Origin of the sequence: Pseudomonas sp. WOUb67 (assembly GCF_050058005.1) — a bacterium.
Taxonomy (GTDB): Bacteria; Pseudomonadota; Gammaproteobacteria; order Pseudomonadales; family Pseudomonadaceae; genus Aquipseudomonas; species Aquipseudomonas putida_R.
Genome location: NZ_CP170112.1, coordinates 2,170,187 through 2,279,579, shown reverse-complemented (window position 1 = coordinate 2,279,579; position 109,393 = coordinate 2,170,187). Strand labels below are relative to the sequence as shown.

Sequence of the window (109,393 nt, the reverse complement as noted above, 5' to 3'; positions counted from 1 at the left end):
CCCCATGCAAGCGGCTGAACAACCGCCTCTGGCCCATATCGGCAAACAGGAACGGCGGAAACTCTTCGGGGAACACGTCATGGGGCCCGATCGAGTACCACGGTTCGCCCGACATCTCGTCTTCGGGGTAACGCGGTGGCGGGATATGGCGGAAGTTCACCTCGGTCAGGAAGCTGATCTCGTCATAGTCGTAGAACACCACCCGGCCATGGCGGGTAACGCCAAAGTTCTTCAGCAACATGTCGCCGGGAAAAATGTTCGCCGCCGCCAGCTGCTTGATGGCCAGGCCGTAATCCTCCAGCGCCTCCAGCACCTGGCCTTCGCTGGCATGCTCCAGGTACAGGTTCAACGGCGTCATGCGCCGCTCGGTCCAGCAATGGCGGATCAGTACCGTGTCACCCTCCAGCGCCACCGTCGACGGCGCCACCTCCAGCAGTTCGGCCAGGCACTCCGGCTCGAACTTGCCCCGCGGGAAGCGAAAATCGGCAAATTCCTGGGTATCGGCCAGGCGCCCGACGCGGTCGACGCTTTTCACCAGCCGGTACTTGTCGATCACCGTGGCGCGGTCGACGGTCTTTGACGGCGAAAAACGGTCCTTGATGATCTTGAACACGGTGTTGAAGCCCGGCAGGGTGAACACGCTCATGACCATGCCGCGCACGCCGGGCGCCATGACGAAGCGGTCGTCGCTGCCGGCCAGGTGGTTGATCAGCGCCCGGTAGAATTCCGACTTGCCGTGCTTGTAGAAACCGATGGAGGTGTACAGCTCGGCAATGTGCTTGCCCGGCAGGATGCGCTTGAGGAAGTTGACGAACTCTGCCGGCACCGGCACATCGACCATGAAATAGGAGCGGGTGAAGGAAAAGATGATCGACACCTCGGCTTCGTCGGTAATCAGCGCGTCGGCCTCGATACCATGCCCTTCGCGGTGCAGCAGCGGGATCACCAGCGGCCACTGCTCATCGCTGTTGTACAGCCGGCCGACCAGGTAGGCCCCCTTGTTGCGGTACAGCACCGGCGAAAACAGCTCCACGGCCAGCGTCGGGTCTTTGCACACCCAGTCCGGCAGGCATTCGCGCAGTTGTTCTTCAAGGCGTGACACGTCGCTTTCAAGGTCGCCATAGGCGAATGCGTAGTTGCCAAGGATCGCCCGCAGCAGGCCCTTGAGGTTGCCATCGGGGCGATAGGTACAGGTTTGTGCGGCGCGCTGGTGGCTGCGGATCGACGGCCGGGTGGTGTGGATGAACATGCAGCCGTCACTGATCTGGTCATGGCTGAACAGGCTGCAGAACAACGAGTTGTACCAGGTCTCCGACAGTTCATCGTCCAGGCGCGGGTCGATCAGCCGTATGTAGGCACTTTTCACCAAAGGCCACTGCTCGACCGCCAGCAGCACCTCGTCATCGAACGCATCACGCAGCCAGCCGTTGACCTCGCCGACTTTCTGTTCGTACAGGTTGATGCGTGCGGCGGCTGCCCGCTGGCTGTCTTGCCAGCGCGCCTGTTCGAAGCGCTCGCGGGCACCCAGGGTGATGCGGCGGAAATGCTCGCGGTAGTCGTCAAAGCCATCGAGGATCATCCGGGCGATCTCGCCGGCAGGCCAGTGCTGGGTCATGCGGTGAGCCTCGGTGCAAAGATTGAGTACTGAGCTTAGCCGCCCTTGTGGTCATGGGTTAATGCCACACCTCGAAGGCCTGCATGGCCCTTGTAGGAGCAGCCTTGTGCTGCGAAGAGGCCGGTACAGGCAAAAAATACCTGTGCTTGCACCGGCCTCTTCGCAGCACAAGGCTGCTCCTACAAGGGCCATGCAGACCGCAATGGATTGCACCGCAAGAAAGCACAAGAATCCCCCCGCCCCCTGGCGTACACTCGCGCCCTGCCCTGTACCCGGAGACCGCCGTGAGCCCCATCGCCCTAGCCCGCCTGCTGACCCTTGCTGCCGTCTGGGGGGCGAGCTTCCTGTTCATGCGCATCATCGCCCCCGAACTGGGCACAGTGCCGACCGCGTTCTTCCGCGTGTCCATTGCCTGCCTGGGCCTGATTGGCATCGTCGCCGTCGCCCGCGTGCGTTGGGACTTCCAGGGCAAGCTTGGCGCCTGCCTGGTGCTGGGCATGATCAACTCCGGTATCCCCGCCACCTTCTATTCCGTCGCCGCTCAGGTATTGCCGGCTGGCTACTCGGCAATCTTCAACGCCACCACGCCACTGATGGGCGTGCTGATCGGCATGCTGTTCTTCCGTGAGCCCATGACCCTGCCCAAGTTGTGCGGCATCTTCCTGGGCCTGTTTGGTGTCGGCATCCTCAGCGGCGCCGGCCCGGTAGCGCTGGACATGGCCCTGGTACAGGGCGCCCTCGCCTGCCTGGCGGCCACCACCTGCTACGGCTTTGCCGGCTTCCTTGCGCGCCGCTGGATCAGCGGCCTGGACAGCCGCCTGTCAGCGCTGGGCAGCATGCTCGGCGCCACCTTGCTGCTCAGCCCGCTGTTCGCCTGGAGCGCGCTGACCCAACCGCCTGCCAGCTGGGGCGGCTGGCAGGTGTGGCTGTCGCTGCTCGGCCTGGGCCTGTTGTGCACGGCGTTCGCCTACATCCTGTACTTCCGCCTGTTGGAAGAAATCGGCCCGGTCAAGGCCAGTACCGTGACCTTCCTCATTCCGGTGTTCGGTGTATTGTGGGGGGCGTGGCTGCTGGACGAGTCGCTGTCCATGGGGCACCTGTACGGCGGGTTGCTGATTGCCGCGGCACTGTGGCTGGTGCTGCGCCCGGCGCGCAGCTGAAGCGGGGCTCACGATGAACAGCGTGTACAAGAAGGTGTTGTTCCGCCTGGAACAGGACGAAAACGGCTACCCACCGGCCTCGGTCGAGGGCCTGTGGGCCAAGGTCGTGGAAGGCGGCTATGCGGTCGACAACATCCCCTTCCATGTCTACGGCATCGCCCCGGGTGATGTGATTGTCACCCGTGAAGAAAACGGCGAAACCTGGTTCGATGCACTGCGCAGCAGCAGCGGCAGCTCGGTGTTCCGGGTGCTGGTAAAGCCCCCGGAAACCCTGGACCAGGTACGCGCGGCCTTGCAGGACTTCGGCTGCAACTGCGAAACCGAGCAGGCCGTGAAGATGCTGGCTGTCGAGGTCCCGCCGCAACGTTCGCTCGACACCCTGCTCTATTACCTGCTCACCCAGCGCGAAGCCGGCCTGCTGGACTTCGAGGAAGGCGTATTACGCCACGCCATCCCCGAAGAATTCCGCTAGCGCCTACGCCTCTGCCAGGCGCGTGGCGGGCTTGCGGAACACGAACAGCAGGCCCACCACGATCAACCCCATGCCCAGCAGGCTGAGCGGTGCCAGGCGATTGCCGAAGATCAGGAAGTCCATCACCGCAGTGACTGCCGGCACCAGGTAGAACAGGCTGGTGACATTGACCAGGTTGCCCTTGGCGATCAGCCGATACAGCAGCAAAGTCGCCAGCAACGAGACCACCAGGCCCATCCACAGCAGCGCGCCGACAAAGCCACCGGTCCATTCGACATGCAGCGGTTGCAACGGTGCGAACAGCGCGCACATGGCAAAGCCGGCCAGGTACTGCAACGGCAGCGTGCCCATGGGGTTATCGGTGATGCGTTTCTGCAGGATCGAGCCCACGGTCATGCTGGCCAGCGCCAGCAAGGCAAACAGCATCCCCGCCAGTGACACCCCACCCAGGTTGATGCCTTGATAGACCACCATGATCAAGCCGCCCAATCCCAGCCCCAGGCCGAACAGGCGGCTCCACGAGCGCTGACGCTCCATCAGCACCACGGTGAGGATCGGTTGTACCCCCATCACCGTGGCCATGACGCCAGGCGTTACATGGGTATTGAGCGCCAGCAAGTAGAAGATCTGATAGGCACCGAGCAGCACACACCCGGTACCCAGCGCACGCAGAATCGCCCCACGGCTGCGCGGCCAGCGCAGCCCCAGCAACGGGCCGATCAACAGCAGGCCGGCCAGCGCCAGCGCCGAGCGCAGCAGCAGGAAGGCGAACGGGCTGGCATGCGCCAGGCCCAGCTTGGAGACGATTGCCCCGCTGCTCCACAGCAGGACGAACAGGCTGGTAGTGGCCGCCGAGGCCACGGAAGTTTTGGAAAAGACAGACATGTATGCACCTGTATTCGGGCAAAAAAGCCGAACGGTGGGCGTAAACTTCAGCGGGAGAAGTAGCCGACCGTGTTCAGTAGGTTGCGTGTGCGAAGGGGTTCGGCAGAAAGCCGCTCAGCCCAGCACGACCACGCAAGGAGGCGGAGCTACGCCGCCTACAACGCCACTGACAGGTGGTGGGTAGTGACTGATCATGACCGGCTGCTGGCTGCCACGCACGGCCATGCCCGCGACTGGCGCGAGGGCAAAGCTTGTGGTGGGAGGGATGGCGGGCATGAACAGGTCTTCTAGGGAAGATAGATGCTTCGGAATATAGCGGTGAATTCTGGATTGGGCAACAAGCTGAACCGGCCTCTTCGCGGGTAAACCCGCTCCCACAGGTACAGCATGGGCCTGAAGCCAGCGCCGTACCTGTGGGAGCGGGTTCACCCGCGAAGAGGCCGGGCCTGCAATCAGAACAACCAGCGGTACAGCAAATAAGCCACCACTACCGCCAGCACCGGCCGCAGCACGCGGTAGGCCTTGGGATTGGCGCGCTTGAACTTCTTCACATGGCCGCTGATCTTGTTGCTGAAACGCTTGCTCCAGGCATACGCCTGGTTGATCCCGCCCACACGCTCGTCGTCGGTGTTCTGCGGCGCAGTGGCGCGACCAAGGAAGGCGCTGACCTGGCGGTTGATGCGGGTCATCAGCGGGCTGCTCAGCGGGCGCTCGATGTCGCAGAACAGGATAACGCGGGTAACGTCGGTCTCGTTCTTGACCCAGTGCACGTAGGTTTCGTCGAACATCACGTCTTCGCCATCACGCCAGGCGTATTCCTCGCCATCGACGTAGATGCGGCAAGCGTCGGAGTTCGGCGTGGACAAGCCCAGGTGGTAGCGCAGCGAGCCTGCAAACGGGTCGCGGTGCGGGTTCAGGTGGCTGCCGCCGGGCAACAGGGCGAACATCGCGCCCTTGACGTTGGGGATGCTGCTGACCAGCTCGACGGTGCGCGGGCACAGGGCTTCGGCTGAAGGCAACGGTTTGTCGTACCACTTCAGGTAAAAACGCTTCCAGCCCTTCTTGAAGAACGAACCGAAGCCGGCGTCGTTGTCCTTTTCGGCGGCGCGGATGTAGCCCTCGTCGAACAGGCGCATGGCCTCTTCGCGGATGTCCTGCCAGTTGTCTTTCAGCACGTCCAGCTCAGGGAAGCGCTGGCGGTCCAGGTAGGGCTTGGACGGCACGCCGGAAAACAGGTACATCAGGGCGTTGTAGGGGGCGAACAGCGCCGAATGGTTGACGAACTGGCGCAACACCGGCAGGCGAGCCTTGCCGCGCAGGTGCACGAACAGCACACTGCCGAAAAACACCAGCAGGACACCCGCCTTGGCTGCAAAGGAAAAGGTCATGCTTCACTCCTTGGAAAGGAGACAGGGCTGCGCAGCCTGGCTCCTGAAAATCATCCGGCCATCATAAACCGATCCCGCCGCAGTAAAAACAACCCGGGCGGGATCGCATTCATGAAGATTTTGCAATAAACCAGGCCGCCTGATGTTGCGCCGGATCAGCGGCAGGGCCGATTACTGCTGGTTTTCCTGCTCGCTGAACAGGTCGCTGAACAGCATGCTCGACAGATAGCGCTCGCCCGAATCGGGCAGGATTACGACGATGGTCTTACCCTGCATTTCGGGTTTTTCGGCCAGACGTACGGCGGCGGCCATTGCCGCACCACACGAAATACCACAAAGGATGCCCTCTTCCTGCATCAGGCGAATGGCCATGGCCTTGGACTCTTCGTCGGTCACCGTCGCCACTTGGTCGACAATCGACAGGTCGAGGTTTTTCGGCACGAAACCGGCGCCAATACCCTGGATCTTGTGCGGGCTGGGCTTGAGTTCTTCGCCCGCCAGGGTCTGGGTGATGAGCGGCGATGACACGGGCTCGACAGCCACCGACAGGATGGCCTTGCCCTGGGTGTGCTTGATGTAGCGCGACACACCGGTGATGGTGCCGCCCGTGCCCACGCCCGCCACCAGCACGTCGACTGCACCGTCAGTGTCGTTCCAGATTTCCGGGCCGGTGGTTTTTTCGTGGATGGCCGGGTTGGCCGGGTTCTCGAACTGGCCCGGCAGGAAGTACTGGGCCGGGTCGGAGGCGACGATTTCGTTGGCCTTCTCGATGGCGCCCTTCATGCCCTTGGCCGGGTCGGTCAGCACCAATTCGGCGCCCAGTGCCTTCAACACCTTGCGCCGCTCCAGGCTCATGGAGGCCGGCATGGTCAGCATCAGCTTGTAGCCACGGGCGGCGGCGACAAAGGCCAGGCCGATACCGGTGTTGCCCGAGGTGGGCTCGACGATGGTCATGCCCGGCTTGAGCTTGCCGCTGCTCTCTGCGTCCCAGACCATGTTCGCGCCGATGCGGCACTTGACCGAGTAGCCCGGGTTGCGCCCTTCGATCTTGGCCAGGATGGTCACGCCACGCGGGGCGATGCGGTTGATCTGCACCAGCGGCGTGTTACCGATGGAGTGGGCGTTGTCTGCAAAGATACGGCTCATGGCAGGGGTCCTTGGCATGAAAAGCAGCAGGGAAAGACCTAAAGGGTAAGCCCCGGCCGTTGGCCCGTAAAGCCTGTTCGAACTCGACCGGGCGCGTTGCGGTCAACCGCACATCCCGCCTTGGAGACGCCCCGATGAGAGCCCGTTACCGCTGGCCGCTGATCGGCCTGGGCAGCCTGATCGTGCTGCTGGTGGCCCTGCACCTCGCCCTGCCCTACCTGGTACGCGACTACCTGAACGACAAACTGGCCGACATGGGCGATTACCGTGGCCAGGTCGCCGACGTGGACCTGGCCTGGTGGCGTGGCGCGTACCAGATCAACGGGCTGAAAATCGTCAAGACCAGCGGCAAGGTGCCGGTACCGTTTCTCGACGCGCCGCTGATCGACCTTTCGGTGAGTTGGCATTCGCTGTGGTCCGACAAGGCCGTGGTGGCCGAAGTCACCTTCGTGCGCCCGGAACTGAACTTCGTCGACGGCGGCAGCAAGCAGGCATCGCAGACCGGCCGGGGTACCGACTGGCGCCAGCAACTGGAAAAACTGCTGCCCATCACCCTCAACGAAGTGCGCATCGAAAACGGCGTGCTGACCTTCCGCAATTTCAACTCCAAGCCCCCGGTCGACCTCAAGGCGACCCGGCTGGAAGCCAGCATCCGCAACCTGACCAATGTTCGCGACAAGAAAGGCCGTCGCGATGCGAGTTTCGAAGGTACTGCACTCATCGCAGGCGATGCGAAGGTTGAAAGCCGTGCCACGTTCGACCCGTTCAGTGATTTCGATGACTTCGAATTCAGGCTGCGCGCCACCGGCATCGAACTGCGCAAACTGAACGACTTCGCCAGCGCCTATGGCAAGTTCGACTTCAATGCCGGGCACGGCGACGTGGTCATCGAGGCCCAGGCGGAAAACGGCCGGTTGAATGGCTACATAAAGCCGCTGCTGCGGGATGTGGATGTATTCGACTGGCAGCAGGATGTGCAGGAAAAGGACAAGGGCTTCTTCCGCTCGGTGTGGGAGGCTGTGGTGGGGGCGACCGAGACGGTGCTGAAGAACCAGCCGAAAAACCAGTTTGCCACCCGGGTGGAGCTTAGTGGCAGCGTGCGCAAACAGGATATCAGCGCCTTCGAAGCGTTCTTGCAGATCCTGCGCAACGGGTTTATCCAGGCGTTCAATGCCCGCTACGAGCGAGGGGCGCCGGATGCCGACTGAGTGGGCGTGACGGGGCATTCAGGGACTGAATACCCGGTCTGCGTTTCCAGCCGCCTAACCCCGCGTTATAGTCGGTGACAAATCAAATCATGTGTTGCCTGTGCCGGCCTCTTCGCGGGTGAACCCGCTCCCACAGGGATTCCACAAACTTCTGGCTATGTGGGTTTCTTATGGGAGCCACAGGAATTCCACAAAGCTCTGGCCATGTGGGGTTCTTGTGGGAGCGGGTTCACCCGCGAAAGGGCCGGTACAGGCTTACAGCAGAGGACAGACCCCATGAAGTTCGAAGGCACCCGCGACTACGTCGCCACAGACGACCTGAAACTGGCGGTAAACGCGGCCATCACCCTCGAACGCCCGCTGCTGGTCAAGGGTGAGCCCGGCACCGGCAAGACCATGCTGGCCGAGCAGCTGGCGGCCTCGTTCGGCGCGCGGCTGATCACCTGGCACATCAAGTCCACCACCAAGGCCCACCAGGGCCTCTACGAGTACGACGCGGTCAGCCGCCTGCGTGACTCGCAGCTGGGCGTGGACAAGGTGCACGATGTGCGCAACTACCTGAAGAAGGGCAAGCTGTGGGAGGCGTTCGAGGCCGAGGATCGGGTCATCCTGCTGATCGACGAAATCGACAAGGCCGACATCGAGTTCCCCAACGACCTGCTGCAAGAGTTGGACAAGATGGAGTTCTACGTCTACGAAATCGACGAGACCATCAAGGCCAAGCAACGCCCGATCATCATCATTACCTCGAACAACGAAAAAGAGCTGCCGGACGCCTTCCTGCGCCGCTGCTTCTTCCACTACATCGCCTTCCCAGACCGTACCACGCTGCAGCAGATTGTCGACGTGCACTACCCGAACATCAGCCAGTCGCTGGTCAGCGAGGCGCTGGATGTGTTCTTCGACGTGCGCAAGGTGCCGGGCCTGAAGAAAAAGCCGTCCACCTCCGAGCTGGTCGACTGGCTCAAGCTGCTGATGGCCGACAACATCGGTGAAGCCGTACTGCGCGAACGCGACCCGACCAAGGCCATCCCGCCGCTGGCCGGCGCGCTGGTAAAAAACGAGCAAGACGTGCAGCTGCTGGAGCGCCTGGCCTTCATGAGCCGGCGCGGCAACCGCTGACAGGAGCCGGGCCATGCTGCTCAACCTGTTCAATGAAATGCGCGCGGCCAAGGTGCCGGTGTCGGTACGCGAGTTGCTGGACCTGCACCAGGCCCTGCAAAAGCACGTGGTGTTCGCCGACATGGACGAATTCTACTACCTCGCCCGCGCCATCCTGGTGAAGGACGAACGCCATTTCGACAAGTTCGACCGGGCCTTTGCTGCCTACTTCAAGGGCCTGGATAACCTCGACCGGCACATCGAGGCGCTGATCCCCGAAGACTGGCTGCGCAAGGAGTTCGAGCGTTCGCTCAGTGATGAAGAGCGTGCGCAGATCCAGTCCCTGGGTGGCCTGGACAAGCTGATCGAGGAGTTCAAGAAACGCCTGGAAGAGCAAAAGGAACGCCACGCCGGCGGCAACAAGTGGATCGGTACCGGCGGTACCAGCCCGTTCGGCTCGGGCGGCTTCAACCCCGAAGGCATCCGCGTGGGCGAGGCCGGCAAGCGCCAGGGCAAAGCGGTGAAGGTGTGGGACCAGCGCGAGTACAAGAACCTCGACGACCAGGTGGAACTGGGTACGCGCAACATCAAGCTGGCCCTGCGCCGGCTGCGCAAGTTCGCCCGTGAAGGCGCCGCCGAAGAGCTGGACATCAACGGCACCATCGACCATACCGCCCGGGACGCCGGCTTGCTGAACATCCAGATGCGCCCCGAGCGGCGCAATACGGTGAAGCTGCTGTTGCTGTTCGACATCGGCGGTTCGATGGACGCCCACATCAAGGTTTGCGAAGAGCTGTTCTCGGCCTGCAAGACCGAGTTCAAGCACCTGGAGTACTACTACTTCCACAACTGCGTGTACGAGTCGGTGTGGAAGAACAACCTGCGCCGCACCTCGGAGCGGTATTCCACCTTCGACCTGCTGCACAAGTATGGCGACGACTACAAAGTGGTGTTCGTCGGCGATGCGGCCATGGCGCCCTACGAAATCACCCAGCCGGGCGGCAGCGTGGAGCACTGGAACGAAGAAGCCGGGTATGTGTGGCTGCAGCGCTTCATGGAGAAATTCAAGAAGATCATCTGGATCAACCCGTACCCCAAGCAGGCCTGGGACTACACCGCATCAACCCACCTGGTGCGGGACCTGATCGAAGACAAGATGTACCCGCTGACCCTGCAGGGGCTGGAAGAAGGGATGCGTTACCTGTCCAAGTGATGTGGCCTGTACCGGCCCCTTCGCGGGCTCGCCCGCTCCCACAGGTACCCCACAGATCCTGAGGTTTGTGGAATACCTGTGGGAGCGGGCAAGCCCGCGAAAGGGCCAGCGGCCTTACAACCAACGGCCCAGGTAAACTTGCTGCTCCCGCCAGGCCTCGTCCTGCACCACGGCCCTGAACCGCACCACCGCCCCCGGCATGCACTGCGCCAGTTGCGCCAGCGCCAGCGGCGTCAACGCCCCCAGCCGTGGATAGCCACCAATGGTCTGCCGGTCATTGAGCAACACGATCGGCTGCCCATCCGGCGGCACCTGCACCGCCCCCAGCGGTATCCCTTCAGAAATCATCGGCGCCCCCTGGTAAACCAGCTGCGGCCCCAGCAGGCGGATGCCCATGCGGTCAGCCCGGCTGTCCAGCGTCCACTCCCGGTTGAAGGCCTCGAACAGGCTGGTACCACTGAAATCACCGATCTGTGCGCCCATCACCAGGTCGAGCACAGGCTTGTCTGCGTACTGCGGGCGCAACGCTTGCGGCACCTCGCGCAGGGTTGCATCGCTGCCGGTAAACGCTAATGCGTGGCCTGTAGCCAGCGCAGCACCCTGGCCATCGATGCCACCCAGTGCTTCACGCACCACCGTGGCACAACTGCCCAGTACATCCTCACCCAGGAACCCGCCGGGCGCCGCCAGGTAAGCCCGCACGCCCTGCTCCGGCTGCTTCAGGGTCAAGCGCTGGCCCTTGCCCAGGGCAAAGCTGCGCCAGGGCGCGACAGGCTGGTCATCGACTCGGGCATCCAGGTCGGCACCGGCCAGGGCCAGCACGCAATCCTGTTCGGCCACGATGCAAAAGCCACCCAGCGCCACCTCGACCACCGGTGCCCCCAAAGGGTTGCCCAGCAGCCAGTTGGCCCAGTACATGGCCACCCAGTCCAGCGCGCCGCCCTGGGTCACGCCCAGGTGACGCACGCCAAAGCGGCCGGCGTCCTGCAACTGGCACAGCGGCGTGCTGGCCTCGATCTTCAATTGCTTCATTCTTGCGCCTCCACATCGCCGCCCAACGCCAGGAACTCGCTGCGCGAAACCGGCACGAAACGCACCCGGTCGCCGGGTTGCAACAGGCTGTAGCCCTCACGCTCGCGGTCGAACAGGCGCACCGGGGTGCGCCCGATCAGGTTCCAGCCACCTGGCGATACCGCCGGATACGCCGCCGTCTGGCGCTCGGCAATGCCCACACTACCCGCCGCCACCCGTTTGCGCGGAGTGCTCAGGCGGGGGCTGGCGAGGCGTTCGTCGACCAGGCCCATGAAGCCGAAACCGGGGGCGAAGCCGAGGGCGAACACGGGGTAATCACGTTCGCTGTGCAAGCGCACAACCTCGGCCTCACTCAAGCCGCTGCGGGCCGCCAGCACAGGCAGTTCAGGGCCGACGCTGCCGTCGTACCACACCGGGACCTCGTGGCGTCGGCCGCCGCTGCCGGTGTCTGGCTGCAAACCCTCCAGCGCCTGGGCTATTAGCACCCTCGCCTCGCCCGGCGGTAGGTCGAAATGCACCATCAGCGTGGTGTAGGACGGCACCAGGTCCCGCAGGTGCTTGCCGAATGCGGCGCTCAGGCGCTGGCTGGCGGCCAGCATCCACGGCATGTTGGCCTCGTCGATACGGTCGAACAGGCGCACCATCAGGCTGTCGATGGCCACCACTTCGATGCGCGTTTTCATCGCGGCTCCAGGGCATCAAGGGCTTGGCGTATCTGCCGCACCGCCGCCACCGAACTGTCGTTGTCGCCATGCACGCACAGGGTGCTGGCCTGCAGGCGCAGGGCGCTGCCATCGGCCGCCACCAACGTATCGCCACGGGCCAGGCGCACGGCCTGCTCCACCACCAGCGCCGGGTCGTGATGCACCGCGCCAGGCAAACGGCGTGACACCAGGTGGCCGCTGGCGGTATAGGCGCGGTCGGCGAACGCCTCGAACCACAGCGGTACGCCGATTTCATCACCCAGGGCCTGGGCGGCGCGGTTGTCGGCGGTGGCCATCAGCATCAACGGCAGGTTGCTGTCGTAGGCCGCCACGGCTTCCAGCACGGTACGCAGCTTGAGCGGGTCGGCCATCATGTCGTTGTACAGCGCGCCATGGGGCTTCACATAAGCTACGCGGCCACCCAGCACCTTGCAGATGCCGTCCAGCGCACCGATCTGGTAGTGCAGCAGGTCGCGGATTTCCTCGGGGCTGCAGGCCATGGAGCGGCGGCCGAAGCCGACCAGGTCCGGGTAGGCCGGGTGCGCGCCGATCGTCACGCCATGTTCCAGCGCCAGGGCCACGGTGCGGCGCATGATGCCGGGGTCCCCGGCGTGGTAGCCACAGGCGATGTTGGCGCAATCGATGTAGGGCATTACCTCGGCGTCCAGGCCCATGCGCCAGCTGCCGAAACTCTCGCCCATGTCGCAATTGAGTAGCAGGCGTTCCACCACGCGGTCTCCCTTGTTGTTGTTCATAGGCCTACCTTACCGCGCCTGCAGCTGTTTGCCGCGGGTTTCCGGCAGGCTCAGGGCCGCCACGATCACAATCCCGTAGGACACCGCAGAAAACACCCCGATACCCACGCCCAGCGGCACGTTCTGGCCGAGCATGCCGATCAGCAACGGGAACAGTGCCGCAATGACCTTGCCGATGTTGTAGCAGAAGCCCTGCCCCGAACCGCGAATGCGCGTAGGGAACAGTTCGGTCAAGAACGCCCCCATGCCGCTGAAGATGCCCGAGGCGAAGAAGCCCAGCGGGAAGCCCAGCCACAGCATCACGCCATCGCTGACCGGCATCTGCGTGTACAGCAGCACGATGACGAACGAGCCCACGGCAAACAGGATGAAGTTCTTCTTGCGCCCCAGCAGGTCGGACAGGTACGCGCTGACCACATAGCCCACGTAGGAGCCGACGATCACCATGGCCAGGTAGCCACCGGTGCCCAGCACGCTCAGGCCGCGCTCGTTCTTGAGGAAGGTTGGCAGCCACGAGGTGATGGCGTAGTAGCCGCCCAGTGCGCCAGTGGTCAGCAGCGACGCACGTACAGTGGTCCAGAGCATGCCCGGGGCGAAGATTTCGTAGAAGTGCGACGGTGCCTCGGCGCTTTCCACCGCCTTGGCCTCGCGGTACACCTCGGGGTCTTTGACCAGGCGGCGCACGAAGATCACGAACACCGCCGGTACCAGCCCCAGCAGGAACAGCGCGCGCCAGGCCTGTTCTGGCGGCAGCCAGGAGAACAGCAGCGCGTAGAGAATCGCCGTGAGGCCCCAGCCGATGGCCCAGCCGGACTGCACCATGCCCACCGCCTTGCCGCGGTCCTGGGCGCGGATCACCTCGCCGATCAGCACCGCGCCAGCGGTCCATTCACCGCCAAAGCCAAAGCCCATCAGGGTCCGGGCGATCAGCAGCTGCTCGTAGTTCTGGGCAAAGCCGCACAGGAAGGTGAAAAAGGCGAACCACAGCACCGTCAGTTGCAGGGTGCGCACCCGGCCGATGCGGTCGGAAAGGATACCGGCGATCCAGCCGCCCACGGCCGAGGCGATCAGCGTGCTGGTATGGATCAACCCGGCTTCGGTGGTGGTGATGCCCCACAGCATGATCAGCGTGGGGATGACAAAACTGAGCATCTGCGTGTCCATGCCGTCCAGGCCATAGCCGATCTTGCAGCTCCAGAAGGTGCGCCGTTGCTGTTTGTCGATGTCGCGGTACCAGGCGAAAGGCCCGGACGAAGGTGGGGAACTGACCTGCTGCTGCACGCCGGTGGGGTTCATGGATGCCTCGGCTTGTTGGTATTGTTTTATGGGCGACATAAAGCGTCGCGGCCTGGGTGCCATTGTTCAGAGGCCGCGACAATTGAGTCCAACGATAAAAACCGCCGGTCTGGAACAAGAAAAACTGATCATGAACCTTCGCTTCCTCGAAACCTTCGTCTGGGTCGCCCGGCTGAAAAGCTTCCGCCTGACGGCAGAAAAGCTGTTCACTACCCAAGCTTCTGTGTCCAGCCGCATTGCCGCGCTGGAGGCAGACCTTGGCGTGAAGCTGTTGCTGCGCGACTCACGCGGGGTGAGCCTGACCCCGGAAGGCGGCAAGGTACTGGAGTATGCCGAACGCATGCTGGAAACTGCCAAGGCCATGAAGCAGTCGCTGGACAGCGACCGGGCCAAGGTCGGGCGCATTCGCATCGGGGTGATGGACACGGTAATCCACACCTGGATGAGCGCACTGGTGGCGGAGCTGACCGAGCGCTACCCGCAGGTGGAAATCGAACTGGTGGCCGACACCGCGCTGAACCTGCGCGAGCAGTTGCAGAAGGGCTTTCTCGACGTGATTCTGCAGACCGACCTGCTGCGCGAGCAGTCGATCCGCAGCCTGGACCTGGCGCGCTACCCGATGGGCTGGGTAGTGGCTGCCGGCTCGCACCAGCACCGGGACTATGCGTCGCTGGCCGAGCTGGGGCGCGAGCGCATCATCACCTTCTCGAAAAATTCACGGCCGCACCAGGAGGTGCTGAGCCTGCTGCAAGCGGCGGGGGCAGAGGCGCCGCGGTTGAACTGCGTGAACTCGGTGGCGGCAATTACCCGGCTGTTGCGCGACGGCTTTGGCATTGGCGCGCTGCCGCCGGCGCTGGTGGATGCCGAGCTGGGCCGGGGCGAACTGGTGTTGCTGGAGGGGCTGCAACCGCCGCCGAGCCTGGAGTTGGTGGTGGCCTGGCAGACCGGGGTGGCGTTGGTGGATGAGGTGGTTGGAGTGTGCCGGCAGGTGCTGGAGCGGTATGCGCGGGATGTGGGGGGGCAGCGGATTGTGTTGGTTTGCACATAGGTGCTTGCCGTTAAATTTGCAGCGCCTGTGAGATCGAGCGCCGCCCGCGCGGCGCATCGCGAGCTGCGCTCGCTCCTACGTTTGTTTCGGGCCAGTAACGCCTATGACAGGGGCGCGCGACCGTCTTGTTTGTACCACGCGATATAGCGCCATGCGCCAAGGCGTTCGCGCGCAAATGGCACAGGAATTATTGGCCCGAAACAAAAGTAGGAGCGAGCGCAGCTCGCGATGCGCCGCGCGGGCGGCGCTCGATCTCACAGGCGCCACAAATTGTGTGCTGAGCACTCTCAGCGCCAGCTCTCTTTCACAGCCCTGCGCCGCCCACCCAGGATCACCCAGCCAATCCCAAGCAACAGGCTTTCAACCACAAACGCCAGCACAAACCCTGCACCTACACCCCAGCCAACCGCCTCGGGCACCAGCAGAATCTGGTAGCTGTAACCATTGAGGGTTTCTTCGCGCAGCTGCGGGTCGGCCTGCACCAGCACATGCCAGGTACGTTGGGCCCAGGGCCCTTGCAGTGCCTGCCATTCGTTTTCCAGCAGTTCGTTGCGGATCATCAGGCTTTCGATGCTGTTGGCATCACTGTTGAACACCGGGTCGTCACTGCTGCGGTAGTGCTGCAGCAACGCCTGCAGGTCGCCCTTGAAAAAGCGCTCAGCCGTTTGCCGGAACCCATCAAGCGCCTCGCGGGATTCGAACAGGTGCGCCTCGACCCGCTGGCTATAGTCCTTGACCAGCCCCGGAACCTGGATACCGGCCAGCAGGCCGAAGGTGAACAGCAGCAACCGCAGGTAACTTCTGAACATGCAGCGTCCTTAGCTCTGGCCGTGCGCCACGCACTCGCCGTGCCGCCACAGGGCCCATTGACCCGGCTCGTAGCGGTGCCAGGTCTCGTTCTCGGTCAGGGCCTCGGTGGCAATCACCGTGACCACGTCGTTGGGGGTGGTTTCGGTATGAAAATCGACGATCAGGTCGACATCCTTCAACCGCGCGGCACCGAACGGCGCACGGCGGGTAATGTGCACCAGCTTGGTCGAGCAGAAGCAGAACAGCCAGTCGCCGTCGCTGAGCATGCAGTTGAACACGCCCAGGCCACGGTAGCCGGCACAGGCTTCGACCAGCACCGGCAGCAGCTGTTCCACCGGCACCGGCTCGGGGAAGGCACTGCGGATGCGGTTGAGCAGGTCGCAGAAAGCCGCTTCGCTGTCGGTGTCGCCCACCGGCCGATAGAAACTGGCCAGGCCCTTGAAATCGCCCAGTTGCCCGTTGTGCGCGAAGCACCAGTTGCGGCCCCACATTTCCCGCACGAACGGGTGGGTGTTGGACAGGCAGACCTTGCCGACGTTGGCCTGGCGGATATGGCCGATCACCACTTCGCTCTTGATCGGGTAGCGCTGCACCAGGTTGGCCACTTCCGACTCGCTGCTCGCGGCCGGGTCCTGGAACAGGCGCAGGCCACGGCCTTCGTAGAAGCCGATGCCCCAGCCGTCACGGTGCGGGCCGGTACGGCCACCGCGCTGCATCAGGCCGGTGAAGCTGAAAACGATGTCGGTGGGGACGTTGGCACTCATGCCCAGCAGTTCGCACACAGGCGTGTCTCCTCCGCTTACAGACGGGGCTCGACCCGGCCAGTGCCGCGGGGTGCGGCAGGGCGAAGGTCGTCGCGGTAACGGTCGCCGCGTTCGGCGGCCAAGGGGGCTTGCCCGCCGACTTGGTCATCTTCGTCCGCCTGGCGTTTGGCGGCGGCCTCGGCTTGCGCACGGCGCTCGCGGGCGCGCTTTTCCAGCGGCCAGCGCAGCAGCACGAAGAGGAAATACAGGCCGAAGGCAATCATGCCGTACATGGCGAAGTCGGACACCGCACGCCAGGCGTTGTTGCCGACCTTGAAGGCGACATCCAGGGCGGTGATGGCGATGGCCGGGGCGAAGTTGTCCTTGACCGGGTCGACGACGGTCGGGGTCAGCAGCAGCACGGCCAGCACCACCCGCAGCGGTTCGCGCAGCCAGCGCCACATCCAGCCGGTCAGCTTGAAGGCCACCAGCAGGCAGCCCAGGGCGGCCACGGCGTACAGGCCCCAGGCGAAGGTGTAGTCGTTCTCGGTCATGGTGTTCGTGCAAGCCAGGCAAAGAGATGCCTATGATAAACACTTTTCCGGGCGCAGACAGTGTTTGCCTGTGCGGGCCTCTTCGCGGGCTCGCCCGCTCCCACAAGTACTGCGCTATCCCTGTGGGAGCGGGTTTGCCCGCGAAGAGGCCCGCACAGGCGACCCCAACCAAGAGACCCTCAATGCAAACCAAGCCCCAACCGCCTATCGCTCACGCCGACAACGCCGCCGACCCGTACGCCTGGCTGCAACAGCGCGACACCCCCGAGGTACTCGCCTACCTGCAAGCCGAAAACGCCTACCAGGAAGCCTGCCTGGCCGACCAGGCAGCGTTGCGCGAGCAATTGTTCGAAGAGATCAAGGGCCGCATCCAGGAAACCGACCTCTCGCTGCCGTCACCCTGGGGCCCCTACCTGTACTACACCCGTACCACCGCAGGCGACGAATACCCACGCCACTACCGCTGCCCGCGCCCGGCCGACGACGCCAACACCGTCGATGAAAGCCAGGAGCAGCTGCTGCTCGACCCCAACGCCCTGGCCAATGGCGGCTTCCTGTCGCTGGGGGCGTTCAACGTCAGCCCCGACCACCGCCTGCTGGCCTACAGCCTCGATACCAGCGGCGATGAAATCTACACCCTGTACGTCAAGGACCTGGCCACCGGCAGCATCACCACCCTGCCCTTCGACGACTGCGACGGCAGCCTGACCTGGGCCAACGACAGCCAGACGCTGTTCTTCGCTGAACTGGACGACACCCACCGGCCTTGGCGCCTGCGCCGCCACACCCTGGGCAGCGACGCTGCGCAGACGGTGTTCGAAGAACCCGACGGGCGCTTCTTCCTGCACTGCTACCGCACCAGTTCCGAGCGCCAGCTGGTGCTGCTGCTGAACAGCAAGACCACCAGCGAGGCCTGGGTACTGGACGCCGAAACCCCGCAGGCGCCGTTCACCTGCCTGGCGCCGCGTGTCGAAGGCCATGAGTACTTCCCCGACCATGGCCAACTCGACGGCGAGTGGCGCTGGTTCATCCGCACCAACCAGGACGGTATCAACTTCGCCCTGTACCACGCCCCGGTCGCACCGGTGCCCAGCCGTGATCAATGGCAGGTGCTGGTGGCGCACCGCGATGCGATCATGCTCGAAGGCCTCAGCCTGAATGCCGGCGCCCTGACCCTGAGCCTGCGCGAAGGCGGCCTGCCGATCATCGAAGTACGCCCGCAAGGCCTGCCAGCCTACCGCGTGGAGCTGCCCGACGCCGCTTACAGCCTGTACGTGCAGGACAGTCTGGAGTTCGCCAGCACGCGCGTACGCCTGCGCTACGAAGCGCTCAACCGCCCCGCCCAGGTGCGCCAGCTGGAGCTCGCCATGGGCGCCCAGGCCGTGCTCAAGCAAACCCCGGTGCTGGGTGCGTTCGATGCCGATGACTATGTCAGCGAGCGCCTGTGGGCAACCGCAGCGGACGGCACTCAGGTGCCCATCAGCCTGGTGCGTCGCCGCCAGGACTTGGGCAAGGCCGTGCCGCTGTACCTGTACGGTTACGGCGCTTATGGCGAAAGCCTCGACCCGTGGTTCTCCCATGCCCGCCTGAGCCTGCTGGAACGCGGCGTGGCCTTTGCCATCGCCCATGTGCGCGGCGGCGGCGAACTGGGCGAAGCCTGGTACCGCGCCGGCAAGCAGGAGCACAAGCCCAACACCTTCAGCGACTTCATCGCCTGCGCCGAGCACCTGATTGCCGAAGGCGTGACCACTGCCGAGCGGCTGGCCATCAGCGGTGGTAGCGCCGGCGGCCTGCTGATGGGCGCGGTGCTCAACCTGCGCCCAGAGCTGTTCCGCTGCGCGATTGCCGAAGTGCCGTTTGTCGACGTGCTCAACACCATGCTCGACCCCGAGCTGCCGTTGACCGTGACCGAGTACGACGAATGGGGCAACCCGCAGGAGCCGGAGGTGTATGAGCGGATCAAGGCGTATGCGCCGTACGAGAATGTAAAAGCGCAGGCCTACCCGGCGATGCTGGTGGTGGCGGGCTACAACGACAGCCGCGTGCAGTACTGGGAGGCGGCCAAGTGGGTGGCGCGGTTGCGTACGCGCAAGACCGACAACAACCTGCTGCTGCTCAAGACCGAGATGGGGGCTGGCCATGGCGGGATGAGCGGGCGGTACCAGGGGTTGAAGGATGTGGCCCTGGAGTACGCGTTCGTGTTTGGCGAGCTTGGTATCGCCTGAATCCGGGTTGAGCACCCGCGCGATCCCTGTGGGAGCGGGCAAGCCCGCGAAGAATTCAACGCGGTGCCTGGCACCGGCTGCGCCGGTGTTCGCGGGCATGCCCGCTCCCACATGACCGGCGCGGACCGTTAATGCTCAATCATCCTGCGCCGCCGGCTTCGGCGGGTCCTGCCGCAACCCCGGCAAAGGCTGGTCCTTCGGCGGCCCGGGCACCGGCATTGGCGGCAACAAGGGCGCCCCCGGCTGGCTGTCATAAGCCTTGGGCGGCGTACTCGGGGTTATCTGCGGGTATGGCGTAGGCGTCGGCGTACCGGGTGCACCGGGTACCGGCGTGGTGAGCCTGGGCGGCGTGCTGGCAGCTTCGGCCAAGGGCAGGCCAGCCATCAACAATGTGGCGAGGATCGCGTGAAACATCAGCAACCTCCTGTCGGGAACCTTCTTACAGGCTACGCCTAAATCACCGCTTTCGCCTGTCCGCCTGCCCTGCAAGCGCGCTAGACTCAATGCCATAACCGTCATCTGCCTGATCAGAACAAAGGAAACACCATGAGCTCCACTTCTTCCGCCGCCGCCACCGCGCGCCTCGACCGCATCCTGGCCGATGCCAAGCGTGACAAGGAAATGGGCTACCGCGACAAGGCCCTGAGAATGTACCCGCACGTGTGCGGCCGCTGCGCCCGCGAATTCGCCGGCAAGCGCCTGAGCGAGCTGACCGTGCACCACCGTGACCACAACCACGACAACAACCCGCAGGACGGCTCCAACTGGGAGCTGCTGTGCCTGTACTGCCACGACAACGAGCACTCGCGCTACACCGACCAGCAGTACTTCAGCGAAGGCTCCACCAGCACGCCAAGCATCGCCAAGGCCACCCACAACCCGTTCGCCGCGCTGGCGGGCATGTTGAAGAAAGACTGACCATCGATTCGCCCCCCGCTGTTACCGGGCAGCCCGTATAATCGCGCTTTTTTCGCGAAGGGCCCCGGTACGTGGCAAACAAACGATACAGCTGCATCGGCCTGTTCAACCCCAAGTCGGCAGAAAACGTCGGCTCGGTGATGCGCGCCGCGGGCTGCTATGGCGTCAATTCGGTGTTCTACACCGGCAAAAGGTATGAACGCGCGCGTGACTTCGTCACCGACACCAAGCGCGTGCACTACGACATTCCGCTGATCGGCATCGATGACCTGCAGCGCATCATCCCGCTGGGCTGCACACCGGTGGCGGTGGAGCTGGTGGAAGGTGCGCGACCGCTGCCGGAATATACCCACCCGGACCGGGCCATCTATATCTTCGGGCCGGAAGACGGCAGCCTCAGCCCCGAGGTGCGTGCGTGGTGCGAAGAGACCATCTACATCCCCACCGAAGGTTGCATGAACCTGGCGGCGACGGTGAATGTGGTGCTGTATGACCGGTTGGCCAAGGGGCTGAATACCCGCTCGGGGCCCAAGTTCAAGTAATAAAAAGGCCGCCACTGCGACAGCAGGACCGGCCTCTTCGCAGCACAAGGCTGCTCCTACAACAGCGGGCAGTGTGAACCCGGTAGGAGCAGCCTTGTGCTGCGAAAGGGCCAGCCCTGCCAACGCAGGGCGGCCAGGTGCTGAGCTCCGTCAGAACAGCACCGCTCTTGCTCAGATCACGAAGCGTTGATCCAGATGGTCTTCAGCTCCGTGTACTGGTCGTGCGCCCAGATGGACTTGTCGCGCCCACCAAAGCCAGACTCTTTGTAGCCACCAAACGGCGTAGTCACGTCACCTTCGCCAAAGCAGTTGACCGTAACCACACCCGCGCGGATTTCACGCGACAGGCGCAGCGCATTGCGCAGGCTGCCGGTGTACGCCGAAGCGGCCAGGCCGTAGATGGTGTCGTTGGCCAGTTCGATGGCTTCATCGATGGTCTCGAAGCTGGTCACGCTCAGCACCGGGCCAAAGATTTCTTCCACGAACAGCTTGTTGTCGCGGCCTACGTTGTCGACGATGGTCGGCTGCACGTACACGCCTTCCTCGGTTTCGCCACCCTGGACGATGCTGAGTTTCTGCTCGGCAGCGTATTCCAGGTACGACTTGACCTTCTCGAAGTGCGACTTGCTGACCATGGCGCCCAGGCGATTGTCCGGGTCCATCGGGTCGCCCAGTTTCCAGTCCTTCAGGTGCTTGGCCATCAGGCCCAGCAGTTCGTCCTTCACGTCCTTGTGGACGATCAGGCGCGAAGAAGCAGAGCAGTTTTCGCCCATGTTCCAGAACGCACCGGCGGTGACGAACTGGGCCACTTCGTCCAGGTCTTCACAGTCGTTCATGACCACGGCCGGGTTCTTGCCACCCAGCTCCAGGACGATGCGCTTGAGGTTGGACTCGGCGGCGTATTTCAGGAACAGGCGGCCAGTGTCGGTGGAGCCGGTGAAGCTGACCATCGGGATGTCCATGTGGCGGCCGATGGCCTCGCCCACTTCACGGCCACCACCAGGCACCAGGTTGAACACACCGGGCGGAATGCCAGCCTCATGGGCCAGTTCGGCCACGCGCAGGGCGCTGAGGGTAGTTTCCTTGGCGGGCTTGACCACGATCGAGCAACCGGCGGCCAGCGACGGGGCGATCTTCCAGGCCAGCATCAGCAGCGGGAAGTTCCACGGCAGCACCAGGCCGACCACGCCGATGGCTTCACGCACCACCATGGTCACGGCAGCGCTGCCGGTCGGGGCGGTGGCGTCGTAGATCTTGTCGATCAGCTCGGCGTGCCAGCGGAGGGTGTGGATGGTTTCCGGCACGTCGACGGTCTGGCACTCGCTGACCGGCTTGCCGCTGTCCAGCGCTTCCAGCACCGCCAGCTCATGGGCGTTGTCTTCCAGCAGCTGGGCGAACTTCTGCAGCACATGCTTGCGGTCATTCGGCTGCATTTTCGACCAGGTGCCCTCTTCGAACACACGCTTGGCAGCCGCCACGGCCACGTTGACGTCATTGACGTCGCAGGCGGCGACCTCGGCCAGTTGCTTGCCGGTGGCCGGGTTGGTAGTGACGAAGGTGCGGCCGGAAATGGCATCACGGAATTCACCGTCGATGAACGCCTGGGTACGCAGCTGCAGTTCGGCGGCGATGGCCGCGTATTGTTCCTTGTTCAGCAATTCAGCCATTTTTCCAGCCTCCTTATTTGATCAGGGCGATGGTGGCTTTCAGTTCGGTGAGCACACGCTTGAGCTCCTGCTTCTCGGCGTCGTCCAGGTCGTACAGCGGCTTGCGCACGCCGCCGGTCTTCAGGCCGTTCAGGGCCACGCCGTTCTTGATGGCCTGGACGAACTTGCCACCTTCAAGGAAGTCCATCAGCGGCATCATGGCGGCCATGATCTTGCGGCCTTTGGCAAAGTCCTTCTCGATCACGCAGGCCTCATACAGGGCCACGTGCTCACGCGGGATGAAGTTGGAGCCGGCGCAGACCCAGCTCTGGGCGCCCCAGGCGAAGAACTCCAGGGCCTGGTCGTCCCAGCCGCACGACAGCTGGATATTTGGGCGATGGATGGCCAGGCGGTGCAGCTGGGCCATGTCGCCGGAGCTTTCCTTGATGGCGACGATGTTCTTCACATCGGCCACGGCATCGAAAAACTCTTCGCCCATGCTTACGCTCATGCGGCCCGGGTAGTTGTAGAGCATGATCGGCAGGCCCGCAGCGGCGTCGACCGCTTTGACGTGCAGGGCGATTTCCTGCTGGGTCGGCAGCGCGTACGGCGGGGTGCCGACCAGCAGCGCGTCAGCCTTGATTTCCTTGGCGTGCCGGGCGAAGGCCACGGCGTCTTCGGTGCGGATGCCACCGGTGCCGACGATCAGCGGCAGGCGGCCGTTGAGTACGTCCTTGGCCTGCGCGGCCAACTCGATGCGCTCCTGGGTGGTGTGGGCGTAGTACTCGCCGGTAGAGCCACCAATGATGACGCCATGGATTTTCGACTCGACCAGGTATTCGAGGACCTCGGCGAACGCCGCCTTGTCGATCGAGCCGTCCGCAGCCAGCGGAGTGATTGCCGGGGTGTAGATGCCTTCGAATTTCACGGTAGGTTCTCCAGTGCGTTGCTCAGTGTTGTCAAAACCGCCGCGCAACCACGCAGCGGCGGGTCGTAAGGTTTCAGCTCAGCGAAGCCGCTTGTTGCAGGTTCAGCGAACGGGTTTCCGGGGCCAGGGCGACCGAGAAGGCCAGGCCGACGAAGGTCACGGCGGCAGCGGCATACATGGTGGCGCCGATGCCATAGCTGTCGAGCGCGATGGGCACCAGCCAGGTGCCAACGGCGGCACCGACCCGCGACATGGAGGTGCCCACGCCCACGGCGCCGGCACGGATTTCGGTAGGGAACAATTCGTTGGGGTACACCAGTTGCAGCACCTGGGCGCCACCGATGAACAAAGCGTAGGCACCGAACAGCACCAGGATGAGCATCTCGTTGCCGTTGCTGAAGGCACCCAGGCCCAGCAGCGCCAGCCCCGACCAGAAGAAGCTGTGCAGCAGCGTGGTGCGCCGCCCGAGGGTGTTGAGCAGGCGGGTGCCCACGATGCAGCCGACCACGAACAGGAAGGTGATGGCGATGGAACCGATCGATGCCCAGTCACCTTTCAGGTTCAGCGCGCCCAGCACTTTCGGGGCGAATGCGTACACGGCGAATACCGGGATCACCGAGCAGGTCCAGAACATGGTGACAAACAGCATGCGTTTGCCGTAGCCCGAGTGCAGCAGGCTGAGGAACGACAGCTTGCGGGTCTTGGGTTCTTCCGGCAGGTTCTTCAGCGAAAAACCGTTACCGTAGACGCGCCTGATCACCTGTTCGGCCTCGGCCGAGCGGCCCTTGCTGATCAGCCAGCGTGGCGATTCCGGGGTACCCAGGCGGATGGCGAACAGCAGCGCACCAATGGCGGCCGCACTGGCCAGCACCAGGCGCCAGGCATCGTCGCCACCATGGCGCAGGATGGCCTCACCGGCCAGGTAGGCGGTAGCGGCGCCGGCAAACCACAACACCGTCAGGGTGGCCAGGCGCGGGCCACGGTTTTTCTTGGGCAGGAACTCCACCAGCAGCGAGGTTGCAACCGGGTATTCGATGCCTACGGCAATGCCGATGGCGAACCGCAGCAGGAACAATGCCAGCGCCGACTCCACCCAGAACTGCGCGACCGAGGCCAGGATGAACAGGGTCGGGCCAACGAAAAACACGCGTTTGCGGCCAAAGCGGTCGGTCAGCCAACCACCGAAAAAGCCACCGAAGAAAATGCCGATCAGCGCCGAAGCGGCGATCATGCCCTGCCAGAAACTGTTCAGGCTCAGGCCTGCAGACATCTGCACCATGGCCACGCCGATAATGCTCAGTACATAGCCATCGACGAACGAACCGCCGCCAGAACGCAGGGTCAGCAATTGGTGGAAGTTATTGATCGGTACATCTTCAATCGAAACATTTGGATTTGTCATTGTTGTTCCTGCCACGTCTGATACATGCACATTTTCAAGGCGAGCGTGTCCGCGAAACTGAAAACTGCCTTCAGCCCCGGGTGATCGGACGACGCATCTCGATCATCAAATTCGGGCAAGCCGTGCCCGTGCCGGCCAACTGACGCCGACGTAAAATGCTCTTTGGTCTAACTCAGATAGCGATCAGCTTTCTTTGCCAGCGCGGAACTGCCCCCACATCAGGTTGGCGTTCAAGCCCAGGGAAACCAAGGGCTGCGGCGGGTTTGCGCAAGGCCCTGGGGCATTGAGCAAAAACTCGATCAGTTCGTGCTTGTCGCCGGCCAGCCAGTCGGCCAGCAACTTGCCGGTGACCGTGCCTCGGGTAACGCCCAGGCCGTTACAGCACAGTGCGCCGACGACATTGGGCGCCAACTTGCCAAAGAAGCCCATGTGATTGCGCGACAGTGCCAGCGCACCGCCCCAGGTATATTCGAAGTTCACATCAGGCAACATCGGGAAACGCCGGGCGAACGAATCGCGGTGGCGCTGAACGAAGCGTTCCAGGTATTTGCGGTTGCTACGGCCGTCGGGGTTGTAGCTGAAGCTGTTGCGGATCAGCAGGCGGTTGTCGACCGTGCGGCGCATGGTGGTACCGAACGGGTCGGCCGGGATGACGCCCCAGTAAGGTTTGCCCCCAAGGCGCGCCTGTTCTTCTTCGGTCAGCGGGCGGGTGATGCTGCCGTAGGTGAACACCGGCAGCATGCGGCCCTTGAGGAAACCGAAGCTCATGCCGAAGGCGTTGGTGGTGAGCACCAGCTTGTCGGCGGTGATCGAACCCTTGGCGTGGCGCAGCACCACCTTGTCACCGTACTCGACGTCGGTGATCGGTGTGTGTTCATACAGCGAGACGTTGGACGGCAGGCTATCGGCCAGGCCTTTGACCAACGCCGAGGGTTGCAGCAAGGCGGTGCCTGGCGTGAACAGGCCCTTGCGGTAGAAATCGGTGCCGATGTGCTCGGGCAGGTCGCGGCCCTCGATCACTTCGTAGGGTTGGCCCAGCTTGTCCAGGCCCCGGCGGTAGGCATCCAGCACGGCAATGCCGCGGCCCTCGATGGCCGCCTGGTATTTGCCGCAATGGCGGAACTGGCACTCGATGTCGTAGCGCTCGATCAGGTCCTTGAGGTATTGCTGGCCACCCAGGTTGAGCTTGAGCACGGTCTTGGCGATGTCGATGTCACCAATGTAGTCCTCGGCGCCGATATCGTGCGGCAGGTCGATGGCAAAGCCGGCGTTGCGCCCGGAGGTGCCAAAGCCGACCTCCTGGGCTTCGACCAGCACGATCTCGTCATGGGGAAAGTTCGTCGCCAGTTGCCGTGCGGCAGCCAGGCCGGTGAAGCCTGCGCCCACCACTACCCAGCGCGCCTGGCTGTGCCCTGAATGGGCCGGCCTTGGCGTACGGGGTTTGCTCAGGTGGTACCAGCCACAGGTAGCATCATCGGCAGGTAACGAACTTATTCTTGTCATGGTACTAACCTGGATCTTGTTATCGACGGGTGGTCAACGCCGGGGGCCTGACCTTGGTAATTCATATCTGGATCGGTACATCCAGCCCTTGCGGTGCGGCGTACTCGGCCATGCGTCGGCGCGACAGCTCGAAGTGCTCGCGCACCAGCTGACCGGCGGCTTGCGGGTCGCGGCGTTCGATCGCCTGGATCATCTGCTCGTGCTGCTCGCAGGCAATTTCGAGGTCGCGCTGCATGTCATCGGTGGTCGGGTGGCGATAGAAGATCTTGCCCAGCCGGGTGTGATCGATCAGCAGGCGGCGCAGGCTTGGCATCAGGTAGTCGTTGTGCGCCATCTTGCCGATTTCCAGGTGGAAGGCGTCGTTGTAGAGCACACGGTTTTCCACGTCGCGCTCTTCGATGGCCTGACGGAACTGGGCCTGGATGGCCTTGAGCACCTCGATTTCTTCAGCGCTGGCGTAGGTGGCGGCCAGCTGGGTGGTGGCCACGTAGATAAGCGGGGCGGCAACGTAGAAGCTGTGCAGCGACGCGTGGTTCATGGCGGCGACGCGGGGCGCGCGATTGGCTTCCAGTTCGATGTAGCCTTCGGCGGCAATCTGGCGCAGCAGCTCGCGGACCGGGGGGCGTGACAGGCCGAACTCATCGCACAGGGCCAGTTCGTCCACCACGGCGCCCGGCGCCAGTTCCATGCTCATGATCCGGCGGCGCAGTGCTTCGGCGAGGACGGCTTTGCGGTCCTGCGGCACTTCTGCAGCGAGTGGTTGGACGGTGGCTTTCATGGCGGCCTTCTTTGTTGTCATAGCGCTATGTCTACTATTTGTATAACGACTATAGGGCACTGTTAGACAATGTGTCTACAGCATTTTCGATGGACGGTGAAATCTGTCTGGGCCTTTGTTTTCAAGGGTTCCAGCGGATTACCAGGGTGGGATTAAACACCCTTGGGGCTGCATTGCCAAACCGGACAGATAAGTATCCAGACCCGACAACTCTGCAGTGTGGAAGGCCGCTGAGCGACCCGAATGAACGCCGGCGACGCCCTGCAGGTCAGCTGCTTACATTTCAGACGGAGGTCTTGCCATGCTCGATATCCACACTGCTGCGGCTTCGCAGCACAATGTTCATGGTCTGGAAAGGGTCGGTTCGCTGGCCGGCGGGGCGCTGATGCTCAGCAAGGGGCTACGCCATGGCGGCCTGATCGGCTTGCTGCAGATGGTGGTGGGCGGCATTGCGGTGGCACGCGGGGTCAGCGGGCATTGCTCGACCAAGGCCTGGTGGCAGCAGCATCGGCATGAGTACCACCGGTTGCGCTCGGATATAGAACGCAGTGCGGCGGAGCTGGAAGTGTTGAAGGCCAGTGCCAGGGCGGCGACGCGGGGTGTTACGGTGACGGGTAAGGATCCTTTGGTAGACAGCTGATCCTTGTATTGCCTGTACCGACCCTATCGCCGGCAAGCCAGCTCCCACAGGGAAAACACAGGTCCCGAGAGCGGTGCTATCCCTGTGGGAGCTGGCTTGCCGGCGATAGGGCCGGCGCAGGTAATAAGATGCCTAGCGCAACGCCTTGCTCTGTAGCACCTCGGACTTGCGCCCCAGCACGTTCTCGCTGATTTGCACGAACTCTTCGGTACTTACGCTGGGCAGGCGCATCAGCCCGCGCACCACGTCGTCCAGCGAACGCTTGGCCTGGGTGTGGATGCGTATTTCCTTGTCCAGTGCCTGCAGCAAGATCACCCCGCGGGCCACCTGCGCCGGGCTTGCGCGTTCGCCCTTGAGCTGGGTGACCTTGGCGCCCTGCTTGCTCAGGCGTGCCTGCCAGGCCTGGTAGCGGTCATCGCTTACCCCGCCCGAACGGCGCAGCAACTCACTGGCGTAGTAGTCGGTCAGGCTTTCCACCAGCCAGTCATTGCCGCCGCGCCCATGGATCTGGGCAAACAACTGCACCACTTCGCGCAGCAACGGGCTGCTGCCGTTCTCGCTCACCATCGGCCGGCCGCTGTGCAGGTAAAGCGAACCCTGCGCGGCCATTGCCCCGCGCCACATGCCGTCACGGGCACCGACCAGCAGCAGCTTTGGCGGGTTGCGCGGGAACACTGCCTGCAACTGCGGCCAGACGTAGGTCAGCAAGGTCAGGCTGTCCATGCGTCGCATGCCCTGCCCCACCGGCGCGGCCACGGTGACCTCGGTATCGCCCAGGCGGGCACGGCGGCTACCCAGGTCGCCGGCCAGCATCCAGCCAGTCGGGCGGTCGAACAGCCGCGACACGTTGTCGATGCGAAACTTGTCCTTGCCAATGCGTGGCCAGGAGGTCTCGATACTCTTCCAGCCCTCGGGCAGGTCGAACGCCAGGCGCGCCACCAGCTCGGTGCCATCTTGCTGGTCAAGCCGCGCAGGCGGTACCAGCTGGTCGCCGAGGAACAGCGCCCAGTGCGGGGTGATACGCGAAGAATAGGCACCGCTGGCGAGCTTCTGGTCCAGCTGCACGCGGTAGCTGAGGCTGGTCTTGCCGGCCGCCGGCTGCCACACGCCTCGCTGGCCCTTGAGTTGCCATTGGCCATCGGCCTGGAAGCCGCTGAAGGCGCCGGCCTTGCCCAGGTCGAAGTCGAGGCTGCGCACGGCACTGCCTTCAGCCAGGGTGAGGCGGACTTCAGCCTGGCCACTGGCGGGCAACAGACGCACCTGGTAATCAAGGTCGACCTTTTTCGCCCAGGCAGGCGAACTGGCCATCAGGCCCAACAGCAAAAACAGCTGGCAACGCATACAGAAACTCCTTGTTTCCCCGTGGCAGCGGGCCGCGCCGGTCAGCTGGCGCGGAAGATCAGGTGGTCTTCCCAGTCGTCTTCATGCACATCCTGCTCCCTGAGCATACGCCCCGACTGGGAAATGCGCTGTTCATGGACCTGCTGGCGATCGCCACAGACCAGGTGGTGCCAGGCCGGCAGGTCCTTGCCCTCACTGACCAGGCGATAACCGCAGGTGCTCGGCAGCCAGGTGAACTGGTCGGCCTTGCCCGGGGTTAGCTGGATGCAGTCCGGTACATGCGCGAAGCGGTTGGAGTAGTCGCTGCACTGGCAGGTATCCATGTCCAGCAGCTTGCAGGCGATACGCGTGTAATAGACGCTGTTGTCGTCCTCGTCCTCAAGCTTTTGCAGGCAGCACAGGCCGCAGCCGTCGCACAGCGACTCCCACTCTTGCGGGCTGAGTTGTTCGAGGGTCTTGCGCCGCCAGAACGGCGCGTTTTCAGCGATCATCACACGGTTTCCTGCATTCATCTTGGGGCCACGGCGCGCGGCGGCGCCAGTCTAGAGCCTGGCATTCGGCAAAGCCAGACCGCTTGTCAGTCGCGACGGGACGCAGTAGCGTGCGGCTTTCCCGTCCGTTTGCAGGAGCTGTCATGAGCGCCACCCCCCGCATTGCCGATTACGCCATCAACGAGCAGTTCATCAACCGCTGGTCGCCACGCGCCTTCACCGCCGAACCGATCAGCGAAGAAACCCTGCTGAGCTTCCTGGAAGCCGCACGCTGGGCACCGTCGGCGTACAACTCGCAGCCTTGGCGCTTCCTGTATGCCCGCCGCGACACGCCGAACTGGGAGCGTTACCTGAACCTGCTGGTGCCGTTCAACCGCAGCTGGGCGCAACAGGCTTCGGCGCTGGTGCTGGTCATTTCCAAGACCACCTTTGCAGCCCCGGGCGCCACGGAAGAAAAACCGGCGCTGTGGCACACCTTCGACACCGGTTCCGCCTGGGGCCACCTGGCCCTGCAGGCCAGCATCAGCGGCTGGCATACCCATGGCATGGCCGGTTTCGACCAGGACCTGGCGCGTCAGGAACTGAAGGTTCCCGAGGGCTACGTGCTGCATGCCATGGTGGCGATCGGCAAGCTGGGTGACAAGGCCAGCCTGGATGAAGCGCTGCAGTCGCGTGAAGTGCCAAGCCCGCGCAAGCCGTTGAGCGAGCTGGCTGCCGAGGGTGATTTCAGCCTGTAAGCCCTGTGTAGCATGCACTGGCCTCTTCGCAGCACAAGGCTGCTCCTACAGGATCTCCATCACCCTGTAGGAGCAGCCTTGTGCTGCGAAAAGGCCGGTACAAGCACTACAAATCAGTAGCCCTTGGCGAAGTCCACTTCACCGCGCAACCCCTGCCCCGCTTCATAAGCCCGCACATTTTCGACAAACAACCGCACCATCGCCGCCGGCGAGGTGGGTGCGGAACTGTGCCCGGTCAGCAACAGCCCCCAGGCGGTCCAGAACGGATGCTGTTTGGGCAACGGTTCCTGCCGGCAGACATCGATCACCGCACCGGCCAGATGGCCTTCCTTCAGCGCCTCGACCAGGTCGGCATCGACCACCGCCACGCCACGCCCGGCATTGATGAACAACGCCGTGGGCAGGAAGCACTTGAACAGCGCTGCGTCATACAGGTCATGGGTAGCCGGGGTGTCCGGCAGCAGGTTGATCACGTAGTCGACCTGGCCAACCATGCGCGGCAAGTCGGCCAGTGCCGCCACCTCGACGAACGGTGCCTGTTCCCGGGCAGTGCTGGCCACACCGTACAGCACCACACCAAACGGTTGCAGGAACTCGGCCACCCGCTGGCCAATGTCGCCAGTGCCGACAATCAGCACCTTGCGCCCTTCCAGCGTGCGCCCCGGGCGGTCATCCCAGCGCCGCTCGACCTGGCTGACCAGGCGCGACAGCACCTCGCGCTCATGGCCGAGCATATAGGTCAGCATGTACTCGGCCATCACCTGGCCGAAAATGCCCACCGCACGGGTCAGGCGATAGTCACGCGGCAGGCCGTCGGCCAGCAACGGCGTGATACCGGCCCACGTCGATTGCATCCACTGCGGTTTGAGGCCCTGGCGCAGCAAGCTTGCCAGCAGGTCCGGCTGGCCCAGCCACACCGTGCACTGCGATGCCTGCTGCGCCAGTTCGGCGGAGTCACCGCTGGTCAGGACTTCCACTTCAGGCGCTGCTTGGCGCAAAAGCCCGGCGTATCGAGCATGATCATGCTCAGCAATCAGTACACGCATGGTCAGACCGGGTCGTTACGGCGCAGCAGCTCTTCGGGCAGGTGCTCGATGTACTCATCTTCCAGCGGCGGCATCTGCAGGTGGTAGCCCTGATTGTCGAGGTTCTCCAGTACCTTGGTGATGTCCTCGCGGGCCAGCTTGCGCTCGGGGCTGAGCACCAAGTCGAACGCGTGTATGGGGGTGCCGAAGGCCGGCAGCAGGCCTTCGGGCACGCGCTCCAGGCCGTCCGCCTTGAGCACGTAAAGGTACATTTCGTTCTTGCGGGGGCTCTTGTAGATCGAGCAAATGCGTTTCATCGGGTCTCTCCGGCACCTGCCAGGTTGTCCAGCAGGGCCTGGCCCATGCGCTCACGGCGCCAGCCGCGCAGCGAATCGGGCAGTTGATAAGGGCCGTTGGGGTAGCCGCTCTTGAGCAGCGCCTCCAGGGCTTTCTTGCGCAGCATCAGCTCGGGGGTAATCCCCAGGCGCTCGCCTTCGGCCTGGCCGATGGCACGCAGCTGCTTGAGGATGCCGGCGGCCTCGATCGGCAGTGGCTCGGGCAACGGCGCTGGCCACTGCTCGGCTGGCAGGCTACCGGCGCGCTTGATCAGCTGGATGAGGTACTCACCGTCCTGACGAATGGTGCGCGGGTGCATCTCGTCGATCTTGGCCAGCGCCGACAGGTTGTTGGGCTGGCTTTTGGCCATGGGCCACAGCGAGTGCTCCTTGAGGATGCGGTTACGCGGCACATCGCGGCTGCGTGCTTCACGCTCGCGCCAGGCGCACAGCTCGCGCAGCACCGCCAGTTGCTGGGGGGCCAGCTTCCAGGCGAGCTTGACGTCGCGGTACAGGCTTTCAGGCTCGACTTCACGGCGCAATGCGGCCACCAGCTCGGCGCCATCCTCCAGCACCCAGGCGTACTTGTCGTCGGACAAACGCGGGCGCAGCGCGGTGAACAGCTCGGCCAGGTGCACGGCATCCTCGGCAGCGTAGCTGACCTGGGTTTCCGAGAGCGGGCGCTGCAGCCAGTCGGAACGGGTTTCGCCCTTGGGCAGCTCGATACCCAGCACCTCCTGCACCAGGCGCGAATAGCCCATGCTGAAGCCCAGGTTCAGGTAACCGGCAGCCAGCTGGGTGTCGAACAGCGGCTGCGGCAGCTTGCCGGTCAGGCGCAGCAGCACTTCAAGGTCTTCGCTGCAGGCGTGCAGCACCTTGACCACCCCGCTGTCTTCCAGCAGGTCGGCCAAGGGTTGCCAGTTGCCGATCAACAGCGGGTCGATCAGGAAGGCCCGCTGGCCGTCACCGATCTGAATCAGCCCGGCTTTCGGGTAGAAGGTGTCGACCCGCATGAATTCGGTGTCGACGGCGACAAAGGGCAGTTGGTGCCAGTCGCGGCAGTGTTCGGCCAGGCTCTGGTCGTCACGGATCCAGTGAATTTCGATGGCCACGAGGCTCTCCCACTAACATTGGCGCGCAGTATATACGGCGCGGGCACTGCTGGTGAAACCTGCGCCATCCCTGGAGTAGATAAACGGCGCTGCAAACCGGCCCTTTTTTGTCGGAGCAGCCTTGTGCTGCGAAAGGGCCGGTGCAGGCAATTGGGTGATGTGCTGGCGGTACCGGCCTCTTCGCAGCACAAGGCTGCTCCTACCGGGACGCGGTACAGGCACGGAGTCAGCGCTTGGCCGCCAGCCAAGGCCGGCAGCTGGCGAACATGTCCAGCGACTGCTGGTAGAGCTCGGTGTGCACCTGCAACAGGCCGAGCATGGAGTGGAACAGGTTGTCCTGCGACAGCGGGGCATCGCTGAGCTTGGCCAGGCAGTCGGTGTCGATACCGAAGTCTTCCTTGTAGCTGTCGGAGAACCAGGTCAACAGCGGCACATGCTTCTGCTGCTCTGGGGCGATGGCGTAAGGCGTGCCGTGCAGGAACAGGTTGTACTCGCCCAGCGACTCGCCATGGTCGGACAGGTAGATCATGGCCGTGTCGACTTTGTCCTGTTTGCTGCGCAAGGTGTCGATCAGCGATGCCAGCACCTTGTCGGTGTAGGCCAGGGTGTTGTCGTAGCCGTTGATGATTTCCTGCTCGCTGCACTGGTTCAGCGCGTTGCTCTGGCACACCGGCGTGAAGCGCTCGCCGCCATTGGGGTAGCGCTTGAAGTATTCGGGGCCGTGGCTGCCCATCTGGTGCAGCACCAGCACGGTATCCTTGTCGAGGTTGTCAATCAGCTCGTCCAGGCCTTGCAGCAGGATCTGGTCATGGCATTCGCCATTGGCGCACAGTTGAGGGTCCTTGAGGTTGCTGACATCGATGAACTGCACGCGGTCGCAGGTACCCTTGCAGCCCGACTGGTTGTCACGCCACTGCACGGCCAGGCCGGCACGCTGAAGGATGTCCAGCAGCCCTTCGCGGTTCTTCGCCACACGGGCATCGTAGTCCTTGCGCTTCATGCCCGAGAACATGCACGGCACCGAGACCGCCGTTTCCGTACCGCACGAATGCACATCGGAAAACGCCAGCAGGCCCTGTTCCTTGGCCAGGTTCGGCGTGGTATCGCGGTCATAGCCCAGCACGCCGAAATGGTCTGCCCGCGCACTTTCACCGACCACCAGCACTGTCAGCGACTTGCGCTCATGTTTTTGCCAGGCGGCATCACGCTTGGCATCTTCGCCATAACTCTGGAACGGGCGCGCGGCAGTACCGACACGCTCGCTGACATAACCAATGGAGGCCCCGACGATATTGCTCGGGGTCAGCATCAGGCGCAGTTCGTGGTGGTTGCGAAACAGCGACGACAAGCCTTGATAGTTGACCAGCGCCACCGAGCCAAGGGCCACTACACAGGCACCACTGACCACCAGCTTGCCGAGCAGCTCACGGTGCCAGGGGCGATAGGCGATCGGCGCCTTCCACAGCAGCACCGAAGGCAATACGCCCAGCAGCAGGATATAGGCAGCAAACTTCAGCGACATCAAGTCGCGCACTTCTGCAACATTGGTCTCGGCCATATTGCGGAACATGCCGGCATCAATAAGTACACCGTACTGGTTCATGAAGTAAGCCACACCGGCTCCACTCATGAACAACACGATAAGTAACGGCTTCAATACATACCGGAAGGCAAATAAGGTGAGGATCAGATTGAAGGCGAACAGCATCAGCACGGCAAATGCCAGGCTCAGCCACAGCCCCGACAGGCCGGCGGGCACGACCTCTTGCAGATGCTCCCAAAGGAACATGTTCAAGCCAATCAGCAGGTAAAGGCTGGCCAGCAGCGTGACCCATTCAGTCCGCAGGGATTTGAAGTTGAGCATCAGTGTTCGCAATCAAGAGTGATTATCAACCCCCAGGCCGGATGGCACCGCGGGAAAGTTGGGCGAACTCTAGAAAGTGCGTCATCAATTTTTTGTGAAAAAGTCGGTAACAATTTCGTGAAGCGGTGTCTTTTATCAATTACGTCAAGGTCATTCAGCTGCCGTTCAGCCTGGCAGCGGTCACAAGCCGGCGCAAACGCGGCTATCCTCAGTGGTCAGGACCTTACCGACAACCCTGACAGAGGTGAAGAAATGCCAGTTCCGCATGATCTGCTCGCTGACCTGCACGTTACCGCTGATGCATTCCAGGCGCTCATAGACAAGGACCAGACGCTGCACGCGCTGCACAAGGAGTACAACGCCAAGGACAAGGAGGTGGTCGCCGCCGAAGGCAACGGTACCAACGACGACGCCGTCAACCGGCTACGCAAGGAACGGTTGCTGATCAAGGACAAGATCGAACGGATCATCCATCCGCCGAAATCCTGATGGAAATGTACTGAATTCACTGGCCTCTTCGCGGCGGTTCGACGCCTCGATAAACCCGCTCCCACAGGGACCGCACAAAACCTGAGGGCAGCGCTATCCCTGTGGGAGCGGGTTCACCCGCGAAGGGGCCAGCAGCCCTTACACAGCAGCCAAAGCCTTCAAGGCCCCATCCAGGTCCTCGATCAGGTCGCGGTAATCCTCGATCCCCATCGACAACCGCAGCAGGTTCTCGCTGATCCCCATCACCCCTTTCTGCTCCGGGCTCAGCGAGCAGTGCGACATGGTCCACGAGTGGTTGATCATGCTCTCCACCCCGCCCAGCGAGTCGGCCAGCACAAAAATCTGCAACGCCTCCACCAGGCGGTTGAGCGCGGCCCGATCACCCTTGACCTTCATCGCCACCACCGCCCCGCCACTGCGCATCTGGCGGTTGCACAGGTCATGCTGGGGGTGGCTTTCCAGCCCCGGGTAATACACCTGCTCGATCTGCGCATGCCCTTCCAGGAAGCGTGCCACCTGCAAGGCGTTGCTGCATTGGCGCTCCATGCGCACATCCAGGGTCTTCAGGCCGCGCAGGGCGAGGTAGCAGTCGAACGGCCCCTGCACCGCGCCAATCGCCATGCTGATGCGGCGCAGGCGCGCCAGCAGCGCATCATTGGCCGCCACTACCACGCCGCCGGTCAGGTCGGAATGGCCGCCGATGTATTTGCTGGCCGAGTGCATCACCAGGTCCACGCCCAGGGTGATCGGACGCTGGTTCCATGGTGAGCAGAAGGTGTTGTCGATGCAGGTGAGAATACCCCGCGCCTTGGCCAGGTCGCACACCGCCTTGATGTCGACCAGGTGCAGCAACGGGTTGGTCGGCGACTCGATCCAGATCAGCTGGGTTTGGGGCTTGATGGCGGCGGCCACCGCCTCAAGGTCGTTGAGGTCGACATAGGTGGTGGTCAGGCCCGAGGTGCGGCTGCGGTAGTCTTCCAGGATGCGGAAGGTGCCGCCGTACACGCCGTTCATCACCACCACATGGGCGTCCTTGGGCAGCAGCTCCAGCACCGTCGCAGTGGCATTCACCCCCGAGGCACAGGCCACCGCGCCCACGCCTTCTTCCAGGGCGGCGACACAGGTTTCGTAGGCATGCCGGGTGGGGTTGCCGACCCGGCTGTAGGAGTATTCCGGCTTGTCGTCCAGGCTGCGCTTGGTGAACGAGCTGGCGGTGACGATGGCCGGGAAAATGGCGTTTTCGGCGACGCTGAACTGCTCGCCGGCGTGAATGGTACGGGTGGCGAAATTGCGCGGCTTGTCGGACATGGTCAGGCCCATTGGCAGAGTGAAGGCTGCAACTATCGCACAACCCAAATCTTCTGGCCTTGGGGTAATCTGTGAAAAATTTTTCTACACGGCCCGCGCGCGATATGGACAGTTTCGACCAGCACATTCTTACCCTGCTTCAGCGCGATGCCTCAATCTCGCTAAAGGACCTGGCCGAGGCCGTCAACCTGTCCACCACGCCATGCTGGAAGCGGGTCAAGCGCCTGGAAGAAGACGGCTACATACTCGGCCGTGTCGCCCTGCTGGACCCCGAACGGCTAGGGCTTGGGCTGACGGTGTTCGTCCAGCTCAAGACCCAGCGCCACGACAGCGCCTGGCTGGAGCAGTTTGCCGCGACGGTGACCGGGTTCGAGGAAGTGATGGAGTTCTACCGCATGTCGGGGGATTGGGACTACATGCTGCGGGTGGTGGTGGGGGATATTGCGGCGTATGACCGGTTCTACAAAAAGCTGATTACCCGCACCGACGGGCTGTCGAACATCACCTCCAGTTTTGCCATGGAGCAGATGAAATACACCACGGCTTACCCGGTACATCGGTGATCAAGGGCTGCTTTGCAGCCCATTCGCGGCACAAGGCCGCTCCTACAGGTGATCGCGTTCCCCTGTAGGAGCGGCCTTGTGCCGCGAAGAGGCCGGTACAGGCAACCCATCAATCCGCTGCCAACACCGCCGCAATCCGGTTCCCTGCCTTGGCTTTCTCGACCTTGATCGCCACAAATTTCGAGGTCGGGGTGTAGGTCCCCTCGCCATAACTCTCCAGTGGCACCAGCGGGTTGGTCTCCGGGTAATACGCCGCCGCCTGCCCCTCAGGCACGTCATACGCCACCAGGCGGAACCCCGACACCCGCCGCTCCACGCCATCCTCCCACAGCGACACCAGGTCCACCTGCTCACCCGGCTCGAAGCCCAGGCGGCGGATGTCGGCCTCGTTGACGAACACCACCTCACGCAGGCCGAACACCCCGCGGTAGCGGTCGTCCAGGCCGTACAGGGTGGTGTTGTACTGGTCGTGCGAACGCAGGGTCTGCAGGATCAGGTCGGGTTTGTCGCCACGGGCCAGTACCTTGGCGTTGATCAACTCTTCCGGCAGTGCGTGGGGCATGAACCGGGCCTTGCCCGTGGCCGTGCGGAAGTTGCGATCGGCGGCATTGTTGCCCAGGTGGAAACCGCCCGGGCTATGCAGGCGTTCGTTGAAGCCGGTGAAACCAGGGATCACGTCGGCGATCATGTCGCGAATGCGGTTGTAGTCAGCCACCGCATACTCCCAGTCGATCGGCTGATTGCCCAGCGTGGCCTTGGCCATGCCGGCGACGATCCACGGTTCCGAGCGCATGTGCGGCGAACGCGGGCGCAACTGGCCGTTGGAGAGGTGCACCATGCTGAAGGTGTCCTCCACGGTCACACCTTGCGGCCCCTCGGCCTGCAGGTCGATTTCGGTACGGCCCAGGCACGGCAGGATCAGCGCATCACGACCGGTGACCAGGTGCGAGCGGTTGAGCTTGGTGGAAATCTGCACGGTCAACGCGCAGTTCTGCAGCGCCGCGTGGGTGCGCGGGGTGTCCGGGGTGGCTTGGGCGAAGTTGCCGCCCAGGGCGATGAACACCTTGGCCCGCCGCTCTTCCATGGCCTTGATCGCCAGCACCGCGTTGTGCCCGTGGGCACGCGGCACACGGAACTGGAAGCGTTTTTCGATGGCATCGAGCAGCGCCGCCTTGGGCTTTTCGTCAATGCCCATGGTGCGGTCGCCCTGCACGTTGCTGTGGCCGCGCACCGGCGACAGGCCGGCGCCGGGCTTGCCGACGTTGCCGCGCAGCAACTGCAGGTTGACGATTTCCTGCACGGTCGGCACCGAATGGCGGTGCTGGGTGACACCCATGGCCCAGCACATGATCACCCGCTCGGCCTTGCGGTACATGCGCGCAGCCAGCTCGATCTCGGCCAGGGTCAGGCCCGACTGCTTGACGATGTGTTCCCAGGAGGTGGCGTCCACCGCTGCCAGGTAGTCATCGACGCCGCTGGTGTGCTCGGCGATGAAAGCATGGTCGAACACCGCGGGCTCGCCCTTGGCCTGGGCTTCGCGCTCCCACTGCAAGAGGAATTTGGCAATGCCACGCATGGCTGCCATGTCACCGCCCAAGGCCGGGCGGAAGTAGGCACTGGACGTCGGCTCGGAGCCGTTGCTGAGCATTTCGAAGGGGTGCTGCGGGTGCTGGAAACGCTCCAGGCCACGCTCTTTCAGCGGGTTGAAGCACACCACCTGGGCCCCGCGCTTGACCGCCTCGCGCAGCGGTTCGAGCATGCGCGGGTGGTTGGTGCCCGGGTTCTGGCCGATGACGAAGATCGCGTCGGCCAGCTCCAGGTCGTGGAACACCACGGTGCCCTTGCCCACCCCGAGGGTTTCCGACATGCCTGCGCCGCTGGCTTCGTGGCACATGTTCGAGCAATCGGGGAAGTTGTTGGTGCCGTAAGCACGCACGAACAGCTGATAGAGGAACGCCGCCTCGTTGCTGGCCCGGCCCGAGGTGTAGAACTCGGCCTCGTCGGGCGACTGCAGCGCACGCAGGTGCGTGGCGACCAGCTCGAAGGCTTCCTGCCAGGTGGTTTCGACATAGTGGTCGGTGGCTGCGTCGTAGCGCATCGGGTGCGTGAGGCGGCCCTGGTATTCGAGCCAGTAGTCGGTCTGGTCCTTCAGCGCACTGACGCTGTATTGAGCGAAGAAGGCCGGGTCGACCGAGCGGCCGGTGGCTTCCCAGTTAACGGCCTTGGCGCCGTTTTCGCAGAACTTGACCATGTCGCTTTCCGGCGACTCGCCCCAGGCACAGCCGGGGCAGTCGAAGCCGCCGTTCTGGTTGGTCTTGAGCATGGCCCGCAGGTTCTTGAAGGCGTTTTCGCTGCCCAGCCAGCTTTTGGTCACGCTCTTGAGCGCCCCCCAGCCGGCGGCTGCGCCTTTGTAGTCCCTGATGTGTTCGTCCTGGCTCATGCGATGAATCCTCACGCTTCGATGCTTTTATTCAGCCTATGGAGCGTGGGGGTGGGGCGTCCAATCGAAAGATCTTACGGCGTGATAGGCGGTTTCGATCATGGGCTGAAACCGCGTTGTAGCCTTCGCGGGTGAACCCGCTCCCACAGGGATCACACAGGTCTTGAAACCTGCGCAGTACCTGTGGGAGCGGGTTTACCCGCGAATGAGGCGACGCGGTCCAGGCACTGAAATACCTGGCCAGCAGCCGTGATAGAAACCATCGATCAACCAGTCAGACAAAGCAATTTGACGCCCCTGCGGCCAGGTTATAGCTTGGAGTTGTGTCCCAACCCATTCGAGCGCGAACGTGGAACAGAACAGCCGGGCCCTGATCGACGGCTTCAACCGGAAAATCGACTACCTGCGGATGTCGGTCACCGACCGCTGTGACTTCCGTTGCGTGTACTGCATGGCCGAAGACATGCAGTTCCTGCCGCGCCAGCAAATTCTCAGCCTCGAAGAGCTGTTCCAGGTGGCCGAGCGCTTCGTCGCCCTGGGCACCCGCAAGATCCGCCTGACCGGCGGCGAGCCCCTGGTACGCCAGGGCATCGTCGAGTTGTGCGGGCGCATTGCCGCCCTGCCCGGCCTGCGCGAACTGTGCATGACCAGCAACGGCTCGCAACTCGGGCGCCTGGCCCAGCCGCTGTTTGATGCCGGCGTGACGCGCCTGAACATCAGCCTCGACAGCCTGGACGCCGACCGCTTCAAGCAGCTGACCCGCACCGGCGACCTGCACCAGGTTATCGCCGGCATCGACGCCGCACGCCAGGCCGGTTTCAAGCGCACCAAGCTCAACTGCGTGGTGCTCAAAGGCCGCAACGATCATGAACTGGTCGACCTGGTGCGCTTTGCCATCGATCGCGAACTGGACATCACCTTCATCGAAGAAATGCCGCTGGGGGTGATCAGCGAACACGAGCGCGGCGAGTCGTTCTGCTCCAGTGATGAAGTCCGTGCGCGCCTTGCCGAGCAGTTCACCCTGATCGAATCCACCGAATCCTCACAGGGCCCGGCCCGCTACTGGCGCCTGGCCGAAGCCGCCAACACCCGGGTCGGCTTCATTTCGCCGCACAGCCACAACTTCTGCGCCACCTGCAACCGCGTGCGCCTGACGGTCGAAGGCCGCCTGCTGCTGTGCCTGGGCAATGAACACTCGGTGGACCTGAAGCACGTACTGCGCGCCCACCCCGGCAATGCCGAACGCCTGGAAAAGGCCATCCGCGATTCGCTGCATCTCAAACCCTACCGCCATCACTTCGAAGTGGGTGGCGACGTGCAGATCCTGCGCTTCATGAACATGACCGGCGGCTGATCAGCCGTCTCTGGATTTCCATGATTGTCCACCCAAACCCCGATGTGCTGCGCGTGCTGTTTACCCTCAAGGGTTCGATCGTCAAGCGCATTGCCCTGCGCTGCCTGATGGTGACCTTGCTGGCCGCGCTGATCGTGCTGGTCGAGCGCCATTACCCGGCGTTTTTCTACCCGGTGAGTGCCACGCCGTTCACCTTGCTTGGCCTGTCGCTGTCTATTTTCATGAGCTTTCGCAACAACGCCTGCTATGACCGTTGGTGGGAGGGCCGCAAGGCCTGGGGCAAGCTGATCATCGAAACCCGCTCGTTCGTGCGCGAAAGCGTGGTGATTGCCGACGAAACGCTGCGCACCGAACTGCTGCGCAACCTGTGCGGTTTTGCCCATGCATTGAATGCGCGGCTGCGGGGTGAGGACGAGCTGGCGGCTGCCCGGCCATGGCTCGCCCGGCCAGAGGCGATCAGCCCGCACAACGTGTGCGATGGCATCCTGCGCGAGATTGGCCAGCATTGCTCAAGGCTGGCAGAGCAACAGCAGATCAGTGACTGGCGCTACAGCTTGCTGGAGCAGCGACTGGTAGGCCTGACCGAGGTACAGGCCACCTGCGAACGGATCAAATTCACGCCCTTGCCCTTCCCCTACACGCTGCTGCTGCACCGCACCATCTACATCTTCTGCCTGCTGCTGCCGTTTGCCCTGGCCGAGCCGCTGGGCTGGCTGGCGCCGCTGTTCACCACCATCGTGGGGTACACGTTCTTCGGGCTGGATGCGATTGGCAACGAGCTGGAAGACCCGTTCGGGCGCGATGAGAACGATTTGCCGACCGACGCCATGGTGCGGACCGTGGAGCGGGATGTGCTGGCAGGGTTGGGAGAACAGCAGCTGCCGCCGGCGTTGTTGCCGGTGGGGTATGTGTTGAGCTGACAGTTTGTGCTTGCCTGCACTGGCCTCTTCGCGGGTAAACCCGCTCCCACAGGTACAGCACAAGGTTCAAATGCAGGGGAGATCCTGTGGGAGCGGGTTTACCCGCGAAGAGGCCGGTACAGGCTGAAGATCAACCCCGGCTTGCGCAGGCCTCGATCGGCAGCAGGTGTTTGACGAAGTTACATGGCCGGTGCCGGGCATCCAGCTGCTCGGCCAGGATCCCCTCCCACGCCGTGCGGCAGGCCCCGGTAGAGCCCGGCAGGCAGCACACCAAGGTGCGGTTGGACAACCCGGCCAACGCCCGGCTCTGCACGGTCGAGGTGCCGATATCCAGAATCGACAAGGCCCGGAACAGCTCGCCAAAACCATCGATGCGCTTGTCCAGCAGGCACTCGACGGCCTCCGGCGTGCTGTCGCGCCCGGTAAAGCCGGTGCCGCCGGTGATCAGCACCACCTGCACCTGCTCATCGGCAATCCAGGTCGCCACCTGGGCGCGGATCTTGTACAGGTCGTCCTTGAGCAGCGCCCGCGCCACCAGCCTGTGGCCGATCTCTACCGAACGGCTGGCCAGCAGCTCGCCGGAGGTATCGTTGTCGTAGGTACGGGTGTCGCTGACAGTCAGCACGGCGATGTTCAGCGGTACGAAAACCGCATCGGGTTGGACGCGCACGGTAAAGCTCCTTGGATGGCATTGTCGCCACGCTAGAGGCACGGCCCGAGGGCGTCCAATCAATATGGCGTACCGGGCGATCAATGACATCTATCGCAGACGTGGGTTAAGGTCTGCATAACCAGACGCCAGGCACTTTCATGGACATCAAGCAGCTCAAGTTCCTCATCGCCCTCGACCAGACCCGCCACTTCGGCCAGGCGGCGGCGCTGTGCCATATCACTCAACCGACGCTGTCCATGCGCCTGCGCAACCTGGAGGACGAACTGGAGCTGGTGCTGGTCAAACGCGGCCAGCGCTTCGAAGGTTTCACCGAAGCCGGCGAGCGCATCCTGGCCTGGGCCCGCACCCTGCTTGCCGCCCACGACGGCCTGCAGGCCGAGGCCGCCAGCTGCCGTGGCCAGGTGGTCGGCAGCCTGCGCCTGGGCACCGTGCCGCTGGCCAGCTTCAACCCCATGCACCTGCTGTTGCCGCTGCGCGAAAAATACCCCGAACTGCACTTTCAGCTCAGCTCGCTGAGCTCGGAGCAGGTCATCGACGGGCTCAGCCGCAACCAGCTCGACCTGGGTATCTGCTACCTGGACCAGGTCAATACCAGCTTCTTCGAAGTGATCGAACTGGGCACCACCACCATGGGCCTGTTGCACGACACCCGGCACTTCCAGTTCGCCAGCGACCCGCTGCGCTGGGATGCACTCAGCGACATACCACTGGGCCTGCTGAGCAAAGGCATGCACTACCGCCAATCGCTGGACCTGAGCTTCCGCAGCCGCGGCCTGGAGCCGAATGCGGTGCTGGAAAGCGACTCGACCTTCCAGCTGATCCAGGCCATCAACACCGGCATGTGCTGCGCGATCATGCCGCTGGATTGCGGCCTGGAAGACCTCAGCGAGCACCTGCGCATCGTGCCGGTGGCCGACGCCGCCATCCACAGCCAGGTCGGCCTGCTGCTGCGCCGCAGCGAGCCGCGTTCGGCGATTGCCGAACAGTGCTTTACCGAGGCACGGGCACTGTTTCAAGCCACCTGATCGCTGGTTGCCTGGCGGTACTGGCGCGGGGTAAAGCCGGTCAGTTGCTTGAACTGGCGGCTGAAGGCGCTGTGGTCGGTGTAGCCGCAGCACATCGCCACTTCAGTGATCGGCAGGTCCGAATGCAACAGGCGGTGGGCGTGCTCAAGGCGCGCCTTGTGGATCATCTGCCGGGGCGTGAGGTGGAACACCCGTTTGCAATAGCGCTCCAGCTGGGCCACGGAAATACCGGCGATGCGGGTCAGCTCGCCCATGCTGATCGGCTGGTGAAAGTGCTGGCGAATGTGCTCGTCCACCGCGGCCAGGCGCTGATAGGCGGGGTGGCTGTCGGCGGCTGATTGCAGGTCGACCGAAATGCCGACCAGGCCGATGATCTCGCCTGCCTGGCTGTACAGCGGGCGCTTGTGGGTCAGGCACCAGCCGGGCTCGCGGCTGCCGTACAGGTGCAGCTCCAGCTGGTCTGCCAGCACCAGGCCTTCCTTGAGCACGCGGCGGTCCTGCTCGGTGTAGCCGGGGCCAAGCTGTGCCGGGAACACTTCGGCGCTGGTCTTGCCCAGCAACGGTTGCAGGCGCTTGAGGCCGCAGCGCTGGACCAGGGTGGTGTTGGCCAGCACGTAGCGGGCGGCCGGGTCCTTGATGAAGATGGCGGCATTGGGGATGGCGTCGAGGATCGGCAGCAGCAGCGACACACCGGCCAGCAAGGCCTCGAGGGTGGCGGGGCGGTGCTGGTCGAGGGACTGGTAGAGGGTTGCCAGGGGGGTGTTGGTCATCTTCTCTATCTCGGTTTGCTGGGCCGGCCTCTTCGCAGCGCAAGGCTGCTCCTACAGGGACCGCACAGGTCTTGATAGCCACGCGGTCCTTGTAGGAGCAGCCTTGTGCTGCGAAGAGGCCAGCACCGGCACTGCATCTCTCAAACCCTTATCCGGTATGGCCTACAGCCTATCCACCAGCCCACCCTGGCCGCCAGCTTTTTTTGCAACTGTGCCGATTTCGTCATCCCCCCTGCAGAAAACCATCAAGAACCGTCGCCCCGACCGGTTCACTCTATGCCCCACGCAAGCCGCCCAAGTCCTACAAGAGCGCGGCCCAAGAAGCCGCATCTCGTGACATCAGACCTGCCTATCCAATAACCAACAAAAAGGCGAACCCATGTCAGGCAAATTCAAAAAACAGTTATCACTGCTGGACCTCACCTTCATCGGCCTAGGGGCCATCTTCGGCTCCGGCTGGCTTTTCGCCGCCAGCCACGTCTCGGCCATCGCCGGCCCGGCCGGCATCCTCTCCTGGTTCCTCGGCGGGTTCGCCGTACTGCTGCTGGGCATCGTCTACTGCGAGCTGGGCGCCGCCCTGCCCCGCGCCGGTGGCGTGGTGCGCTACCCGGTGTACTCGCACGGCCCGCTGCTCGGCTACCTGATGGGTTTCATCACCCTGATCGCCTTTTCCAGCCTGATCGCCATCGAAGTGGTCGCCTCACGCCAATACGCCGCCGCCTGGTTCCCCGGGCTGACCAAGGCTGGCTCCAGCGACCCGACCGTGCTCGGCTGGCTGGTGCAGTTCGCCCTGCTGGGGCTGTTCTTCTTCCTCAACTACCGCAGCGTGAAAACCTTCGCCAAGGCCAACAACCTGGTCAGCGTGTTCAAGTTCATCGTGCCGCTGCTGGTGATCGGCGTGCTGTTCACCTTCTTCAAACCAGAAAACTTCGAGGTCCAGGGCTTTGCCCCGTTCGGCCTGTCCGGCGTGGAAATGGCCGTATCGGCCGGTGGCATCATCTTCGCCTACCTGGGCCTGACGCCGATCATTTCGGTGGCCAGCGAGGTGAAGAACCCACAACGCACCATCCCGATTGCGCTGATTCTTTCGGTATTGCTGTCCACCGCGATCTACGCCCTGCTGCAACTGGCCTTCCTCGGCAGCGTGCCCACCGAAATGCTCGCCAACGGCTGGGCCAGCGTGACCAAGGAACTGGCCCTGCCCTACCGTGACATCGCCCTGGCCCTGGGTGTGGGCTGGCTGGCCTACCTGGTGGTGGCCGACGCCGTGATCTCGCCCAGCGGCTGCGGCAACATCTACATGAACGCCACCCCGCGCGTGATCTATGGCTGGGCGCAGACCGGCACCTTCTTCAAGTACTTCACCCGCATCGATGCAGAATCCGGCATCCCGCGCCCGGCGCTGTGGCTGACCTTCGGCCTGTCGGTGTTCTGGACCCTGCCGTTCCCCTCGTGGGAAGCGCTGATCAACGTGGTATCCGCAGCCCTGGTACTGAGCTACGCCGTAGCGCCGGTCACCGTCGCCGCCCTGCGCCGCAATGCACCCGACATGCCGCGCCCGTTCCGGGTCAAGGGCATGGCCGTGCTTGGCCCGCTGTCGTTCATCATCGCCGCGCTGATCGTCTACTGGTCCGGCTGGAACACCGTGTCGTGGCTGCTGGCCCTGCAAATCGCGATGTTCGTGCTGTACCTGCTGTGCAGCCGTTTCGTACCCACCCAGCACCTGTCGCTGGCCCAGCAAGTGCGCTCGTCGGCGTGGCTGATCGGCTTCTACGCGGTAACCATCCTGCTGTCGTGGCTGGGCAGCTTCGGCGGCCTGGGGGTGCTCGGCCACCCGTTCGACACCGTGGTCGTGGCCGCCTGCGCGCTGGGCATCTACTACTGGGGCGCGGCCACTGGCGTGCCTGCCCACCTGGTGCGCCTGGAAGGTGAAGACGAAAGCGAAGCCGCCGCTGAAACCTATACCGGCCGCCCTGCCGCCGTCGCTTCCTGATCTTTTACGCAAGGGACACGCCCATGAAACAGATTCACGTCATCGACTCCCACACTGGCGGCGAACCGACCCGCCTGGTGATGAAGGGCTTCCCGCAACTGCACGGCCGCAGCATGGCCGAGCAGCGCGACGAACTGCGCGAGCTGCACGACCCATGGCGTCGTGCCTGCCTGCTGGAACCACGCGGCAACGATGTGCTGGTGGGCGCGCTGTACTGCCCACCGGTGTCGGCCGACGCCACCTGCGGGGTGATCTTCTTCAACAACGCCGGCTACCTGAACATGTGCGGCCACGGCACCATCGGCCTGGTTGCCTCGTTGCAACACCTGGGCCTGATCGCACCGGGTGTGCACAAGATCGACACCCCGGTCGGCCAGGTCAGCGCCACCCTGCATGAAGACGGCGCCATCACCGTCGGCAACGTGCCCTCCTACCGCTACCGCCAGCAGGTGGCGGTGGAGGTGCCAGGCCATGGTGTGGTGCGTGGCGACATCGCCTGGGGTGGCAACTGGTTCTTCCTGGTTTCCGAACACGGCCAGCGTATCGAGCTGGACAACCGCGAGGCGCTGACCGAATACACCTGGGCCATGCTCAAGGCCCTCGAAGCCCAAGGCATTACCGGTGAAAACGGCGCGCCTATCGACCACGTCGAGCTGTTTGCCGACGACGCCAACGCCGACAGCCGCAACTTCGTGATGTGCCCCGGCAAGGCCTACGACCGCTCGCCCTGCGGCACCGGCACCAGCGCCAAGCTGGCCTGCCTGGCCGCCGACGGCAAGCTTGCCGAAGGCCAGACCTGGATACAGGCCAGCATCACCGGCAGCCAGTTCCATGGCCGCTACGAGCGCGACGGCGACCACATTCGCCCGTTCATCACCGGCCGCGCCTACATGACCGCCGACAGCACCTTGCTGATCGACGAACAGGACCCGTTCGCCTGGGGCATCTGACCCCGGCCTTTTTCCGACTGAATACTGCGAGGAGTGACAACAATGACCAACAACATCTTCACCGGCACCATGCCCGCCCTGATGACCCCGTGCACCGCCGACCGTAAACCGGACTTCGATGCCTTGGTGCGCAAGGGCCGCGAACTGATCGAAGCCGGCATGAGTGCCGTGGTGTACTGCGGCTCGATGGGCGACTGGCCGCTGCTGACCGAAGCCGAGCGCCAGGAAGGCGTGGCGCGCCTGGTGGCCGCCGGCATCCCGACCATTGTCGGCACCGGCGCGGTGAACACCCGTGAAGCGGTAGCGCATGCGGCACACGCCGCCGAAGTGGGCGCCGCCGGCCTGATGGTCATCCCCCGCGTGCTCAGCCGCGGCGCTTCGCTGATCGCCCAGAAGCACCACTTCTCGGCCATCCTCGCCGCCGCGCCCAAGCTGCCGGCGGTGATCTACAACAGCCCCTACTACGGCTTTGCCACCCGCGCCGACCTGTTCTTCGAACTGCGCCGCGAGTTCCCCAACCTGATCGGCTTCAAGGAATTCGGCGGCGGCGCCGACCTGCGCTACGCCGCCGAGCACATCACCTCCAAGGATGACGACGTGACCCTGATGGTCGGCGTGGACACCCAGGTGGTGCATGGCTTCGTCAACTGCAACGCCACCGGCGCCATCACCGGTATCGGCAACGCCCTGCCGCGCGAGGTGCTACACCTGGTAAGCCTGAGCAAGCAGGCGGCCAAGGGTGATGCCAAGGCCCGCCGCCTGGCGCGCGAGCTGGAAGCGGCGCTGGCGGTGCTGTCGTCGTTCGATGAGGGCTGTGACCTGGTGCTGTACTACAAGCACCTGATGGTGCTGAACGGCGACAGCGAGTACAGCCTGCACTTCAACGAAACCGACGTGCTGACCGACGCCCAGCGCAACTACGCCGAGCAGCAGTACGCGCTGTTCCGCAGCTGGTACGCCAGCTGGTCGGCCGAACAGAACATCGCCTAAGCAGCCGCTGAGATCCCTGTGGGAGCGGGTTTACCCGCGAACACCGGCAAAGCCGGTGCCAGGCACCGAGTTGCCTGGTTCGCGGGTAAACCCGCTCCCACAGGGTCCGCGTCGCACCCTTGATCTTGCTTTTCTTTTCCCAAGGAGGCTCCATGACCCTCACAGGCAACCTGCTGATCGGCCAGACGCCGGTAACCGGCAGCCGCGAAGCCATTCGCGCCATCGACCCGGCCACCGGCCAGCCACTGGAACCGGCCTACCTCGGCGGCACCGGCGAGCACGTGGCCCAGGCCTGCGCGCTGGCCTGGACTGCGTTCGATGCCTACCGCGAAACATCGCTCGAACAACGGGCACAGTTCCTCGAAACCATCGCCGCGCAAATCGAAGCGCTGGGCGATGCCCTGATCGACCGCGCCGTGGCCGAAAGCGGCCTGCCCAAGGCGCGCATCCAGGGGGAGCGTGGCCGCACCTGTACCCAGCTGCGCACCTTCGCCCGGGTGGTGCGGGCCGGTGAATGGCTGGATGTGCGGGTCGACAACGCCCAGCCAGAACGCCAGCCTTTACCCCGCGCCGACCTGCGCCAACGCCAGGTGGCCCTGGGGCCGGTAGCCGTGTTCGGCGCCAGCAATTTCCCGCTGGCCTTCTCGGTGGCCGGTGGCGACACCGCGTCGGCATTGGCCGCTGGCTGCCCAGTGGTGATCAAGGCCCACAGCGCCCACCCAGGCACCAGCGAACTGGTCGGCCAGGCGGTGGCGCAAGCGGTGAAGCTGTGCGGCTTGCCGGCCGGCGTGTTCTCGCTGCTGTACGGCTCCGGCCGTGAAGTCGGCATCGCGCTGGTCAGCGACCCGCGCATCAAGGCCGTTGGCTTTACCGGCTCGCGCAGCGGTGGTATCGCGCTATGCCAAGCGGCCCAGGCACGCCCGGAGCCAATCCCGGTGTACGCCGAAATGAGTTCGATCAACCCGGTGTTCCTGTTCGAGGCAGCCCTGCAAGCCCGTGCCGAGGCGCTGGCGCAAGGCTTCGTCGCTTCGTTGACCCAAGGTGCCGGCCAGTTCTGCACCAACCCCGGGCTGGTGATTGCCCGCCAAGGGCCGGCGTTGCAGCGGTTTATCGACGCTGCCAGCGAGCACGTGCGCCAGGCTGCTGCGCAGACCATGCTCACCCCGGGCATCTTCAGTGCTTACCAGGCCGGTGTCGGTGGCCTGGCAGAAAACGCCAATGCCCAGGCTGCGGCCAGCGGCCAGGCCGGGCAAGGGCCCAACCAATGCCAGGCGCAACTTTTTGTCACCCAAGCCGAAGCCTTCCTCGCCGACCCGGCATTGCAGGCTGAAGTGTTCGGCGCGGCGTCACTGGTGGTGGCCTGTGCCAGCGACGAGCAGATACGCCAAGTGGCCGAGCACCTGGAAGGCCAGTTGACCGCGACCTTGCAACTGGACGATGCCGACATTGACAGCGCCCGTGCGCTGCTGCCGACCCTTGAACGCAAGGCCGGGCGCATTCTGGTCAATGGCTGGCCGACCGGTGTCGAGGTGTGCGATGCCATGGTCCATGGCGGTCCGTTCCCGGCCACCTCCGATGCCCGTACGACCTCGGTGGGCACGGCGGCGATCCTGCGTTTCCTGCGCCCGGTGTGCTACCAGGACTTCCCCGATGCACTTCTGCCGCACGCATTGCAGCACGGCAACCCGCTGCAGTTGCGGCGCCTGCTCGACGGCAAACGGGAAGGCTGAGCATGGTCGAAACCCCTGAAGCCGATGTTGCGGTAGTGGGCGCCGGCATTGTCGGCGTTGCCTGTGCCCTGCAACTGGCCCGCCAAGGCCGCCGGGTACTGTTGATCGACCGCCAGGCACCCGGCCAGGGCGCGTCCTATGGCAACGCCGGGCACCTGGCCACCGAGCAGGTGTTCCCGATTGCCGACCTGTCGATCCTCAAGCGCTTGCCGCGCATGCTGCTGGACCCGATGGGCCCGCTGCGCCTGGACTGGAAGTACCTGCCCAAGGCCATGCCCTGGTTCACCCGCCTGCTGCTCAACCTGCGCCCGGCGCCGTTCCAGCGCAGTGTGGCCGGCATCCGCACGTTGAACGAAGGCAGCCTGGGTGCCTGGCAGCGGCTGCTGGCTTCGATCGGGCGCAGCGAACTGTTCCGGGAGGATGGCTCGTTGCTGGTATTCGAGAAGCCTGAGTCACGCCAGGCACTGGAGGCGTTGCGCACCCGCATACAACTGCAGGCGGTGCCGGTGGACGTCTGGTCGGCCGAAACCGTGCGCGAGGCAGCGCCACAACTGAGCCCGGCCCTGCTGGGTGGGCTGTTCTTTCCGCGCACCGGGCACTTCATCGACCCGTACCGGGTAGTGTGCGAATTGTTCGAAGCGGCCAAGGCCAGCGGCGTGCGCTTTGTTCAGGCGCAGGTCGATGGCGGGCAGTTGCACAGCGGCGGCGTCAGCCTGGCCAGCGACCAGGGCCCGCTCAATGCCCGCCAGGTGCTGATCAGCTGTGGTGCCCACTCTGCAAAACTGACCGCCGCGCTGACGGGCAAGCGGGTGCCGCTGGACACAGAACGCGGTTACCACCTGATGTTGCCGGGTGAGCACCAGCGCCTGCCGTTTGCAGTCACCTCGCTTGAGCGCAAGTTCATCATGACGCCCATGGCCGAAGGTTTGCGCCTGGCCGGCACGGTGGAGTTCGCCGGGCTGGAGGCACCGCCGAGCATGCAACGGGCGTGGCAATTGCACCGGCTGAGCAAGGGGTTGTTCCGGCAAGACTTGAGCGTTGAAGGGGCGACACCGTGGATGGGCTTCAGGCCATCGTTGCCGGACTCGTTGCCGGTGATTGACCGGGTGTGCGATGGGCGGGTGCTGTTGGCGTTTGGGCATCAGCACCTGGGGTTGACCCAGGCGGCGGTGACGGCGGAATGGGTGGGGCGGTTGGCTGAGCGGGCCGCTGGGCCAGAGATGGGTGCCTACCAGTTGGATCGGTTCTAGATTCGGGGGCCGCTGTGCGGCCCATTCGCGGCACAAGGCCGCTCCTACAAAGAGCACGCGTTCCCCTGTAGGAGCGGCCTTGTGCCGCGAATGGGCTGCAAAGCAGCCCCTTTAAGCCTCAGCGATAACGCTCAAGCCAGTGCGCATACGGCGCCGGCAAGGTCCAGGAAGCGTTCTCCACCCCCAGTTCCTTGGCCGCAAAGTACGCCCAATGCGGGTCGGCCAGGTGCGCACGCCCTACCGAAACCAGGTCCAGCTGGTTGGCCTGCAACGCGGCCTCAGCCAGTTGCGGTGTGCCAAAGCCCCACGCCGAAGTCACCGGCAGCTTCGCCTCACGGCGCACTCGCTCGGCAATCGGCCCCATGAACGCCGGGCCCCACGGGATGTTGGTCTCGGCAATGGTGAAACCGACACTCACGCTCAGCAGGTCAAGGCCGCCTGCCTTGAAGCGGCGCGCCAGTTCGATCGATTCTTCCAGGGTCTGCTCGTCGCGGCCATCGTATTCCAGCACACCAAAGCGCGCGGTCAGCGGCAGGTGCTCTGGCCACACTTCACGCACCGCAGCCAGGGTTTCCAGCAGGAAGCGGCTGCGGTTGTCGAAGCTGCCACCGTAGGCGTCGGTACGCTTGTTGGAGTGCTCGGAGAAGAAGCTCTGGCCCAGGTAGCCGTGGGCAAAGTGCAGTTCGATCCATTCGAAGCCGGCATCACGCGCACGGCGGGCGGCATCGACGAAGTCCTGCTTGACCCGGGCGATGTCGTCCAGGGTCATTTCCCGTGGCACCTTCGGCAGGTGCGCGCCAAAGGCAATGGCGGACGGGGCGATGGTTTGCCAGCCGCGCGCGTCGTCTGCGGCAATGTGGTCGTCACCCTCCCATGGGCGGTTGGCGCTGGCCTTGCGCCCGGCGTGGGCGATCTGGATGCCCGGCACCGAACCTGCCGCCTTGATGGCCTGCACCACCGGCACGAACGCCTGAGCGTGGGCATCGCTCCAGATACCGGCGCAACCGGGGCTGATGCGCCCTTCCGGCGCCACCGCAGTGGCCTCCACCACCAGCAGGCCGGCACCACCACGGGCCAGGCCGGCGTAGTGCACGTGGTGCCAGTCGTTGATCATGCCGTCTTCGGCCATGTATTGGCACATCGGCGGAATGGCGATGCGGTTACGCAGGGTGACGTCTTTGAGGGTGTAGGGTTCGAACAGTGCGGACATGGGAAACTCCGGGTTCATCTGAATACTGTTGTTCGATCATAATCGAACTATGGCAATTAGTGAAACCCCCGTTATCATGTCGGCCATGCGAGCCTATAAACATCCCAACGCTGAAGACCTGATCCTTGAACGCCTGCTTTATGCGCTCAGCGACCCCGTGCGCCTGGAAATCGTCCGCCACCTGGCCGGCGTGGCCGAAGCCAGCTGCGGCGAGCTGGACGGGGGCCGGCCGAAGTCGAGCATGTCCCACCACTTCCGCGTGCTGCGTGATGCGGGGCTGGTGCATACCCGCAATGTGGGAACGACCCACATGAATTCACTGCGCAGCGAAATGCTGGGTGAGCGGTTTCCCGGGCTGCTGGAGTGCATCCTGCGCCAGAGATGATTTTGCCTGTGCTGGCCTCTTCGCGGGTAAACCCGCTCCCACACGGGGGCGTGCCCCCTTTTGGATTTTCAGCCAGGCAGTTGGTCCAACTGACTGTCTCGATTCCAAGGCAAGTACGGGACCTGTAGGAGCAGCCTTGCGCTGCGAAGAGGCCGTTGCAGCCAAAGATGATTTTCAGCCCTACCGGCCTCTTCGCAGCACAAGGCTGCTCCTACCTGGTGATGCGGTAGCCTGAGTGATGGTGCAAGACAGTTGCTCCCACAGACAACTTCGCGGTCCCTGTGGGAGCGGGTTTACCCGCGAAGAGGCCAGTACAGGCATCATCAATCTTCTTTCTTGGTCAGGGAAAACCGGCACACCCGCCCGGCCCTGAGCATGCATTCCTCATGGCTGACCTCGCCGCCGCCCAGCGCCCCGATCAGCGCCAGGTCCAGCTCGCACACCACCGGGTGCGCCTTGGCCAGATGATGGAACACGCAATTGTGCGCGACGATCTGCGGCTCCCCCGCCGAGCGGAAGAACACCTGTGCCTCGTACCCGGCATTGTTCATATGCTCGACAATACGTGCTTCATCCACCACCTTGTGCTCAAGGTCTGCGGCCAACTTGCGCCCCAGCTGACGCATCAGCGCCAGCAATGCCTCTTGGCCGAGCAAGCCCGCCACTTCACCGATCAGCAGGTTGGCCAGCAGCGGGTACTGGCGGGGGAACTGTTCGCGGGCAAGATCCGTCAGTTCGTGCAACTGCTCCGGGCGCCGCCCGGTAGGCCGGGTAGCGCCGCGTTTGACCAGGCCATCACGCGCCAGCGCGGCCAGGTGCTGGCGCACGGCCGTGCGGGTGATGGCCAGGGCCTGCGCCAGGTCGTCGATGCTCATGCCGGCTGGCTGATGCAACAACGCGTGGAGCAGGTCCTGTTGGGTACGGCCCAGGCCTTCGAGCATCAGAACTTGTCCGGGAACTGTTTGACCAGCGCTGCGGCCAGGGCGTCGGACAAGGTCAGGATATGCTCACGCATCATCCCCCAGGTACGCGCCTCACCCGCGTAGTCGCCCGCCGCCAGCTGGTCGATCTGCGCCACATGGTGGCCGCCATGGGCACTGAGCAGCGTCAGCAGGGTCGGTTCAGGCAGGTTCGGGTTGGCCTTGGCCAGAAACCCCGCGAGGGCCTTGGCATTGCTGGTCAGCTCATCGACGGCGGCCTGTTGGCCCTTCTTATCCTTGCCCACGGTGGCGTCGCTGTAATGCTTGATTGCACCCCAGTGGCCGGCCAGCAGTTTCAGCAACTGGTCAGCGGCGGGTTGGCCATATAACGGCGCGATGCTGTTGGCGATGCGGGTGGCGTCGCTGACCACTTCATTGGCGGCGACTTCCGCCTGGTTGGCGTTGCCTGCCTGGTTGGCGACAGCGTAGTTGCGAACCCAGAATATGTGCTCGACCCACAGGTCGCGCAGGGCCATGCGGGTGGTTGATGCGGCGGATGATGCGGGTTGGGCGGCGGGGGTTGAGGTGGAGTAGCTCTGGCTCCATGCCGGCGGGGCGCACAGGGCGAGCAGCAGTAAGGCGGCAATCTTGGTGTTCATGACGGCACCCTCCTGGAGGGGATCGACTGACAAGATTAATTTAAGCATCAAAATATGTTTTTATTGGGCCTCGTTTGCAGTTTCTGATCAGTGGTTTCCCTGACCGGCCTCTTCGCAGCACAAGGCTGCTCCTACAGGTACAGCACGAACCTGTAGGAGCAGCCTTGTGCTGCGAAGAGGCCCGAACAGGCAACAAAAAAGCCACGAGGTTTCCCCCGTGGCTTCTGGTCACAACAATGGCCGATTACAGCGCCATGTCATTCTCAGGCTTGCTTTCAACCGGCTCGCTCGCCGCGCCACCGAAGTCAACGCTGGCGTCGATCACCGGCGGTTTCTCCAGCTGCAGCACTTCAGCGGTGTAGTTCCACTCTTTCTGGGTGGCCGCTGCCGAATCGTTCAGCTTGGTGCCGTAGCTCGGCACGATCTGCTTGATCTTGGCCTGCCACTCTGGGGTAGCGACCTTCTCCTTGAACACCGTTTCCAGCACGTTCAGCATGATCGGTGCAGCAGTCGAAGCACCTGGCGATGCACCCAGCAGGCCGGCAATGGTACGGTCTTCGGACGCGACCACTTCGGTGCCCAGCTTCAGCACGCCGCCTTTCTCGGCATCACGCTTGATGATCTGCACACGCTGGCCGGCCTGCCACAGGCGCCAGTCTTCCTTCTTGGCATTCGGGAAGTAGGTGCGCAGGGCTTCGAAGCGGTCATCGTCAGACAGCATCAGCTGGCCAGCGAGGTACTCCACCAGCGGGTACTGCTCGATACCGACCTTGGTCATCGGCCACACGTTGTGGGTGGTGGTGCTGCTCAGCAGGTCCAGGTACGAGCCGTTCTTCAGGAACTTGGTCGAGAAGGTGGCGAACGGGCCAAACAGGATCACGCGCTTGCCGTCCAGCACGCGCGTGTCCAGGTGCGGTACCGACATGGGTGGCGCGCCGGTCGAGGCAATGCCGTAGGCCTTGGCCATGTGCTGCATGGCCACGGTCGGGTTCTCGGTCACCAGGAACGAGCCGCCCACCGGGAAGCCTGCGTATTCCTTGGCTTCAGGAATGCCCGACTTCTGCAGCAGCTTCAGTGCGCCGCCGCCGGCACCGATGAACAGGAACTTGGCGTCGGTAGCCGACTCGGTACCGTCCTTCAGGTTCTTGTACTCGACGTGCCAGGAGCCGTCCTTGTTGCGGGTGATGTCCTGCACTTCGCTGGACAGCTTCAGGTCGAACTTGTCCTGGGTCTTCAGGTGGCCAACCATCTGGCGGGTGATCTCGCCAAAGTTGACGTCGGTGCCGATTGGCGTCCAGGTCACGGCCAGCTTCTGGTTCGGGTCGCGGCCTTCCATCATCAGCGGGACCCACTTGGCGATCTGCGCGTGGTCCTCGGAGTACTGCATCGGGCGGAACAGCGGGCTGGCCTGCAGCGCGTCGTAACGCTTTTTCAGGAACTTGATGTTGTCATCGCCCCACACGAAGCTCATGTGCGGGGTGGTGTTGATGAACGAGTGCGGGTTCTTCAGCACGCCCTGGCGAACCTGCCAGGCCCAGAACTGACGGGAGATCTGGAAGGCTTCGTTGATTTCGATGGCCTTGGAGATGTTGACGTTGCCGTCTTTGTCTTCCGGGGTGTAGTTCAGCTCGGCCAGCGCGGAGTGGCCGGTACCGGCGTTGTTCCAGCCGTTGGAGCTTTCTTCGGCCACACCGTCCAGGCGCTCGACCATTTCCATCGACCAGCTTGGCTCCAGCTCGTGCAGCCACACAGCCAGGGTGGAGCTCATGATGCCGCCGCCAACCAGCAGCACGTCTACTTTTTTGGTTTCTGCGGCATGCGCTTGCATGAAGCTTGCAGCGACAGCCAGACCCAGCAAGGTCTTGCCAGCTTTCTTGAACATTGATCAATTCCAGTCAGGAGAACGGAGGGAGGGCCTGTGGCTGGCCCAGGTGTTCCTTGTTCTTCAGCGCAGGCTTGTTGTTGATCATTGTTCGGCAGCCAGAGAACCAGAAAACGATTCGGCCTTTTGTCGAATTGACCGACAGGGCTGAATCGTTTTTCTGATTGTATCCGAAATGCCAGCGCAAACAAATTGCCGGCCCTCGCGTCAACGTGACGGGTTGTCCCAGGGAATACCGGCAAGCTTTGCAGTGATTGCAGTATTTTCTCGGCGCCCCTACTATCGCGATCATTTCTCATTCGCACCAGTATGCGTTCGCGCCGGATGCCGCCGTGGTTTCGATCCCAGAGTTGAACACCTCGCTCCATACCCTGTACCACAGCCACTCGCGCTGGTTGCTCGGCTTTCTGTACCGCCGCCTGGGCAGCCGCTGCGATGCCGCTGACCTGGTGCAGGACACCTTCGTGCGCATCCTCAACCGCCCAAGGCAGTTTGACGGCGAACGCGGCGAGCGCTCGTACCTGGCCACCATCGCCCGCGGCCTGTGCGTGGACCACTGGCGCCGGCAGAAGCTGGAACAGGCCTGGTTGCAGCAGCTGGCCTTGCAGCCCGAAGCAGTGCAGCCCTCCCCCGAACAGCGCGCGATCATTGTCGAGACCCTGCACGAGGTGGACGCCATGCTGCTGCGTTTGCCGAGCAAGGTGCGCCAGGCATTTCTGCTGGCGCAGATCGATGGCCTGGCCTACCGCGATATTGCCGCACACGTCGGGGTGAGCGAACGCATGATCAAGAAGTACCTGGCTCAGGCATTTCTGCATTGCGCCATTCTCGAAGCCGAACTCGACGGCTTGCTGGTGGAGTGACGCCATGACCGCGCCCGCGCAAAAACTCAGCCACGCCAGCCTGCAGCAGGCCGCGCACTGGTACGTGCAGTTGCAGGACGAAAACGCCGCACCGCAGTTGCGCACCCAGTGGCAGCACTGGCTTGACCAGCACGGCGACCATCAGGCGGCCTGGCACTATGTGCAACGGGTCGGCCAGCGTTTTGCCCCGCTGCAGGCCGAAGGCGCAGCGGCAGGCCGGGCATTGCGTGAGCACGACGCGCGGCGCTTCAGCCGGCGCACCGGGCTCAAGTCGCTGCTGGTGCTTGGCGCCAGCACCCTACTTGGCTGGCGGGCGTGGCACGGTGCCCCGTTGTCGGGCTGGGATGCCGACATGGCCACCGGCATCGGTGAAATCCGCGAAACCCGCCTGGCCGATGGCAGCCAGTTGTGGCTGGGGGCGCAAAGTGCCGTGGACATGGAATTCTCCACACTCAGCCGGGTACTGAAGCTGCGATTTGGCGAGTTGCTGGTGGAAACCGCCCACGATCCGCGCCGCCCCTTCTTCGTCGACACAGCACAAGGGCGCATGCAGGCGCTGGGCACGCGCTTTGCCGTGTGCCAGCAAGGGGAGCGCACCCGGCTGGACGTGTACGCGGGCGCCGTGGAGGTGTGCACGGCTCAAAGCGGCGAGCGCTGCATCGTGCCGGCGGGGCAGCAGGTGGACTTCAGCGCCCGGGGCATCAGCAACGCCCGCCCGGCGCAAAGCGCGGGCGAGTCGTGGATTCACCGACGGCTCAATGCCGAAGACATGCCCCTGGCGCACCTGCTGCAAACGCTCGGACGCTATCGCCATGGGCACCTGGGTTGGCACCCGGACGTTGCACAGCTCTCGGTGATGGGGGCATTCCCGCTCAACGACACCGACCGAGCTCTGGAACTGTTGCAAGCGGCATTGCCAGTGCGAGTGCAGCGGTTGACGCCCTGGTGGGTCACAGTCGAGCCGGCCTGATGGGCACCTGTTTCAAGGCAAACACAGGCCCTGTAGGAGCAGCCTTGTGCTGCGAAGAGGCCGGTAAGGCTAAAGATAATCTTCGCCTGCAATGGCCTCTTCGCAGCACAAGGCTGCTCCTACACAGGCACGCGGTAGCCTGAGTGATGGTGCTACCCATGTAGATCTCAGCGCCAACTCATAAAAAATCTGCCAAACCAGTTCCCTTTTTCCAATCTCGTTCGGTTAACCCGGCATAGCGCTTCCAACTCACCCTACCGATTCCAGAGACCCGCATGCCGATGCCCTTCCACCCTGCGTTCCGCCTGGCGCTTGCCGCGCCACTTTCGCTTCTTGCCGCCGCGCCACTGATGTTGCCGGCAACCCTGGCCCACGCCGAACAGGCAGCCAGCGCCGAAACCCGCTTCAACATCGCACCCGGCTCGCTTACCAGCGCCCTCAACCAGTTCAGCAGCCAAGCCGGCATCTACCTGGCCGGCAGCAACGAATTGGCCGCCGGCAAGACCAGCCAGGGGCTGCAAGGCCGCTACAGCGTCGCCCAAGGCCTGGCCCGGCTGCTGCAAGGCAGCGGCCTGCAAGCCGTACCGCAAGGTAGCGCGGGTTATGTGCTGCAACCGCTTGCCGATGGCACCGCCCTGCAACTGGATGCCACGTCGATCAACGCCGCTACCCTGCTCGCCAGCAACGGCCAAAGCGATAGCGGCTACCGCGCCGTCGCCAGTGCCACCGCCAGCAAAACCAGCAGCGCCCTGGCCGACACCCCGCGCTCGGTTTCGGTGGTGACCCGCCAGCGCATGGATGATCAGCAATCGCAAACCCTCACCGAGGTGCTGGGCTATGTCCCAGGCATTTTCTCACCGCCGTTTGCCGGCGGTGATGGCCAGGCGGGTGACCTGTTCTTCATCCGCGGCTTCAACGCCACCGACTACGGCTATGGCCTGTTGCGCGATGGCCTGCGGGTGCAGGGCAACCGCTACGACACCAGCAGCGAGCCCTACGGCCTGGAGCGGGTGGAAGTGTTCCGCGGCCCGACGTCGATCCTGTATGGCGAAAACGCCCCGGGTGGCGTGGTCAACCTGGTCAGCAAACGGCCCACTGCCGAAGCGCGCGGCGAAGTGCAACTGAGCTACGGCTCGCACAACCGCCGCCAGCTGGGTGTCGACGTTTCCGGCCCGCTGACCGATGAGGGCAATGTCCTCGGCCGCCTGGTGATGATGGGCCGCAAGGCTGACACCCAGGTCGACCATCAGCCCGACGACCGCCTGTACATCGCGCCGTCGCTGACCTTGAACTTCGACGACTTCAACAGCCTGACCGTGCTGGCCACCTACCAGCGCGACCGCACCTTGATGGAGCTCGGTTACCCGGCTGCCGGCACCCTGCTGCACAACCCCAACGGCAAGATCGACAAGGACCAGTTGTCCGGCAACCCGGACTGGGACAACTTCGAACGGGAAACCTGGAGCCTGGGCTACGAGTTCAGCCATCACTTCAACGACACCTGGCAGTTCCGCCAGAACTCGCGGTACATGCAGTCGCGCATCGACCGCCAGGAAATGTGGCCCGGCAGCCTGAACAACGGTGGCTTCGGTACCACCCTGAGCAACCAGGCCTACGACCGCTACAACAAGTCCATCGCCTACTCGCTGGACAACCAGTTCGAAGGCCACTTCATCAGCGGCGCGTTCGACCATACCTTCCTGGTGGGCGCAAGCCTGGACCGCACCTCGTTCAACCAGGACTGGGACGCTGGCAATGGCGGTACCATCAATGTGTTTGACCCGGTCTGGAACGGCAAGCCCAGCACGCCCCTGCATGTGCAGAACGCCTTGCTCGATCAGACCATGTACGGCCTCTACAGCCAGCTGCAAACCAAGGTCGACAACTGGGTGCTGCTGTTGGGCGGGCGACTGGACCGGGTCAACAGCCAGTTCCGCAACAAGGCCGGTACCCTTAACGCGCAGGCCGACATGGACAGCTGGGACAGCAAGTTCACCTGGCAGACCGGGGTGATGTACCAGTTCGAAAACGGCCTGTCGCCGTACTTCAGCTACTCCACCGCCTTTGCCCCGACCCAGCAGACCGAAAGCAAGAGCGGCCCACTGGACCCGACCACCAGTGAGCAGTACGAAGTGGGCATCAAGTACGAGCCCAAAGGCTGGAACACCGCCTTTACTGCGTCGGTGTACGACCTGCGCAAGAAGGACGATGTGCTGTTCGATTCCGCCGTGGGTGACTACCGCCAGATCGGTGCAAGCCGGGCCAAGGGTGTGGAGCTGGAACTTAACAGCGACCTGAGCGAAAACCTCAACCTCACCGCTGCCTACACCTACACCGATTCGCGCATCACCAAGGATGTGGCCGGGTCGCTGTATGAAGACCACCAGATGACCGGCGTGCCACGCAACCAGGCGTCGGTGTGGAGCACGTATCGCTTCCGTGACGGCCTGCTCAAGGGCCTGCAGATCGGGGGCGGCGTGCGCCACTTCGACAGCACCTTCGCGTACACCCCGGCGAGCCTGTACGGCAAGCTGGATACCGGCGATGTGACGCTGGTGGATGCCAAGGTCGGGTATGAGATCGACGAAAACTGGTCGGTGGAGGTCAACGCCCGCAACCTGTTCGACAAAGAATATGTAGCAGGCTGCAACAACGCCGGGCGCTGCTACTGGGGTGAAGAGCGCACGCTGCTGGGAACCGTGTCGCTGCGCTGGTAAGTGGCCCACAAACAAAAGCCCCCGGCCATTTACATGACCGGGGGCCTTGGATCACGTCGCAAGCGTCGCGATCAAGTTACCGCCAAGATTACTGCTGCTGAGGCAGTTTATCGATTGGGCCGCAGCCACCGATGATCTTGGAGATGGAAACCGAAGGGTGGAACAGGTAGTCGTAAGTGCAGTTTTTCGGTTGGTTGTAAACTTGGCCAGTGCAACCCGACAGCAGGGCAACACCCGAGACAACAGCAACGGCTACGGTGGCCTTGAACAGCTTTTTCATACAAAGTCCTTTAAATGAATCATCTTCGGCCATCTTCTGATGGCCGCGGGATGATACAGACTCCCTGCATTGGATCCAAGTCGCACCTGGCACAAGTTCGTTGCAATTGTGCAACAACAGGTTGAAAAGCGCGCCTTTGGCGACGATAGTTCAGGGCACTGCCTTCGCCATGCCCAAGGAACTCACCATGCTCGGCGTCACCGACTACGGCGCATTCGTCATCGCCTTCATCATCCTCCTGGCCATCCCCGGCCCGGGCAATTTTGCCCTGATCACCGCCACCGGCAAGGGCGGTATCAAGGCTGGCCTGGCCGCCACGCTTGGGGTGATCGTGGGTGACCAGGTGCTGCTGTGGCTGGCGGTAGCCGGGGTCGCCACCCTGCTGGCCACCTACCCCACGGCCTTTCACATGGTGCAATGGGCCGGTGCCGCGTACCTGGCGTACCTGGGCCTGCGCATGCTGCTGAGCAAACCCGGCGACGCTCCCCGAACCAGCCGCATGGACAATGGCCAGTACCTGCGCCAGACCATGCTGATCACCTTGCTCAACCCCAAGGCGATCATGTTCTACATGGCGTTTTTCCCGCTGTTCATCGACCCCGTGAAGCATCAGGGGCTGGTAACCTTCGGCTTCATGGCTGCGACGGTGGCGGTGGTGACGTTCCTTTACGGGCTGGTCGCCGTGGTACTGACGCACCGGCTGGCCGAACGCATGCGTGCCAACCCACGGATCACCAACCTGTTCGAGCGGCTGGCAGGGGCTTGCCTGGTAGGGTTTGGCATCAAGCTGGCGGCGATGCGCTGAAACCCCTGACTCGCAGAATTGAAAAAGCCCCCGGCAACTCATCGTTGCCGGGGGCTTTGTTTATCAGCGATCAACCCGTCAATTGGTTTCCAGCTGATACGCCTTGCTCACGAACAACGCCGCAAACAGGCTCTTGCCTTCCTTGAAGGTGTACTGCTCCTCGAACTTGCCCTCTTCTACCAGCTTCTGCCCGATGGCACATTCCGAGTCGCTGTGGTTCTTGCCCTTGGCCCCGAAATCACTGCTCCACGACGACAGCCCGACCTGTTCACAGAAGGCGGCGAACTTCGCCTTCGGTACATTCTGCTGGTAGTCGCTGTAAGCCTCTTTCAGCGGTTTGAAGCCACTGTAGCTCAAGGTGTAGTTCTCCACCTTGGCCTTGCGTGCAAAACCACTCACCGCCTCGGCCAGTACGGCCTGGCCGCTGTACGAGCTGTAGGCCCCGATCAGCATGGCGCTCAATGCACTCTTGAGCTGGGTTTCGACATCGTCGAGCTCCGGCAGTGACTGGAACTCGGCCTTGCGCACGATCTCACCCACCTTGGAGCCATCGTTACGGTGGGTCACCACGAACTCCATCGAGCCCTCGCCGTCGCTGGACCGTTTGAGGATGAAGTCCACGTCTACCGTGGTGCCGAAATCACCCGTGCTACTGACCAGAAACGCCCCGGTCATTGGCTGACGCACCGCCATGTTGCTACCCCAGTCGAAGTCCGACTGGGTGGCCCGGCCATTGGCGGCCAGCTCGGCGCGTGGCTGGATTTCGTCGCTGACATCAGACACCAGCACCACTTCTGCGCCCTTGCTGGCAATGAAGGGGTTGCCCATTTGCATGCCGAGCAGCTGAATGTGAATGGTACCGTCCTTGCTGTCACCGTCGTGGGCCAGCTTCAGCGCGTCGGCCTTCAGGTACACGCCGGCCACATTGCGGCTGACGTTGAACTGGTATTTGGCCCAACCCGCCAGGCCTTCTTCGCTGGAACCGCCGGCAACCGATTCCATCAGGCCCGACAGGCCGCGCATGAACTTCTGCGCGCCATTGGTCTGCGCCGCTGCGACGCGGATCTCGGGGTCGGCGACTGTCAGGTTGCCCGAGAACGCCGAGTAGGAAATGTCGCCCTCAGACAGCACGTCCTCAAGGAAGTAGCGTTCCTTGAAGTCGTCGTAGTAGGCCAGCGCAGCCTTTTTGCCTGAGCTGGACAGCATCGCGTAACCACCGCCGAGCACCAGCACCGCTGCGGCCACACCGCCAATCAGCAGCTGCTTCTTGTTCATCTGTTTGATCATGGTGTTTGCCTCACTGGACCATGGCGGAAGCGTTGTTCCAGTCGTTCACGTACTTTTGGGAGACCTCGGGGGTCCAGCTGAAATCGATACCGGCGTTGGGGAACTCCTTGGCCAGCACGGCACCGAACGACACGAGGTCGGCACACTTGTCCTGCTTGCACGCCTGGGGCTCGCCCGCGTTGTAGGCACGGTAAGTCGGCACGGCGCGGCCATCGTCCAGCGGGTAGTACGGCGTGGCGTTGGCCACTTGGGCCACGTACCAGCCTTCGCTGTATTCCTCGTCCGCCACCAGGCGGCCCTTGCTCGGGAAGTCGATGGCGTAGAAGTCGCCCTGCTTGCCGGTGACATGCACCATCATCGGCGCCACGCGGGCCGAGGTTGCCGGGTCTTGCTGTTCCAGCGGCGAAGCGAAGCGCACCTTGATGCCGGCCATTTGTGCAAGGGCTTCGGTTTCACGCCCCTTGAACTCGCTCATGCCGTCTTGCAACTGCTGGTAACGCTCCAGCACGCGGGTGTGGACGCTGGCCAGTTCTTGCTGACGCCGGCGCGCCTCGCGTACGCGCTGCTCCTCGCGCTGAACAGCCCAGTTCGCGCCATCGCGCACATCGAAGAACAGGCCTTGGCGATTGATGCCGATGCGGTTGCGGGTGATCTTCTGCGCGTCGTTACCCCACATGTTGCTCGTGATCGCCGAAATATCTTTGACGATGAGCAGGTTGGCCACATCGGTGGTGGTCGGCGAGGTGGTCTTGATCAGGTCAAAGATTTCCAGCGCAGCGTCCTTGTACTTGGCCGCATCCAGGGCGAACGACTCGTCCGGAGTTACCGCCACGTAGTAAGGGTCGCTGCCGAACGGGCGCAGCACGCCGTAGCTGCCGCGGGTGAAGGTCAGGTACACCTTCATCTGCCGGCTGGGGATCTCGCCAACCAGGAATGCGGCTTGGCCAGCGTCTGCCGTGAGGTAGGAAACGGCCTTGTCCTTGACCGCAGGCTCGAACACCTTGTTGAAGATCAAGCCACTCGGGTGAACGTAGACGCGGTTCCAGTTATCGCCACGGTAGGTACCCACGGCCTTCCAGCTGATTTTTTCGAAGTTGCCTTCGCCAAAGCCGGACGCCGGGCACGGCATCGCCGGGGTGGTGCCGAACGACAGGGTGTCACCGTTGCTGATGACCTCGCGGCTGAGTACCCATTTGCAGCCTGAACCGTCCGTTACCTGCATCAGGTTGCGGTTTTCCAGGACCACGGCGCGGCCGAAGTCCGAGGTGGGGGCCGCGGCTACAGCGGCGGCAGGGGCCGGGACGGGCGGAGCGACAGGTGCCGCGGCCGGGGTTTCGGCTGCCGGTGCTGGTGCCGGCTCTGCGGCAACGGCCGGGGCTGGGGCTGGGGCTGGGGCTGGGGCAGGAGCGGGAGCAGGTGCTGCTTCTACTTTCGCGGGTGCGGATTCAACTACCGCAGGAGCCGGCTCAGGCGCTGGGGCTGGAGCAACGGCAGCCGGGGCTTCGGCCGGTGCAGGTGCAGGTGCAGGAGCTGGCGCAGCCGCAGCCGCAGCCGCAGCCGCAGCCGCAGCGGGTGCCGGGGCAGCCGCGACAGCAGCAGGTGCAGCGGCCAGGGTCACCAGACCCAGGTTGCTGGCATTGCCCGAACCGCTGGCATACAGGTTGCCTTTGGCATCCACGGCTTTCCAGCTCACCTTGGCGGTCGAACAGTCCTTGGCGAACACGAACGGCAGCTTGGTCAGCAGGCCCGATAGCAGGTCCTGGTTATCCCAGGCCGGGCGGGTGATGGTCAGTTCGACCTCGGGTTTGCACCAGGTGGTGGCGTCCCCGGGTACTTCAACCTTGATGTTTTCTTTCTTCGAGAAGGCCAGCTCGTGGGCGAACGCCTGCGGTACCAGACCACAAGCGCCGATCACAGCCAGCGCGAGCGCGTGCTTTTTCATGGAGTTCCTCAGATCAGTTCCCAGGTGCCGTTGGCTTGTTTGCAGAAGGTGTTCTGCTCTTGCTCGGTCTGCCCGCTTTGCGATTTCAGGCTGACAGTGACCGGGCGGCAGGCGGCTTCGGCGGCGACCGTTTGGGTCGGCAGCGACTGCACCGAATCCAGGTCGAAGCCCTGGGTTTCCTTGCTGGCGGCAACGTCCAGGTCGTCCAGGTTCACCGCCGGTGTCACGCGTTTGGCCACGGCCTGCGCCTTGGGCTCGACGTAATTCTTGTGCACGTAACCCACGGTCACGCCCTTGCGCCCGACCAGGATCCAGTCACCGGTAGAGCCCACGGCGGTGAACTCGGTGTGGTTTTTCAGGCTGCCGACTTTTTCGCCGTTCTGGTTGGGGGCGGCGCGCACGTTCAGGTTGTCGCTGACAGTCACGTAGGGCTCGTTGATCAGCTTCATCGACGGCACTGCCTGGATCTTCGGCGCGCGTTTGACCTCAACCTTCTTGGTCTGGGTGTATTCCTTACCCGGCACGATCTGCGCGGTGGCACCCGAGTGGTCGGACTTCCAGGTCACCGGCTGGGCGCTGGCGGTGGTCTGCTGCTGGCTCAGCACCTCCTGGGTACGCAGCGCCAGGGCCTGCTGGTCCTTCTCGTCCAGCATGTGGCCGATGCGGTTGCCCACGTAGGCACCAATGCCACCGGCGATCAGGGCTGCGGCGATCTTGCCGTTGCCGCTGCCCATGGTCGAGCCAATGGCCACACCGGCCAGGCCACCGATCACGGTGCCCGCTTGCTCTTTGCTGATCCCGAGTTGTGCACAGGCCGTGGTGGAAGCGATGGCGACCGCCAGTAGGGACGCGACGAATTTCTTACGCAAGTGGAGCACTCCATTTTCGGTGGGGCGCACAGCCGCGTACCGCAGCCAGGACCTGGCGGCAGCATTCGACGTTGTGCGGTTTCATGAGTGAGCGGGCAGCGCTGGTCGCAAACGGCAATTTAGCCGTCGAACGAAGGGCGTAGAGGCAGACCAGTACGGCGCGAAGCATCCAACGAATCCATGTCAGGAAGAGGTCATCACCCAGCGCACGTAATCATTACGGCGTTTGGCCTGGGCGTGAGAGGCGTATTAGAGGAGCGCATTGTAGCGCAAGGTGCCATTGACAGTTCAAGACAAAATGTTGCGAGAAACTGCTCTACCTCAGGCCTGGGACGATCGCCACATGTGGGGGCGGCCTTGCGTCGCGAAAGGGCCGCAGGGCCTCGGCGGCCCTGCAGATATTGCTGGGGCTGCTGCGCAGCCCTTTCGCGACACAAGGCCGCTCCCACAAAAGGCGCTGTGAGATCCCATGGCGGGGTAGATTTAGCTAGCGCTCAGCATTTTCTACCCAGCAGGCCTGTTCGCCCGACAGCTTGAGCTCAGAATTATCCCCTTCCTTGTAGGGCGTTTCCCAAACATACTGCCAAACCGCTCAAACGCTTGCGACGGATTATGTCGCGCTCTAGTCTCGGCTTGTCGTTGCAAAATCAACGACCGGCTTTGACAGGCCGACGATTTCCCGCACACGTGCGCTGTTTATGGCGGCTGTATGTGGGGCACCCTCGTGGTGCGCCGAGTTGCTCCGGGATCCTCGGTCTGTCAACCCATGTACAGCTGCCACCCTCTTGTTTGACAGCAAGCTTGCGGCAGCTCCAATGATCCTGGAGATATGTATGCGCAAGATAGTCCCCGATCCACCCTACTCCCTCGATTCCACCCAGGCACTGCAAGACACCCTGGTCCAGTCCTCAGAGTACGTAGTCTGCGCCCTGTCCGTCGCCCGCCAATCCGTGCAACTCAAGCCTACAGCCCACAGCTCGATCGTGATGCAGGCCGTGATCCATGAAATGGAGGAGGTACAGAGTCTGGTCGAGTCGGCCTTGATGCAATTGCAGATGCGGCCGCATGTACCTAGCGAGCCGTACACCTTGCATTAGCAGGCCCGGCCTCTTCGCGGCTAAAGCCGCTCCCACAGGGTTATCACCGCCCTCAGGTAAAGCGCAGCACCTGTGGGAGCGGGTTCACCCGCGAAGAGGCCAGCACAGAAAACCCAGATTCCAGGGAATTACAACAATGCCCACCGACAACACAAAAGAACCCACTACAGTCGGCAAAACCTGCTTCTACCAAGGCGAAAACAACTCCCACCCGCTGTTCCGCATCGAACCCGGCATCCCCTGCCAGGACGCCCGCGAACAGGCATCCGAACTGATGGGCTACGTCCGCGACCTGATCATCACCGGCCTGATGGACGGCGACCAGAAACTGATCTGGGCCTCGCACTACCTGAGTGCGATGGCAAAGGCGCTGCTGGACGATGCTGAATTGGGGATGATGAAAAAGTGAGGCACAACGAAAAAGCCCCTGAAAGCTTTCGCTTCCAGGGGCTTTATCTTGTATGGCGGAGAGATAGGGATTTGAACCCGCCCGAGAGCCTCACTAGGCCTGCGGAGGCCAGCTAAAATGGCTATTCTGGCTTTAGCAGATGGCCTGCAAAGTCCTCACACGCCCTAAGATTTGCCCTAAATTTGCCCTAAGAATTCCCGAGTCTGGAGCATACCCTTAGATGACCAAGCCTCGACCTTAGCTGAATCCGCGGTAGAGCTCTTGCGGACGTGATCGATCCTGCAGCTAGCGGTGGCAGCGCCCATAGTGGGTTGGGTACGCTTTACTCGAAACCCTTGAGATACAGGGAGTCCAGCGCAAAAACCTTCGCCCTGTACCAATTCCGTACCAACCAACACCCCGCCTTGCACATTACACGTGCTTTTCAAAAGCCCAGGGTGATGGCTTCGCCGCTGCCAGAAAAGGCGCATGAGCCCGAATATCAGGTCTATTCATCAAGCCGAACAACAGATCATTAAGTTTAGAATCATTGAAAAAGTAGAAAACAAATTGATCAAGCGAACTAATCTGACCAACCAAACTGTACTTTTCGCATATTTGCGGATGATTTAAGACCGCTTCATATACATTAAACTCCTCAAATACAGTCAACACCTTTAGTTCAGCCACACTTTTTCGAGCCTCCCTGAACACCTCGTGCGTATCAACCCCACCCACCATTAGAAACTTACTCCACAGCACGCGATATAAATCAAGCTTATTAAGCGTGACGAGTAGATTGCCAAAATACATATTCTGCCACTGCATGCGAATCATCGCGCGATGGAGATCTTCATCCATCGCTTTGTAAAGCTCATCAAAACTTACTGCAAAGCTAACTAAAGAAGAAAGTGAATCACTTATATTTTCAATCGAGGTGTTATCACCAGTCCGTATAGACTTAGATATTTCCGTCATTGCCGCTATCTGGCTTTTAGCCTCAGCTGCTATGGCTAACTGCCTTTGTTGCTTTATAGATTTTCGATATTGGTGTACTGCCAACAGAAAGGCAGCCGCGGTAGCGATTTGAGCGGCACCATTCACAACATCTAAAAACTTTGCATTAGTTGCCGTTGCTTGCCCACCAAGGCCAAACAACTCTATAACCGCATACGTCGCATATGATGATACAAGGATCACCAACGCCGTGTAACCTAAAAAATCTATTATCGATGACTTTTTCTGATAACCAGGTTTTTCGAAGATCACTATCTCACCCCTACCCACCTAAGCGACTGAAACAATGCATGAAACATGAAGTCTAGCCGGCGATGAGCTTAGTATCAGCTGACCTCGCCATTAGCATTTGTTTGTGATCGATAGTTTCTCATGTGCTCTTGAACCTCTCCATCAAGTCGCTCAAAAAACCTGATCAACAACTCAATAAACCGAGGAATAAAATCAGGACCTATTATAATAGACCCTACCTCCACACCTGAAAGCCCCGCAGTTTTAGAAATGAATTTATTTACCTTATCATTAGAACTCGAAGGAAGAACCCCTCCACTATGCACTATCACATTTCTAACTAAGTTGACCCCCTTAATATAAGGAATTTCACCACCGAAAGATGAAAAGTCGATGCCCGCCACCTTTGCCAAAAATAAAAAAGCTCTTTCTATACCGCGCCCATGTATATCATGAATCTTTAGATTACTACCAATGCTTTCATACAGAATTTCAACCAAGGAGTTCAACTGATGCTCTAAAAAATTAAATACCGTGATCAACAATGAAGTTCGATGAAGAGCAGGATACTTGGACTGATTACAATGCAAATCCCAAGCAAAACTTTCAATAATGTCTTGATGCTTCTCTTCAGGATACTTACTAAATATTATTTCCAATTCCCGTTGCAAATTATCATCCTTGGCTCGCCATGCCTCCTCCGCGCTATCATTGAAAGTTAAAAACTCCATGAGCTCACTCTTCGCCAAGTGGCAATGGACACAAAGACCATTCCCGAAAAAATCTACCATTAGACCTCCATGCAAATTTTCACAACTGAGCAGCTGTGCGAGAGTTAATTTGCGAGAGCATAAGCGCGTCCGCTTTCGACCCGAAGCTTTCCTTGACGCAGGGCAGCTTCGGGCCTATAGCTGATGGTCAGCACGATAGCAGTCGCGAATCACTCGATCATAATTAGTTCCCACGGAAGCAGCATCCACCCTGCATGATTTCCCCCCTCTCATATACGCCCATACATTACGGCTATAGAGATTTTACATCACGGTAAAGCTCCGATAGATGCCCTGTAGACAAGTCCAATATCGGCTCATACATAAAAGAATTCAGATGTATATTTGAGCTAACTGTTACGCTTACCTTTCGCAGCGTTTGAATGGAGGGGCAGCTTGAGTAATGATGAATATATTGCTTTAGCAAACTTCCAAACTGACTGTGATCGGCGCACCAATAATCTGGATTATTTAGAGCCAACCTAATCCTCGTCAACATATAAGCTTCAGCTTTAAGTCGTATTGCCATCGACATCACGACCTTATCCTCAAGGTTTAACCCAGTCTGCAAGGGGCTATCAGAGATTGCATCAGCTTGTTCAAAAATTATGTCCTTAACCGGCTTTTCCGTTCCAGGGTGCTGACAACAAAATGTGGAATTGTATATATCGACAAAGTTTTTGTGGGTTATTGTGTCGGTGTCGTTTTTTTGATGGAGCAAACTTGTTAGCCTCAGGTATTCAGCCCCCTCACCCTTAGTGTACTCAATAATGTTCCTAGTAAACGGAATGGCAGCACACATTGCACGCAAATTTGTGTGGAAATTTCTTTTAAGTATGCCAACAAAATAGTTCTGTACGCCCTCAGCAGTTACTAGCTCGATCCTGTCGGGGTGTTTGTTTGCCATTAGACATCTTTTTCGATGCACGAACTTTGTGAGACTTCTAAAAAAATCGTAATTATGGGTTAGAATTATTTGATAGACATTTTGCTTTTCCTCAATATCCTCAAGGTATTGAATGATTGCATGTTTATTTTTGTAGTCAAATGAGTCAGCGACATCATCTATAATAAAAATGGTTTCATGCTCTAGCTTTGACTTTGCTTCAACTTCAAAGATGAAACTCAGAAGATAGAGAGCTCTCTTCTCGCCTTGGCTGAGGGTTTTCAGCCCGTCTCGACCGAGCTTGACTTCCGTTCCGTCTTCATCCTTAAACACATATGCCAATTTGGCTCGTTCTTTCCCAAGAGCGGCTTTGGCGTTATTTTCCACTAAGAGTCGAAAGGGCATATCAGTGAACCGATCATTGAACAGGCTCACAGCCGCGCTCCACTCTGGAGCTAAGTTTGCCGCTTCTTTTTCTATAGACTCTATCTCTTCTTGTGCGGCTGAATACAAGCTCAGGTAGGTCGTAGTCTCTGGGCTACTTTCTAAGTAAAACCTCCATAGGAGCACCTTGAATTCTGGTTGATTTTCAGGCTTTAAACCCTCTAGCAGAAACTCTATATCGCTCATCGGAAGGCTTTCAAACAACTTAGCTATGGCCTGTGTCTGAGCGTTATTGGCAATATTATCCTTAATGGATTTTAAGCGCTGGTCATCTTCGATCTTTGCAAGGAGACCTTTTACCCTCTCTTCTACCTCAGTAATCCCTACGGGTGATGAGTCACCATTTAAATATAATAAGTGGCCACTTTCAAAGTACCCTTGACTTTTAAGGGTTGCAAATGAGCGATCCGCTTTAATTGGATTAAAAATGTCTTTCTTAAAAATAGTTCCTTCCTGCGTGAAAATTTGCTGATATCGTTCGCTGAACTCCCTAGCGTTGCTTAGGAAATCAGCGCTTTTTACTAGCTCAGCAACTTTATTATCAAATATAGATGCATAGCTGTAGAGCGGCGCAGATGAAATTTTGAGCGGTTGCTTTGAAAGCCTGGTTAAGCTTTCAAAAAATGCGCTTCCGCCAATATCCGCCAGGACTGTACCTTCAACATCTTTTTTAGGCACGCCTGACAGCTTCTGCAAAGAGCTGATGGCTTTAACCTTTTGCTTTTCTATATCTAGAATCAGCGAATCGTATCTGGATTTTTTATCTGGATTAACTAGAATGTTAGAGATTTCTGGACTTTCTTGAGACAAGTCAATTTCAGATTTGAGCACATGGATACATTTTGGCGCGATAGCAACGCTATCAATTTGCACTACGGCTGTGGCGTTCTTATTGAAGCGCTCTTCTTTTGGTGCTTCACCTACAGCCAAGTTCTCAAAGGTCTTGGTGAAAGATGTTTTCATCAACCCATTTGGGGCATAAATTGCAAAAGACTTTTTGTGCCCGACACCCTCTCCAAAGTCAAACTTATAAAACAGCGACTTGATCCCATAGCAGTCTTTCAGATCAACAGATACTTCTTTCATTGTATACCCGCCTTAGTCCTTTAGTGCCTGATTTGCAGTGTACTGAGCCAATAGAGCTCAACGCCCCCGAACAATGCTGCTTAACGCAACCCTCCTGCCACCACACTACAGCTGGAAAAATCTAGCTGCTTTAAAGTGCCCCCAATATTCAGTGAATATCGGCCATCCTAGTTGAATTTGGGGCTCTCAATCTATGGGGGCAGCGTTATATTTTTTCGCCAGCAATATCTTGATCTGCCGCTTGAGATCTCTCATAAATAAAACTTGGAGCAAATGGAGCTATTGAATTTAGTAATTCTTTGTATTCTCCGCAATGGACTTAGTCCCCAGCCTGACTCTGACGTTGGTCACCTTCCACGTTGCCCCTCCACCGCAGGGGGAGTGGACCAATGAACTCGAATAACTATGGACAGCCCAGACTGTTTGTTCAAGATTGTGACTTTAGATTCTCACAGCAGGAGCCGTATCGTGGTCGGTTCAGTGGCTGCCTCTAGACGTTAGGAGGGCAGTTTTGGGTCGATAGCTACCTTTCGCCAGCTTTGGGTCGTTAGCGGTCAGTCCTACCAGAGCTTCGACTCAGGCTTCGAGACCGATTAACGAATTTGATGAGCCAGATAACTCGGCTCATAACTCGACGCTAAGCCTCTCTAAACCGGCCTCCTCTGCAAACTTCACCAAGGTGTCCAGCTTCGCCCAGGTCTTCACCTGGTCGCGCTTGGAGCGCACCGGAATCAGCCGCGCCGTGGGGCCGCCGACGCGGATGCTCAACGTCCACTGGTTGCGGTCGTCTTCCCAACGACCGGCCACCGCGTCGCGCACCTGACGGGTGCCGGCCAGCAACCGCAGGGTGTTCACATCCACCGCCTGGCCGATCACTGCGCGCGCCCCAGTTCCAGCAGGCGCGCCGTGGCGAACTGCTCGATCAGCAGGTACAGGCGCTCGATCTGATCGGCCTCCAGCGCGTTGAGCAACTCCAGGGCTTCCACCATGCCCTCGGCGCGCGCCTGAGCGATTTGGCAGTCGGCCAGGCTGTCGGTCATATCGATTTCCGTCAGGCGCTTGCGCAGCACCCCGTGGTAGGCCGGCGGCAAGACCAGCCCGGGCATGAACTCACCGGCGTTACGCATAACGGTTCCCCTGTGTCGCAGACGAAACGGCGGCAATCTCGAAATAGTCACCGCTCTCGGCAACCCCCTGCACCGCGCCGGCCAGTACGGTGCCGTCCGGCAGCACCAGGGTGGCGCGGCTGACGCCCGGGGCCAGCAGCAGGGCCCCCCCCAACTGGCGGTCGACCAGCACCGACACCGGCGCGCCGGCGCTCGGCCGGCTCACCACCACGTCGACGCCCGGGCGCTCGGCGCTGCGGCCGAGCCCGGGCGCCTCGCCGTAGGTCAGGGTCAGGTCGGCCGGCCCCCGGTAGGACAACGCGCCGGCGCTCACCATGCCCAGCCCTTTTCTTTGGCGCGGGCGCATGCCGCCTGCTTGTACACCTCGAACAACCGCTCGTAGTTGTGTTTTTCCACCGCACCGGCCGCCCAGATGCCCAGGGCATACCCGCTACTGGCACCGGCCATGTAATACAGGCTGTCCCGTTCCTGCGCCTGCAGCAGCTGGTTAAGCCATTCCGCCGCCATCGTCTGAATTTTTTCCGGCAGCTGCACCGCCAGCAGCTGCTGCAGCATCGGGTGATCGCCAGCCAGTGGGGGCAGCGGTCTGTGTGTTCTCATAGAGCATGCCTTTATGTAGGGGGTGGGGTACGTCGAAATCACTTTAGCGGGTTTGGTCGCCCGTTTCCGTCGTTTTGGGTGACACGGGCACAAAAAAGGCCCCCGTACCTTTCGATACGGGGGCCTTCATTTAACAGAAAATCCGTTACGGAAAGCTCCGCTCAAATCTCCGTCATCATCCCTGTCGGGCTTCCGCTTCGGCCACCAACTGGCGCACCATTGCGACCAGCTTGACGGTGGTAGCCTTGTACTCAGCCGTCGCAGATTCGGCCAAGTCGAGCGCCGAACTCGCTAGGTCCTCATCATCGGACAGCGCTGCATCGAGCGCATTCGTGACCGCCAAGCCAGAAATATCCAAGGCGAGCAGCAGGTTTTTTAGAGGGGTGGCGTCAATTGTCAGCGGCATAACAACTCCTTGAATTAATGACGGACCAGTGTAAGCGGATTGTGAGCAGCGTCGAGTCACCATGGTGGCATAATGGAACGACTCACAAGCTGCTCGGGCTGATTTAGAACAAGCCACCCAGCGACGATGGCTGCCAGTTCATGATTACCAGCTCACCAGTGAGCTCCGCCTTGCAGTGGCGCTGGTTAGTGGTGCTGTAGCGGATATCCAAGCCCTCAAAGTGGAACCCGGCGAAAACCCGACGAATGTCTGGGTGATCGTTGATGCTGACCATCACCCTGCCCTTGCACCGCCGCATGAAATCGGCCATGCGCTCGTATTCCTCATACGGAAAATCCACGCCATAGCCGGCGGTTTGCCAATAAGGCGGGTCCATGTAGAAGAACGTGTGCGCTCGATCATAGCGCTCGGCGCAGGCGAGCCAGGACAAGTTCTCGACGTAAGTGCCGGCCAGACGCTGCCACGCGGCGGACAGGTTCTCTTCGATCCGTAGGAGGTTGATGGCCGGTCCCGTGGTAGCAGTACCAAACGTCTGCCCAGTGACCTTGCCACCGAAGGCGTGCTGCTGCAGGTAGAAGAAGCGCGCCGCACGCTGGATATCGGTCAGAGTTTCAGGACGCGTCATCTTCTGCCACTCGAAGATCTGGCGAGAGCTGAGCGCCCATTTAAACTGGCGAACGAATTCCTCCAGGTGGTTCTGCACAACGCGGTAAAGAGTGACCAGGTCACCATTCAGGTCGTTCAGTACCTCCACGGGGGCAGGCTGAGGACGCATGAAGAACAATGCGGCCCCTCCGGCGAAGACTTCGACGTAGCACTCATGAGGGGGAAAGAGAGGGATCAAGCGGTCGGCCAGGCGGCGTTTGCCGCCCATCCAGGGGATGATTGGAGAGGTCATAGGTATGCAAGTCTTTACTGTATGGATAAACAGGTGTTAGGCTCGCCGCGCTTTGTGCACAAGGCAGAGGTCACGGCTGGACTTGCAGGAAGGGTCTGCGGGTTCGGTGGGCCGGGCTGGATGTTGACGCATCCGTCCCGGCTCGCCTCTTTACTACTGGGTGACTTCGCGGACATAGGCCTGGCAGGCCTGCAGCGCGATCAGCCCCCGGTCACCTTCGTCGGTGATGGCGACAATTCGTTGAGCATGCGCTCGGTCAAGTGGGGCGCGTATGGCGCCATGTACCAGGCCTCCGGGGCCGGCGGCTTCTCGCAGCCCACCGTCACTACTCGAGGCGGCAAGGGCTCCGGCGTCGACAAGGACTGACAGCCGCAGATCAGCGGTAGCAAGCCGGTCACGCAGGCGAGCTTGAGTTTGTTGAGCATCTTCCATCTCCTTCCAGTGCGTTTGTGTCTGGGCCAGCAGGCGCGATTCCAGGGCACGCCGCGCCTCCAGTTCTTCAGCCAGTTGATCAAGCGCTGCTGCTGCTGCCTTCTCCCGCTCTAGACCGTGCGCGCGATCCTTCTCCGCCAACTGCTTGCCGAAGTCATCGGCCTGATCAGCGAGCTGCGCCTTGTATGCGTTGGTCTGCCACACCCAGGCTGCCCGGGCGCCGCCAACGCTGGCAGCCAGCAGCAGCGCCACGGCGACCAGGCGGGTGACCCAGGCGCTCACTGCAACACCTCGAGCGCTCGCTTGTAGAGGGCCTTGCGATCCTCCAGACCGTTGGTACCACCATTGATACGCTTGGTGATGGCCAGGATGTCGCCCTTGTCGGCCAAGCTGTTCAGGCCCTCCTTCTGCCAGAACCAGCCAGCCGACATCGATGCGTAGACCGGATGTTCGAGCAGCTCGGGGGTATTGAGCAGGCGACTGTCACCGAACAGGGCCTCGCTGCACGCTTCGTAATTAAACCGGCCGGTCACCTGGATGAGCCCACGACCTCTATACAGCTGGCCATCACCGTCTGCTGCAGGTGTATTGCCCAAACGCTGAGCCAGGTGACCGGTGTCGTACTTCGACAGGTACTTGTCATTGCCAAGCTCACGCACGTACTGCAGCTGGCCCGATTCGTGACCGATCTGAGCGAGGAACGCGGCCATGCGCAGTCGCGTGATGATGGCGAACTTACCCATGGTGGCGTTGAGGCCGGGAACGAAAACGCCGGCTTTCGAGCCGGCGTTAGGGAGGATCTTTTGAAGCTGTTGAATTGAGATAGCCATTGAGGTCTCCAGTGTCGGCCGCGCGCGGCCGTGGGGTTACAGCTGCTCAACCTTGAGCGGCTTGGTGTCTTTCTTTTTCTTACCCGAGGCCTTGGCCTTGCCCTTTTTGCCGCCGTTGCACTCGACGGTCGTAGTCCAGCCGGACTGGGTGAATAGCTGCTCGACCCCGTCCACCAGGTACTCGCCATCGAGCCCCGGCTTGAAGCCCAGGGCATTGATCGAGCGTTCGGCAAACAGGTCGGTGCGGCCGGGCATTTCCAGGCGCACGCCGGCGGTGCTGCGATTGAACGCAGCCAGGCGAGCCTTGGCGGCCTGCTGGGCAGCGGTTTTGTTGGGGTAGACATGACGGTCGGTGTGCACCGGCGGCAGGCCGTCCGGCGACTCGTCGTTGGCCAGCTCGACCACCTGCAACTTGCCCGTCTTCGGGTCCTGGTGCTGGGTCTTCACGGCCTTCTGCGAGTTGCGATCACCGAGGCGGAACTGGTAGCGGGAAACGTCCGTCTTGTTGATGGTGATTACCGACAGCGCCTTGCCGGTGGTGCTTTGCCCGCCTTGGCGCGGCATGACCAGCAGCTTGCTTTCGGCCACCTTGGCGGTGCAGTCGTACTGCTTGGCCAGGCGGGTGACAAAGTTGTAATCCGACTCGTTGCGCTGGTCGACGCGCTCGACCTTGATGTCGACCGGGCAAGACACCTCCCAGCCGTTGCGCTTGGCGATTTCGCCAACGATCTGCGACAGCGGCACATTCTCCCAGCTGCCGCTACGCACGGTCTTGCCACTGCCGCGCATGTCGCTGGCCTTGCCGCGTATCACGATGGTGTCGGGCGGCCCGCTCAATTCCACCTCGTCGACGGTGTAGGCGCCCAAGCGGGTCAGCCCTTGACCCTCGTAGCCCATCATGACCACGACGTTGCCACCGCGTGCCGGCAGCGCAACCGCTTGGTCGCGGTCGTCAATGCGCAGCTCGAACTCATCCGACTCCATGCCGGGCTTGTCCGAGGTGCGCAGCAGCAACAGGCGGTCATTGATCAGCGCGGTAATGTCGCTGCCATCCGCGACGATTTGATACGTGGGTTTCATGCAGGGCTCCAGAAATGCAAAACCCCGCACTTGGCGGGGTCCGTTACGCGTAACGCGGGTTAGCCGAACAGCTGCAGCAGCTCGACTGCAGGCGCCGGAAGATCCGGCAGCAGGATCAGCAGGCCGGCGCGGTATGGCTGCGCCTGCCTGGCCAGATCCGGGTTGGCATCGAGCACGGCCTCGACCGTGCCGTTGAGGTGCCCGTAATGGTGCTGACAGATCACATCGAGCAGATCACCGTCAGACGTTCTGCAGGTCGTTGCCATAGCTCACAAACTCCAGGGTAAAGCCTTGTTTTCGAGGGATGCCGCCCGGCAACAGGTGGCTTTGTTCCTCCTCGATGCTGACCAGGCACCAGTCGCCCAGCACTTCGCCGTAGCCCGTCACCAGGTTCAACGCCCGCAGGTTGCGGCCGATGGAGCGCAGGGTGTTGAGCTGCTTGAGCCCGGCCTTGTGGTTGGGGAAGATCGCACCTTTGAGCGTGAGCTTTTCCTCACCCAGGCCCACGGCCTGCTGCGCCACGCTTCGACGCAAGCGTTCCTGCCCCGCCCAACGAAACGATGCCTGCCGGCGCAGCTCGTCAAACGCGGCCGTCCCGAGATTGAAGTAATACGGCTGGGCGTTGGGCTCATGCGGCTGGATGATCAGCAGGTGCGGGAATGGCGCCACAGCCTCAGGTGTCGGCGTGGCCGAGCCCAACAGCCCGCCACTGGGGAGGATGTTGGACAGCGACGGGCTTAGCTTGCCAGCCACCCGACCAACCTCCGACGACACCTTACTGGCCATCTGCTTGAACGTGCCGAGGCGTTCCTGCACCTGACTGACGCCCGATACAGCCCGACTGTAGGTCGACGTTATTTGCCCGACCCGCGCCTGTGCCACGCCAATACTGCGCACCAGCCGGCCCGCCTTGGCGCCAAGCTCGGGCGGTAGAAACGGGATGCCCTCCAGCTCGGACGCGGCACCGGTGATGCTGCTAATAGCGCCGTTGAGCGGTACCAGCATGCCGTCGGCACTTTTCCGGCCGGCCTCCCCCGCTGCAACCAGGCTGGACAGTGACGACTCCAGCATTGCCATGTAGGCCATAGAGCCTCCTTAAACGTGGGGTTGATCGAACAGCTGCGACGAGGCCATGCGGGCCGATATCTCGCGCTGCCAGGCATCAAACAGCCCCCGCACGCCCGACTCCATTTCACGCAGCAGCTGGTTCGGGTCCTTCACATCACCGGTGACGTGGATCGGCATGACCGGGGCGAAGGTAAACGCTTGGTCCACCTTCGGCGCCGGTGGCGGCGAGTCCTTCGCAGGTGGCGGCACCTCCGGCAGCTTGGGCGCCGGCGGCGCGACCTTGGCCATTTCCCGCACCACATCGCCAAGCCCTCCCGGTGGTTGGACTTGAGGCTGCGGCCGAACCAAATCGGCACCGGGAAACCTCACCTTGGTGGCCGTCAGGGCGGGGAGCAGGAACGGGTCTTTCGATGCAGGGTCGCGCGGGTCATACGACACCTCGGCCTTGGCCGGTAGCGGGACCGGTGCCGGTGCTGCTTTCTGCACCGCAGCCCCCAGTTTGGGCGCCGGTGGCTCGCGCCCTGGCTCAGGCTCAGGCTGCGGCCGCACTAGGCCACCACCAGGGAACCGCACCTTGTTGGCTGTCAGCGCCGGCAACAGGAACGGGTCTTTCGAAGCGGGATCATGCGGGTCATACGACACTGCCGGCTCTACCCGCGCTGGGGTAACCACGTCCCGCACGGTGTCGCCCAACTTCGGCGCAGACGCTTGGGATAGCGCCTCGGGCACTGCTGGGGGCTCTGACTGAGCCGGCGGCCGCACGAGTTCAGCGCCGGGGAACCGCACCTTGCCAGCCGTCAACGCCGGCAGCAGGAACGGGTCTTTCGACCCGGGGTCGCGAGGGTCGTACGAAACCGCGGACTCCATCAGTACCGGGGTGGCCACCTCCCGCACCGTGTCGCCCAGTCTGGGCATCGACGGCTCGGGTTGCGCCTTCGGCGTCGACGCCGGTTCAGGCTGGGCCGGAGGCATAGCGGGCTCAGGCTCGACTTCCTTGGCCGGCATCATCGTTACGCGTAACGCTTCACCCAGTGCCGGCTGCGATTCCGGCTCGGCTTGGCCATCGGCCGGCTCATCACCAAACCAGCGCTTGCTCAGCCAGCCACCAAAGGACTCGCCCCCCATACCGCCTAGGACGGCGCCGACAGCACCGCCCACGGCGGTACCGATCACAGGCACCACTGAGCCTATGGCGGCCCCGGCTGCAGCTCCGGCAAGGGTGCCCGCCAGACTACCGGCGGCGCCGCCATAACCTTCGGCCTTTTCGTCCTTGGTCTCAGCGTTCAGCGCGACATCGATCGCAGCCGCACCGGCATCGATGATGTTGCCTCCTGGCAGATTCTTGGCCAGACGCGAGACACTGCGCACCGAGCGCGCTACCTTGCCCAGGTCATCAGCGGCGGTCAGGGCTGACGAAGCTGCAGGCAGCGGCCGAACCTTGGCCACGGCTGCCTTGAGCGGCTTTGGGGCCTCGACGGCAGGTGCAGGACGTACCGCAGTGCCCTGTCGCACTGCGCGCCGACGCTCCCGGCGACGACTTCTGCGACTACCCCTAGCAGGCCCTGCAGGGCCGCTATTTGCAACGCTACTGCCAATCCCGCCGATGGCATCGGCGTTGACCACGAAAACGCGCTGGGTGTCGTTGGCGGCGCCGCCGGGGTCATCGGCTTGGCCAGGCGCTTTCGATCCCGCCGAAAACACCTTCCCCAGCAGGCCCAGGCTGGTGTCGACCACCTTGTTACCGGTCTTGGGGAGTTCGATCGGCGCCCGCTCAGCACGCCCCACACGCCCCGCCATGCCTTCCAAGCCCCGGCCGCGTGCGATGTTGAACACCCCCCGGCCGATCCGCAGGGCGCTGCGCGCAGTCATGAACGCCAGGACCGCCGCCGTGATGCCGCCAATACCCATTGCAATCGACGGGAACTGATCCGACAGCGAGGTAATGCCACGGGCGACCTTGGTCAGCCCCTGCGCCGCCAGATCGGTGGCCGGGCGGATGGCATCGCCAATGCTGCGCATTGAGTCATCCACCGCCTGGCCCAGCTCAGCCCACTGCTGCGCCGACGTTTCACGACGCTCGGCCAGGTTCTTGTCGAGAATGCCCGAGGCCTTCTTGGAGTCGGCCTTAAGTTCCTCATACAAGCCCCGGTTCTGCCCGTAGGCGGTCAGCGCCGCCTTGACCTGCATGTCAGCGAAGATATCGCCGGTGCGCAGGGTTTTCTCCAGGGCTTCCAGCGCCGCCTTGGCCTTCTCCGGGTCGACTTCCTTGTCGATCTTGGCTTGTGCATCCTTGATCTGCTTGGCCTTCGCCGGGTCAGTCTTCTCGACGTAACGCATGGCCAAGGCCATGGACGCCTCAATGACGTTCATGCCCTTCTGCAGGCCGGTATTCAGTGACGCCTGATAATCAATGCCCACATCGCTGTAAGCCTTCTTGATATCGCCGGCGCCAATCTTCTCCATCCAGTTCTTGAAGTTGTTCGCCGCCTCGTCGGAACTGCCGGCGGTCTTCATCTGAACCTGCAGCATGGAGCCCAGCGAGGTCACCGCATCCAGCCCGGTGATTCCGTTTTTCTCCATGCCGGCCAGCAGCTGCGGGAACCACTTGGCCATGTCGCTGGCCTCGAAGCTGCCCGCCTGGCCTTGGTAGGCGATAGCCTCCAGCGCCTGCTGCATGACGTTCGGATCGCTGATTTTGGCGTTCTGCTCCAGCGCCTGGATCATCGACGCGGTGTCGACGCCCGAAGCACCTTGGCCTACAGCGAACTTCGCCGCGACCGGCGCATACGACAGCGCCTTGTCCAGCTCCATACCGGCGCCGACCAGCTGGTTGACCAGGTCGGCCACATCATTGCGCGACATGCCCGTGTCTTTGGCCGTGTCGATCACCGTCCGGCTAAGCTGCTGCTCCTCGGGCTTGTTGGCAATGTCGGCCTTAATCGCAATGTCACGGATGACCGCTTGATAGTTCGCGCTGATCATCGTCGGCACAGCGGCCATGCCCGTGGCCACCACCGCCTTGCCGATATTCGACTTGAGCGATTCCCTACCCGATTGCAGCTGCTGGTGGCCCTTCATCTGCAACTCGGCGGCCCGCGCCTCGCGGCCCAGGCGCTGATACTCGCGGCCAAGCCTGCCGACCTCGATACCCTGCTTGCGCAAGGCATCCAGGTTGCTGTCCAGTTTGCGCTGCAGCTTGTCAGCGCCGGCGGCGCCACTGTCGTGCGCGCGCTTCCACTCCTCGCGCAGCTTGATGGTTTCGCCAATGGTACTTTTCAGCACCTTGGCCTTGTTGCCCTTGGCTTCCAGCTTCTGGATGCCGTTTTCGGCGGTCTTGAACGCGGCGCCAAGCGACGACGCCACGGCACCGCCGATCACCAGCGATAACGCTACCTTGCTTGCCATCGGTTACCCCCTGTGCAAGCTCAATCGGTCAGCCACCAGACCATGTCGGCATACGACATGGCCATGATTTCAGCAGCCGAGAAATGCAGCTCGGCCGCGAGACGCTTGGCGGCGTGCTTGAGCGACTGGGGATTACAGTTCGTCGTCCTGCACCAGAAAGTTGTAACCGGTGGCTACTCGGTTGTAGTCCTTGTAGGTGAGGCCTTCCAGGTCCTTGACGCCGACCTCGGCCAAGGACGCGAACAGGTTCATTTCGCGCTGCGCATCGTCGCCGTCCGAGGTCTGCCCAGCGGCGCGAATGTCCTTTACGGTCGGCGCGCGCAGGGTGATGGTGGTCTGATCAATGCCATTGAGGGTGGTGGGCTTGGACAGGCGAACGGTGACGTTTTCAGCGGTCAGGGTCAGGAACTTAGGGGCTGGCTTGCTCATGAAGGGGTGTCCTTGATTCGGAAAGGGTTGTGAGAGGAAAGGGAGTTACAGGCCGAGGTCGGCGCGCTGGCTGGCCAGCTGGTCGGTGCCGTTGATGACACGCTTCATGCCGACCGGGTCAATCTCGTAAATGACCTCGCCGCCGACTTCGAGCTTGTAATAGGTCACAGCAATGCCGTGCTTGAGTTCGGCCTTGTCGCCGGCCTTCCAGTCGCCCATGTCCAGCTCTTTCAGGGTGCCGCGCAGGGTGACCACGACCGCGAGGGTTTCGCCTTTCTGGATCTTGAACGAGCCCCGGAAAACGCCGTTGAAGGCGTTGCCGTCGGCCAGGCCAAAGAGCTTGAGCGAGTCCTTGCGCACGCCGGTGGTGGTGAAGTTGGCTTCCATCTTCTCCATGCCCACGTCCATCTCAATCGGCATGTCCATGCCGCCTGGGCGGTACTCTTCCATCTTGAGGGTGAGCTTGGGCAGGGTCAGGCTGGGCACATCGCCCTGGAAGCTTTTGCCGTCCACAAACAGGTTGGTGTTGGCGAGAATTTGGGGAATGAATGCCATGTCGGGGGGTTCCTTAGGCGGCAGCGTTGAGGACTTCGGTCAGCCACTGGTTGGTGACCTCGACGCGGAAGTTGGGGTTTTCGGCCGGCGGCACGTCGGTGAAACGAATGTTCCAGTACACCTTGCCCTGCTCCAGCTGGCTGGCCGTGTTGAGCACTGGGTCGGCGTAGACCTCGAAGTTGATGATTGCGCCCTGATTCTTGAGGTCGCGCATGAACGCCTGCAGGCCTTCGGTCACGTCCTTGACGTAGGTCGCGGTGATCGAGCGGTCGACCGCCCACTTGTGGCCGTACAGGATCGCGTCCATGACGATATCCATGGTCCGCACGCGGGTGACAAAGGACCACTTCGCATCACTGGACAGTGTGCGGTTACCCCACAGGCGGTAGCCGTCGTCACGAATGATGGTGGCGATTTTGGCGTTGTTCAGCAGGTTGGCCCGACAGGTGTCGTCGCCGTCCAGGAACTCGACCGAGCGGGTGGTGCCGGTGAGGCCGACGAATTCCTTGTTGGACGGCGAAGCCCAGAACCCGTACTCGGCGTCGGTCCAGGCGAACAGGCCGGCCACCCAGGCCGAGGCCGGGCCGTCGACAGTAGCGTCAGCGGTGGTGTCCCACTGCTGCACGCCGGGGTCGACCATGAACAAGCGCCTGGAACCGAAGTTCTTGGCATAGAGCGTCGCAGCTTCGTCGGTGGTACCGGGGCCGTCGAGGATGCCCACAGCGCGCAGCTTGCCGGCCAGCGCATCCATTGCGGTGGCCACCGCCTGAGTGGCGCTGTGCTTGGGTGCGATGATCAGCCGAGGCTGGGCGTTGAAGCGGCTCTTACCGTCCAGCAGCGCCTGCAGGCCGGTACGCTTGCCGCTGGCCAGCACGCCACCGATGATCGAGGACGTTTGTGCGGCGGCATCGGTGGCCTTGGCCACGCCACAGGCAACGATAACCGCCTTAGCGCGGGTAAAGATGGCCTGGCAAGCCTTGGTGATCGCTGCAGTGGGGCCCCAGGCCGCGACCGCCTCGCGGTCGTTGGTGATCAGGTAAAGGTCGTTGTACTTAGCCGTGGCGCCCGCGCCTTCGGTGAAGGTGTCGACCAGGCCAATGATCGAGGACGAAGGCAGGGCGATGCTACGCGCGCCGGCGTCGACGTTCGTTACGGTAACGCCGTGAAAGAATCCAGCCATGGGAAATGCTCCAGAACGCACCAGGCCGCGACAGTGCGCGGCCCGGACACAAAAAAAGCCGCAGTGCGGCCTCAGGGGGTGACGGTGTTGCCTGGGAGGGGATCAGGCGGCGGCGTAGGCCTTGGAGACCGCACGAATCGCGTCGATTGCGGTGTCGGCGTAGCCTTCCGCCTCGGCGTGAGTGGTGGCCTTGAGCATGGCCTGCTTGCCTTTGAGACGGGCTGCGCGAATTTCGCACAACGCACCGCGCCAGGCTGCAGACTCCGCCAAGATCAGCTCGGTTGCTGCCTGGGGCGAAACCTCGGACGCGTCGACCACCGCTTGCACGGTCGCCGGCACTTCGCCGTCGAAGCCGGCCACCATGAACGCCTTGGCGTCAGCTTCGGCCATCTGGTACTCGACCGCGCGCAGCGGATCGCCCAGCACCGCCGCGCGCGCCTGGTCGGCTGCTTGCTCGATCTGCTGGGCCGCGACCAGCAGGGCTGCACCAACCGGAAGGGCCTCGAATGCGTAACCGAGGTAGTTGCCGTCGCCAAACAGGATGTTCAGGTTATTTTTTTGCATGGTTGCCTCAGAGGGTAGGAACGTTGGTGATGATGTTCGACAGCGACTTGGACTCAGTCCCGGCCGCTACGCTAGGCAAAATCCGGCCGGCCAGAGCAGCAGGGATAGTGGTATTGGTGACACCCAGGCCGACCACCGAGGATTCAGGGCCAATGAGAAAGCCCCGGAAGGTCCCGCGAAGCTCCAGACCGCAGTTGAAGAACCGCAGCGACAACATCAGCGGCGCAGTCGAACCACTGGAGAATGTCAGCGCGCAGTAACGATCAACGACTGCAGACGATGCCGGCAGTACCAACGTGAGGTTGGCAAACTCCAGCGGCGAATGACTGGACTGCCAGAAGGACCCCATCCGCACTAACCCGTCACCCGTAGTGAACTCGTTCAGAATCAGCTTGCAGGGGTTATCAAGATCGGAGCGCACCAACACGCGTCGACCTTTCATCATGGTGCTGACGTCATGGACATAGTCCCGCATCAGGGTGACGTCAACGCTCCCGCCGGATGGTGCCGAATCCACCGCACGCTGCAGGGTTTTGAACGGGCTTGCGCGGGTGCCCAGGTTTTCATCACTTCCGGCTTGAGAGTCGACGTAGAAATTACGACTGATCGCGGGCGCAGCGGCCACAGCCGCCGATACAGCGGCGTTGATGGCCGACACTTTTCCGTTGAAATAATCAATCAGCTGTTTGCAAGTCGAGGACAGTTCAGCAACTTGAGATTCAAGACTCATAGGGGTCTAAGCTCCGTGGATATGTTTCATGACGATGGTTTGAAGGGAAATAATTGCCGTGGCATTGGCCACTGCTGCGCTCAACAGTCCATCACGCGCCTCGGTATGGGCCTGCTCGGCTAACGACATTCGTTTCAGCAGCTCGCTGATCTGATTGCCTGCAATTTCCTGGCGACGCTCCTGCGTAACGACCTGCTCCTGCTGCAGAACATTGCGCAGCTGCTCAGCGATCACGGCCGTGGCCATGGCGACAATCGGGGCAGCCAGGGTCAAATTGAGCCCGGCGGCTGTGCTAACGATGGTCACACTGTCTGCCGGTAGCGCCTCCAGCGACAGGTCGTAAGCCATCAGCAGCTCGGTACCGGCGGCCTTGTAGGTCAATGGCGTGTCGGGACTCGACCACACCGCAAACAAGGTGCCGTCGGCAAAGTAGATGCCGACTTCGCGGACCCAGAAGGCTTTGTCGTCATCAGCCAGAGCCGTCAGGTGGATCAACGAACTGCTCAGCTTCTCGCCGCCGGAGATTGGGTATTTGACGACCTGGGCACGCAGCGCCTTCTGATCGACAGTGGGCGTGTACCCCTGCGAACCGAGGCCGATGTAGGCGATTTCAGCCTGCACACCGGTGCTCGTTGCGTTCCAGATCGCCGCCAGGCCGGCCTTGGTGATCAAGGGTTTTAAAGCGGTACTCATAGAACAGCCTCCATCGTGACGCGCACGACAGTACGGGTGGTGACCGCATTCGCGGCCAGCAGCCCCATTTCTTGGTGGATCGGTACGCACTGCGCCTCGACAGACCATCGGGAGACGCAGCGCGCGCGGGTGGCATTGGCCAGCGATATCGCCTGCTCAGAAGGCGGTAACGGCACCGGCTGGGCTTCGGCAGAGTGCCGCTGCAACTGCTGATGCCGGGAAACACTGACCAGCCCCATCCGCTGCTCAAAGAGCGGCAGCGGGATCGGCTGTACGTCTGCCGACCGACGCACCCAGCCCTGCAAGCGGGACGCATTGGCCGCCACCAGGCCGCCGTCGAAGCGCGCACCGAGCCGGAAGGTGTAGTGGCTGCGCTCGTTCTTGGTCGCGTCGACCAGAGCACGCAGGCGCTCCTCCAGCTGCGGCGAGATGATCGAGCCTTCGCCAGGCCGGTTATCGTTGGCCCAGGCTGTGACCTGGAACGTGTACGGTGCGGCGTTGGGGATCTCGCGCCACTCCTTGTAATCCGCATTGACCCGCACAGCTTTGAGCACGCGCCGGATTGCGCCGACCGTGCCCTTGGTCTTGTGAACCGGAATTGCCTCGCGGATCAGCGCGCGGCGCTGCTCGTCGGTGTAGGCCGCTTCCCAGCCGTCAACCTTCCACGCCCAAGCCAGCCAGGGCAGGAAGTTCGGCGGGCAACGTGCCGAGTCGGCCACACCCCGGATAACGTCCGGATCAAGGCCAAGGTCGGCCGCCGCCTCCAGGGCACGCTCCAGCTGGGTGGCGTTGAGCGGCAACAGGCTCATGCCACCACCTTCGCCGTCAGCGTGACCGAGGTGCAGCTGGGGTAATGCCGCTTATCACACACCACCCCGGCCGCTGGCTGCTTCAAGGTCACGCTACGAATCCCCGTTACGTGTAACGCGGCGTAGATGGCCGACAGGGGCAACTGCCCCTGCAGGCGGCGCGCTTCTGCGATAGCAGCATCCAGGCCAGCCCGCGCCGTGCCCCTCACCACGTCCGGGTCTGGCCCTTCTTCAATCTGCAGCTCGGCCTCCACCTTGAACTCAGCCGGCAAACCGGCGGCCACGCGGGGTCGGTCGGTGATCGGCCGTACTTCCTCGGCCGACAAGGCCGCCTTTACCTTCGCGACCAGCTGGGCCACCGGCGTGGTGCTGGTGGGGCTGGGCAGGATGGCCAACGACACGTCGCCGGGCAGCGGGTTGGCCAGGCCAGCGTCGTAGTCGCAGACCACGACAATGGCCCCGGGGGGAAGCTGGGCACGCACGGCGGGCGTCAATTCCGCACCGACAAAACGGGGCGAATCGACCGACACATTGGTCAGCTCGGCCGATGCGCTCAGCCCGTGATACTCATAGGCCCCGCTGCTGCCAGCCACCGACAACGCCTCAAGCGACAGCCGCGTGCGGTAGCGCAACGCCTCGTCGCTCTCCATCACCGCCTCAACCGGCGGCACCGCATCCGGGTCGGCCGGGCGAATGACCAACCTCTCGACGCCATAGTCAGCGGCGCGGTTCACCAGATCGTTACCCTTGGCAAAAGCGAGCAAGCTCGCCTTGGCCGCCGCGTTGACCCGCGCGCGCGTCAGCATTTCCCGGTAGGCCATGACTTCCATCAGCTTGACCACCGGATCGGACTCCAGCACCGCTGTCCATTGGTCCCCCATGAACTCGCGGAAGATGCCCAGTGTTTCCTGATACAGCTCCTCGAAATCCACGCTTTCCACCACATCGGGTGGGGGCAGCAGGGAAAGATCGATCATGCGATTACCTCCATCACGGCACTGCTGCCCAGGTACTCGCCGGTCAGCGTCATGCCGATTTGCCCGTCAAGCACCGAGGTGACCACCACCCGCTCCAACTTCAAGCGAGGCTCCCAGCGACCCAGTGAGCGGGACACCTCGGCCTGTACCGCGCTTTTCCATCCCTCATTGACCGGCATGTCGACGTAACGCCGCAGCTTGCTGCCGTATTCCGGCCGCATGCGACGGCTGCCGAGTGGCGTGGTCAGAATGTCCTCAATGGATTGGCGCAGGTGATCGAGGCCCGAGATAGCTTCGCCGGTGCGGCGATCCAGGCCGATCATGGTCAGCCGTCCAGGCGCTGCAGCTCAGGGTGATCGCTCAGGAACGCCACCGCCTCGGCGTCATCGGCCGGTACGCTGACATGCTTGGCCACCACCTTGAATTCGCGCAGGTCCTCGCCCTTGGCCAGGTACAGCGAGCGCGAGGTATAGACCGTGTCGGCGTAGGTGACTTGCGCCACTTCCTCGGTGACAGCCGGCGCGGATGCTGCAGAGGCTTCGCCAGCGTCCGATGCGGCCGCCTCGTCGGTTGAAACGGTTTTCGCTTTAGTAGCCATATGGCCCTCCAGATAAGACAAAGCCCGCGAATGCGGGCTGTCAGTGCTTGTGATTTGCCGTGTTGCCGGCGGTGTCGATGATCTTGCCGCCGCCGTTGATATCGCCCGTTACGCTTAACGCGCCCTTGATCAACACGTCGCCCTCCAGGGTGATCGACGGCGCCTTGATCGTGGCGGCCTGCGCCTCAGCCGTTAGCGTCGTGGTCTTGGCGCTGATCGTGTCGTCGGTCATCACCGCCTTGGTGCTGCCGACCTCGATGTTGACCGTGCCCGTGGGCAGCTTGATGGTGTAGCTGTTGGCTTCCCAGTCGTAGACCAGCGAGCCGCCATCATCGAAACGCCACACCTCTACATGGTCGCGGTTGTCCGGCTGGGGGCCGGCATTGCCGTACAGCCCCGGCACAAACGTGCCCTGGGCAGGGTCACCGCTCGGGCTGATCAGCGCGCCCTGCTCGCCCAAGCTGGGCGACCGCCAATGGCGGGCCTTGCCGGCGGCGAGGGAATGCCAGCGCACCCAGGCGCTGACCCAATCGCTACCGTCAGTTATGCGCACCATGGCGGCCACCAGGTCGACGGCCACCACGTAACCCTTAATCACCTGGTCGGACAGCATCCGGTCATGCTGCGCGGTCGCGTAGCTCATTCCATGGTCTCCGGATGCTGGTAGTGCTGCTCCTTCCCCTCCCCGCTGTCCGGGTCGAAGGCGAACAGCACCGGGCCGGGCTCTCGGGGCCAAGGCCACTCCTCCTCGCCCAGGTAAATGATCTGAGTCCACTCGACCACCCAAACCGCAAAGCCGTCCAGCTCCGGCCTGCTCCAATCGCGCTCGGCCCGTACAAACTCAGCGAACCTGACGGGTAAGCCCCAAGACTGCATGCGCAGCAGGACAGCCAACTGTGCCGCCACAAATGCAGCGACGTGAAGACAGTTGTCTTCCTCACCTGGAACAAGAACCCGCGCTTCAAAGCGTGCATCAACCGCCGTCTGCCCTGTCCCTGGGTCGTCTTCGGCACTTTCGAATCCCGCCAGTTCGAGCACCACCGCGGGCGGTGGGACGACCTCGATGCCGCTCGGCATGGTCCCAACGTAGTGCAAGCCTGGGATGGCCTCCCTGATATGCTGTTCAATTGCCGCATACACTTGGCTTAAAGGTATGGCGTCCTCATCCATTGCCTGATCTCCGAAGGTACTTTTGCAGTTCAAAATTCAACTCTTGTTCCATTACGACCACCAGGCGCTCGTGGGCGCGATTGGTCCACGCCTCGAAGTGAGGCCGAACGTCCTCCAGGGAAATCTTCGCCTTCGCCAACGGGAAGCGGCTGCCGTTCTCAGAGATCCAACCAGAACGGCGACCGCCTGCCCCTGACACCTCGCTATCCGGGTAGCTGTCCGCGTCGAAGTGCTTGCTTGCGGTACGAATCCAGATATCCGGATTGCCGCCGTACACCGTCTTGAAGAACGCACCCTGGTACTTGCGGCCCGCTACCGAAACGCCTGTCCGGCCCTGACGGGGGCGGCCCGCTCGACTGGCTTCGATGGGATTGATACCGAACCAGAGCTTGCCCTGACCGCTGCCGGACACCGGGAACGCCCTCAGCCGCTGCCTCACCGCCGCGATAGCGATCCGCTCCTGTCGGCCTACCTCCCGGGCGATGTGGGTTCGAAGCCAGCGCAACGTCTTATTGATTGCCCGTCGTTGCGCGGCGTGGGCCGCTTTGGGGACCAGTCTGGTGAAATCCTGAAAGCCCTTGAGCGCCTGCGCATCCAGCTGCAGCGAGATCAACCCACTGCTGGCCGACTGCTTGTGATAGCTACCAACACTCATACCGCCTTCCTCAAGATCAGCGTTACAAGGCCATCGCCTCCAGGCTCGCTGCCGGCGATGGTGTAGATGCCGCCACCGTCCTCTGGCGGTAGATCGATCACGACCCGTTGCTTCACCTCGACACCCGCGTTATCACCAACCCGGATGACCAGGTGCGGCTCTCGCAGCGCGGTTCTGATCTGGCCGAGCTTGGGCTGCAGCCAGGGCGCCGAGAACATCCCGAGAACGGGGCGGCCATCGATTTCCACCGGATCCGCTAGGACGTCGAAGACCACCTCGTCCACGTCATCGATCAGATCGCGAAAAGCCATCGTCAACGCTTCAGGCGGATGATTGCGCGAGGGCGAGTAACCAGGTGCAGCGGGTTCGACTGTGCCTCACCGTCTACACCCTTCTTGAAAGGCATCATTTCCAGTTGGCTGTAGTACGGCAGCCCCTCGGTATTGACCGTATCCATGTAGTCGGCCGGCGCGAAACGGGTAATGCACAGGCCGGGAACACCCTCCGGCACCAGGCGGGCCTCGTCATCCGGCACGAAGGAAATGCCGCTCACTTTGCCGCGATAGCGTTCCCAGCTGATGCCGCCGAACTCGAATGCTTCGCGACCATCGGCACGCAGCGCAGCGGCGTATTGTGTACCTTCGTAGGTCTTCTTAACGCTCTGATGCGAGATCAGCGCCCGCCAGAAGTTCTTGCCGCAGAACGCTCGGGCACCGTTGCTGGTAGTCGCCCCCAGGGCCTCTTCCTGAGCATCGAGTGCATCGACACACTTCACCCGAACATCGGTACCCGCGGTACCCAGCTCCATATCGATCTCGATGGGCTGGAGTCCGAAACGATCATAGATATTGAGCAGTTCCGTACGGCCATCCGCATCCAGAACGACGCCGTTCAGGGCGCCCATACGATGAAACTCATGCGTAGCGTCCAACTGGCGACGGGCCTTCGCCAAACGCTTGTTGACGACGTCCTGCACGGCCTGCAGCTCGGTTTGCTCACCGAACGCACGAATGCCCTGGATCTCATCTGCCTTGATGGCGAAGCGCTCGGGGAGATGCACGGTGTTGAAGGGCAGCAGGATCCGCTTGCTGCCGTTGACCACCAGCCCCGAGGTGCCACGCTCACCGGATGGCACCAACGCCAAGGTCTCGCCGTCTTTTTCCACCTGGACAGTCACCGTGGTGACGCCCTCCTCCTCGAACAGCCCCAGCTCGGCCAAGCGCCCTGGTACGAATGGTTGCTCGTTGATGGCAGCGGTGAGCGCTGGGACGGTGAATGCGTTGTCTTCAAAAATATCAATGTCGGCCATGAGCCACTCCAAAAATGCAAAACCCCGCACAAGGCGGGGTTGGGGTGAAAGAGGTCGCTATCAGCGAACGATGATGAACTGGGCCGCCAGGGACTTCTCCCCGTCAGGATCGAGGCCGGTCAGCAGGGCCTCGCTCACTTCTGCCAGGCGTACGACAGCACGCCCACGGCGCACAACATCTGAGGACGCGACAGAAGCAAACAGGATGCACTTGGCCGTTTCGCTGCCGTCTTCGGCTTCAGGGCTGTACGGGGTGAACTGCCCGCTGGCAGTCAGCTGACCGAGCACCTGGCCAGCCACCAGGGCATCACCTGGGGCCAGTTCGATCACTTCGCGGGAGATCTTGCCTGCGCCCTCGGACAGCAGGAATTCACCGGCATGGACCGGCTCTACATAGGTTTTGCTCATGTTCAGGCTCCTTGGCCGGGACGGGATTGTGTGGCCTGCCGACGGGCAGCCCAGATGCTGCTGGGGTTGGGTGCTTTCGCCTGGACCTTCTCAGGCAGGTCATCAGCTGGCGGCAGGCTGTTGTCGATCTCGAACCCCTTGCCGCCACCGACCAATTTGTCGAACAACCGCGCACGAACGGCCGTTGCATCTAAGCCGGCCTGGACGAATTCAGCGGACATCTCCGGCAAGCGGGCTGCAACGCAGAGGTCCCGTACCGACTTGGCGCGGGTCAGTGCTGCCTGCACGGTGGCTTCGTCTGCGAGCTTGGTCGATGCAATCAGCGGCTCGACCAGGTTGCTGATCCCGGCCTTGCTGCAGGCCTGGGTGATCATCAAGGCCAAGGCTGCTGAGTCGCTTGCGTCCGGCGCTGGGGGAGCAGACTCGCCTTCGGGTGCGGGATCAGCCGGCTCGGTCACCACATCCTTACTGGCCTTGAGCTGATCCAACAGCGCTTGCGGGGTGTTGCGGTAACGCGCCATCGCCGCGCCATGCCCAAGGCAAGCCTGAACTTTGACACCATTCCCGACCTCATCCGCCAGCCCCAGCGCCACGGCCTCCGAGGCCGTGAGCCAGCTTTCGTCATTGACCAAACGTCGCAGCTCCGCGTCATCAATGTTCGGAGCCTTGGCCTTGTAGGCTGCGATCATTGCCTCGAAGGCCTGATCGAGCACGTCAGCCACCCGACGAAGATCCTCGGCATCACCGCTAACCCAGGTGTAAGGGTTGTGGATCATCAGCATGGCATTCGATGCCATGACCACGCGGTGAGCGCCGCAGACAGCCACGCTGCCTGCACTAGCAGCCAAGGCATCGACTCGGCCGGTGCAACGTTCACCCAAGCGGCTCAGCGCGTTGTGAATGGCAAGGCCCTCGAACAAGTCTCCGCCGTTGGTGTTGAAGGCCACCACAATCGGCGAGGTGCCGTCGTCAATCGCCTTGAGGTCCTGGATGAACTGATTGGCAGTAATGCCCCAAGCACCAATCTCACCGTAGACATAGACCTCGATGACCTTCGAGTCGGCATCACCCTCAGTCGCAGCGGCGATTGAATACCAATGCCCATCCTCGACTTGCGGGAGGGCCTTGGCCTTGTTGAAGATGCGAAACGGCATCAACGGTTTCATGTTTTCCCCTTCTCGTCGGAATCATCAGACTCGTCATCGATTGCCGACAAGCCGTTGTATTTGAGGCCCAGGCCATGCGCCCGAGCGATGTCGCCAGCGTTCTCCTCGTCCACGATCTCAGCGTCGGTACCCGAGCGAAGGCACATCTCGCTGCGCGAGGTGAACCCTGCCGCAACTTCGAGCATGCGCGCCTGCACGTCCTGAACTGGCTGGATGTAGGCCCAGCCCTGTGGCACCCACCGTGTCCGCAGGTACTGGCGGCGGTTCAGGGTGTAGTCCACCAGGTCCAGTGCCCCGGCCAGCACCGCCATGTCCATCCAGGCCGCTCGCACCGGGCGACAGAGCTGGTGGACGTATACCGAGAACTGCAGCTGCTCCAGGCGGCGGCGAAACTCGTTCAGCACCACCCGGATGACACGGTCGTTAACGCCGCGCATATCGCCGGTCATCAGCTCGTAAGGCAGACCCGCGCCGGCGGAGGCAGCCATCAGTTGCTGCCGCATAAAGTCGGGGTAGTTGTTGCCGCCGTCGGGCGGGTCGGAGAACTCGACCTGCTCGCCCGGCCCCAGCTCCTGCATCGTGCCGGGCTCCAGTGCCACCATTGGAGTGAAGGCATCACGGTCATGAACAACCGCTCCGCCGGTGATCATGTCCATTGGCGGGCCACCCAGCCCATCCGGCGCCGGTTTGCGAACAAAACCGGCGAACAAGTTGGCCACCTCCTGCCGGAAGAGCACCGCGTCGTCGTAGTTGTCCAGGCTGCGCAGGCGCTTGAGGATCGGCGCCAGCCGGGGGACACCCCGCAATTGGCCAGGCTCCAACGGCTCGAAGATGTGCAGCATCTGATCGGCCGGGACACGCACAAGCGGGTTGTAACCGGCGTTGAGCGAAGCCTTGTCGCTGGGGTGGTTGCGGTAGCACCAGTAAGCCACCCTGCGGCCAATACCATTGAACTCGATACCGGCACGGATGGTGTTGCCGGTGCGCGTCACCTCGAACTTGTCGTGTGGCACAAACTCCGGCGCGAGACATTGAATCTGCAGCGGCACCGCCAGGCCATCCTCCAGCCGGCGTGGCCGCAAGCGCACGAAACATTCGCCAGACTGCTCAACGGTGCGCGCCACCAGGGCTTGCTGCCCGTAGAAGTCGGTGCGCTCGTCGGCGTCCGACTCGTCCACCCAATCCTCCCACAGCTCCTGCATGGCTTTGCGCAGGGCCTTGTCGAGCAACCGTGGCTGCGGCGTGATGCCAGTGCCAATCAGGTTGCTGACCCGTTTATCAATGACGTTGGCCGCATACGGATCATTGCGTACTGCAGCCCGCGAACGTGACCGCAGATTGCGAAGGGCCGGCATAATCAGGCTGTTGGGGCCAGTATCCGGGGCGTCCCAGCCAGAGGAGCGCCGACCTTCGGCTGCCCCCTCATAGCTGGCCTTAATCCGCTCGGGCACCAGTAGCCCCGAACGCGTGGAGATGTAGCGGCCGCTCACAACCCCTTACCCCCATGGTAAAGCCGAACCACGCGGGAACGCGGGCCAGCCGACTGGGACAGTTCGGTGCGGATCAGGTCGCGGGCCTTGATCAGCTCGTCTACCGTCCGATACTCCACGGTGCGGTCGCTGTAACGAACCACACGTTCGCCACGCGCTATCGCGCGCTCGACGGCCGCGAGGTGTGCCTGGGTATATGCCATGTCAGCGTCTCTTCAGATAGCCGCTGCTGGAGCTGCGGCGTTGCATTGGTTGAGGTGCCGGGCGAGGCGGCGGTGGAGTGGAGCGTGGAGCGGGCCGAGCTTGCGGTGTCGCTGAAACCGGAGCGTCGTCCCACTCATCGTCGTCATCGTGTTGGTACTCAATGACCGGTGGCTTCGCAGGTGACGGCTCATCAAACAGACTTGCCTGGGCCAGCGCCTGGCGCAGCTTGTCCCAGTCCTGCTCGCCATAGCGATGCAGCCCGAGGTAATAGGCCATGGCCAAGTTGTACACCTGGAGGTCCAGCGCTTCGTTGCGGTCGGCCTTGCCCTTGACCCACTCGATTCGCTTGTACCCTTTCACATAGCGAGCGATCTTTCGTTCCGCCACACACTGCTGGAAGAACTCGTCGGGAAGGTCCTTTGCGAAGTGCACCGCGCCGGGACCCGACTCGAAGCCGTAGCGGTTGTAGATCCAGTCCTTGGCGGTGTCGGTACCAATCATCCACAGCTCGGCGCCGTTGCGTTCGGTCTGGCCCCTCCAGCTGACATCCACCAGCGAGGGCCGCTGGGCGATTACCGGCTTGCCCGGTTTGCTCGCCCCTTTGAGGGCGAAGACGTTGCGCCAGCGGCGCACACGGCAGAACTGATACACCTCATGAGTGTGATGACCACCGGAGTCAATGCCCGTGGCCAGAATGCCCAGGGCAACACCACAAGGATGGCGGTATCGAGCCTTCAGCAGCTCATCGAGCAGATCCCATGTCCGTTGGTCTGCTGGGTCACCAGGTATCACCCGGAAGTCAACAATCCAGCGCTCCATCCCGACGCCCCAGCCGATAACCATCACCTCCAAGCGATTGGCCTGGACGTCAACAGAGCAGGTCAGAACCAACACGCCAACGGTAAGGGTGCCAAGCACATAGTCTTCTTGCAGCGCTCTCGCCTGTAGAACCTCCGCCTTGGTCTGCTCGACCGCGCTGTCCCAGACTTTGGCCAAGCGGGTGTTGTAAAACACCTGCATGGGCTCAAGGTCGCCTCGATCCTGAGCACGTTTGGCCTTCTCGAATTGCTTGGCCAGATCAGCCCATGACGTCCAACCAAGCGGGGCATACAAAGCGTTGAGGTGGAAACCAACCGTTTCCCCATCGCCCTTGGCGTGCGAACGCCATTCACCCTGGGCGAGCATCTCACCCTTGTGATGCTCTTCGATCAGCACATCGCAATCGGGCGAAGAGCACTTGTAGTGGACGGTCTGGAAATCAGCCGAGTACAGCAGATGCTCCCACTCCAGCACCTGCATGTGACCGCATGTTGGACAGGGCACGTAGTAATATCGCTGGTCGCTCGTTTCGAACAGATCGGCGATGCGCGAAGCACCTTTGATGGTCGGCGAGCTGGAAAAGTAAAACTTGGCATTGCGCCCAAAGGTACTGCCCCTCGTCTCCGCAAGATCGACAGGGTCACCCTCTTCATCGACATCCACGTCCCAGCGGTCAATCTCATCGCCGTAGATGTATCGAGCAGCCAGCTCTGCGAGGTTGGAGGCCGAGCCAGCAGTGGTCGCATACAGCGTTCCGCCCTCGAATTCTTTGGTATCCATGGTGTTGCGGGCATCCCGTGATCGGGAGGCTGCCACACGCTCTTTCAACTCTGGGGTCGCGGCGATGGTCTTCCCGATCCGCGCCGACACCCGCTTGGCCAGGGCCAGGCTAGGCAGCAACGTGAGGATGTTGGACGGCGCCATATGGATCAGCGCCCCAATCCAGTTGAGGGCGATCTGCGTTTTCATCAGCTGCGAAGCGACCATGGTAATGACGCGCTTGCAGGGGTGCGCCGGTGAGAGGCAGCGCATAGGTTCACGGGCATAAGGCGTCCGTGCTGTGCGATATTTGCCGGGCTCGGCTGCGCCGGTATCACGCGGTATCCGCATGTACTCGTCAGACCATTCGTCCACCCACAATTGAGGGTCAGGCTTCAGCCCACGGCCATACGCTTCGCGGTACACCTTCGCACCGTCCGCGTATCCGGGGGGCATAGGCTCAGCTCTGTGTTATGGCTTGTTTAAGGTCGGCGCCGCTCATCTTCGCCGCGTCTTCGAAGACTTGGCGGAACGCGCCCGTGAGGCGTTTTTCGATTTCCCAAGAATCGCTCATACCCGCCAGTTCAGCAGCGAGCTGCGGAGCAAGGCCGAACACCAGGTCCCGAAGCGTACGCCCAGCAGCGAAGGCGGCATCCTCTACAGACTTGCGCTCGACCAAGTTGCCCTGGACCTTGTTGAACTCAGCCTCGGCGAGCTGGGCAAGGTAGAACTCGCGGTGCGCCCTCGCCTTCTGGAAGTCCAGCCCCTTGCCTGGCTGCTGAACCAGTGGCTGCACCGCAGGTGTATCGCCACCTGGTTGAAGTTGGCTGCGCACATCACGCTCGACCCGGTTTTCTTCATGCCGGGCAGCGACGGCAGCCTTGCTTGGGTCGGCGGACTCTGCCAGCAGTGCCTCGGTGGCTTCGACGTCTACCTTGCCGTCGGCGGAGAGCACCAAGCGCTCTTGGCTGGCCAGTTTGGAAACATAGGATTTCGACCACCCACGTCGGGCGGCGAACTCCGATTTGGTCAGATGCTGCATGCTGAAATTTCCAGTTCACCCAATGAACTCAAGGGGTTAACCAGTTCACCGTAGTTCACTAAGCTGGTGAACCACCCGCTAACGAAGAAGCGCGGGTTTCCTGCCCCGTACCCCGGCCATACCGCCAGGGTCCCCCGCCCCTCCGGGGCTGCCGGCCGGGTCACTGCCCCGGCTCGCCGGCCTGGCGCGGCGCCTGCTCCAGCCCCAGCCGCTTGGCGGCCCAGCGCATGTAGAGGTTGATAGCGACATCGGCGCCAGCCATCGCAGCCAAGCAACCAACCGCTGCCGCCGCCCAAACCGATACGCCGAGGGCGTACAGCAACATGTTGGTCGAAAGACCGCAGGTCACGCAGGCTCCAGAGCGCAACGCCAACCGGCGAATCAGCCCCCAGCCGCGAGCACCCGCCATGTCGGCACGCCACATCTCTCCCGAAACACCGCCGACCAGGGACAGCACGATCACCATCCAGATCGGCAGTTCGGCTAACGTTTGTTGCTCGCTGTTCATGTAAGCCTCATTGGCAAAGCCCTGCGCCGGAAAAAGAGAACCCCGCCGGTTGGCAGGGTTCTCGATGCCCCGACAGGTCGGAGCGGGTTGCACAGCACAGTGCTTGTGGGGGAAGCGCCTAAGCGCACTTTTGATATCGTGGGGACTTTTTACATGCCACCGGAAAAACCGAAAAGGGGTGATTTTCGGTTCGTCACAATGTGGTCGCTATGTAGCATCAATGTTGCACACAAGCTGCAAAGCAACACGACGAACGGTCTGCTGCCTAACGCGTCCAGAGCGTGCGGCCAGCTGAGCAAACACCCGCAGGTGCAGAGACTTGACCCAATTCCGGTAAGTCCGGTCGGCCTCTTCGGCAAGCCCGACCTCACGCATCTGTTCCCTGATAGTGACCTGATGAACGTAACGAAGCTCGGCCAACTTGGCCAGCGTTGCCGCCCGCTTGTCCCCGCGAGCCAACTCAGCAACCGCTGCATCGACTTCCGCGGCGGCGTGATCCAAGCCTGCGCCCGACATCAGAATCCGCGCTCCAGCAGAACCGGTGCGGGGCGCCGCCCCCTTCCACTCCATGATCGTTCCCATCTGACTACCGAGGCTGGCTTCCAATCCCAATTGCCTGCGCTGCTCACCCCAGTGCTGCATCAGTCCGCCGACAAGACGCAGGCGCTCGGATTGATCAATCAACCCCGCCATTTCCTTCACATGCTGGGCCACTTGCACCTGGCGTTGAAGGCGTCTTTCCAAGTCCATCGTCATCGCCGCTCCTCCGAAGTCTGCACCCAACACACATTTAGCCAACCCAACACAAACCCAACACACTCGAAAGCCAATGAATTCAATGGATTAACCGCATATGAGTTGAGTGTGTTGGGTGTGTTGGGTTTATCGAGGCTCGCATAGGGATTTTTCTCACCTTCGGAATCACTGTTAAAAAAAGCGCGCCTGCGCGCGCGCGTGCGCAAACCCAACACACCCAACACACATGCCATCCACGCCACGGAATTCGGGGCTCTGACCTGTGTTGGCTTATCTAAACCAACCCAACACAAACCCAACACACCCAACACACTTGCCGATGGAATCATGCTGCCAGCCTCTTGATGTGGTCCCAGCCGTCCACGTTCCACCCAGCCAGCTTTGCCCGGGCACGCCATTCGACGACGTTCTTGCCCAGCTCGGCCGCCACTGCGGATGGGGGCAGGGAAGGATCGCCGTCACTGGGGAAGAAGAACGCCGCGAACCGTCGGTTGTTGCCGTCTGACCAGGGGATGGCCCTTGTCTTCTCCACCTTCGCACTGAACATCAACGAGAACTTGGTGTGGCTCATGGAGTTCTCCTTGTTGTGGGAACACCATTCCAAAAACATCGCGTAGACGTCCGAGGTCAGGCAGCAGCCCCATAGGCCATGCCCCAGTTCGCCGGCACGCCAGAGGTAGAAGAAGGTCTGCCACGCCGTGCGGCTCAGCTCCACCAGACGCTGGCGGGCCTCGGTCTCCGGCGGTCGTGTGCGCTGGTTGAACTCACCCAGCTCGATGTCCAACAGCCAGCCATACAGCGCCGCAACGCCACCGTTGGCCAGCTCACGGGCGATTGCCTTCTGCCGTTCGGGCGGCAACGTCTCCAGCGGCCACATCACCAACATTCGCCGGTCGCTCTCGCTGATCGGCCAGGGCATGATCTCGTTGCTCAGGAACACCGAATTCATGTGGTTGGCCTCTTCCCAGCCGTTGATGAACTTCGACTCCATGCGCACCGTCTTGCCGGTGATCATGTGCTTGATCTTGCCCACCTGGTTGTAGCGCTGGTCGCGGCTGACAACCTCTTCGAACACCGCCCACAGCTTGCCGCTCTGCCAGGCGTTGAAGTTGCCTTCGAGCTGGGTCTGACCAACCGTTGCACCGTACCGGCCGTACAGCTCGCCCATGATGTCCGCGAACAGCAAGCTCTTGCCGGAGCCTTCCATCGTGGAGTGGAACAACACTGCTGTATCCATCTTGGCGCCCATGTGCTGCAGCGGGTAGGCCAGCCACTTGACCAGCCAGTCCAGGGCAACCGCGTCGTGGTTGCACAGGAACGAGATCAGCCACCGCAGGTTCTCGCAGGCAGCGTCATCCCGCACCGGGCCAAGCGGCAGGCCCTCAAAAGTGTTGATGTAAGTCGCTGGGTCCTTTGTCATCGTCGGGTCGAACACGATGTGGTCGACGTCGACCACCCGGCGACTCGGGCTGTTCAGCCAAAGCTGGTAAGCATCGCCCAAGGCCATCTTCACGCTGCCCTCGGGCAGACGCCGCTTCTTCTCCCGGTCCCAGGCTTCTTTGGTACCGTCGATGTACACATAGCGGTCGAGCGGGTCGAGGTTCAGCGCCCCGCCCTTCTTGCTCGACATTTTGCGGGCCTGCTCGAGCTCCTTGACCTGCTCGGACGAGACCAGCTTCTTGTCGGTGCTCTCCATCCACTGCTTGGCAAGTGGTTTGCCTACTAGGGCTTCGAAGCCGGTCCGCTTCATCGACTGTCCCTTGTCCATGTCCCACACGTTCGTGGTGCCCTCGACCAGGGCGAACCGGCGCTTGGCGCTCTTGAGGACCAGACCCTCTCCCCCCTGCCCCCCGTCGGCCGAGGCGGCGGCCGTGCTGGAATCGCCTTGCAGGTCCTCAGCATCGGCAGGCTCATCGGGGGCAGCACCCGCCTCGCCCTGCTCGGCCTGCTCGACCATGGATGGGGCTCGGGGAGGTTCGCCCAACGGCGGCGGAGTCGGTGGGCGTGACTTGGCGTCAATGCCCAGGATCTGCGCAGCAGCCCGGGTTGCTGCCCGCTGGTCACCGTTGTGCATCAGGATGCAGAACACATCGAACGCATCGTTCTTGTGTCCGTTTGCAAGCGGGTCAGAGGTGTGGTGCGAGTACAATTTCTTGTCGTCAGTGATCGTCACTCCTGGCAGGCCGGAACTGCTTTGCGGGCACAACCACTTGCTGCCCACCCGCTTGTAACCATGCGCCTCGATCATCGTGGCGATGTCGTGGATGCGGTTGAACTCAGGAATGACCTCGGGCAGCGGCTCTCCAGAACGAGCTGCTGCCGGGCGGGGAGCGACAGCAGGCCTGCTCAGAGGAACAGCCGGATGCGACCTCCAAGGGCACAACGCCTCGCCATTCGGCTTGAACTCTTCCCAACCCTGCCAGATTGCCAGCAGGTCTTCAGGCAGATCTGGTAAACCGTTAGCGTCCGGCGCCTTCCGCCAGGTGTATGGCTTGCCAGTCCCCGGGTGGATCGACGGAGGCAATACGTCCTGTACTAAACCAGCGCGAAGCTCGAACACGGTGAGCTTTTTGAATGGCTCAGCAGCCATGCGGAGTGCCGCCTCCCTGGCTTCATCTTTTTCATCGACTGCAGCCCTTACCTGAGCCATCAGCCCCTTGTGAATAATGCCGTCGGGGTCATTCTTGTTCGGCCAAACCAGCGCATGCTTCTTCAGCTCTACGCCATCAGGAACGCGGAACATGATGCGGAATCGCGCGGGATTGCCCACAGAGGTAGGGTATGACTCCGCGAGCGCATCAACATCGATGCCATGCGTCTGCTGCAGCACCAGTCGCGTGGACTCAACGTCGTCAACATCAAGTGAGCAGACACGGCTCGGACCGAGTACAACGCCCAGGTTGTGACTCGGATTTGCGGTCCAGAACTGCTCGGCGCTAGCGACATCAGTGAAATAGCCGCCGGGCTTGTTCCAGCCTTCTTGCGTCGGCCCCTTCGTGCCTGGCTCCATAGGAACCAGGGCGAGATTGAAGGTTTGAATGTAACGCCGCGCCCAATCAGCTGTGGAAGGAGTTGGGCGCCCGCTCATCTGCGGCGCTCCCGTAGCTCCTGACAACTGGTGCAGGTTTCGCAACCCGCCACCAGCTGCTGCCGCTTCGTCGGGATCGGCTCGCCACAATCCTCGCAGAACTCCGAACTGGGCTTTGTCACGGCGCGAAGACGACGCTGGAGGGCCACCTGTAGGTGGTAATCGGCCTGGTCATTGGCTACATCGATCACATCAGCCATGGGTACTTTCCTCCATGGCTTGGCGAGCACCTGCCATGATAGCCAGCACCTGGCGGATAACATCCATGCCACGCTGCTCCAGATCGACCACTTCTACGGGCGTCCATACGTTGTCTGCGGCCCCATCATGCAGGCTCCCTACAAACTCGCTGGACTCCTCAAGGAGCTTGGCGACTGCCTGCAGCGCCTCGTTGGTCGCAGGCACTGGCTCAGGGCGGTACCAGACAGCACCGGCCGGACGCACCAGGGCATCAAGCAGACGCGGACTGGCGGTCAACTGAACGATCTCTTCAAGCTCGTCGGGAGTGGGCCAGCGGCGCTCTTCGTTGTGGTTGAGCTTCTTTTGAAGCGTGTCCACATCCAGCCCCATGTCGAAGGCCAGCCTGGTCATTCCGCCGTGATAGTCACGACCTGCGCGATAGAGCGCCTGCCGCAAGGTAAGGACCGGGCCAGCGCCGGGCAGTAGATCAATACGACTCATAACCGTAAATCCTCGGTTTACGGTGTAGCCATGGAAAGGGGCAAGCCCTATCCTACGACCACGACCGGTATGTTGTGCTTTGCGTGCTGTGGGGCACGACATGCGGTTGCAGTCATCCGGCCATTCTTGTGGTGAGAGGCAGCCGGATGACGGGAGTGATGGTGTTTTTCACTGTCATAGCTGGGTCAGGAGGTGAGAGTCCTGGCTCAGCGTTCTTACTTGTATCCTTGCCGTAAATAGGCCCAGTCGATGTCCGGTCGAAGCGATTCACATCGAATCTTGCCTGCCGTTTCACGATCCAGGCTGACAGCCAACCCCGCACTAGCGCGGCGGTTTCCGTAGGCCACTTGCTTCAATTGGCCTACAGATGTCCCGCAACGTCGCGCAAGTGCTTCCAGCTCATCCTTTTCCATCGTCTTCAAGTACTCGCTCAGCGTCATAGACACCTCCATTGGCGAGGAGATTAGCAATTGCTAATTCATGACGCAATAGCAACCGGTAATTTACTGTTTGCTAACGGAAAGCAATCATCGCCACATGGACATAAACGAAAGGCGAATCGCCTCCCTCCGCACGATCATGGGCAACTTGAGCCAGAAGGAATTCGCTGAAGCTCACGACCTAGACGCGTCGTATCTGTCGCAACTGCTCAACGGCCACCGCAAGCTGGGGGAGAAGGCTGCGCACAACCTTGAGCTCAAGATTGGGCTTACAGCAGGGACGCTCACATCTCCTCCAGTGGAAGAACCCTCCAACGCACCCCCAACGAACGTGGTTCGCCTACCTTCTCGGGTGGCAAAGGACAAGAACTTCGTACTGATCCCGCATCTCGACATTGCGGCGTCGATGGGGAATGGCAAGGCAGCCCCAGAAATGCACATTGAAGTCATCCGCGACATGACCGTTCACCTAGATTGGCTCAGGATGCAGGGCCTCAGCTTCTCGAACGTCGACAACCTGGCCATCATCGCAGGCGACGGAGACAGCATGTCAGGTACGTTCGCGGACGGCGATGCCCTGCTGGTTGATCGCGGTATTTCTGAAGTGAGAACAGACGCAATATATGTCTTCACTCTCGACGGCGACCTATACATCAAGCGTCTGCAACGCCTGACTGGCGGCATGTTGCGCATGATCTCCGATAACCCGATCTATCCGCCGATCACGATTGATGAATCAATGATTGAGCGCATGCACATCCAGGCGCGCGTCTTGTTGGCCTGGAAGGCAACGAAGCTCTAACCCCCTTCCCACAGGTTTGATCCTATCGGCCGTCTGCCGAGGGGCAACCTCGCCTTATCTATTTAGCATTTGCTATTGATCATTCAATTAGCTTTTGCTAATTTCAATCCGTGGCCCTCTCTCACACCAAGGACACGGAAGAATGAAACCAACACAGCACAACGGATCGGTACCGGTCCTCATACACCCAGCTGCTTGCAGCAGCCTCGCCAAAATTCAGGCATTCCAACGCAGCACCGGCTTGAAACTAATCGTCACCATGGGTGGCAAAGTCTGCGCCGTACCTTGCGTAGGAGGTGAAGGATGAGTGAGTTCCAGATATCCCTTCACCAAATCATGCTTTTGCACAGCACCTTAGACAAAGGCGGTACTGCGATTTGCAAACTGCAGCGCCCTGAAGCGTCGGTCGACGCACAGGTCGAGATCGAGAACGACGCAACGCACCATCGCATCAAAGTGACCCTTGGGCCACTCTGCAGCAGCTTGACCCTTCCACGCGCACTTTCGACAAAGTGCCAATCGCTGCGGGACTTTCTCCAGGACCTGGCTAATGGCCGAGCCGACTCCGCCGCACAATCGGAGGAAGCGCTCGCACTCATGGAGGCGCAGGCCAGCGTAGAAAAGGTGCTGCAGACTGGCCAGATCGCCTACGTCATCGCCACAGTCAGCCGCCAGTTACCCCTTGGCGCCGTGGTGACCAACGAGAAAGGCGATGTTTGTGTCGCGGTTACAGGGGCCGACAAGGTGCAACTCGCCGCCGCTGTGCGCGCAAAGCTAAAGCCCGGCCCTGACGGCCTAGGGAACTGCGCATGAGCACGCTGGAGCAACTGCGCAGGCAATGGACCACCCCCTGCCCGACACTGACCGCAGTGAGAGAACACTATTTCCCTCACATCGGATCAGACCGGCGATTCAAGGAGCTGGTTAACAAAGGTCGGATCAATCTTCAGCTGAGCAAAATTGAAAGCTCCGCAAAGGCGCAGTACGTGGTTTATCTGCACAACCTAGCGGCCTACCTCGACCGGCAGGCAGAAATCGAAACGAAATCCGCGTGACCCAGGCGGCCCCGGCCATCAGGGGCATTCGGCCCGCCACCGACTCTCACACTCAAGGTGGCGGGCTTTTTCGGAGCACAGCACATGCAACCACACCAGTATGCACTCGCCGCCGGTATCGGCTGGATTGTCACCCTCATCATTCTTCCTTTCTTGATCGCAAAAGCACGCCAACGCGCCTATGCCCTTGGCTTTGAGGCCGGCAAAGCCTGCAATGATCAAGCTCTCCACCTGAAGCTCAAGGATGCCCAGCAGGCCCAAGACGATTTGCGCACTGAGCTTCAGCGCACCAAGCAGACATGCACGCTGCAACTGGAAACGGGCCAAGACCGCATTGCGGCCCTCCAATCCCGCAGCAACGAGCTCGAAGCACAGATCCTGTCCTTCACCGGGATGCCGGTGACCAGGTCGGACTACGAAAACCTGCGCAGCGCCTCTTCCACGATGCGGCTTGCTCAGCGCACTTTCCAAGCCCTCAAATCCCAACCTGAATCAGATCGCGCCGCCACACAGGCTGCAGCAGTTGATGAGCTGGCCCAGCGCATCCATGCCCAACTGCGCGAGATTGCGGACACCACCCCAGCAGCGGGGGCTGCAGCATGACAACCAAAGCCCCCCGCAGCTGCTTGGTTCACGGCCCCTCTGGCTGTGGCAAGACCACCAATGCCCAAGCCATCGCTAAGGCACTCGGCCTGCGCGACGTCCTAGATAACTGGACACCAGGTAAGCCCGCCCCGCTGCTCAACACGCTGGTCTTGAGCAGTGAGTGCGACCCGATCTGGCATTTCAAGGCCCGCGCAATGACCTTCGACCAAGCGATGCAGATCGCACGCCAACAGGGGACAGTCGTATGACAGCTGCCCAACAGATCGTCATTGCAGGAGCGCAGCAGCAGCCCCTACCCTTTTCGCGTGAGCTGTACGTGGACCTGTTTGCCGGGGCCGGCGGAGCTAGTAGCGGAGGCGCCCGGGCCTATCGCGATCCCGATGTAGCTATCAACCACAATCCCGTCGCTATCGCTGTACACCGCGCGAATCACCGCAACACCAAGCACTACATCAGCGACATCTACGAAGTTGACCCACTGGAAGCCACAGGCGGCCAACCCGTGGGCATTTTGTGGGCCTCGCCGGATTGTCGCCATTTCTCCAAGGCAAAAGGCGGAGCACCGCGCAGCAAAAGCGTGCGCTCGCTTCCGTGGGTAGTTGTTCGCTGGGTATTTGCTACTCGCCCGCGCTTGTTCCTGATGGAGAACGTGGAGGAGTTTCAGGCGTGGGGACCACTGGACGACCAGGGCAAGCCGATCAAAGAGCACACCGGCCGCACCTTCCGCGCGTTCGTTTCCTGCCTCACCACCGGCTTGCCGGCGGATCACCCCGACATGGACGAGATCATGGCGTGCATCGGTCAATGGGTACCGATGGATGCGTTGATCCGCGGGCTTGGCTGCGACGTTCAGTGGCGTGAGCGCCGGGCATCCAACGCCGGATCGCCGACCATCCGCAAGCGCCTATTCCTAATCGGCCGCACCGATGGCCGCCCTATCGTCTGGACGAAGCCCAAGCGGCATGAAAAGCCGAAGGCAGGCCAACTGCCGTGGCGCACAGCCGCCGAATGTATCGACTTCAACGACCTTGGTAAGAGCTTGTTTGGCCGCAAGCGTCCATTGGTGGACAACACCTGCCGCCGCGTGGCTAAGGGCTTTTGGCGGCATACCGTTATGGCCGAGCAGCCTTTCGTGATTCCAATGAACGAACAACAGCTGGCCGCCGCAAGCCTTACCGAGTTTGCCAACGCAAGCACCCAAAGGACGTTCAGTGCGGTCGAGCCTCTGCGGACCCAAGTAGCGCAAGTGAAAGGCGGCCACTTCGCGCTGGCAGCTGCTCACCTCACACACCTGACGCACCACGGCGACCGATCGGGATATCCCCTGACCGAATCAACACGCACCATAACGGGAGCCAACCGAGGCGAGCAGGCCATGGCCACCGCTACGATGGTTACCCTGCGCAAAGGTAGCACTGGCACGAGCATGACCAAACCGGTCAATGCGCTGACCACAGGGAGCGGGCATCATGCGATCGCAGCGTGCCACTTTGAACAGGCAAACGGCGGGTTCTACACCGGCGATGGTCGAGCGGCATGCTCTCCCCTGAGCACTATCCTCGGACGCGGCACCAACCAGAGGCTGGCCAGCGCCTACCTGGTGAAGTACTACGGCACCGGCGGCCAGTGGCAAGGCATGCGCGAACCGATGCACACGCTCCCCACAAAGGAACGCATGGCCCTGGTCAGCATCGTCCAAGTGCCTGCCGCTGTCCTGCCACCGGAACTGATGAAGAAAGCGCGCCAGTGCGCCCGCTTCCTGCACACCTATCTGCCCGAGCACTTCCCTGAGCCGGCCGACCTGGTGCTGCTGGGCGACTACGCGCTGGTCGATTTCACCCTGCGCATGCTGAAGGCGCCAGAGTTGAAGCTCGCCCAGGGCTTCAGCCCTGACTACATCCTCGATCGCGGCCTATTCGAGAACCAGCGCACCGGCGAACTGGAGTGGCGCGCCATCAGCAACACCAACCAGATCCGACTGATCGGCAACAGCGTATGCCCCGACGAGGCAGAAGACCTGATCGCCGCAAACGCCAAAGATCTGATCGATCTGTACCAGCGGGAGGCCGCATGAGCACGCACCATCATGATTGGTACATGAGCGAGGCCGACGACGGCGGCTTGTATCACTGCCGGAAGTGCAGGCGCACCCATGATGGCTCTGTCCCAGAAGCTCACGGCTGCCCGGTGTCAAACGCCGAGCATCACGCCGCAGCTTGGCTCGGCCAGGCCGGGCTGTACCGCACTCGGTTTGACGCCGTGCGCAACTTCGAGCAGTCCATCGCACCGGTATCGGCCGACGAACTGTTTGAGCTGGCCAGTAAACAGGTTCTCAGCCAGCTCAACGAGGGCCGCCAGCATGGATAAATCAACACGCACCTGGCAGTTCATCAGCTTCGCGCTCGCCGTGGCTCTGATCGCCGCCCTGATCGGACTGCACCGGCGCAGCACAGCCTACCGCCCTGTGACTGGCGCGTTACCGACCGTTACCAGCACCGCGAACTTTGAGCATCTGGTCCTAAGCCCGAACGCACGCCGAGCCCTTGAGAGGTATCTGCTGTGAGCACAACACCTCTCTACTCGCCGAGCATCCGTGACATGAAAGGCGTTCAGCCCCTCAGCCGCCCCGCTATGTCGGTGATTTGTGACGTTTGCAGCCTTCCTCGCACCAAGGGCAACCATCAGCGCTGCTCGAAGATTCGCCAAGCAGCTGGCTTCACCACCACTCAGGAGTGCCGAGCATGAACATCGATCCACGAGACCTGTTCGTCAGCCTCAACCCACTCGGCCTGGACGAGCGCGAGCTGGTGAAGGACAGCACCGGCTTCGCTGACAACCGTACGCACGACGATTACCTGGTATTCCTGGCTGGGTACAAAGCAGGCGCGGTGGATGGTGAGGAACGCGAGTGCCAAAGCCAACGCCAGAAGAATGCCGAGGGCTGCAAGCCCGAGATCATCACCCCGGCCTCCCATCAGCACTGCGCCGACGGGGCAGCCGGACGCGACCTCGACAAAGCGGAGGGCTGCAAGCCCGACCTCGTTAATCCGCCAACGCCAGTGAATCGGTACCTTACTACTCGCATAGAAGCTGTCGAAGGCGGAGTTAAAGCCATCAGCAGTGTCGATGCTCCCTGGACCGTTGTCATCGCATCAGACTTCGATTGTGTAGTTGGCCATCTAAAGGACAAGCTCGACCGTCATCGAAAGCTGCACAACGTCATGCAAGCGCACACTGAGCACCTGAACCGCGTCCAGATCGCCATGGCGCTAGACCTTTGTGCCATCGCCGAAGCCTTGGGCATAGCGCCCCAACAGCAACAAGGCGGATCTGGTGAGTCAATCCAGGCCATCCAGCAATTGAAGGCCAAGCTGGCCGAGCTGGAGCAGCACCATGACTGATACGAGCAGAACGCGGCCGCGTATTGCCTCCCATAGCCTCGACCTTCCGGCGATGTGCGATATCTGCGGCAAAGCACGCTCAACCCGAAACCATGCCCGCTGCAGCCAACTCCGGCAACAGCAGAAAAGCGTGGAATGGGAATCCTACATGGCCAATGTGGCCGCAAAGAAACTCCAGCAGGTCAAGCGCCTGCGCCCTATTCGGTAAGTTGGAGAATACATTTATGGCCAAGCCACAGATTAAGCCAATCCATGAAGCGACGAACCAAAGCGAAACGGTGCAACTTCTAATAACACCGTCTACTTGGATACGAAAGGAACTTCTCTTCCCGATTTTCGGACTCAGCACCGAAGCCGTTCGCAAGTATCGCGACCGGGGCATCTGGCTGGAGGAGAAACAATGGCGTACTGATCCCGCCAACGTTATTGTCTACAACCGTGTTGAAATCGAAAACTGGATGGCCGGCCGTCCATGAGTTCGAAACTCCCAGCAGGTATCGGCGCCTTACCGACGGGCGTCGATATCAATGGCAACCTTCTGCGGATCGCCTTCATGTATGAAGGCGAGCGCCGCCGGGAGCCACTGCGAAACGTCGCCAAGATCAACAAGGCCGCCATCGCATATGCAGACAACAAACGCAGAACGATACTTGCAGAGATCAAGGAGAACCGTTTCGACTATGCGGCACACTTCCCCGATTCGGTCTGGCTCAAAGCTCGACAAGAACTTCCCAATGAGCCAGCCAAAAGGACTGTAGACGAAGGGATAGCCCAGTGGCTTGAAGTTGCCAAGGTCAAAAAGGCCCACAGCACCTTTATCAACTATAAGAGCAAGTCCGAGCACGTTAGGAAAAAGTTTACCGGCAGAACAAT

At 62.0% G+C, this 109,393-nt stretch carries 118 protein-coding genes (2 of these 118 cut by a window edge); 40 read left to right on the top strand and 78 right to left on the bottom strand.

Translation table 11 applies throughout. The annotated features are described in order from the left end of the window. Nucleotides 1-1,615, bottom strand: partial view of a bifunctional isocitrate dehydrogenase kinase/phosphatase gene (aceK, locus tag ABOC32_RS10360; protein WP_426810964.1) — the 5' portion only. It extends 95 nt beyond the left edge of the window; only the first 1,615 of its 1,710 coding nucleotides appear in the window; it begins with the start codon at nt 1,613-1,615; its stop codon lies off the left edge, out of view. Between the two features lie 284 nt (nt 1,616-1,899). Between aceK and ABOC32_RS10355 the strand changes: the two genes are divergently transcribed. Continuing rightward, entirely contained in the window at nt 1,900-2,775 is an 876-nt protein-coding gene (locus tag ABOC32_RS10355; protein ID WP_426810963.1) for a DMT family transporter, read from the top strand. A gap of 13 nt (nt 2,776-2,788) precedes the next feature. Beyond that, complete coding sequence (locus ABOC32_RS10350) at nt 2,789-3,247, top strand: DUF4265 domain-containing protein (RefSeq protein WP_426810962.1); 459 nt, start codon at nt 2,789-2,791, stop codon at nt 3,245-3,247. A 3-nt stretch (nt 3,248-3,250) separates the two neighbouring features. Here ABOC32_RS10350 and ABOC32_RS10345 read toward each other — a convergent pair whose 3' ends face one another. The 4 genes from ABOC32_RS10345 to cysK form a co-directional block, all read right to left on the bottom strand. After that, nucleotides 3,251-4,132 (bottom strand): DMT family transporter, encoded by an 882-nt coding sequence (locus ABOC32_RS10345; RefSeq protein WP_426810961.1) that lies wholly within the window; start codon nt 4,130-4,132, stop codon nt 3,251-3,253. Nucleotides 4,133-4,246: 114 nt separating this feature from the next. Continuing rightward, a complete protein-coding gene (locus tag ABOC32_RS10340) occupies nt 4,247-4,408 on the bottom strand; it encodes a hypothetical protein (protein WP_426810960.1) in 162 nt (53 codons plus the stop codon). 176 nt (nt 4,409-4,584) lie between these two features. Next, a complete protein-coding gene (locus tag ABOC32_RS10335; RefSeq protein ID WP_426810959.1) occupies nt 4,585-5,520 on the bottom strand; it encodes an aspartyl/asparaginyl beta-hydroxylase domain-containing protein in 936 nt (311 codons plus the stop codon). Nucleotides 5,521-5,691: 171 nt separating this feature from the next. Then, entirely contained in the window at nt 5,692-6,666 is a 975-nt protein-coding gene (gene cysK / locus ABOC32_RS10330; protein WP_012273665.1) for a cysteine synthase A, read from the bottom strand. A 134-nt stretch (nt 6,667-6,800) separates the two neighbouring features. Here cysK and ABOC32_RS10325 point away from each other — a divergent pair, with 134 nt between their 5' ends. The 3 genes from ABOC32_RS10325 to ABOC32_RS10315 all read left to right on the top strand — a co-directional run bounded on the left by ABOC32_RS10325 (nt 6,801) and on the right by ABOC32_RS10315 (nt 10,188). Beyond that, entirely contained in the window at nt 6,801-7,874 is a 1,074-nt protein-coding gene (locus ABOC32_RS10325; protein ID WP_426810958.1) for a DUF748 domain-containing protein, read from the top strand. Between the two features lie 276 nt (nt 7,875-8,150). Continuing rightward, nucleotides 8,151-8,996 (top strand): AAA family ATPase, encoded by an 846-nt coding sequence (locus tag ABOC32_RS10320; protein WP_086974638.1) that lies wholly within the window; start codon nt 8,151-8,153, stop codon nt 8,994-8,996. A gap of 13 nt (nt 8,997-9,009) precedes the next feature. Next, on the top strand, nt 9,010-10,188 hold the full coding sequence (locus ABOC32_RS10315) for a vWA domain-containing protein (RefSeq protein WP_426810957.1): 1,179 nt from the start codon (nt 9,010-9,012) through the stop codon (nt 10,186-10,188). A 114-nt stretch (nt 10,189-10,302) separates the two neighbouring features. Here ABOC32_RS10315 and ABOC32_RS10310 read toward each other — a convergent pair whose 3' ends face one another. Genes ABOC32_RS10310 through ABOC32_RS10295 form a run of 4 tightly spaced genes read right to left on the bottom strand, consistent with a single transcriptional unit; the run spans nt 10,303 to nt 13,975 of the window. After that, the gene (locus ABOC32_RS10310; protein ID WP_426810956.1) at nt 10,303-11,220 is read right to left on the bottom strand and encodes a biotin-dependent carboxyltransferase family protein; all 918 of its coding nucleotides are present in this window, start codon (nt 11,218-11,220) and stop codon (nt 10,303-10,305) included. Then, nucleotides 11,217-11,903, bottom strand: coding sequence for a 5-oxoprolinase subunit PxpB (gene pxpB / locus ABOC32_RS10305; protein WP_426810955.1), 687 nt, complete (start codon nt 11,901-11,903; stop codon nt 11,217-11,219). The genes ABOC32_RS10310 and pxpB overlap by 4 nt, the downstream gene beginning before the upstream one ends. Next, on the bottom strand, nt 11,900-12,679 hold the full coding sequence (locus ABOC32_RS10300; protein WP_426810954.1) for a 5-oxoprolinase subunit PxpA: 780 nt from the start codon (nt 12,677-12,679) through the stop codon (nt 11,900-11,902). Before ABOC32_RS10300 ends, pxpB begins: the two co-directional genes overlap by 4 nt. Nucleotides 12,680-12,688: 9 nt before the next feature. Continuing rightward, nucleotides 12,689-13,975 (bottom strand): MFS transporter, encoded by a 1,287-nt coding sequence (locus ABOC32_RS10295; protein WP_241800503.1) that lies wholly within the window; start codon nt 13,973-13,975, stop codon nt 12,689-12,691. A 130-nt stretch (nt 13,976-14,105) separates the two neighbouring features. On the opposite strand from ABOC32_RS10295, the gene ABOC32_RS10290 reads away from it, so the two are divergent. Then, on the top strand, nt 14,106-15,023 hold the full coding sequence (locus ABOC32_RS10290) for a LysR family transcriptional regulator (RefSeq protein ID WP_426810953.1): 918 nt from the start codon (nt 14,106-14,108) through the stop codon (nt 15,021-15,023). Nucleotides 15,024-15,310: 287 nt separating this feature from the next. Here ABOC32_RS10290 and ABOC32_RS10285 read toward each other — a convergent pair whose 3' ends face one another. Genes ABOC32_RS10285 through ABOC32_RS10275 form a run of 3 tightly spaced genes read right to left on the bottom strand, consistent with a single transcriptional unit; the run spans nt 15,311 to nt 17,130 of the window. Then, nucleotides 15,311-15,832, bottom strand: coding sequence for a DUF2937 family protein (locus ABOC32_RS10285; RefSeq protein WP_110740198.1), 522 nt, complete (start codon nt 15,830-15,832; stop codon nt 15,311-15,313). A gap of 9 nt (nt 15,833-15,841) precedes the next feature. Next, the gene (locus ABOC32_RS10280) at nt 15,842-16,615 is read right to left on the bottom strand and encodes a class II glutamine amidotransferase (protein WP_086974630.1); all 774 of its coding nucleotides are present in this window, start codon (nt 16,613-16,615) and stop codon (nt 15,842-15,844) included. A gap of 17 nt (nt 16,616-16,632) precedes the next feature. Beyond that, on the bottom strand, nt 16,633-17,130 hold the full coding sequence (locus ABOC32_RS10275; protein ID WP_426810952.1) for an MFS transporter: 498 nt from the start codon (nt 17,128-17,130) through the stop codon (nt 16,633-16,635). Between the two features lie 182 nt (nt 17,131-17,312). Here ABOC32_RS10275 and ABOC32_RS10270 point away from each other — a divergent pair, with 182 nt between their 5' ends. Next, complete coding sequence (locus ABOC32_RS10270; RefSeq protein ID WP_426810951.1) at nt 17,313-19,355, top strand: S9 family peptidase; 2,043 nt, start codon at nt 17,313-17,315, stop codon at nt 19,353-19,355. 135 nt (nt 19,356-19,490) lie between these two features. Here ABOC32_RS10270 and ABOC32_RS10265 read toward each other — a convergent pair whose 3' ends face one another. After that, on the bottom strand, nt 19,491-19,769 hold the full coding sequence (locus tag ABOC32_RS10265; RefSeq protein ID WP_426810950.1) for a hypothetical protein: 279 nt from the start codon (nt 19,767-19,769) through the stop codon (nt 19,491-19,493). Nucleotides 19,770-19,901: 132 nt separating this feature from the next. On the opposite strand from ABOC32_RS10265, the gene ABOC32_RS10260 reads away from it, so the two are divergent. Together ABOC32_RS10260 and ABOC32_RS10255 are read left to right on the top strand one after the other, a co-directional pair. Then, complete coding sequence (locus tag ABOC32_RS10260) at nt 19,902-20,273, top strand: YajD family HNH nuclease (protein WP_016488597.1); 372 nt, start codon at nt 19,902-19,904, stop codon at nt 20,271-20,273. Between the two features lie 71 nt (nt 20,274-20,344). Further along, nucleotides 20,345-20,815: an RNA methyltransferase gene (locus tag ABOC32_RS10255; protein ID WP_028613410.1), complete on the top strand. Its 471-nt coding sequence runs from the start codon at nt 20,345-20,347 to the stop codon at nt 20,813-20,815. A gap of 176 nt (nt 20,816-20,991) precedes the next feature. Here ABOC32_RS10255 and ABOC32_RS10250 read toward each other — a convergent pair whose 3' ends face one another. The 5 genes from ABOC32_RS10250 to ABOC32_RS10230 form a co-directional block, all read right to left on the bottom strand. Further along, entirely contained in the window at nt 20,992-22,482 is a 1,491-nt protein-coding gene (locus tag ABOC32_RS10250; RefSeq protein ID WP_426810949.1) for an aldehyde dehydrogenase, read from the bottom strand. A gap of 13 nt (nt 22,483-22,495) precedes the next feature. Next, entirely contained in the window at nt 22,496-23,389 is an 894-nt protein-coding gene (locus ABOC32_RS10245; RefSeq protein ID WP_426810948.1) for a dihydrodipicolinate synthase family protein, read from the bottom strand. Nucleotides 23,390-23,462: 73 nt separating this feature from the next. After that, nucleotides 23,463-24,791 carry an MFS transporter gene (locus ABOC32_RS10240; RefSeq protein ID WP_426810947.1) on the bottom strand — a complete coding sequence of 443 codons (1,329 nt, stop codon included), beginning with the start codon at nt 24,789-24,791 and terminating at the stop codon, nt 23,463-23,465. Between the two features lie 183 nt (nt 24,792-24,974). Next, complete coding sequence (locus tag ABOC32_RS10235) at nt 24,975-26,294, bottom strand: NAD(P)/FAD-dependent oxidoreductase (RefSeq protein ID WP_426810946.1); 1,320 nt, start codon at nt 26,292-26,294, stop codon at nt 24,975-24,977. Between the two features lie 61 nt (nt 26,295-26,355). Next, nucleotides 26,356-27,072: a GntR family transcriptional regulator gene (locus ABOC32_RS10230; RefSeq protein ID WP_426810945.1), complete on the bottom strand. Its 717-nt coding sequence runs from the start codon at nt 27,070-27,072 to the stop codon at nt 26,356-26,358. A 301-nt stretch (nt 27,073-27,373) separates the two neighbouring features. Here ABOC32_RS10230 and ABOC32_RS10225 point away from each other — a divergent pair, with 301 nt between their 5' ends. After that, nucleotides 27,374-27,712 carry a YgaP family membrane protein gene (locus ABOC32_RS10225; RefSeq protein ID WP_426810944.1) on the top strand — a complete coding sequence of 113 codons (339 nt, stop codon included), beginning with the start codon at nt 27,374-27,376 and terminating at the stop codon, nt 27,710-27,712. Nucleotides 27,713-27,844: 132 nt separating this feature from the next. On the opposite strand, the gene ABOC32_RS10220 is transcribed toward ABOC32_RS10225, so the two are convergent. Both ABOC32_RS10220 and ABOC32_RS10215 read right to left on the bottom strand, forming a co-directional pair. Then, nucleotides 27,845-29,053, bottom strand: coding sequence for a hypothetical protein (locus ABOC32_RS10220; RefSeq protein ID WP_426810943.1), 1,209 nt, complete (start codon nt 29,051-29,053; stop codon nt 27,845-27,847). Nucleotides 29,054-29,094: 41 nt separating this feature from the next. Beyond that, nucleotides 29,095-29,544 carry a YcgN family cysteine cluster protein gene (locus tag ABOC32_RS10215; protein ID WP_426810942.1) on the bottom strand — a complete coding sequence of 150 codons (450 nt, stop codon included), beginning with the start codon at nt 29,542-29,544 and terminating at the stop codon, nt 29,095-29,097. A gap of 143 nt (nt 29,545-29,687) precedes the next feature. Between ABOC32_RS10215 and ABOC32_RS10210 the strand changes: the two genes are divergently transcribed. Further along, nucleotides 29,688-30,281, top strand: a complete 594-nt coding sequence (locus ABOC32_RS10210) for a nitroreductase family protein (RefSeq protein WP_234229529.1) — start codon at nt 29,688-29,690, stop codon at nt 30,279-30,281. A 113-nt stretch (nt 30,282-30,394) separates the two neighbouring features. Here ABOC32_RS10210 and ABOC32_RS10205 read toward each other — a convergent pair whose 3' ends face one another. The 4 genes from ABOC32_RS10205 to ABOC32_RS10190 form a co-directional block, all read right to left on the bottom strand. Beyond that, nucleotides 30,395-31,327, bottom strand: coding sequence for a D-2-hydroxyacid dehydrogenase (locus ABOC32_RS10205; RefSeq protein ID WP_426810941.1), 933 nt, complete (start codon nt 31,325-31,327; stop codon nt 30,395-30,397). 2 nt (nt 31,328-31,329) lie between these two features. Then, nucleotides 31,330-31,623, bottom strand: coding sequence for a YcgL domain-containing protein (locus tag ABOC32_RS10200; protein WP_016498370.1), 294 nt, complete (start codon nt 31,621-31,623; stop codon nt 31,330-31,332). Next, on the bottom strand, nt 31,620-32,753 hold the full coding sequence (rnd, locus tag ABOC32_RS10195) for a ribonuclease D (RefSeq protein ID WP_426810940.1): 1,134 nt from the start codon (nt 32,751-32,753) through the stop codon (nt 31,620-31,622). Before rnd ends, ABOC32_RS10200 begins: the two co-directional genes overlap by 4 nt. Before the next feature lie 226 nt (nt 32,754-32,979). Next, the gene (locus tag ABOC32_RS10190; protein ID WP_426810939.1) at nt 32,980-34,617 is read right to left on the bottom strand and encodes a phosphoethanolamine transferase; all 1,638 of its coding nucleotides are present in this window, start codon (nt 34,615-34,617) and stop codon (nt 32,980-32,982) included. 252 nt (nt 34,618-34,869) lie between these two features. Here ABOC32_RS10190 and ABOC32_RS10185 point away from each other — a divergent pair, with 252 nt between their 5' ends. Further along, complete coding sequence (locus ABOC32_RS10185) at nt 34,870-35,106, top strand: YdcH family protein (protein WP_234229525.1); 237 nt, start codon at nt 34,870-34,872, stop codon at nt 35,104-35,106. A gap of 138 nt (nt 35,107-35,244) precedes the next feature. Here ABOC32_RS10185 and ABOC32_RS10180 read toward each other — a convergent pair whose 3' ends face one another. After that, nucleotides 35,245-36,426 (bottom strand): trans-sulfuration enzyme family protein, encoded by a 1,182-nt coding sequence (locus ABOC32_RS10180; RefSeq protein ID WP_426810938.1) that lies wholly within the window; start codon nt 36,424-36,426, stop codon nt 35,245-35,247. Between the two features lie 92 nt (nt 36,427-36,518). On the opposite strand from ABOC32_RS10180, the gene ABOC32_RS10175 reads away from it, so the two are divergent. Further along, entirely contained in the window at nt 36,519-36,977 is a 459-nt protein-coding gene (locus tag ABOC32_RS10175; RefSeq protein ID WP_426810937.1) for an Lrp/AsnC family transcriptional regulator, read from the top strand. Between the two features lie 109 nt (nt 36,978-37,086). Here the strand turns inward: ABOC32_RS10175 and ABOC32_RS10170 are convergent, their stop codons facing one another. After that, nucleotides 37,087-39,417, bottom strand: a complete 2,331-nt coding sequence (locus ABOC32_RS10170) for an FdhF/YdeP family oxidoreductase (RefSeq protein ID WP_426810936.1) — start codon at nt 39,415-39,417, stop codon at nt 37,087-37,089. Nucleotides 39,418-39,766: 349 nt separating this feature from the next. On the opposite strand from ABOC32_RS10170, the gene moaA reads away from it, so the two are divergent. Continuing rightward, complete coding sequence (gene moaA, locus ABOC32_RS10165) at nt 39,767-40,771, top strand: GTP 3',8-cyclase MoaA (protein WP_043204241.1); 1,005 nt, start codon at nt 39,767-39,769, stop codon at nt 40,769-40,771. A gap of 20 nt (nt 40,772-40,791) precedes the next feature. Next, nucleotides 40,792-41,691 carry a bestrophin family protein gene (locus ABOC32_RS10160; RefSeq protein ID WP_086974611.1) on the top strand — a complete coding sequence of 300 codons (900 nt, stop codon included), beginning with the start codon at nt 40,792-40,794 and terminating at the stop codon, nt 41,689-41,691. Between the two features lie 130 nt (nt 41,692-41,821). Here the strand turns inward: ABOC32_RS10160 and moaB are convergent, their stop codons facing one another. Further along, nucleotides 41,822-42,361 carry a molybdenum cofactor biosynthesis protein B gene (gene moaB / locus ABOC32_RS10155; protein ID WP_043204243.1) on the bottom strand — a complete coding sequence of 180 codons (540 nt, stop codon included), beginning with the start codon at nt 42,359-42,361 and terminating at the stop codon, nt 41,822-41,824. 140 nt (nt 42,362-42,501) lie between these two features. On the opposite strand from moaB, the gene ABOC32_RS10150 reads away from it, so the two are divergent. Further along, nucleotides 42,502-43,389 (top strand): LysR family transcriptional regulator, encoded by an 888-nt coding sequence (locus ABOC32_RS10150; protein WP_234229520.1) that lies wholly within the window; start codon nt 42,502-42,504, stop codon nt 43,387-43,389. Here ABOC32_RS10150 and ABOC32_RS10145 read toward each other — a convergent pair. Then, nucleotides 43,377-44,159 carry a helix-turn-helix domain-containing protein gene (locus tag ABOC32_RS10145; protein WP_426810935.1) on the bottom strand — a complete coding sequence of 261 codons (783 nt, stop codon included), beginning with the start codon at nt 44,157-44,159 and terminating at the stop codon, nt 43,377-43,379. The two genes, ABOC32_RS10150 and ABOC32_RS10145, sit on opposite strands and share 13 nt — an antisense overlap. 379 nt (nt 44,160-44,538) lie before the next feature. Here ABOC32_RS10145 and ABOC32_RS10140 point away from each other — a divergent pair, with 379 nt between their 5' ends. From ABOC32_RS10140 to ABOC32_RS10120, 5 genes are all read left to right on the top strand, one after another. Continuing rightward, a complete protein-coding gene (locus ABOC32_RS10140) occupies nt 44,539-46,152 on the top strand; it encodes an APC family permease (protein WP_426810934.1) in 1,614 nt (537 codons plus the stop codon). 23 nt (nt 46,153-46,175) lie between these two features. Then, on the top strand, nt 46,176-47,102 hold the full coding sequence (locus ABOC32_RS10135; protein ID WP_426810933.1) for a 4-hydroxyproline epimerase: 927 nt from the start codon (nt 46,176-46,178) through the stop codon (nt 47,100-47,102). Nucleotides 47,103-47,144: 42 nt separating this feature from the next. After that, nucleotides 47,145-48,092 (top strand): dihydrodipicolinate synthase family protein, encoded by a 948-nt coding sequence (locus tag ABOC32_RS10130; protein WP_426810932.1) that lies wholly within the window; start codon nt 47,145-47,147, stop codon nt 48,090-48,092. A gap of 152 nt (nt 48,093-48,244) precedes the next feature. Further along, on the top strand, nt 48,245-49,822 hold the full coding sequence (locus tag ABOC32_RS10125; RefSeq protein WP_426810931.1) for an aldehyde dehydrogenase (NADP(+)): 1,578 nt from the start codon (nt 48,245-48,247) through the stop codon (nt 49,820-49,822). Between the two features lie 2 nt (nt 49,823-49,824). Beyond that, a complete protein-coding gene (locus tag ABOC32_RS10120; protein ID WP_426810930.1) occupies nt 49,825-51,072 on the top strand; it encodes an NAD(P)/FAD-dependent oxidoreductase in 1,248 nt (415 codons plus the stop codon). Between the two features lie 118 nt (nt 51,073-51,190). On the opposite strand, the gene xenA is transcribed toward ABOC32_RS10120, so the two are convergent. Continuing rightward, nucleotides 51,191-52,282 carry a xenobiotic reductase XenA gene (gene xenA, locus ABOC32_RS10115; RefSeq protein ID WP_426810929.1) on the bottom strand — a complete coding sequence of 364 codons (1,092 nt, stop codon included), beginning with the start codon at nt 52,280-52,282 and terminating at the stop codon, nt 51,191-51,193. A gap of 49 nt (nt 52,283-52,331) precedes the next feature. Between xenA and ABOC32_RS10110 the strand changes: the two genes are divergently transcribed. Next, entirely contained in the window at nt 52,332-52,667 is a 336-nt protein-coding gene (locus ABOC32_RS10110; protein WP_016488623.1) for an ArsR/SmtB family transcription factor, read from the top strand. Between the two features lie 323 nt (nt 52,668-52,990). On the opposite strand, the gene ABOC32_RS10105 is transcribed toward ABOC32_RS10110, so the two are convergent. The 3 genes from ABOC32_RS10105 to mqo form a co-directional block, all read right to left on the bottom strand. Next, nucleotides 52,991-53,608: a helix-turn-helix transcriptional regulator gene (locus ABOC32_RS10105; protein WP_426810928.1), complete on the bottom strand. Its 618-nt coding sequence runs from the start codon at nt 53,606-53,608 to the stop codon at nt 52,991-52,993. Beyond that, nucleotides 53,608-54,246 carry a hypothetical protein gene (locus ABOC32_RS10100; protein WP_426810927.1) on the bottom strand — a complete coding sequence of 213 codons (639 nt, stop codon included), beginning with the start codon at nt 54,244-54,246 and terminating at the stop codon, nt 53,608-53,610. The genes ABOC32_RS10105 and ABOC32_RS10100 overlap by 1 nt, the downstream gene beginning before the upstream one ends. A 244-nt stretch (nt 54,247-54,490) precedes the next feature. Beyond that, nucleotides 54,491-56,128, bottom strand: coding sequence for a malate dehydrogenase (quinone) (gene mqo / locus ABOC32_RS10095; RefSeq protein ID WP_019473514.1), 1,638 nt, complete (start codon nt 56,126-56,128; stop codon nt 54,491-54,493). 332 nt (nt 56,129-56,460) lie between these two features. Here mqo and ABOC32_RS10090 point away from each other — a divergent pair, with 332 nt between their 5' ends. The 3 genes from ABOC32_RS10090 (at nt 56,461) to ABOC32_RS10080 (ending at nt 60,678) form a co-directional block, all read left to right on the top strand. Then, nucleotides 56,461-56,991, top strand: a complete 531-nt coding sequence (locus ABOC32_RS10090; protein ID WP_426810926.1) for a sigma-70 family RNA polymerase sigma factor — start codon at nt 56,461-56,463, stop codon at nt 56,989-56,991. Nucleotides 56,992-56,995: 4 nt separating this feature from the next. Further along, nucleotides 56,996-57,961, top strand: a complete 966-nt coding sequence (locus ABOC32_RS10085) for a FecR domain-containing protein (protein WP_426810925.1) — start codon at nt 56,996-56,998, stop codon at nt 57,959-57,961. 275 nt (nt 57,962-58,236) lie between these two features. Further along, entirely contained in the window at nt 58,237-60,678 is a 2,442-nt protein-coding gene (locus ABOC32_RS10080) for a TonB-dependent siderophore receptor (RefSeq protein WP_426810924.1), read from the top strand. Nucleotides 60,679-60,766: 88 nt separating this feature from the next. Here ABOC32_RS10080 and ABOC32_RS10075 read toward each other — a convergent pair whose 3' ends face one another. Beyond that, nucleotides 60,767-60,958, bottom strand: coding sequence for a YhfL family protein (locus ABOC32_RS10075; protein WP_003254720.1), 192 nt, complete (start codon nt 60,956-60,958; stop codon nt 60,767-60,769). Between the two features lie 187 nt (nt 60,959-61,145). Here ABOC32_RS10075 and ABOC32_RS10070 point away from each other — a divergent pair, with 187 nt between their 5' ends. Beyond that, nucleotides 61,146-61,763, top strand: coding sequence for a LysE family transporter (locus ABOC32_RS10070; protein ID WP_426811588.1), 618 nt, complete (start codon nt 61,146-61,148; stop codon nt 61,761-61,763). A 78-nt stretch (nt 61,764-61,841) separates the two neighbouring features. On the opposite strand, the gene ABOC32_RS10065 is transcribed toward ABOC32_RS10070, so the two are convergent. The 3 genes from ABOC32_RS10065 to ABOC32_RS10055 are packed head-to-tail and all read right to left on the bottom strand — an operon-like array spanning nt 61,842 to nt 65,861. Next, entirely contained in the window at nt 61,842-63,050 is a 1,209-nt protein-coding gene (locus tag ABOC32_RS10065; RefSeq protein WP_426810923.1) for a hypothetical protein, read from the bottom strand. A 10-nt stretch (nt 63,051-63,060) separates the two neighbouring features. Continuing rightward, entirely contained in the window at nt 63,061-64,992 is a 1,932-nt protein-coding gene (locus ABOC32_RS10060) for a hypothetical protein (protein WP_426810922.1), read from the bottom strand. Between the two features lie 8 nt (nt 64,993-65,000). Then, the gene (locus ABOC32_RS10055) at nt 65,001-65,861 is read right to left on the bottom strand and encodes an SH3 domain-containing protein (protein ID WP_426810921.1); all 861 of its coding nucleotides are present in this window, start codon (nt 65,859-65,861) and stop codon (nt 65,001-65,003) included. An 833-nt stretch (nt 65,862-66,694) separates the two neighbouring features. Between ABOC32_RS10055 and ABOC32_RS10050 the strand changes: the two genes are divergently transcribed. Beyond that, the gene (locus ABOC32_RS10050) at nt 66,695-66,958 is read left to right on the top strand and encodes a hypothetical protein (RefSeq protein ID WP_426810920.1); all 264 of its coding nucleotides are present in this window, start codon (nt 66,695-66,697) and stop codon (nt 66,956-66,958) included. A gap of 136 nt (nt 66,959-67,094) precedes the next feature. Continuing rightward, the gene (locus ABOC32_RS10045; protein ID WP_426810919.1) at nt 67,095-67,367 is read left to right on the top strand and encodes a DUF3077 domain-containing protein; all 273 of its coding nucleotides are present in this window, start codon (nt 67,095-67,097) and stop codon (nt 67,365-67,367) included. Between the two features lie 411 nt (nt 67,368-67,778). On the opposite strand, the gene ABOC32_RS10040 is transcribed toward ABOC32_RS10045, so the two are convergent. The 42 genes from ABOC32_RS10040 to ABOC32_RS09835 all read right to left on the bottom strand — a co-directional run bounded on the left by ABOC32_RS10040 (nt 67,779) and on the right by ABOC32_RS09835 (nt 102,656). Next, entirely contained in the window at nt 67,779-68,615 is an 837-nt protein-coding gene (locus ABOC32_RS10040; RefSeq protein ID WP_426810918.1) for a hypothetical protein, read from the bottom strand. A 74-nt stretch (nt 68,616-68,689) separates the two neighbouring features. Then, nucleotides 68,690-69,325 (bottom strand): hypothetical protein, encoded by a 636-nt coding sequence (locus tag ABOC32_RS10035; RefSeq protein ID WP_426810917.1) that lies wholly within the window; start codon nt 69,323-69,325, stop codon nt 68,690-68,692. Nucleotides 69,326-69,617: 292 nt separating this feature from the next. After that, a complete protein-coding gene (locus ABOC32_RS10030; RefSeq protein ID WP_426810916.1) occupies nt 69,618-71,780 on the bottom strand; it encodes an AAA family ATPase in 2,163 nt (720 codons plus the stop codon). 624 nt (nt 71,781-72,404) lie between these two features. Then, nucleotides 72,405-72,656: a hypothetical protein gene (locus ABOC32_RS10025; protein ID WP_426810915.1), complete on the bottom strand. Its 252-nt coding sequence runs from the start codon at nt 72,654-72,656 to the stop codon at nt 72,405-72,407. Next, on the bottom strand, nt 72,653-72,907 hold the full coding sequence (locus tag ABOC32_RS10020; RefSeq protein ID WP_426810914.1) for a hypothetical protein: 255 nt from the start codon (nt 72,905-72,907) through the stop codon (nt 72,653-72,655). Before ABOC32_RS10020 ends, ABOC32_RS10025 begins: the two co-directional genes overlap by 4 nt. Beyond that, entirely contained in the window at nt 72,900-73,253 is a 354-nt protein-coding gene (locus ABOC32_RS10015) for a hypothetical protein (protein ID WP_426810913.1), read from the bottom strand. The genes ABOC32_RS10020 and ABOC32_RS10015 overlap by 8 nt, the downstream gene beginning before the upstream one ends. Continuing rightward, nucleotides 73,217-73,507 (bottom strand): hypothetical protein, encoded by a 291-nt coding sequence (locus ABOC32_RS10010; RefSeq protein ID WP_426810912.1) that lies wholly within the window; start codon nt 73,505-73,507, stop codon nt 73,217-73,219. Before ABOC32_RS10010 ends, ABOC32_RS10015 begins: the two co-directional genes overlap by 37 nt. Before the next feature lie 175 nt (nt 73,508-73,682). After that, nucleotides 73,683-73,913, bottom strand: a complete 231-nt coding sequence (locus ABOC32_RS10005) for a hypothetical protein (protein ID WP_426810911.1) — start codon at nt 73,911-73,913, stop codon at nt 73,683-73,685. Nucleotides 73,914-74,016: 103 nt separating this feature from the next. Then, nucleotides 74,017-74,811 carry a DNA adenine methylase gene (locus ABOC32_RS10000; protein WP_426810910.1) on the bottom strand — a complete coding sequence of 265 codons (795 nt, stop codon included), beginning with the start codon at nt 74,809-74,811 and terminating at the stop codon, nt 74,017-74,019. Nucleotides 74,812-74,964: 153 nt separating this feature from the next. After that, a complete protein-coding gene (locus tag ABOC32_RS09995) occupies nt 74,965-75,525 on the bottom strand; it encodes a lysis protein (RefSeq protein WP_426810909.1) in 561 nt (186 codons plus the stop codon). Continuing rightward, nucleotides 75,522-76,073 (bottom strand): glycoside hydrolase family 19 protein, encoded by a 552-nt coding sequence (locus tag ABOC32_RS09990; RefSeq protein WP_426810908.1) that lies wholly within the window; start codon nt 76,071-76,073, stop codon nt 75,522-75,524. Before ABOC32_RS09990 ends, ABOC32_RS09995 begins: the two co-directional genes overlap by 4 nt. A gap of 36 nt (nt 76,074-76,109) precedes the next feature. Then, nucleotides 76,110-77,153 carry a phage late control D family protein gene (locus ABOC32_RS09985; RefSeq protein ID WP_426810907.1) on the bottom strand — a complete coding sequence of 348 codons (1,044 nt, stop codon included), beginning with the start codon at nt 77,151-77,153 and terminating at the stop codon, nt 76,110-76,112. A gap of 59 nt (nt 77,154-77,212) precedes the next feature. Next, nucleotides 77,213-77,419 carry a tail protein X gene (locus ABOC32_RS09980; protein WP_010953963.1) on the bottom strand — a complete coding sequence of 69 codons (207 nt, stop codon included), beginning with the start codon at nt 77,417-77,419 and terminating at the stop codon, nt 77,213-77,215. Continuing rightward, complete coding sequence (locus ABOC32_RS09975; RefSeq protein WP_426810906.1) at nt 77,394-78,239, bottom strand: phage tail protein; 846 nt, start codon at nt 78,237-78,239, stop codon at nt 77,394-77,396. Before ABOC32_RS09975 ends, ABOC32_RS09980 begins: the two co-directional genes overlap by 26 nt. A 9-nt stretch (nt 78,240-78,248) precedes the next feature. Next, complete coding sequence (locus ABOC32_RS09970) at nt 78,249-81,626, bottom strand: phage tail tape measure protein (protein WP_426810905.1); 3,378 nt, start codon at nt 81,624-81,626, stop codon at nt 78,249-78,251. A 132-nt stretch (nt 81,627-81,758) separates the two neighbouring features. Next, nucleotides 81,759-82,055 (bottom strand): phage tail assembly protein, encoded by a 297-nt coding sequence (locus tag ABOC32_RS09965; RefSeq protein WP_426810904.1) that lies wholly within the window; start codon nt 82,053-82,055, stop codon nt 81,759-81,761. Nucleotides 82,056-82,100: 45 nt separating this feature from the next. Further along, a complete protein-coding gene (locus tag ABOC32_RS09960; protein WP_426810903.1) occupies nt 82,101-82,610 on the bottom strand; it encodes a phage major tail tube protein in 510 nt (169 codons plus the stop codon). Nucleotides 82,611-82,623: 13 nt separating this feature from the next. Continuing rightward, nucleotides 82,624-83,790: a phage tail sheath subtilisin-like domain-containing protein gene (locus ABOC32_RS09955; protein WP_426810902.1), complete on the bottom strand. Its 1,167-nt coding sequence runs from the start codon at nt 83,788-83,790 to the stop codon at nt 82,624-82,626. A 102-nt stretch (nt 83,791-83,892) separates the two neighbouring features. Beyond that, entirely contained in the window at nt 83,893-84,354 is a 462-nt protein-coding gene (locus tag ABOC32_RS09950) for a hypothetical protein (protein ID WP_426810901.1), read from the bottom strand. Nucleotides 84,355-84,361: 7 nt separating this feature from the next. Beyond that, nucleotides 84,362-85,084 carry a hypothetical protein gene (locus ABOC32_RS09945; RefSeq protein WP_426810900.1) on the bottom strand — a complete coding sequence of 241 codons (723 nt, stop codon included), beginning with the start codon at nt 85,082-85,084 and terminating at the stop codon, nt 84,362-84,364. A gap of 6 nt (nt 85,085-85,090) precedes the next feature. Then, a complete protein-coding gene (locus ABOC32_RS09940) occupies nt 85,091-85,777 on the bottom strand; it encodes a phage tail protein (RefSeq protein WP_426810899.1) in 687 nt (228 codons plus the stop codon). Then, entirely contained in the window at nt 85,774-86,586 is an 813-nt protein-coding gene (locus tag ABOC32_RS09935; protein WP_426810898.1) for a phage tail protein I, read from the bottom strand. Before ABOC32_RS09935 ends, ABOC32_RS09940 begins: the two co-directional genes overlap by 4 nt. After that, nucleotides 86,583-87,563 carry a baseplate assembly protein gene (locus ABOC32_RS09930; RefSeq protein WP_426810897.1) on the bottom strand — a complete coding sequence of 327 codons (981 nt, stop codon included), beginning with the start codon at nt 87,561-87,563 and terminating at the stop codon, nt 86,583-86,585. The genes ABOC32_RS09935 and ABOC32_RS09930 overlap by 4 nt, the downstream gene beginning before the upstream one ends. Further along, the gene (locus tag ABOC32_RS09925) at nt 87,560-87,886 is read right to left on the bottom strand and encodes a GPW/gp25 family protein (protein WP_426810896.1); all 327 of its coding nucleotides are present in this window, start codon (nt 87,884-87,886) and stop codon (nt 87,560-87,562) included. The genes ABOC32_RS09930 and ABOC32_RS09925 overlap by 4 nt, the downstream gene beginning before the upstream one ends. A 2-nt stretch (nt 87,887-87,888) precedes the next feature. Continuing rightward, nucleotides 87,889-88,161, bottom strand: a complete 273-nt coding sequence (locus ABOC32_RS09920; RefSeq protein ID WP_426810895.1) for a hypothetical protein — start codon at nt 88,159-88,161, stop codon at nt 87,889-87,891. A 40-nt stretch (nt 88,162-88,201) separates the two neighbouring features. After that, the gene (locus ABOC32_RS09915; RefSeq protein WP_426810894.1) at nt 88,202-88,804 is read right to left on the bottom strand and encodes a phage baseplate assembly protein V; all 603 of its coding nucleotides are present in this window, start codon (nt 88,802-88,804) and stop codon (nt 88,202-88,204) included. Then, complete coding sequence (locus ABOC32_RS09910; protein WP_426810893.1) at nt 88,801-89,331, bottom strand: hypothetical protein; 531 nt, start codon at nt 89,329-89,331, stop codon at nt 88,801-88,803. Before ABOC32_RS09910 ends, ABOC32_RS09915 begins: the two co-directional genes overlap by 4 nt. After that, nucleotides 89,324-89,986 (bottom strand): hypothetical protein, encoded by a 663-nt coding sequence (locus ABOC32_RS09905; RefSeq protein WP_426810892.1) that lies wholly within the window; start codon nt 89,984-89,986, stop codon nt 89,324-89,326. The genes ABOC32_RS09910 and ABOC32_RS09905 overlap by 8 nt, the downstream gene beginning before the upstream one ends. Then, a complete protein-coding gene (locus ABOC32_RS09900; protein ID WP_024087075.1) occupies nt 89,983-90,297 on the bottom strand; it encodes a head-tail joining protein in 315 nt (104 codons plus the stop codon). Before ABOC32_RS09900 ends, ABOC32_RS09905 begins: the two co-directional genes overlap by 4 nt. Nucleotides 90,298-90,299: 2 nt before the next feature. Continuing rightward, complete coding sequence (locus ABOC32_RS09895) at nt 90,300-91,295, bottom strand: major capsid protein (RefSeq protein ID WP_426810891.1); 996 nt, start codon at nt 91,293-91,295, stop codon at nt 90,300-90,302. Between the two features lie 60 nt (nt 91,296-91,355). Further along, nucleotides 91,356-91,703, bottom strand: a complete 348-nt coding sequence (locus ABOC32_RS09890) for a head decoration protein (protein ID WP_132476100.1) — start codon at nt 91,701-91,703, stop codon at nt 91,356-91,358. A gap of 2 nt (nt 91,704-91,705) precedes the next feature. After that, nucleotides 91,706-92,869, bottom strand: a complete 1,164-nt coding sequence (locus ABOC32_RS09885) for a head maturation protease, ClpP-related (protein ID WP_426810890.1) — start codon at nt 92,867-92,869, stop codon at nt 91,706-91,708. Continuing rightward, nucleotides 92,866-94,359 carry a phage portal protein gene (locus tag ABOC32_RS09880; protein ID WP_426810889.1) on the bottom strand — a complete coding sequence of 498 codons (1,494 nt, stop codon included), beginning with the start codon at nt 94,357-94,359 and terminating at the stop codon, nt 92,866-92,868. The genes ABOC32_RS09885 and ABOC32_RS09880 overlap by 4 nt, the downstream gene beginning before the upstream one ends. Then, on the bottom strand, nt 94,356-94,562 hold the full coding sequence (locus tag ABOC32_RS09875) for a phage head-tail joining protein (RefSeq protein ID WP_010953942.1): 207 nt from the start codon (nt 94,560-94,562) through the stop codon (nt 94,356-94,358). The genes ABOC32_RS09880 and ABOC32_RS09875 overlap by 4 nt, the downstream gene beginning before the upstream one ends. A 1-nt stretch (nt 94,563) precedes the next feature. Beyond that, on the bottom strand, nt 94,564-96,597 hold the full coding sequence (locus ABOC32_RS09870; protein WP_426810888.1) for a phage terminase large subunit family protein: 2,034 nt from the start codon (nt 96,595-96,597) through the stop codon (nt 94,564-94,566). Between the two features lie 4 nt (nt 96,598-96,601). Continuing rightward, nucleotides 96,602-97,183 (bottom strand): terminase small subunit, encoded by a 582-nt coding sequence (locus ABOC32_RS09865; RefSeq protein ID WP_426810887.1) that lies wholly within the window; start codon nt 97,181-97,183, stop codon nt 96,602-96,604. A 160-nt stretch (nt 97,184-97,343) separates the two neighbouring features. Beyond that, nucleotides 97,344-97,691 carry a phage holin family protein gene (locus ABOC32_RS09860; protein ID WP_426810886.1) on the bottom strand — a complete coding sequence of 116 codons (348 nt, stop codon included), beginning with the start codon at nt 97,689-97,691 and terminating at the stop codon, nt 97,344-97,346. 207 nt (nt 97,692-97,898) lie between these two features. After that, nucleotides 97,899-98,447: a hypothetical protein gene (locus ABOC32_RS09855; protein WP_426810885.1), complete on the bottom strand. Its 549-nt coding sequence runs from the start codon at nt 98,445-98,447 to the stop codon at nt 97,899-97,901. Nucleotides 98,448-98,772: 325 nt separating this feature from the next. Next, a complete protein-coding gene (locus ABOC32_RS09850; protein ID WP_426810884.1) occupies nt 98,773-101,535 on the bottom strand; it encodes a bifunctional DNA primase/polymerase in 2,763 nt (920 codons plus the stop codon). Next, on the bottom strand, nt 101,532-101,735 hold the full coding sequence (locus tag ABOC32_RS09845; protein WP_426810883.1) for a TraR/DksA C4-type zinc finger protein: 204 nt from the start codon (nt 101,733-101,735) through the stop codon (nt 101,532-101,534). The genes ABOC32_RS09850 and ABOC32_RS09845 overlap by 4 nt, the downstream gene beginning before the upstream one ends. After that, the gene (locus tag ABOC32_RS09840; RefSeq protein ID WP_125854744.1) at nt 101,728-102,216 is read right to left on the bottom strand and encodes a phage regulatory CII family protein; all 489 of its coding nucleotides are present in this window, start codon (nt 102,214-102,216) and stop codon (nt 101,728-101,730) included. Before ABOC32_RS09840 ends, ABOC32_RS09845 begins: the two co-directional genes overlap by 8 nt. 215 nt (nt 102,217-102,431) lie before the next feature. After that, on the bottom strand, nt 102,432-102,656 hold the full coding sequence (locus ABOC32_RS09835; protein WP_426810882.1) for a transcriptional regulator: 225 nt from the start codon (nt 102,654-102,656) through the stop codon (nt 102,432-102,434). A gap of 97 nt (nt 102,657-102,753) precedes the next feature. Here ABOC32_RS09835 and ABOC32_RS09830 point away from each other — a divergent pair, with 97 nt between their 5' ends. The 12 genes from ABOC32_RS09830 to ABOC32_RS09775 all read left to right on the top strand — a co-directional run. Then, nucleotides 102,754-103,458, top strand: coding sequence for a S24 family peptidase (locus ABOC32_RS09830; RefSeq protein WP_426810881.1), 705 nt, complete (start codon nt 102,754-102,756; stop codon nt 103,456-103,458). 303 nt (nt 103,459-103,761) lie between these two features. Next, nucleotides 103,762-104,271, top strand: coding sequence for a hypothetical protein (locus ABOC32_RS09825; protein ID WP_426810880.1), 510 nt, complete (start codon nt 103,762-103,764; stop codon nt 104,269-104,271). Further along, complete coding sequence (locus ABOC32_RS09820) at nt 104,268-104,513, top strand: pyocin activator PrtN family protein (RefSeq protein WP_223623155.1); 246 nt, start codon at nt 104,268-104,270, stop codon at nt 104,511-104,513. The genes ABOC32_RS09825 and ABOC32_RS09820 overlap by 4 nt, the downstream gene beginning before the upstream one ends. A gap of 84 nt (nt 104,514-104,597) precedes the next feature. Further along, nucleotides 104,598-105,116, top strand: coding sequence for a hypothetical protein (locus tag ABOC32_RS09815; RefSeq protein ID WP_426810879.1), 519 nt, complete (start codon nt 104,598-104,600; stop codon nt 105,114-105,116). Continuing rightward, nucleotides 105,113-105,367, top strand: coding sequence for an AAA family ATPase (locus tag ABOC32_RS09810; protein ID WP_197864569.1), 255 nt, complete (start codon nt 105,113-105,115; stop codon nt 105,365-105,367). The genes ABOC32_RS09815 and ABOC32_RS09810 overlap by 4 nt, the downstream gene beginning before the upstream one ends. After that, the gene (locus ABOC32_RS09805; RefSeq protein ID WP_132476068.1) at nt 105,364-107,193 is read left to right on the top strand and encodes a DNA cytosine methyltransferase; all 1,830 of its coding nucleotides are present in this window, start codon (nt 105,364-105,366) and stop codon (nt 107,191-107,193) included. The genes ABOC32_RS09810 and ABOC32_RS09805 overlap by 4 nt, the downstream gene beginning before the upstream one ends. Continuing rightward, nucleotides 107,190-107,486, top strand: a complete 297-nt coding sequence (locus ABOC32_RS09800) for a hypothetical protein (RefSeq protein ID WP_426810878.1) — start codon at nt 107,190-107,192, stop codon at nt 107,484-107,486. Before ABOC32_RS09805 ends, ABOC32_RS09800 begins: the two co-directional genes overlap by 4 nt. Then, nucleotides 107,479-107,682: a hypothetical protein gene (locus tag ABOC32_RS09795; RefSeq protein ID WP_132476066.1), complete on the top strand. Its 204-nt coding sequence runs from the start codon at nt 107,479-107,481 to the stop codon at nt 107,680-107,682. Before ABOC32_RS09800 ends, ABOC32_RS09795 begins: the two co-directional genes overlap by 8 nt. Nucleotides 107,683-107,860: 178 nt before the next feature. After that, complete coding sequence (locus tag ABOC32_RS09790) at nt 107,861-108,520, top strand: hypothetical protein (protein ID WP_426810877.1); 660 nt, start codon at nt 107,861-107,863, stop codon at nt 108,518-108,520. Next, nucleotides 108,513-108,728: a hypothetical protein gene (locus tag ABOC32_RS09785; protein WP_132476060.1), complete on the top strand. Its 216-nt coding sequence runs from the start codon at nt 108,513-108,515 to the stop codon at nt 108,726-108,728. The genes ABOC32_RS09790 and ABOC32_RS09785 overlap by 8 nt, the downstream gene beginning before the upstream one ends. A gap of 16 nt (nt 108,729-108,744) precedes the next feature. Beyond that, nucleotides 108,745-108,996, top strand: a complete 252-nt coding sequence (locus ABOC32_RS09780; RefSeq protein ID WP_426810876.1) for a hypothetical protein — start codon at nt 108,745-108,747, stop codon at nt 108,994-108,996. Next, nucleotides 108,993-109,393: the beginning of an Arm DNA-binding domain-containing protein gene (locus ABOC32_RS09775; protein WP_426810875.1), read on the top strand. 838 nt of this gene lie beyond the right edge of the window; 401 of the gene's 1,239 nt are visible here — the first part of the coding sequence; it begins with the start codon at nt 108,993-108,995; its stop codon lies beyond the right edge, outside the window. The genes ABOC32_RS09780 and ABOC32_RS09775 overlap by 4 nt, the downstream gene beginning before the upstream one ends.

What these genes read in the sequence shown, in the direction of transcription:
- ABOC32_RS10045 (WP_426810919.1), top strand. Translation starts at nt 67,095, where the DNA reads ATGCCCACCGACAACACAAAAGAACCCACTACAGTCGGCAAAACCTGC.
- ABOC32_RS10065 (WP_426810923.1), bottom strand. Translation starts at nt 63,050, where the DNA reads ATGATCAAACAGATGAACAAGAAGCAGCTGCTGATTGGCGGTGTGGCC.
- ABOC32_RS10210 (WP_234229529.1), top strand. Translation starts at nt 29,688, where the DNA reads ATGAGCGCCACCCCCCGCATTGCCGATTACGCCATCAACGAGCAGTTC.
- ABOC32_RS10005 (WP_426810911.1), bottom strand. Translation starts at nt 73,913, where the DNA reads ATGCCGCTGACAATTGACGCCACCCCTCTAAAAAACCTGCTGCTCGCC.
- ABOC32_RS09780 (WP_426810876.1), top strand. Translation starts at nt 108,745, where the DNA reads ATGGCCAAGCCACAGATTAAGCCAATCCATGAAGCGACGAACCAAAGC.
- ABOC32_RS10325 (WP_426810958.1), top strand. Translation starts at nt 6,801, where the DNA reads ATGAGAGCCCGTTACCGCTGGCCGCTGATCGGCCTGGGCAGCCTGATC.
- ABOC32_RS10350 (WP_426810962.1), top strand. Translation starts at nt 2,789, where the DNA reads ATGAACAGCGTGTACAAGAAGGTGTTGTTCCGCCTGGAACAGGACGAA.
- pxpB (WP_426810955.1), bottom strand. Translation starts at nt 11,903, where the DNA reads ATGAAAACGCGCATCGAAGTGGTGGCCATCGACAGCCTGATGGTGCGC.
- ABOC32_RS10060 (WP_426810922.1), bottom strand. Translation starts at nt 64,992, where the DNA reads ATGAAAAAGCACGCGCTCGCGCTGGCTGTGATCGGCGCTTGTGGTCTG.
- mqo (WP_019473514.1), bottom strand. Translation starts at nt 56,128, where the DNA reads ATGTTCAAGAAAGCTGGCAAGACCTTGCTGGGTCTGGCTGTCGCTGCA.
- ABOC32_RS10110 (WP_016488623.1), top strand. Translation starts at nt 52,332, where the DNA reads ATGGCAATTAGTGAAACCCCCGTTATCATGTCGGCCATGCGAGCCTAT.
- ABOC32_RS09950 (WP_426810901.1), bottom strand. Translation starts at nt 84,354, where the DNA reads ATGCAAAAAAATAACCTGAACATCCTGTTTGGCGACGGCAACTACCTC.
- ABOC32_RS10295 (WP_241800503.1), bottom strand. Translation starts at nt 13,975, where the DNA reads ATGAACCCCACCGGCGTGCAGCAGCAGGTCAGTTCCCCACCTTCGTCC.
- ABOC32_RS10130 (WP_426810932.1), top strand. Translation starts at nt 47,145, where the DNA reads ATGACCAACAACATCTTCACCGGCACCATGCCCGCCCTGATGACCCCG.
- ABOC32_RS10345 (WP_426810961.1), bottom strand. Translation starts at nt 4,132, where the DNA reads ATGTCTGTCTTTTCCAAAACTTCCGTGGCCTCGGCGGCCACTACCAGC.
- ABOC32_RS09915 (WP_426810894.1), bottom strand. Translation starts at nt 88,804, where the DNA reads ATGAGCTACGCGACCGCGCAGCATGACCGGATGCTGTCCGACCAGGTG.
- ABOC32_RS09785 (WP_132476060.1), top strand. Translation starts at nt 108,513, where the DNA reads ATGACTGATACGAGCAGAACGCGGCCGCGTATTGCCTCCCATAGCCTC.
- ABOC32_RS09920 (WP_426810895.1), bottom strand. Translation starts at nt 88,161, where the DNA reads ATGGCTACTAAAGCGAAAACCGTTTCAACCGACGAGGCGGCCGCATCG.
- ABOC32_RS10175 (WP_426810937.1), top strand. Translation starts at nt 36,519, where the DNA reads ATGGACAGTTTCGACCAGCACATTCTTACCCTGCTTCAGCGCGATGCC.
- ABOC32_RS10240 (WP_426810947.1), bottom strand. Translation starts at nt 24,791, where the DNA reads ATGACAAATCCAAATGTTTCGATTGAAGATGTACCGATCAATAACTTC.
- ABOC32_RS10140 (WP_426810934.1), top strand. Translation starts at nt 44,539, where the DNA reads ATGTCAGGCAAATTCAAAAAACAGTTATCACTGCTGGACCTCACCTTC.
- ABOC32_RS09810 (WP_197864569.1), top strand. Translation starts at nt 105,113, where the DNA reads ATGACAACCAAAGCCCCCCGCAGCTGCTTGGTTCACGGCCCCTCTGGC.
- cysK (WP_012273665.1), bottom strand. Translation starts at nt 6,666, where the DNA reads ATGAGCCGTATCTTTGCAGACAACGCCCACTCCATCGGTAACACGCCG.
- ABOC32_RS09835 (WP_426810882.1), bottom strand. Translation starts at nt 102,656, where the DNA reads ATGACGCTGAGCGAGTACTTGAAGACGATGGAAAAGGATGAGCTGGAA.
- ABOC32_RS09815 (WP_426810879.1), top strand. Translation starts at nt 104,598, where the DNA reads ATGCAACCACACCAGTATGCACTCGCCGCCGGTATCGGCTGGATTGTC.
- ABOC32_RS10220 (WP_426810943.1), bottom strand. Translation starts at nt 29,053, where the DNA reads ATGCGTTGCCAGCTGTTTTTGCTGTTGGGCCTGATGGCCAGTTCGCCT.
- ABOC32_RS09805 (WP_132476068.1), top strand. Translation starts at nt 105,364, where the DNA reads ATGACAGCTGCCCAACAGATCGTCATTGCAGGAGCGCAGCAGCAGCCC.
- ABOC32_RS10260 (WP_016488597.1), top strand. Translation starts at nt 19,902, where the DNA reads ATGAGCTCCACTTCTTCCGCCGCCGCCACCGCGCGCCTCGACCGCATC.
- ABOC32_RS10150 (WP_234229520.1), top strand. Translation starts at nt 42,502, where the DNA reads ATGGACATCAAGCAGCTCAAGTTCCTCATCGCCCTCGACCAGACCCGC.
- ABOC32_RS10310 (WP_426810956.1), bottom strand. Translation starts at nt 11,220, where the DNA reads ATGAAGCAATTGAAGATCGAGGCCAGCACGCCGCTGTGCCAGTTGCAG.
- ABOC32_RS10105 (WP_426810928.1), bottom strand. Translation starts at nt 53,608, where the DNA reads ATGCTCGAAGGCCTGGGCCGTACCCAACAGGACCTGCTCCACGCGTTG.
- ABOC32_RS09980 (WP_010953963.1), bottom strand. Translation starts at nt 77,419, where the DNA reads ATGGCAACGACCTGCAGAACGTCTGACGGTGATCTGCTCGATGTGATC.
- ABOC32_RS10160 (WP_086974611.1), top strand. Translation starts at nt 40,792, where the DNA reads ATGATTGTCCACCCAAACCCCGATGTGCTGCGCGTGCTGTTTACCCTC.
- ABOC32_RS10290 (WP_426810953.1), top strand. Translation starts at nt 14,106, where the DNA reads ATGAACCTTCGCTTCCTCGAAACCTTCGTCTGGGTCGCCCGGCTGAAA.
- ABOC32_RS09850 (WP_426810884.1), bottom strand. Translation starts at nt 101,535, where the DNA reads ATGAGCGGGCGCCCAACTCCTTCCACAGCTGATTGGGCGCGGCGTTAC.
- ABOC32_RS10170 (WP_426810936.1), bottom strand. Translation starts at nt 39,417, where the DNA reads ATGAGCCAGGACGAACACATCAGGGACTACAAAGGCGCAGCCGCCGGC.
- ABOC32_RS10015 (WP_426810913.1), bottom strand. Translation starts at nt 73,253, where the DNA reads ATGCGCCCGCGCCAAAGAAAAGGGCTGGGCATGGTGAGCGCCGGCGCG.
- ABOC32_RS09970 (WP_426810905.1), bottom strand. Translation starts at nt 81,626, where the DNA reads ATGGCAAGCAAGGTAGCGTTATCGCTGGTGATCGGCGGTGCCGTGGCG.
- xenA (WP_426810929.1), bottom strand. Translation starts at nt 52,282, where the DNA reads ATGTCCGCACTGTTCGAACCCTACACCCTCAAAGACGTCACCCTGCGT.
- ABOC32_RS10080 (WP_426810924.1), top strand. Translation starts at nt 58,237, where the DNA reads ATGCCGATGCCCTTCCACCCTGCGTTCCGCCTGGCGCTTGCCGCGCCA.
- ABOC32_RS09910 (WP_426810893.1), bottom strand. Translation starts at nt 89,331, where the DNA reads ATGGATGAGGACGCCATACCTTTAAGCCAAGTGTATGCGGCAATTGAA.
- ABOC32_RS09830 (WP_426810881.1), top strand. Translation starts at nt 102,754, where the DNA reads ATGGACATAAACGAAAGGCGAATCGCCTCCCTCCGCACGATCATGGGC.
- ABOC32_RS09860 (WP_426810886.1), bottom strand. Translation starts at nt 97,691, where the DNA reads ATGAACAGCGAGCAACAAACGTTAGCCGAACTGCCGATCTGGATGGTG.
- ABOC32_RS09990 (WP_426810908.1), bottom strand. Translation starts at nt 76,073, where the DNA reads ATGGCTATCTCAATTCAACAGCTTCAAAAGATCCTCCCTAACGCCGGC.
- ABOC32_RS10010 (WP_426810912.1), bottom strand. Translation starts at nt 73,507, where the DNA reads ATGAGAACACACAGACCGCTGCCCCCACTGGCTGGCGATCACCCGATG.
- ABOC32_RS09885 (WP_426810890.1), bottom strand. Translation starts at nt 92,869, where the DNA reads ATGAAACCGTTGATGCCGTTTCGCATCTTCAACAAGGCCAAGGCCCTC.
- ABOC32_RS10340 (WP_426810960.1), bottom strand. Translation starts at nt 4,408, where the DNA reads ATGCCCGCCATCCCTCCCACCACAAGCTTTGCCCTCGCGCCAGTCGCG.
- ABOC32_RS10250 (WP_426810949.1), bottom strand. Translation starts at nt 22,482, where the DNA reads ATGGCTGAATTGCTGAACAAGGAACAATACGCGGCCATCGCCGCCGAA.
- ABOC32_RS10225 (WP_426810944.1), top strand. Translation starts at nt 27,374, where the DNA reads ATGCTCGATATCCACACTGCTGCGGCTTCGCAGCACAATGTTCATGGT.
- ABOC32_RS10215 (WP_426810942.1), bottom strand. Translation starts at nt 29,544, where the DNA reads ATGATCGCTGAAAACGCGCCGTTCTGGCGGCGCAAGACCCTCGAACAA.
- ABOC32_RS09965 (WP_426810904.1), bottom strand. Translation starts at nt 82,055, where the DNA reads ATGAGCAAGCCAGCCCCTAAGTTCCTGACCCTGACCGCTGAAAACGTC.
- ABOC32_RS10145 (WP_426810935.1), bottom strand. Translation starts at nt 44,159, where the DNA reads ATGACCAACACCCCCCTGGCAACCCTCTACCAGTCCCTCGACCAGCAC.
- ABOC32_RS10320 (WP_086974638.1), top strand. Translation starts at nt 8,151, where the DNA reads ATGAAGTTCGAAGGCACCCGCGACTACGTCGCCACAGACGACCTGAAA.
- ABOC32_RS10050 (WP_426810920.1), top strand. Translation starts at nt 66,695, where the DNA reads ATGCGCAAGATAGTCCCCGATCCACCCTACTCCCTCGATTCCACCCAG.
- ABOC32_RS10030 (WP_426810916.1), bottom strand. Translation starts at nt 71,780, where the DNA reads ATGAAAGAAGTATCTGTTGATCTGAAAGACTGCTATGGGATCAAGTCG.
- ABOC32_RS10235 (WP_426810946.1), bottom strand. Translation starts at nt 26,294, where the DNA reads ATGACAAGAATAAGTTCGTTACCTGCCGATGATGCTACCTGTGGCTGG.
- ABOC32_RS10180 (WP_426810938.1), bottom strand. Translation starts at nt 36,426, where the DNA reads ATGGGCCTGACCATGTCCGACAAGCCGCGCAATTTCGCCACCCGTACC.
- ABOC32_RS10185 (WP_234229525.1), top strand. Translation starts at nt 34,870, where the DNA reads ATGCCAGTTCCGCATGATCTGCTCGCTGACCTGCACGTTACCGCTGAT.
- ABOC32_RS10020 (WP_426810914.1), bottom strand. Translation starts at nt 72,907, where the DNA reads ATGCGTAACGCCGGTGAGTTCATGCCCGGGCTGGTCTTGCCGCCGGCC.
- ABOC32_RS09845 (WP_426810883.1), bottom strand. Translation starts at nt 101,735, where the DNA reads ATGGCTGATGTGATCGATGTAGCCAATGACCAGGCCGATTACCACCTA.
- ABOC32_RS10075 (WP_003254720.1), bottom strand. Translation starts at nt 60,958, where the DNA reads ATGAAAAAGCTGTTCAAGGCCACCGTAGCCGTTGCTGTTGTCTCGGGT.
- ABOC32_RS10275 (WP_426810952.1), bottom strand. Translation starts at nt 17,130, where the DNA reads ATGACCGAGAACGACTACACCTTCGCCTGGGGCCTGTACGCCGTGGCC.
- ABOC32_RS09960 (WP_426810903.1), bottom strand. Translation starts at nt 82,610, where the DNA reads ATGGCATTCATTCCCCAAATTCTCGCCAACACCAACCTGTTTGTGGAC.
- ABOC32_RS09840 (WP_125854744.1), bottom strand. Translation starts at nt 102,216, where the DNA reads ATGAGTCGTATTGATCTACTGCCCGGCGCTGGCCCGGTCCTTACCTTG.
- ABOC32_RS09855 (WP_426810885.1), bottom strand. Translation starts at nt 98,447, where the DNA reads ATGACGATGGACTTGGAAAGACGCCTTCAACGCCAGGTGCAAGTGGCC.
- ABOC32_RS09945 (WP_426810900.1), bottom strand. Translation starts at nt 85,084, where the DNA reads ATGAGTCTTGAATCTCAAGTTGCTGAACTGTCCTCGACTTGCAAACAG.
- ABOC32_RS09790 (WP_426810877.1), top strand. Translation starts at nt 107,861, where the DNA reads ATGAACATCGATCCACGAGACCTGTTCGTCAGCCTCAACCCACTCGGC.
- ABOC32_RS10205 (WP_426810941.1), bottom strand. Translation starts at nt 31,327, where the DNA reads ATGCGTGTACTGATTGCTGAGCATGATCATGCTCGATACGCCGGGCTT.
- ABOC32_RS09890 (WP_132476100.1), bottom strand. Translation starts at nt 91,703, where the DNA reads ATGAGCAAAACCTATGTAGAGCCGGTCCATGCCGGTGAATTCCTGCTG.
- ABOC32_RS10135 (WP_426810933.1), top strand. Translation starts at nt 46,176, where the DNA reads ATGAAACAGATTCACGTCATCGACTCCCACACTGGCGGCGAACCGACC.
- ABOC32_RS10035 (WP_426810917.1), bottom strand. Translation starts at nt 69,325, where the DNA reads ATGGAGTTTTTAACTTTCAATGATAGCGCGGAGGAGGCATGGCGAGCC.
- ABOC32_RS10285 (WP_110740198.1), bottom strand. Translation starts at nt 15,832, where the DNA reads ATGTTCAGAAGTTACCTGCGGTTGCTGCTGTTCACCTTCGGCCTGCTG.
- ABOC32_RS09900 (WP_024087075.1), bottom strand. Translation starts at nt 90,297, where the DNA reads ATGGCTTTTCGCGATCTGATCGATGACGTGGACGAGGTGGTCTTCGAC.
- ABOC32_RS10335 (WP_426810959.1), bottom strand. Translation starts at nt 5,520, where the DNA reads ATGACCTTTTCCTTTGCAGCCAAGGCGGGTGTCCTGCTGGTGTTTTTC.
- ABOC32_RS10200 (WP_016498370.1), bottom strand. Translation starts at nt 31,623, where the DNA reads ATGAAACGCATTTGCTCGATCTACAAGAGCCCCCGCAAGAACGAAATG.
- ABOC32_RS09895 (WP_426810891.1), bottom strand. Translation starts at nt 91,295, where the DNA reads ATGGCCGACATTGATATTTTTGAAGACAACGCATTCACCGTCCCAGCG.
- ABOC32_RS10270 (WP_426810951.1), top strand. Translation starts at nt 17,313, where the DNA reads ATGCAAACCAAGCCCCAACCGCCTATCGCTCACGCCGACAACGCCGCC.
- ABOC32_RS10120 (WP_426810930.1), top strand. Translation starts at nt 49,825, where the DNA reads ATGGTCGAAACCCCTGAAGCCGATGTTGCGGTAGTGGGCGCCGGCATT.
- ABOC32_RS09865 (WP_426810887.1), bottom strand. Translation starts at nt 97,183, where the DNA reads ATGCAGCATCTGACCAAATCGGAGTTCGCCGCCCGACGTGGGTGGTCG.
- ABOC32_RS09870 (WP_426810888.1), bottom strand. Translation starts at nt 96,597, where the DNA reads ATGCCCCCCGGATACGCGGACGGTGCGAAGGTGTACCGCGAAGCGTAT.
- ABOC32_RS10265 (WP_426810950.1), bottom strand. Translation starts at nt 19,769, where the DNA reads ATGTTTCACGCGATCCTCGCCACATTGTTGATGGCTGGCCTGCCCTTG.
- ABOC32_RS09905 (WP_426810892.1), bottom strand. Translation starts at nt 89,986, where the DNA reads ATGAGTGTTGGTAGCTATCACAAGCAGTCGGCCAGCAGTGGGTTGATC.
- ABOC32_RS09930 (WP_426810897.1), bottom strand. Translation starts at nt 87,563, where the DNA reads ATGATCGATCTTTCCCTGCTGCCCCCACCCGATGTGGTGGAAAGCGTG.
- ABOC32_RS09940 (WP_426810899.1), bottom strand. Translation starts at nt 85,777, where the DNA reads ATGAGTACCGCTTTAAAACCCTTGATCACCAAGGCCGGCCTGGCGGCG.
- ABOC32_RS10230 (WP_426810945.1), bottom strand. Translation starts at nt 27,072, where the DNA reads ATGAAAGCCACCGTCCAACCACTCGCTGCAGAAGTGCCGCAGGACCGC.
- ABOC32_RS10070 (WP_426811588.1), top strand. Translation starts at nt 61,146, where the DNA reads ATGCTCGGCGTCACCGACTACGGCGCATTCGTCATCGCCTTCATCATC.
- ABOC32_RS09795 (WP_132476066.1), top strand. Translation starts at nt 107,479, where the DNA reads ATGGATAAATCAACACGCACCTGGCAGTTCATCAGCTTCGCGCTCGCC.
- ABOC32_RS10315 (WP_426810957.1), top strand. Translation starts at nt 9,010, where the DNA reads ATGCTGCTCAACCTGTTCAATGAAATGCGCGCGGCCAAGGTGCCGGTG.
- ABOC32_RS10000 (WP_426810910.1), bottom strand. Translation starts at nt 74,811, where the DNA reads ATGACCTCTCCAATCATCCCCTGGATGGGCGGCAAACGCCGCCTGGCC.
- ABOC32_RS09820 (WP_223623155.1), top strand. Translation starts at nt 104,268, where the DNA reads ATGAGCACGCTGGAGCAACTGCGCAGGCAATGGACCACCCCCTGCCCG.
- ABOC32_RS09875 (WP_010953942.1), bottom strand. Translation starts at nt 94,562, where the DNA reads ATGGCATATACCCAGGCACACCTCGCGGCCGTCGAGCGCGCGATAGCG.
- ABOC32_RS09935 (WP_426810898.1), bottom strand. Translation starts at nt 86,586, where the DNA reads ATGAGCCTGTTGCCGCTCAACGCCACCCAGCTGGAGCGTGCCCTGGAG.
- ABOC32_RS10300 (WP_426810954.1), bottom strand. Translation starts at nt 12,679, where the DNA reads ATGAACAACAACAAGGGAGACCGCGTGGTGGAACGCCTGCTACTCAAT.
- ABOC32_RS10190 (WP_426810939.1), bottom strand. Translation starts at nt 34,617, where the DNA reads ATGCTCAACTTCAAATCCCTGCGGACTGAATGGGTCACGCTGCTGGCC.
- ABOC32_RS10125 (WP_426810931.1), top strand. Translation starts at nt 48,245, where the DNA reads ATGACCCTCACAGGCAACCTGCTGATCGGCCAGACGCCGGTAACCGGC.
- ABOC32_RS10085 (WP_426810925.1), top strand. Translation starts at nt 56,996, where the DNA reads ATGACCGCGCCCGCGCAAAAACTCAGCCACGCCAGCCTGCAGCAGGCC.
- ABOC32_RS09955 (WP_426810902.1), bottom strand. Translation starts at nt 83,790, where the DNA reads ATGGCTGGATTCTTTCACGGCGTTACCGTAACGAACGTCGACGCCGGC.
- ABOC32_RS09985 (WP_426810907.1), bottom strand. Translation starts at nt 77,153, where the DNA reads ATGAAACCCACGTATCAAATCGTCGCGGATGGCAGCGACATTACCGCG.
- ABOC32_RS09825 (WP_426810880.1), top strand. Translation starts at nt 103,762, where the DNA reads ATGAGTGAGTTCCAGATATCCCTTCACCAAATCATGCTTTTGCACAGC.
- ABOC32_RS09800 (WP_426810878.1), top strand. Translation starts at nt 107,190, where the DNA reads ATGAGCACGCACCATCATGATTGGTACATGAGCGAGGCCGACGACGGC.
- ABOC32_RS10100 (WP_426810927.1), bottom strand. Translation starts at nt 54,246, where the DNA reads ATGAACACCAAGATTGCCGCCTTACTGCTGCTCGCCCTGTGCGCCCCG.
- ABOC32_RS09925 (WP_426810896.1), bottom strand. Translation starts at nt 87,886, where the DNA reads ATGATCGGCCTGGATCGCCGCACCGGCGAAGCTATCTCGGGCCTCGAT.
- ABOC32_RS09975 (WP_426810906.1), bottom strand. Translation starts at nt 78,239, where the DNA reads ATGGCCTACATGGCAATGCTGGAGTCGTCACTGTCCAGCCTGGTTGCA.